The sequence below is a fragment of the Clostridium sediminicola genome, assembly GCF_050402865.1.
GTDB classification, from domain to species: domain Bacteria; phylum Bacillota; class Clostridia; order Clostridiales; family Clostridiaceae; genus Clostridium_AF; species Clostridium_AF sediminicola.
In genome coordinates, this window is sequence record NZ_BAABMF010000020.1 from 1 (window position 1) to 88,842 (window position 88,842).

Below are 88,842 nucleotides of genomic sequence, written 5' to 3' on the forward strand. Positions count from 1 at the left end.
TCTACAATGAAGAAAGATTTCAAAAAAAATTAGGGTGCTTGACTCCAATAGAATATCGAAATCAAGCACCAAAATGTGCATAAATTTTTAATTAAATTACCTGTCTACTTGACAAGAGTCAGTTCAAAAAGGGCTTTTTTTATTTTAGTGCTTATTAGTAGATAATTTAATTTATAAAGCTTGCGGTTTACTTTATTGCTTTGTTATAATTAAAGATAAACATTGAGATAACTTAATTCAAAGATGTCCAAAATCCAAGACTTTAATGAGTTATGGATTTGTATAAATTTTAAATAGCAAAATAGGAGAGAAAAATAGTGGATTACAATGAAAGTATTAAATACATATCTGAGTCATCAAGATTCAGTATCAACTTAGGACTTGAAAGAACAGAAAAAATGCTCGAACTTTTAGGGAATCCCCAACATAAAGTCAAATGCATTCACGTAGCAGGAACCAACGGAAAAGGGTCTACTTCCGCTATGATATGCCAGATTCTTATGGAGCAGGGTTATAAAACAGGGTTATATACTTCTCCATATATTGAAGTTTTTGAAGAAAGAATACAAATAAATAGAGAAAATATTACTAAAGAAAAGTTTGCGCAACTTGTTACAAAAGTATCTTTGGCTGTGGAAGAATTGAAAAAATTAGATTTTGAACCACCAACACAATTTGAGATTATAACAGCAGCAGCATTTTTATATTTTTTTGAAAATAATGTTGACTTTGTTGTGCTAGAGGTTGGTCTTGGCGGTAGACTAGATGCAACTAATGTGATTACTCCAATTTTGAGTATAATAACATCCATTAGTTATGATCATATTAATATACTAGGGGATACAATAGAAAAAATAGCTTATGAAAAAGCAGGTATTATTAAAAATAATGTACCTGTGATACTTTATCCACAATATCCTGAGGCTTATAAAACAATTCGTAATATATGTAAAGAGAGAAGCTCAAAGTTAGTAGAAGTAAATGTTAAAGAATCTAGTTTTCTAAAAGCTATTATTAACGACAATTTTGTAGGGCAGGAAATAAAAATCAAAACACATTTTGATAGTTATGATATAAAATTATCACTGTTAGGCAAGCATCAAATATTCAATTGTGTAACAGCAATAACAGCAATTGAAGAACTAATAAGATTAGGAGTAGTAATTAAGAAGGAAAATATTATTAGTGCTCTTTATAAAGTGAAGTGGATGGTTAGATTAGAAGTTTTAAAAAAGAAACCACTAGTTGTTATTGATGGTGCACATAATAAAGATGGGATAAAGATGCTTTTAGAATCTATTGAAGAGTACTTTGACTATAATAAATTGAATTTAATATTAGGAATATTGGCTGATAAAGAGATTGAAGAAATGGTTGAATTAATTGCCAATAAAGCACAAAAAATAATTTGTGTAACTCCAAATAATGATAGAGCGGAACTTGCAAAGAATTTAGAAAAGATGGTTTATAAGTTTAATACAAATTGTTGTTCTGAAGATAATTATTTAAAGGCATATGAAAAAGCTATTAAAAATTGCAATGAAGATGACTTGCTTTTGGTTTGTGGATCACTTTATATGGTAGGAGATATGAGGAAGTACATTATATAGATAAATAAAGAAATCCCCTATGAGAAAACTCATAGGGATTTATATTAACAGAAGCATCCACAGCCGCATAAGCCTAAACCGCCACCACAGCCGCAGCAGCATACTAAAATGATTATAAATATTATTAATAAGATATCATCACAATCGCAGCAACCTTTTCTTGAACAACCCATGAAATAGCCCCCTTCCAAAAGTTTATGTGGTGTTGCTTGTCCACATATTTTATTATATGCGATATAAAAAAATTGGTTACATTAATTAAATTTTTATTTTTAAACGCTACAATTGTAATAAAATTACAAAGAAATCAGTGACAAGTGATAAGTTAATGATGATAGAATAATGAGCTTTTGCTAATGCAAAAGAGATTTTTTATCTTTTATTTAATTAAGAGCTTTCGTTTACGAAAGGTATCATAAACTTGTCACTTATCACTTGTCACTATAAATTTCGAACTTGTTTCGCAATTTATAATTATGGTGAGATATTATTTATATTTATGAGAGGAGAAATAATATGAAAGATAAAATCATTTATGATGGATGGTTAAAGTTATATGAAAGAAAAATTAATGGTAGAAGGTATGAAATAATTAAAAATTATGATGCTGTAGCTGCAATTATAATGAATGAACGGCAAGAAATATTGCTAGTTAAACAATTTAGACCTGCTTATATGGATTATACTTTAGAAATACCTGCTGGATGTCTTGATGTTGATGGTGAAGATAATGAAACTTGTCTAATTAGAGAATTAAAAGAGGAAACAGGTCTTATTGTTCCAAAAGAAAAAATATATAAAATAATATCGTATAGACCAATAATGGGATTTAGTAATAGTGTACTTCATTTATATAAAGCACAAATTAACACAGAAGAAATTGAAAAGCTAGAATTGAATGATAATGATGTAATTGAGGTTCATTGGATGCCGTTGGATGAGTTTGAGAGGAAAATAGAAGCAGAAGAGATAATGGATAGTAAGACGGTTATGAGCTACTTATATTTAAAAAAGGAAACTTTTTTATAGTTGTAAGTTGAAGGTGTAAGTAGTAAGTTATAGATTTCCATTGTATGAAAGCTTTTATTAAAGAAAATTATCTTTAACTTACAACTTACAACTTCTACATAGAAAAAGATTATTCCCCTTTTTTATATTCTATAAGCGCTTTAGATAATTGATCTGGGCAAGAAGTAGATCTTCTACCACAACGAATTCCGGCTAATTTATTAATTACATCATCTATGTTCATATTTAAACAAAGTTGAGTAAGCCCTTTTAAGTTACCATCGCAACCTCCAATAAAATTAAGTCCTACAATCTTATCTTTTTTTATTTCAAAATTTATTTCTCTTGAACAAACACCTTTAGTTAAAAAAGTTTCCATAAAATCATCCCTTCTTTTGTTAGCTATATATTAATATACAAAATAGATTATAAATAAATATTTATTTTTGGTCAACATTAATATTCCGATTTAAATTATATAAACATATTATGTTAAATAGGTGGTGATAATATGGGGTGCTTATGTGTATGCAATACCAACTCTGATACAATTTCTATTGTAAATACCGAAAATCTTTCACTTAAAAAAACTATTAATTTAAGAAATAAAGAAAATACTAAAGTTGGCCCACACGGAATTATATATTATAAAAACTCAATTTTTGTAGTAAATAACTATAGTAATAATTTGAAAATAATAGAAAATTTTGATGAATGTAATGTTGAAAATCATTATATAGGAATACATTGTAATGATTTAGTGATTTATGACGAAAAAGTATATGTTGCATGTGGTGAATCAAATAGTGTAGTTGTTTTTGACATGTTAACAAAGAAAATAATAGAGGAAATACCATGTGAAAATCAACCTCATAGCATAGAGATAAATGATAATAAAAAACTAATGGTTGTTTCAAATTTTAATAGCAATAGTATTACTTTAATTGATTTGGAGGATAGTAGAAGAATTTATAACATAAGAGTAGGGGAGTATCCAACAAAAGCTTGTTTTACACATTTAGGAGATAAAATAATTGTTTGTGAGAGTAATATAGGAAATCATGAGAATGGAAGCATAAGAGTACTTTCGTTGAAGGAGTTAAAAAATGAAATTAATATAAAAGTAGGTAAAATACCAGTAGATGTATTTTTGACGGATAAATTTAGTTTTGTATCGAATTTTGGTGATGGGTCAATCGATATTATTGATCTAGGAAAATATATTAAAAAGAGAAGTATTTATGTTGGCGGAATGCCTAGAGGAATTATAGTTGATAAAGGTAAATTATTTATCGGAGATAATTATAATAACATATTAATTAAGTTAGATATTAATGGCAAAATAATAAAAAGTATTCCTATTGGTAAAGAACCAACAGGAATAGCGTATTTTACTCATCAATTAATACTTTGAAAATTCTGGTGTAAATTTCTGATGAATTATTTTTCCACTTAGCGCATAATTCATTGGCTTGTTTTATTGAAGCTACATTTACTTTTAAATCTAATAAAATAGAATTGTTTTCTGATGCTTTTAAATTAACAATATAGTTGTTATCTTCGATAGTATAATCTGCTGAAATTGTAATTTCATTTTTTATGTTTTCTAAATTTTTCTGAAGGAAATTATCAATAAGTTCAATTTTTGATGGAGATATTCTGTTTTTAAATAATTTGAGTACACTCTCTCCATTTTTAGTTATAACTAATCTTTGTTTGCCATCAAAATCTATATAGTTTAAAAATTTTGCAGAACATAACTCAGTAATATATTGCTGAAGAGTAAAATAATTTATTAAATTATTTTTTAAAATTATTTCAGTAACCTGGTTATTTGAAATAGGAAGATTAATTTTGTTGAGTATGTATATTAAGAGTAATTTATTTTCTGCTAGTTCAGTAGTATTACTAAACATTTTCCCAACTCCTTACTAATGTAAATCTATTTCGTCGTTTATTTTACTAAAGATTAATTTATATCATTTATGAAATAAATAATATAAAATATTATAACATAAAAAGCACCGAAATTATTCGGTGCTTTTAAAAAAAATTATGGTCTTTTACCATTTAGCATTTCTTTTTCAGCCAATTTTACTAATCGTTTTGTCATAGTTCCCCCAACTTTTCCGCAGTTTTGAGAAGTGACTTCTCCCCAATAATCTTCAGAACCTTGGTGTACACCTAAGTTTAATTCTTCTGCTATTTCATATTTCATGTTATCTAACAATTTGTGAGTTTCTGGAACAATTTGTGTTCTTCCGCTTCCGCTTTGTCCTAAAGCCATTAATTTTCCTCCTTTATTTATAGAGAATTGATAAAAAGGGCAATCTCTATAATGCTTGTATTTATAGTTTATGAAGGGGAAAAGTATTTATACTAATAGTTTAAAGGCAAATTAGGAAGTAATTAGCTTGTATTAATAAAAAGTAATTGAATAAAATTATATTTTTGTAATAAATTCATTTTGAGTTTTATATAAATTATTAAGAAATGAATAATAGGAGGAAAAATGAAAGGATTGAAATATTTAAAAAACAAGAAAATTTTAATTTATATTTTTGTTGTCATAGCTATTCTATCAATTTCTATATCATTGAATTATAGAACAAAAGGTGTATTTTTTAATACGAATAAAAAATTACCTATATATTATGTGGATAGAGAGGATAAAAAAATAGCTATTTCTTTTGATGCAAGTTGGGGGGCTAATAATACTATAAAAATATTAGATATATTAGATGAATACAATGTTAAAGCGACATTCTTCTTAGTTGGCAGATGGGTGGACGAGTTCCCAGATGAAACTAAAGAAATACATAATAGAGGGCATGAGATTGGAAACCATACAGATACTCATCCTGACATGACTAATATATCTAAGAGTAATATGGTAAAGGAGATTAATCTTACAGATTCTAAAATAAAAAATTTAATAGGAGAAGGAACAACATTATTTAGATGCCCAGGTGGGGCTTATAACAATAGTGTAATTGAAGGTGTAGAAAGTACAAATCACTTCTGTATCCAGTGGGATGTAGATAGCATTGACTGGAAAGAGCAGGGGGCAAATTTGGAATATAATAGAGTTATGAAGAAGACCAAGCCGGGATCTATAATACTTTTTCATAATGCTGCAAAATTTACTCCTGAAAATTTACCTAAAATTTTAAAACAATTAAAAGAGCAAGGATATGAATTTGTTACAATTTCAGAGTTGATTTATAAAGAGAATTATTATATTGATTATTCAGGAAAACAAATAAAGAACGATTAATTTTTAAAATAAATCTTGAATATCTTTAAAATAAGTATTATAATATATTTATGTAAATTAATGGAAGAGTGCTCACGATTTTATATAATGTTTAAATAATTGATATAATTATAAAATTAATATAAATTGTAATATTTATTTTCTTTCATGAATAAATTAACTTTGTAAGATAAAATAAAAAAAAACTAAGGGAGAGAAGGGGTTACATGAATAATTTAATGCAGAATAATAAGATTTATCTTGAAGGTGTTTGTATAAGTGAATTAGAATTTAGTCACAAGATGTTTGGTGAAGGTTTTTATTCTTTTAAGATGAGAGTTCCAAGATTAAGTGACTCAATAGATATTTTACCAATCACTGTATCTGAGAGATTGCTTGCTGATGTAGATATTAGGAAAGGTCAACAGTTTATAGTTGAAGGGCAATTAAGATCTTATAACAAATATATATCAGGAGCAAATAGATTGATATTAACAGTTTTTACAAGAGATATTCAACCATTGGTTGAAAAAAGTAAAAATCCAAATCAGATATTCTTGAATGGATATGTTTGTAAAAAACCAGTTTACAGGACAACACCTTTTGGAAGAGAAATTGCAGATATTTTATTGGCGGTAAATAGATCTTATAATAAATCAGATTATATACCAACAATATCTTGGGGAAGAAATTCAAGGTTCTGTAAAACACTAAAGGTTGGCGACAATATAAAAATATGGGGTAGGCTTCAAAGTAGAGAGTATCAGAAAAAAGTCGATGAAGATGATGTAATTACGAAGATAGCATATGAAGTTTCGATTTCAAAATTAGAAAGAGCAGATGACAATGAATACGAGGAAGAAATGAATTTCGGTAGAGATTATCATGAGGATAATGATGAATCCAATGAATATGACGATTATTGCATGAATGAAAATGAAAAGATTGCAAAATAAAATAACGTAAAGGTTAAAACCTTTACGTTATTTTTATTATTTTCTCAAATCATCTAGAAGTTGAGTTTTATCTTTTGTTTTATCATCAACTTGTTTGATTATTTTAGCTGGAGTTCCTGCAACAACAACATTTTCTGGAACATCTTCAACAACTACTGAACCAGCAGCTACTACAGAGTTAGCACCAACTTTAACACCTTCTAATATAACTGCATTTGCACCTATAAGAACATTGTCACCTACTTCGCATGGTGAAGCACTTGGTGGTTCTAATACACCAGCAACTACAGCGCCTGCGCCTAAGTGAACATGCTTTCCTAATTTAGCTCTAGCACCTAGTACAGCATTCATATCAACCATTGTTGATTCACCAATTTCACAACCTATGTTTATAACTGCTCCCATCATGATAACGGCTTTACTCCCAATAGAGACTCTATCTCTAATAATTGCGCCTGGTTCAATTCTAGCATCTATGTGTTTTATATCTAACATAGGGATAGCAGAATTTCTCCTGTCATTTTCAAGTTTAAATTTGTTAATCTTACCTTTATTGTTCTCTAAGAATTTTTCTACTTCATCATTTTCCCCAAATAAAACATAAAAACTCTTTTCTCCAAAAACATCTATGTTTCCAAAGTCACAATTTGACAAGTCCCCGTCTACATAAACTTTAACAGGCGTAGTTTTTTCAACTTCCTTTATGAAACGAGCTATTTCATAAGGATTAGTAAAATCATAGTTCATTATAAAGTCCTCCTTTTAACCTATTCATTCCCTATTATAATAAATATTATGATTATTATACAGACATATTATGTAAAATAACGGATATATTCTAAGAAAAGAACAATTTTTTTTATTAAATATGGATAAATAATGTTAACTACTAATTTAATCTAGACATTCTATATTAGATTAGTGTAAAATTTATGAAAAGATTAAATTTAGACAAACAGCTTTAACTATGAATCTGTTTAAGTCTAAAACTCACAAATGTTTGAGAGTTTAGACATGTTTAGATTAAGTTTATGTAATGTTTGTCTTTAGAATGGGGCGAAATACAAATGCGAGATTTTTCATCAGAAAATGTAAAAAACATTGAAATTTCAGGAATAAGAAGATTTTTCAATAAAGTAGCTAAAGTAGAAGGGGCTATATCTCTAACTTTAGGGCAACCAGACTTCAATGTGCCAAAGAAGATAAAAGATGCAATTATTGAGGCAATAAACGTAAATAAAACAACGTATACTTCAAATGCGGGTTTAGTAGAGTTGAGGGAGGAAATATCTAATTATTTGTTAAAAGATTTTGAAATAAATTATGGTTCAGAAGAGATATGTTTAACAGTTGGTGGGAGTGAGGGGCTTTTATCGACTTTTACGGCATTGATAAATAAAGGGGATAAAGTTCTCATACCTACACCAGCTTATCCTGCTTATGAAAGTTGTGTGAAATTATTAGGTGGTTCTATAATAAATTATAAGTTAAATTCTGATTTTACAGTTGATGTAGAAGAATTAAAAAGAGTAATCGAAAAAGAAGAACCTAAAGTTTTAGTTTTATCTTTCCCTACAAATCCTACAGGAGCAGTATTATCAAAGAAAGATAGAGATGATTTATACAGAGTTATTAAAGATAAAGATATAGTAGTTATAAGTGATGAAATATATAGTTCTATGTGTTATGAGGATGAATATTATTCTATAGCACAATTTGAAGATATTAAAAAAAGGATAGTATTAGTTAGTGGGTTTTCAAAAATGTTCTCAATGACAGGGTTGAGGTTAGGTTATGTTTGTGCTCATTCTGATATTATGAATCAAATAATTAAAGTCCATCAATACAATGTCTCTTGTGCACCATCTATAGTTCAGTATGGAGCTTTAGAAGGTCTTAAGAATGCATTAGGTGATGTAGAGGTTATGAAGAGTGAATTTAAAAAGAGAAGAGATTATGTTTATGATAGATTAATTAAAATGGATATTGAAGTTTGTAAACCAAACGGGGCCTTTTATATCTTTCCTTCAATAAAAAAATTCAACATGACTTCTGATGAATTTTGTGAGAAGCTATTAAGAGAAAAAAAATTAGCTATTGTGCCTGGAAGTGCTTTTGGTGACGGAGGAGAAGGTTATATAAGAATTTCTTATTGCTATTCTATGGAACAACTTGTCTTAGCACTTGATAAACTTCAAGAATTTTTGAGTACGATTAAGAATTAAGGTGTAACAAGGTGAAAGAAAAATGGATAGCAATTATAGGGAGTCCTAGAAAAGGTAAAAACACTGATTTGTTAGTGGATTACATTATAGAAGCTCTCAAAACAGTTAGTATTGATGTTGAGAAATTTATTTTAGATAGTAGAAACATTAATACATGTAGTGGGTGTGAGTATTGTATAGAAAATGGTATATGTGTTATTGACGATAGAGTCTCAATGATAATTGAAAAAATGAAAACTGCAAATGGATTTATATTTGCATCACCATCCTATAACTATAATATGACTGCCCAAATGAAAGCTTTGATTGATAGAACATTTTGTCTTAATGATTACAAGGGCGGATGGAGTAGTAGATTGCCCAGTGGAAAGAAAGCGATATTAGTGGGTGTTTGTAAAGGGAGAAATGAAGAATTTATGGGTAATACTATTAATGGGATGGCAATGTCAATTGAGGAATTAGGTGTAAATACTGTTGATGTTATCAAGTATTATAATACTAAACATAATCCAGTGATAGAAAATGGTGAAATAAGAGAAGAGATACTTCGTAAAATAGTATCAAATAAGAAGATAAAAAACAGCTAAGGGAAACCCCTTAGCTGTTAATAATATTGTCCATTGAATACATTCCAGGATCTTTACCTGCCATAAATTCACAAGCTTTTAACGCACCTACAGCAAATACTTCTCTGGAAGTGGCTTGGTGAGTTAATTCAATTACTTCGCTTTGGCCAGCAAATATTACACTATGTTCACCAACAATACTTCCGCCTCGGACTGCGTGAATACCAATTTCTTTATTGTGTCTTTTTGAGATACCGCTTCTACCATGTACATACATTGTTTCTTCAGGTATAGCTTCTTTAATTGTATCTGCTAAAAGAATAGCAGTTCCGCTTGGGGCATCTACCTTTTGATTATGATGTTTTTCAATAATTTCTATATCGTAGTTTTCAAAAAGCATAGCACTAATATTTTTTAATACATTGTTGATTACATTGATTCCTATAGACATATTCGCTGATCTAAACATAGGAATACTAGTACTCATTTTTTGTATAGCACTTAATTGTTCATCAGTATAACCAGTTGTGCATAAAACAAGTGGTAATGATTTTTCTTGTGAATATTTTAATAAAGATTCTAATATATCTGGTCTTGAAAAATCTAGAATAACATCTACATCTACAGTGCATTCAGATATATTTTCAAAAATAGGATAATCAAATCCATTAGTTTTATTTTTATCTATACCTGCTACTATAGAAAGATTATTAAATTGTTCTATAGCACTAGAAATAACTTTGCCCATTCGGCCAGAACAGCCTACCATGAGTATTCTAATCATATATTAAATCTCCTTTATACCAATATTGGCTTCCTTTAATTCATTAACTAAAACTTTTTTATTCTTTTCATCCATTTCACATAAAGGCAATCTAAGGTCGCCAACTTTCATCCCCATTAAGTTCATAGCTGTTTTTATAGGAATAGGATTTGTTTCTATGAATAACGAGCTTATTAATGGTATATAATTTAATTGAAGTTCAGTAGCTTCTTTATGTTTTCCTTCAAAGTATAAAGAACAGATATCATGGAAAGTTTTTGGAAGTATATTAGCAGCAACAGATATAACACCTAAACCACCTAATGATAACAAAGGAATAATTTGATCGTCATTTCCAGAGTATAAGTCAACACTATCACCACAAAGGGCCTTCATCTTCATGATTTGACCAATATTACCACTAGCTTCTTTTATAGCTATGATATTTTCAATTTTTGATAATTCTAACATGGTTTCAGGTTCAATATTTAAACCAGTTCTTGAAGGAACATTATAAACAATTGTTGGAATTGATACTGCAGTACAGATTTCTTTATAATGAGCTATTATTCCTTTTTGTGTTGTTTTATTATAATAAGGAGTAATTAATAATAAACCATCTACACCTATATTTTCAGCCCACATACTTAAACTTTTACTTGAAGCTGTATTATTAGATCCTGTTCCAGCAATTACTGGTAATCTCTTGTTAATAACATCAACTGTAAATTTTATAGTCTCTTTTTTTTCTTGTAAAGACATAGTTGAAGCTTCGCCGGTTGTTCCGCATATTACAATTGCATCAGTACCAGAGCTTATATGCCATTCTAGTAATTCCTCAAGCTTTTTAAAGTCAACATTTCCATTTTTAAAAGGAGTTACTATTGCTACACCACTACCTTTAAATAAACTCATAAAACCACCCTTTTTTTATTATTTGTTGTTTAGTAATTATTAATCAAACATTCTGCTATCTGGACAGTGTTTGAAGCAGCACCTTTTCTGATATTATCAGCTACTACCCACATATTGATACCATTTTCTACACTAAAATCTCTTCTAAGTCTTCCAACGTATACTTCATCATGGCCTTCAGATTCTAAAGGAGTAGGGTAAATAAGTTCATCTACATTATCTTTAAGTATTATTCCTTTAGAATTTTGGAAAAGGTCAAAAATATTTTTTATTTCAAAATTCTTTTTTAATTCAACATTAATACTCTCGCTATGCCCATAAAATACTGGGATTCTTACGGCAGTGGCTGTAATTTTTAAATTTTCATCATGAAGAATTTTCCTTGTCTCATTAACCATTTTCATTTCTTCTTTAGTATATCCATTATCTAAGAATACATCAATATGAGGGAGAGCATTACCAGCAATTGGTTGAGGGAATTTTTTAGGAGCTATCCCCTTTCTGCCATCTTCTAAGTCTTTATATCCCTCGACACCTGCACCAGAAACTGCTTGGTATGTTGAATATACGATTCTATTGATACCGTATTGATCATATAATGGTTTTAACGCAACTACAGCTTGAATTGTAGAACAGTTTGGATTGGCTATAATTCCTTTATGAAGTTTAATATCTTCAGGATTAACTTCAGGAACAACTAAAGGAACCTCAGGGTCCATTCGCCAAGCACTACTATTATCAATTGCTACTGCGCCATATTTTGCAAATATTGGTGCGTACTCCTTGCTAATTGATGCACCAGCAGAGAATAAAGCTATATCAATTTTTTTGCTTTTTATATTATCCTCTTTTAATTCTTCAACTATATAGTCATTGCCGTTAAATTTTAATACCTTTCCAGCTGATCTGGCAGATGCAAATAAATATAGATTTTTAATAGGGAAATTTCTTTCTTTCAATACCTCTAAGAATTTCATTCCAACCATTCCAGTAGCGCCTACTACTGCAACATTATAAGTCATAATTAAGCCCTCCTAATAGTTTTATATTCTACTTCTTTAAGACATGTACATAAATTAAAGAAATATTATTAAAATTTTTTAATATTTAATTTAATTGTTAATTTATTTGATTTTCTATACATTACTATTATAAGTTATTTATTTAATTAGTTAAATTAAATTTCAAAATAAATTTTATCACAATTAATGTATAAATATAAAAAAGTAAGAATAATTATTCGTACGAAACATATAATACTCTACTATAAAAAACTTTTAATTGTTATCTATTATTATAAATTAGTATAATAAAAAAAGACGAGGAAAGGAACACTTTTCCGCATCTTCTATAGATAACAAATTGTGTACCTTGTAGCACTCCACTTGATTCGTGACAGTCTTACAAATGTTATCTGTAAGCCCAGGGAATAAATTTGCACTTCACACCCTTCGGCTAATATCCCTTTCCTTATATATCTTCGTTCGCCAACTTAATATAAGTACTTTTGATAGTAGCACCTCTACCATGGTAAAATAGTAATGTTTATTTATATTTATTCAGTTTATTAAAGAATAGTTTAACATAAAAAAAAATGTTATGCAATGGTTAAATGTAAAAAAAATTTTCTTATGTTAATTGTTAATTATATTTACGATTGAAATAAATTACGAACTAGTTAACGGTTGACAGTTAAGGACACCTTTCACTTATGTGAAAGCTTTTAATTTAACTAAAAGATAAATTAATTACTTTTGTATCAGCAAAAGATCCTTATTCTATTCTGCCAAGCAGATAAAGGTTTAGTTAAAGATTTTCTGGAAGAAAATCATCCTTTACTGTCAACTGTAGACTGTCAACTGGCAACTATAAATTGCGAAGCGTTTTTGTTCACAAATTATAAAAATGGCGAGTCTGCTTGTATAAAATAAACAATTACGGGCAAAATAATAATTGAATTTTTACAAGGAGAGATAAATATGGCAAAAACACCTTTAAAGAAAATTATTAAAGCTAAGATAAGGTCAAATAAAGAATTGACACAATTAGAAAAATTGCGAGAAAAAGTTAAATATGAGATTGCGGAAGAATTGGGCCTAAAGGAAAAGGTAGATAAAGTAGGATGGAGTGCATTAACTGCTGAAGAAACAGGTAGAATTGGAGGTATGATGACTAAAAGGAAAAGAGATTTGCACATACCCAAAAATTCAGAAATTCAAAAGATTGATAGAAGAGAAGAATAAGTTTAAATATAATCTTGATTTTTATATAGTTATTATTTATATTTATTTAAGAGTATAGTAAATGTAAAAGTAAATATAAATATAATAGCTATTCTTTCTGGGGGGATATTGTGAAATGTTATGAAGAGTTTGCTTATATTTATGATAGTCTAATCTATGGAGATATAAACTATTGTAAATGGGCTGAAAAAATATTTGAAATATGTAAAGGAAAATGTGTGTGTTTTGACAATTATTTAGATATTGCTTGTGGAACAGGGAATTTAACGATAGAAGTAACAAAATATTTTAAACATACATGGGGGTTGGATTTATCAAGTGATATGTTGATGGAAGCTGAAAATAAGTTTAGAACTAGAAATATTAAAGCAAATTTCGTTTGTCAAGACATGACAATGATTAAATTAAATAAAAAATTTGATTTAATCACCAGTGCTTTAGACTCGGCTAATTATATTACAGATAGTAATAATTTAAAAGAGTTTTTTAGAGGGGTATATAATCATTTAAATGATGATGGCGTTTTTATATTTGATATCAATTCTTATTTTAAACTTTCAGAGATATTAGGGAATAATCTTTATACATATGACAATGAAGATGTTGTTTATATATGGGATAATAGTTTTGAAAATGATATCGTAAATATGTATTTAACTTTTTTTATAAAGAATGAAGAGGATTATAAGAGATTTGACGAATACCATACAGAACGAGCTTATAAAGAAGAATTTTTGGAAAACATGATAAGTTCTGTTGGATTTGAGGTAAATGCAAAGTTGGACAACTATACTGATGATGAAGTTAATGATAAAACTGAGAGAATAACTTACGTGTTAACGAAATAAAAATAAAAACTAGCTTAGAAAAACAGGGGGAATATAAATGTCAGATAAATTGATAAAAGCATTGGCAAAAGATGGTCAAATAAGAATTATTGCTGCTACAACAACAGAATTAGTTGCTACAGCTACCGATAAGCATAAGTGCGCTGCAACTGCATCAGCAGCATTAGGAAGATTGTTAACAGCGGGAGCTTTAATGGGATCTATGCTAAAAAGTGAAAAGGATGTTTTGACAATAAAAATGGATGGAGGAGGACCAGCAGAAGGATTAGTTGTTACAAGCTACTCCAATGCAAGCGTTAAAGGATATATTGGAAATCCTAATGTAGAGTTACCAGCTAATAATAAAGGTAAATTAGATGTAGGTGGTGCTATAGGAAAAGAGGGTGGATTAGTAGTTATTAAAGATATGGGATTAAAAGATCCATATGTAGGTCAATCACCTATATATAGTGGTGAAATAGGTGATGACTTGGCATATTATTATACAGTTTCTGAACAAACTCCAAGTGCGGTAGGATTAGGGGTGCTCGTTGATGAGAACTTAGATGTTATTACAGCTGGTGGAATAATTATTCAAATGATGCCAGGGGCGGATGAGATGCTGGCCGATTTAGTCACTTATAGATTGGAAGATTTAGGTTCTATTACAGGGTTTTTAAAAGATAAATCAATTTATGATATGGTAAATTTCTTATTTGATGATATGGATTTAAAAATTATATCTGAAATGGAACCTGAATTTAAATGTGACTGCTCTAGGGAAAAGGTTGAAAAAGCATTAATTAGTATTGGGAAAGAAGAGCTAAGGACTATTTATAACGAAGGAAAAGAAGAAGAAATTAAGTGCCATTTTTGTAACACTGCATACAAATTTAATAAAGAAGATATAGGAAATCTTTTAGAAAAAGACGTTAATTAGGGATTTTATAATTAGGGTATGTTTTAAAACAGTGTTGATATTAATTAAAAAGTTCACAATTGAAATAAATTGCGAAGCGCTTTTCTTGGCAATTTATAATTGTTGTATCAAATAATCAAAAACAATAATATATTAAACTATAGAGATGTTAAACCACAAAAAGTAAACTAAATCAAAGATGCTATATATTGATGTGTTCTTATGCTATATATTGTGAGGAAAGTTAAGATGTTTACTTTTTGTGGAATAACCATAGCATAAAGTAAAATAAAATTAAGTTTGTATGAAATATATAGAAAATTGATAAAAAACAGTGTAAGATTAATCTAATTCAATATAAAGAGCTATATTGAGATTGACATTGGGCGGTATATTTTATATTATATTAATGCGTTTGCGAATGAAATGTTTCAGGAAGCAAATAAAAAAGATTTAATAAAGTCTTGACAAAGTTTTTGAAATGTTATATAATTAACTTCGTCATTAAAAATGGGAGCATAGCTCAGCTGGGAGAGCACCTGCCTTACAAGCAGGGGGTCACAGGTTCGAACCCTGTTGTTCCCACCAAAAAAATAATGGCCCAGTGGCTCAGTTGGTTAGAGTGCCGGCCTGTCACGCCGGAGGTCGAGGGTTCGAGTCCCTTCTGGGTCGCCATTTATATAGTTTTAATAAGGCTCGATAGCTCAGTCGGTAGAGCAGAGGACTGAAAATCCTCGTGTCACTGGTTCGATTCCAGTTCGAGCCACCACTAGCGGGAGTGGCTCAGTGGTAGAGCGTCACCTTGCCAAGGTGAACGTCGCGAGTTCGAATCTCGTCTTCCGCTCCAAATATGGCGCTATGGCCAAGTGGTAAGGCAGAGGCCTGCAAAGCCTTTACCCCCGGTTCAAATCCGGGTGGCGCCTCCAAAAAACCTCAACTTTTTAGTTGAGGTTTTTTTATTGTCAATTATAAGTTTTAAGTGGTAAGTTACTGAAAACTTATACCTTTAAGCATAGAAAACCAACTAGTTTTCTATGCTTAATATGCTACCTCTATCAATTAAACTCCCCTTACCGAGATTTACATAACTAACATTGTGCTTTTCTAAAAAAGTTTTAACTTCATTTGAATATTTATAGTTATCTAGTTCTCCGTAAAAACCTATCACATTCTTATCAATTAACCCGCAAGTTCCTCCTATGAAACCATAATTTAAGCCTGGTAAATCAATGTGTCCAGGAGATAATAATAAAACATCTATATTCTCTTTTTTTACTGCTTCAGCAATGCTTGTATCTGAAGTTATTATGGCGTTAGCTTTTATAATTGCTGTAGAACATTTCGTATAACCTTGTTTCACATTTAATAATTTTTTGGTTTTAACAAAATTTAATAAATTTTCATCAGTATATTGGAGGTTGTGAATAAATATATTACCTAAATGAACTGAATTTAATATTATATCATAGGGATATTTTTCAGTAAGAGGATTTTTGGTATATAAAATCTCTAAATTTATATGAGAAATTGAGTTTATAAAAGAATCAGGAATATCTTTATGAAAAATAATTTTATTTTTGCTTATTATATTCATTAATATATCAGGATGACATTTTATAGCCTCGTATAGTTTATGACAAGGGGGGCATTTGATAACTATGCCATATTTAGATAAGTTATTAAATTCGGTTTGAGTTATCCTACAATCTACAAAAAAATATTTCATTTACTATCACCTCAATTATAGTTTTTGTATATGTTTTAAAATAATTTCGATATTAAAAAATGCTTCGTAATAAAAATAGAAGACGAAATAAATCAGTGACAAGTGATAAGTTAATGATGATTTTCTTGCAGAAAATCTTTAATTAAGCTTTTATCATCTTGGATGATGGAATAATGAGCTTTTGCTACACAAAAGGAATTTTTTATTTTTCATTTAATTAAAAGCTTTCGTTTACGAAAGGTATCATGAACTTGTTCGCGATTTATACTAAGCATGTTTTGGTTTATTTATATAATAAGTTAAATCTTATTTATAGGAAAGTATAAATTTTTGAATATACATTAAATTTCAACACATACTAATTTCAAAGGAGTGGATATTGTGATACTGTTGACCGTTATTTATAGTGATGAAAAATATGACATTACAGAAAAGTTGAACAAAATGCAAAGTTATTTTTCGAAACATGAAGTTTTGCTTGGGTTTTCGGAGAGTATAAATATGAATCATCACTTTATTGAAATATATAGTTTGAATCCTAATTTGACTTGTAGTGCAAAAAAAAATATTTGTAGATATATAGCTTCGTATATTTTTCAATTATATGTTGAAAACTTCTGTAAAGGAGATTTTTTTGGTATCATTGAAGATACTTATTTCTTTTTAAAAGGGGAAGAAATAAAAAAAGTAGAGATTAATTTCAAAAAAATTCTTACAAAAGATAAAGAGGTTTATAAGGATGAAGTATTAGGGTGTATAAATATAAAGAATGATGCCATAGAAAAAATTGTTCAATGCATGATGGAAAAGAATGAAATAAACATTGAAGGATATTACACCTTTAGAAAAAGAGATTTAAAAACAGATATGGAAGAAATTTTGAATAAAATAGTTGAACAGTTTATGATTCAAAAGGAATATGATGAATTTATTAAGCTTTTAAAATATTTTGTTAATATACAAGAAAGTAAGATTGAACTTATTGAAATTATTATAAATGATAAGGGTGATTATTCTATAAGAAATGCAAATGGAGAAAGCATTATAGAAGAGATGATTCAAGATATTAATGGTAGTAATTATGAGGGCAATGTTGGGATAGAAGATCTTATTATAAGTGGATTAATTACTTATTGTCCTGAAAAAATAAATATTTATGGAAAAGAGAATTGTAAGAATAATGAGATGGTAGAAACTATAAAAAATGTTTTTGAAGATAAGGTTTACTTTTGTGATACAAGAGAAATTGAAAAAGTCAAAAGTCCTTTACATGTGTAAGATGTGTAAAAAAAATAAAATAAGTAAATTAAATATTGACTAGTGACTGCGTTATGTGGTAATAATATAATATAAAAACAAATAAGTTTATACTGCGATGATAAGGAAGAGTAGATGATTTACTATTCACAGAGAGGCAAACCCATGGCTGAAAGGTTCGCTGAATAAGTATTATTGAAAACCACCTTTGAGCTATTTGCTGAAATTAAGTAAGCATATTCGCTAGCTGGCGTTATAGTATTGAGTGAGTAGTAAAATGATTTTTGATTTATTGCTAATTAGGGTGGAAACACGATAACTCGTCCCTTTGTGGACGAGTTTTTTATATTTTTTGAAAAGAAAAACATTACGAAAACTTGATTAACAGCTATATAATATAAAAATATGAGGAGTGAAAAAAATGGTGAAAATAACTTTGATAGACGGAAAAGTGATGGAAGTAGAAAAAGGTTCATCAATTAGTGAAATAGCCTTTCAAATAAGTCCATCTCTTAGAAAAAAAGCTATTGGAGCGAGAGTTAATGGTGAGAAGACAGAATTGATGACAAAAATTGAAGAAGACAGTAATTTAGAAATATTGACATTCGAAGATTCAGATGGGAAATGGATTTTGAGACATACAGGCGCGCATGTTTTAGCTCAAGCAGTAAAGCGATTGTATCCTGAAGTGAAATTAGCTATTGGACCGGCAATAGAAAATGGGTTTTATTATGATTTTGATGCTGATTTTTCATTCACACCTGAAGTTTTATTGAAGATTGAAAAAGAAATGAAAAAAATAGTTAAGCAAAACCTTAAATTGGAAAGATTTGAACTTCCTAGAAATGAAGCAATAGAACTAATGAGAGAAAATGGTGAGGATTATAAAGTAGAATTAATTCAAGATTTACCTGAAGGAGAAATTATTTCTTTTTATAAACAAGGTGATTTTACAGATCTTTGTGCAGGCCCGCATGTACCTTCAACAAAAGAGATAAAAGCATTTAAATTATTGTCTATTGCTGGAGCATACTGGAGAGGTAATGAGAACAATAAAATGCTTCAAAGAATCTATGGAACAGCATTTACTAAAAAAGAAGAATTAGAAGAATACCTTCATTTGTTAGAAGAAGCTAAAAAAAGAGATCATAGAAAACTTGGAAGAGAACTTGGATTATTTGATATCAAAGAACAGGGACCAGGATTCCCATTCTTTTTTCCTAAAGGAATGATATTAAGAAATATTCTTGAGGATCACTGGAGAACTGAGCACCAAAAAGCAGGGTATGGAGAAATTAAGACTCCAATAATATTAAATGAGCAGTTATGGCACCAATCAGGACATTGGGATCATTATAAAGAAAATATGTATTTCACTAAAATTGATGAAGAAGATTATGCAATTAAACCAATGAACTGTCCTGGAGCTATTTTAGCATATAAAACAGGATTACATTCTTATAGAGAGTTGCCTATAAAATTAGGGGAACTTGGTCTTGTTCATAGACATGAGTATTCTGGAGCTTTACATGGTCTAATGAGAGTAAGATGTTTTACACAAGATGATGCTCATATATTTATGACAAAAGAACAAATTAAAGATGAAATACTTAATGTAATAAAAATGATAGATAATTTTTATAGTTTGTTTGGATTTGAATACTTTGTAGAACTTTCAACTAAGCCAGAAGATTCTATGGGTAGTGAAGAGGATTGGGAAGCAGCTACTAATGGATTAATCGATGCGTTAAAAGCAGCGAATCTTGATTATCATGTCAATGAAGGAGATGGAGCATTCTATGGTCCAAAGATAGATTTCCATTTGAAAGATTGTTTGGGAAGAACTTGGCAATGTGGAACAATTCAATTAGATTTCCAAATGCCAGAAAGATTTGACTTGACTTATGTAGGTGCTGATGGAGAGAAGCATAGACCAGTTATGGCACACAGGGTTATTTTTGGAAGTATAGAAAGATTTATCGGGATTTTGACAGAACATTTTGCTGGAGCCTTCCCTGCTTGGATTGCACCTGTTCAGGTGAAAATTATGAATATAACTGATAAGCAAAGAGAATATGCTGAAAAAATATATAGTACTTTAAAAGAAAATGGAATAAGAGCAGAATTAGATATAAGAAATGAAAAAATAGGATATAAAATAAGAGAAGCTCAATTAAATAAAATTCCGTATATGTTAATACTAGGTGATAAAGAAATGAATAGTGATGCTGTAGCTGTTAGAAGTAGAAAAGATGGCGATCTTGGTGCTATGGATACAAACGCGTTTATTAATAAAGTTCTAGAAGAAGTTAAATTAAAAAAATAATTTATAATAATATATTGACAAAATACAAATTAAGAGGTAAACTATAGTGGTGTCAAGTAGAAACTAAGCTGTTTCTCACCTTACAGCACAGCTAGTAAGGTTACATGAATGGAATTACTATACCCATGTTATGTAAGGAGCGGCTTGAGTCGTTCCTTTTTTATTTTATAAAAATTGTAATCTCAATAAATTTATGTTATTGTTTTGATATCATTCGGAGGTGAACAAATATCAAAAAAGAGACTCTATTAAATGAGGAAATTAGATTTAAAGAAGTAAGAGTTGTTGGTAGTGAAGGTGAACAATTAGGTATAATGTCATCTAGAGAAGCTCTTAGAATTGCTGAAGACAAAGATTTGGACTTGGTTTTAATCGCAGAAAACGGAAAGCCACCAGTTGTTAAAATTATGGATTATGGCAAATACTTGTATGAAAAGACTAAAAAGATTAAAGAAGCCAAAAAAAATCAAAAAGTTGTTAATTTGAAAGAAATTAGAATGAGTCCCGTTACTGAAGAGCATGACATTATGATAAAAGCTAACAGAGCAAGAAAGTTTTTGACTGCAGAAGATAAAGTAAAAGTTACTGTTAGGTTCAGAGGAAGGCAAAATGACTACAAGTATAAAGGTAAAGAGATTTTGGAGAACTTCTTATCTAAAGTTGAAGATTTGTGCGTAGTTGAGAAAAGACCAACCGTTGAAGGAAGAAATATGATAATGATTATTGCTCCTAAGAGAGCATAATTTGGAAGGAGGAAACACACATGCCAAAAATGAAAACTCATAGAGGCGCAGCAAAAAGATTTAAGAAAACAGGTACTGGTAAATTAAAAAGAGCTAAAGCTTATAAAAGCCATATCTTAACAAAGAAAAGTTCTAAAAGAAAAAGAAATTTAAGACAAACAACTACAGTATGTGCTTCTGAAGAAAAAGTAATGAAGAAGTTATTACCATACTTATAAGAGATAGATAAAGAAGGAGGTTTACTAAATGGCTAGAATAAAAGGAGCTGTAAATGCTCGTAAAAAACATAAAAAAGTCTTAAAGCTTGCTAAAGGTTATTATGGAAGAAGAAGTAAAACTTTCAAAACTGCTAATGAAACAGTTATAAGAGCAATGAGAAATGCTTTTATCGGTAGAAAGCTTAAGAAGAGAGACTTTAGAAGATTATGGATTGTTAGAATAAATGCGGCAGCTAGAATGAATGGTATGTCATATTCTAAATTTATGAACGGTTTAAAATTAGCTGGTGTTGATATGAACAGAAAAATGCTTTCTGAAATAGCTATCAATGATCCAAAAGCGTTTACAAACTTAGTAGAAGTAGCAAAATCACAATTAAATGCTTAATTACAATTATAACTAATTATGATAAATGCAGCTTTTGGCTGCATTTTGTTTTTTTGACAAAATTTATTTTAATGTTATAATGATTATCATATATGTAGATTTTACCGCGAAATTTAATTTATACATGTACCAAAATCTCGGGCACTAACGAGTTATGGTACATGTATAAATTAATTATTGAGCTGAGATATCTATAAAATCATAAAATTATAAATGAATGACTGAGGTGTTAAAAGTGAGGATAAAATTTAAAAAAAGACTTGTTCCTGCTCAAATTCTCGCAATTGGTTTTGCGACGGTTATTCTAATAGGTACAATACTATTAAGTTTGCCTGTATCGTCAGCTAGTGGGAAAGCTACGCCATTGGTGGATGCAATATTCACCTCAACATCTGCAGTATGTGTTACTGGTTTAGTTACTTTAAATACCGCTGAATATTGGAGTTATTTTGGTAAAACGGTAATAATAATTCTTATACAAATTGGTGGTTTGGGATTCATGTCCTTTGCAACCTTATTTGCATTGCTATTAGGTAAAAAGATTACTCTAAAAGAAAGACTAATTATGCAAGAGGCGATGAATTCTTTTTCATTACAAGGTTTAGTAAAATTAGCTAAATATATATTAATTTTCACTTTTTCAGTAGAGGGTGTAGGTGCACTCTTTTTGTCAACTAAATTTATTCCAAATTATGGAGTTATCAAAGGGATATACTTCAGCATATTTCATTCAATATCTGCATTTTGTAATGCGGGATTCGATCTTACTGGAAACAGTTTAATCCCTTATTCACAAAGTGTTGTTGTTATGTTAGTGATTTCAGGATTGATAATTATTGGTGGTTTGGGATTCACAGTATGGGCTGAAATATATAGTCTAAAAGATATTAAAAGGATGTCATTACATTCAAAATTAGTTATAAGTATGACTTTAATACTTGTTTTTGGTGGATGGCTACTAATGTATATATTTGAAATGAATAATCCTGCAACTATTGCAAATATGCCATTGAAGGGTAAAGTATTGTCTAGTTTTTTTGCAGCTGTTACACCTAGAACTGCTGGTTTTAATTCCATTTCATTAGCTGACATGTCTATGGCAGGGAAATTTTTAACTATGATTTTAATGTTTATTGGTGGTTCACCAGGGTCAACAGCAGGTGGTGTCAAAACAGCAACGATTGGTGTATTACTAATTACAGTTATAAATATTATAAGAAATAAAGAGGAAACAGTTATTTTTGAAAGAAGAATAAGTAAAGATTTAATTTATAAGGCATTTGCTGTTGTGTCAATAGGAGTAGGTGTTGTTATGCTTACTACATTGGCATTATGCATAACAGAAACAGGTGCTTCTTTTGAATACATAGCTTTTGAAGCCTTTTCGGCTTTTGGAACAGTTGGTTTAAGTTTAGGGCTTACTTCAAAACTAAGCTTTGTTGGAAAGTTAATTGTAGCAATTACAATGTATATGGGAAGAGTAGGTCCATTAACTTTAATTTTTGCTATATCTAATAAAAAGAAAGGTAGTGCCGTTAGATATCCAGAAGGTAAAATATTAGTAGGTTAGAGGTGATATTATGAAAAAGAAGCAATTTGTAGTTATTGGACTTGGGCGATTTGGTTATTCAATTGCTAAGGAATTGTATTTATTAGGCAATGATGTTCTTGCAATCGATGCTGATGAGGATATGATTCAAAGCATCTCAGATCATGTTACTCATGCAGTTCAAGCTGATGCAACTGATGAAAATAGTCTTAGAACATTAGGAATAAGCAATTTTGATGTGGCAATAATAACAATAGGTTCAAATGTTCAAGCAAGCATTATGGCAGCACTTTTAGTTAAGGATTTAGGGGTTAAGTACATATTAACTAAAGCACATAACGAACTTCATGCAAAAGTTCTAATTAAATTAGGCGTTGATAAAGTTATATTCCCTGAGAGAGATATGGGAGTTAGAGTTGCACATAATCTAGTATCATCAAATATTTTGGACTATATTGAACTTTCATCTGATTATAGTATTGCTGAAATTGCAAGTCCAGAATCATGGTTTGGAAAAACACTAAAAGAACTTAATATGAGATCCAATTTTGGTATAAATGTTATGGCTTTAAAAAGAAATAATGAAGTGAATGTATCACCATCAGCAAATGATGTTATACAAAAAGGTGACGTTATAGTAGCTATGGGTGGTTCTGAAGAAATAAATAAAATAGAAGAAATTATCAAGTGATGGAGGATAATTTGAAAGCAATAAATAGTAAAGACAATTCGATAATAAAAGAAATAAAGAAATTAAATATAAAGAAATATAGAACGGAAAATAAAAGATTTTTAATAGAGGGAATTAGATTTGTAGAAGAGGCTTTGAAATCTGAATTTAATATACCATACATTTTTGTGTGTGAAAGTTTAATTGGAAAAATTGAGGGAAATATAAATCTAAAGAAGTCTAATACTGAAGTGTATTTATTAAATGAGAAGCTGATGAAGTATATTTGCAATACTCAGACACCACAAGGAATTGCAGCGGTAATAGATATGAAAGAGGATTTGGATTTAGATACATCAGAAGGTGTTTATATTTTAGTTGATAGAATTCAAGATCCAGGAAATATGGGAACTATCATAAGAACTGCACATGCAATTGGAGCGAAAGGCATTATAGTAACTAAAGGTACAGTTGATGTATACAATGATAAAACTTTAAGGTCTACTATGGGGTCAATTTTTAAAGTTCCGATTATTTGTGATGATAATGGCGTTGTAGTGAATAATCTGAGAAGTGAAGGATACGAATTGATAGTAAGCACATTAAATGCTACTGAGTCGTTTTATGATGTGGATTTAACTGGAAAGATTTTGCTGACTATTGGAAATGAAGGTAATGGTATCTGTAAAAAAATTATTGATTCAGCTGATAAAAGTGTTAAAATACCTATGGTAGGAGATGCCGAATCTCTTAATGTAGCAGTAGCTGCTGCTGTGATGATGTACGAAGCATTGCGACAGAAGTTAAAAAAGATGTAATTATTTTTTAAAATTAATTGAAAAATAATATTATTCTAGTTATAATAGTAGTTAAGTTTCAGCATAAGTTTACTAAAATTAAATATCTTAAACTATGATAGAGAGAGTAAATATTAGAATTTTTCACAGGGAAAAAAAGTTTAAACTGAGAGCTTTTTAAAATGAGTAATATTGAAGTTCACTCTGGAGTTCTAGTTGTGAAATTAAAGATGAATTTTTATACATTAGCAACTAGCGGGTATCCCGATATTTTTTTGAGAGAACTAATTTTTAGTTAAATTGGGTGGTAACGCGATAACTTCGTCCCTTTGTGGGGGAAGTTTTTTTGTATTTTAAATTATTTAGAAAGGAGTCACGGTATGCAAAACAAATTAGAACAAATAAAGATTAATGCGCTTGAAGCATTAGGCAATGCAAAGAATAAAATTGATTTAGAAGAAGTCCGAATAAAATATTTAGGTAAAAAAGGCGAGTTAACTTCAATCTTAAGAGGTATGGGGAAATTATCAAAAGAGGAAAGACCTATTGTTGGTAAATTAGCTAATGAAGTTAGACAAAGTTTAGAGGCGTTAATTAGTGAAGCTAGTAATTCTATTAATGAAAAAGAAAAGAATATAAAGTTAAAAGAAGAGGTAATTGATATTTCAATGCCAGGTAAAACAAAGGTGATTGGGCATAAAAATCCTCTACAATTGACATTAGATAGTATAAATGAAATTTTCTTGTCAATGGGATTTGCAATTGAAGAAGGGCCAGAAGTAGAACTTGATTATTATAATTTTGAAGCTTTGAATATTCCTAAAAACCATCCTGCTAGAGGCGAACAAGATACTTTTTATATTAATGATGATGTTGTATTAAGAACGCAAACATCTCCAGTTCAAATAAGGACAATGGAAAATCAAAAGCCTCCAATTAAAATGATATCACCTGGAAAGGTTTATCGCTCAGATGCAGTAGATGCAACTCACTCCCCTATTTTTTATCAAATTGAGGGATTGGTTATTGATAAAGGTATTACATTTGCTGATTTAAAAGGAACATTAGAATTGTTTACAAAAAAAATGTTTGGAAGTGATATGAAAACTAAATTTAGACCTCATCATTTCCCGTTCACTGAACCTTCTGCTGAAATGGATGCAACTTGTTTTGTTTGTGGTGGAAAAGGCTGTAATGTATGTAAAGGATCTGGTTGGATTGAATTATTAGGGTGTGGAATGGTTCATCCAGAAGTATTAAAAAATTGTGGCATCGATCCAGAAGTATATAGCGGTTTTGCTTTTGGTTTTGGGTTAGATAGAATGGTAATGCTAAATTATGCAATAGATGATATTAGGCTTTTATATGAAGCTGACATGAGATTTTTACAACAATTCTAGATAGGAGGATTAAAAATGAAAGTACCTGTTAAATGGCTAAAAGATTATGTGAATATAGATGTAACCCCTGAAGAACTTTCTGATGCACTTACTTTATCTGGTTCAAAGGCGGAAGAGATAATAGTATCTGGAGCTGATATAAACAAAGTAGTTACTGGAAAACTAAAAAAAATTGAACAACATCCAGATGCAGAAAAGTTATCAGTTTGCTATGTAGATATTGCAAAAGAAGAATTATTGCAAATAGTAACTGGAGCAACAAATATGAAAGAAGAAGATGTTGTACCTGTAGCTTTGCATGGCTCAACTTTGGCAGATGGAACAAAAATCAAAAAAGGTAAACTTAGAGGAATAGTATCAAACGGAATGTTTTGTTCAAAAGAAGAACTAGGTATTGCTAATGATGAACCAGTACTAGGATTAATGATATTGCCTGAAGATACTCCGTTAGGTGTGGATATTAAAAAAGTAGTGGAAGTAGAAAGTGCTGTTATTGATTTTGAAATTACTTCTAATAGACCAGATTGTATGAGTATTATTGGTATGGCTAGAGAAACAGCAGCTACTTATGGAACTGTTTACCAGTTACCATCTCTAAATTATACTGAAAAAATTAAAGAAGATATCAATGATATTTTAAAAGTTCAAATAAAAGATAAATTATGTAGAAGATATATGGCAAAAAGACTGAAAAATGTAAAGATAGAGCCATCTCCTAAATGGATGCAAGAGAGGCTTATTGAAGCTGATGTTAGACCAATAAATAATATTGTTGACATCACAAACTTTGTAATGCTTGAACTTGGGCAGCCAATGCATGCTTTTGATAGAAGACAAATTACGTCTAATATAATTAATATTGAGAGAGCTGTAGATGGAGAAAAATTTACAACTCTAGACGGAGAAGAAAGAACTTTAGATTCAACTATATTAAATATTAAAGATGGAGATAGAACTATTGCTTTAGCTGGAATAATGGGCGGTTTGAATTCTGAAGTAAAAGATGATACTACTGAAATTATTTTCGAACTTGCTAATTTTGATGGAACAAATATAAGACTTTCTTCGAAAAAAATAGGACTTAGAACAGACGCTTCTTCAAAATTTGAAAAAGACATTGATCCTAATTTGGCTGAAATTGCTCTTAATAGAGCTTGTAACCTAGTAGAAGAATTAGGTGCAGGTGAAATTACAGAAGGAGTTATTGATGTTTATCCTGAATTTATTGAACCACATATAGTTACTGTAAATGCACAATGGGTAAATGATTTTATAGGAATAAATATTTCAAAAGACGAAATGAAAGAGTATCTTAATAGATTAGATTTAATAACAAGAATTGAAGGTGAGAATCTAATAGTTAATGTACCTACATTTAGATGTGATATTAATATCAGAGAAGATGTAGCTGAAGAAATTGCAAGAATATACGGATATAATAAAATACCATCAACAATACCAAGTTTGGAAGCTCTAAAAGCTGGAAAGAGTAAAAAACAAAAGTTAGAAGATATTTTAATAGATGTTTTGATAGGAAGTGGAGTAAATCAATCAATTGCTTACTCTTTTGTTAGTCCAAAAGTTTTTGATAAAGTTTTGATTGCACAAGATAGTAAGTTAAGAAATGCTGTAAAGATTAGAAATCCATTAGGAGAAGATTATAGCATTATGAGAACTACTAGTATTCCTTCAATGATGGAATCTTTAGGAAGAAACTATTCTAGAAATAATGAACAAGCGAGTTTATTTGAAATTGGTAAGGTTTATCTTCCTTATGAAGATGAGAATGAAAAACTTCCTGAAGAGAGAAATGTATTGACATTAGGATTGTATGGTGGAGTTGACTATTACGATTTAAAAGGAATTATTGAAAATGTAATTTCTAAACTTGGTGTTAAAAAAGTTCAGTTTGAAAGAGAAAGTAACAATGGAAGCTATCACCCTGGAAAAACGGCGGCGATTTATGTAGGGAAAAAATATTTGGGTGTAGTTGGTGAAGTTCATCCTGATGTATCAGAAAATTACGGTATAGATGAAAATTGTTATATAGCTGAGTTAAATATAGATGTATTATTTAATAACGCTAATATGGAAAGAAAATATAGCGCTTTACCTAAATTTCCTGCTGTTACAAGGGATTTGGCTATTTTAATTGATAAAGAAGTTCTTGTTAAGCAAATTGAAGAAGTTATGTGGAAGCAAGGCGGTAGAATACTAGAAAGTATAAAACTATTCGATGTATACGAAGGTAAACAAATACCAGAAGGTAAAAAGAGTATTGCGTATTCATTAAAATATAGAGTGCCAGATAAAACGTTGACTGATAAAGATGTAAATAAAATACAAAACAAGATAATACGAACTCTAGAATATAATTTAGGTGCAGAACTTAGATAAACATATTTTATCTAGCATCAATATATGTTAAAATATAGATAAGTAATCTGTAAGACATTATTTTAAATATAATTAAATATAACTTTGTATAAATTGGTTTATTTTGAAATATGGGGTTGTTTTATGCTTTTATACTTATCTAAGAGGGTGTTAGAATGAATGTTGTAACAGTTAAAATAAATGGGATTGAATATAATTTAAAAGGTGAAGAAAAATCAGAGTATTTACATACTGTTGCTAGTTTTGTTGATAAAAAAATAAGGGAAATCATGGGATTCAACAATATGCTTAGTACTACTGAAGCAGCAGTGCTCACCGCTGTAAATGTTACTGATGAAATGTTTAAAGTTGAAAAAAGCAACGATTTACTGAAAAATGAAATTAGTGATTCAAGAACCTCTTATAAAGAACTTGAAAAAAAATTTGAAGACTTAAAAAAATATAATCAAAGCCTAGAAAATTATAATGCTGAACTTCAACTTAAATTAGATAGTAATGCTGCAAGTCAGCTTATTAAACAAGGGGAAGAAGAGAATAAACAACTTACTGAGCAAATTAATATGATTAAGAGAGACATGAATGATACTATTAATGAAAAAGATAAACTGAAAGATGAAAATAAAGATTTAAAATTTCAACTTCAATCATCTAAATATAAAATCATGGATTTACAAAATAAGTTGATTGAACATCAAATTGATCTTGCAAAATTAAAGAGAAAAGAAAATCCCTTAATTAATTTCAACGAGGCAAAATAAACAAAAGACTAAAGGCAATTATCTGCCTTTAGTCTTTTGTAATTTTGTTTGGTTCTTCAGAAATATTTGATGTATTAAAATCAGTATTTTCAATAGAATTAATATGATTTGTATTTAAAATCTGTTTATTCTTTTCATTAACTATGTTTTGTAGTTCTAGGATTTTTTTATCTTTTCTAATTATATTATCTTGTAAAGAAATAAGTTTACTGTTTAATTGCTCTTTTAATTCATCAAATTTTGTATATTGATTTCTAATGTAAAGAAATTTTTTTTCGTAACTTTCTATTTTTGATTTTAGACTTAATAATTCTGCATCTTTAGCATCTATTTCTGTATTTTTATTTGAAATAACTTCTGTTTTTGTTGATATTATCTTGTCTTTTTCATCAATAGCCATTTCTAAATTCATTATTCTTTTTTTATATTTTTCAGCTTCTATTTTAATCTCCTCTTTTCTATTGGGAATATTTCCTTTATTTTCACTTCTTGTATTTGGTTTTGCAGTTGTTGATAAAATATTAATCAAATCTTTTTCAACAGTAGAGTAGGTATTATTTTCATTTGATAAAGAATATGATGAATTGTATGACGTTACTAAAGGTAATACTTCCGAAATAAGTGGCAACTCAAGGGGGTTGTCTAAATAATAGTAAAGCTTATTGGAAACTAAATATTTTTTTTCATTTACTACATTAGTTAAGTAAGTACACAGAGATAACTCATCTTGGAAATCTAACTGAATTATTTCATTTGGCTGATTTTTTGTGTTTAAATTGTTATATTTATATTTCTTATAATATACATTGTTATTTTCTGACCAAGTAAAATAAATGAATTCGTTTAAAATAAAGGTTTCAAGGTTATTGATGCCATCTTTTTTATAAATAAGTTTGTTGGCAAATTTTTTTTTAGCGAGATAAGTGATAAATACTTTTTTTACTGAATTCTCGTTTTTAAGATAAGTGAAGAAAATGTTTTTTGCGTTTGATATTACAGAATAATTTGTAAAAGGTAAATTAGATTCAGCTAACAGTTTAAATGATGACCATTGCATATCTTTCTTATAATATTTGTAGCCTAGTTTGTAGAGTGAGTCATAAATTTGGTAAAAAACAACTAAAAGATTATTATTAGTAAATATTTCGATAGAATTCCCAATGATTTTATCAGCAATAGTAGAATATTTAGGATTAAAAAATGCTATATCACTATCAAATTCCTGAAAAAGTAGACTATTTGAGTTATTTTTTTTGTTTAGTACATTATATAGTAAGAATATATCGTCTTTGTAATAAAATGATTTTAAGTTCGAAGTTTTTAAATTGGAAAATTCTTTTTTTGCTATTTGAACATTTTCTAAAGGGTTTCTCCAATCATCAACAAAACAAACATCTCCTGAGTTATTTAAGAAAAACAATTTTATTTCGTCATTTGGTGTTAATACTATAGAAAAGTTATCTTTGCAATTTTCTGCAATAGGAAATTCTTTTCTGGGGTATTGTGATAGAGTTTTGCAGTATATTGTGTTTTTATTATAGTAATATAAATTACTGGTAAAGTGTGAATTTTTTACTATAAAACAATTATTGGTATTTAGAAACATTTCTTCTCCTCAAAAATTTCTCTTCATAAATAAATATATCTTAAATAATAAAAATATTACTTTAAAATTATAAATCACATATTTTAAATTTCTTCATAGTATATAAAGAGAATCTATTTCGAAACTTAATTTATACATGTACAAAAGCTTATGTATTAGTAAGTTTTGGATTTGAATAAATTTATAGTTGAAGTAGTATATTTTTATATTTCTAAATGAAATTAAAGAACAATGCTTAAAATTAAAGGAGGCTTCGTAAATGGATAAGTTGATAAAAACTATGAATAAAATGAGTCTCATAGGACAAAAGGATATAGATAGAGCTATAAACTATATTGCCTCAGATAGTCAACGCGATTGTACTATACCGTTTTGTTGTCAAATTAATGTACCAGAAGGATTTGTTTTAGAACAAGATAATCTTAGAATTTCGTACAATTACAATTGTTTAAAGATTTTACCAGAAACTCAAAGAGGAACTTGTATTATTGATGGAGAACGAGGAAGATATGAAAGTGATGCAACTTTATTTAAATTAAGAGTATTTGGGAATATTAGATATACAGTAGCTTTAACAGGTGTTTCTGCAGAATGTAATAAAAAATTTATAGTTGCAACTAATTCGGATAATGTTACTACTTATGAGCATTCAGAGGATGCTAATGTGAATGTTTTGAGTACAGATGGATGTATTTTTGTAGAAAAAGTAGTCTATGAAGATTGTATAGAACCATCAGAAGTTGGAGAGATTAATGACGATACTATTTTAGTTAAGAATGTAAAAGTTATTCAGGAGATGTATGGTAATACTGGTAAGCGAATTTTAAATATTATAGGTGATTTTGTTTTAGATAACCCAGTTTGGAATACTTGAAGATAGAACAAGGCCTCATATACTTAGATAAAAAAATAAGTTAATTCCTCCTTTGGGAGGAATTTTATTATTGTAAAAAGACATATAAATGAAATATAAGTGTTAATTGTAAAAGGAATTTATTTAACTTTTATAAAATTGACGAAAAATTTAATGGAGGAAAATATGACAATTGAACCAAATGTTGTAGTATTTATTCCGGTATTAGTAACAGTAGTGGAAATTTTTAAGAAAGCAGGATTACCTAAAAAATTTTCACCTTTAGTCTCTCTTTTTTTTGGAGTAATAATTGGAATACTATTAGAAAATTCTGGAGATATAAAAAAAGGTATACTAAATGGTATTATAATTGGAACTAGTTCATCAGGTTTATATTCCAGTGGGAAAGAAATCTACAAGTTAAATAAAAAATAGCCTTTTGTATATGAAATTGCCATTAATATAGTAAGGAGTAAAACATAAGAATATTGGTTAGAATATAATTTGGAGGTGTAAATTATGCTGACCAATGCAATGGTAACTATAGTAAAAGGTAGTACTATTGAATTTTTAAACATACCAGAAAAAGAATATTTATCAAAATATAAAAGTATTAGCAATGAGTGTGCTCAAAAATGTATTCAAGATTATTTTGATGGAAAAAATATAGATATTAATTCTAAAGTAATAGATGTAAAATTAGAACCAGAAATTCATAATGTTAAAATAACATTAGATAGAAAAAAAGGAGAGTAAAATGGAAAAGCCAATAATTTTTATTACTTTTTCCTTTTTGAGTGGTATTATAACAGCCTTAATTTTGAATATTAATATCTTCTATGGTGCAGCAGTTGCTGCATCTTTTGCTTTTATAATGCTTTGGTTAAAGTGGAATGAAGCGGTGTTAAATTTTATTTTTTTCTTTTTAGGGATTGTGAGCTTTTTGCTATATTTTAAAATAACAATACCAAGTACATTAACTACTAGAATAGTTTTTAAAAGTGATAATTTTTGTGTTGCAAAATATAAAAATAGAAAGATATTCTTAGGCGGAGATTTAAAAGAAGTATCACTTGGTGAAAAAATATGTGTAAAGGGAGAAGTAATATATAATAAAGATCTTTATAAAGGTGTTGTAGGTTCAATTTATGTAAAAGAATATTTTACTGAACATTCAGATATAATTAGTAAATTATACAGTATAAAAGAGAATATTTATTATGAATACAGTTTAGTTTTAGGAGAAGAATACTCTGCGGATATAATGGCTACTTGTTTTGGTGATACTCAATATTTGGATTATAATAAAAGAAAAGAAATGAATAGATTAGGCATAAGTCATATTATGGCAGTTTCTGGGTTTCATGTTGCCATTATTTACGGTATTTTAGAGTTTTTTTTAGGGATATGGGGATTAATTATTCTTTTTATTTATATAGTTATTACTGGTATGAAAGCATCTAGTTTAAGGGCTTTTATTATGTTACTATTAATGAAAGTTTCAAAAAAAATTTATAGGAATTATGATAACCAATCAGCGTTAGCATTCTCGGCTCTTGTGTTATTAATATTTAATCCATATTATATTACTGATATAGGTTTTTGTTTATCATTTTTAGCTACATCCGGAATAATTTTATATTATCCTAAGTTTAGAAGAGAGTTATACAAATTACCTTCAAAAATAAGAGACGGAATGAGTATAACATTAAGTGCTCAATTTTTTACAGTTCCTTATCTTATGATGAGTGGAATGGATATAAATATCAATTCTATTCCGGGAAATTTGGTGATAGTCCCTTTATACACATTAGTAATTGTTATAGGTAATATTGGAGTGCTTTTAGTAAAAATAAAACCAATATTTAAAATTATTTGTTATGGTATTTTAAATTTAATGACAGCTATAAAAGGAGCTAGTTTTCTGATGTTAAAAATATCACCCTCATTAAAAACTTATGATTATATAGAAGGAATCGTTGTAATTTTGATTTATATGTGTTATATATTTGTAAAGAGGGGGTATGATGAAGTTAAATTCTTTCCTCTTATTATAATGAGCTTTTTATTAATTTACAAACTAGGGATAATTTAATAGTTGTCAGTTGGCAGTGCTTAGTTGACAGTAAAGGATATCTTTCACTATGTGAAAGCTTTAAATTACATTCTCTTCCTTTTGCGTAGCAAAAGAACCTTATTTCTATTAGCATAGCTAACAAAGGTTCAATTTAAGGGATTTACTGCTAGAAAATCTTCCTATACAGTCAACAGTCAATAGTCAACTGTCAAATGATAACGGGGGGATATATTGATAGATTCAAATGCATTAGAAAAGGAATTAAAAGAAAGAAAACTTTATAATAAATATATATTTTGTGGAGATAATGAGAAAACAATAAAAGATACTATTAAAAAAATAAAAAAAATAGCTATAGGCGAAAATTTTGTTGAACTTAATTATTCACAATTTGATGGAGTTTCAGTAACTTTTGCAGATATTGTCAATGCTTGTGAAACGTTGCCTTTTATGAATGATAAAAAAGTAGTTGTTATTTATAGAGCTAACTTTCTCAAAGACCAATGCGATAAAAATGAGGAAAGTAAATATAAGGAATTGAAAAAATATTTACAGGATATACCTAAAGAATGTATATTAATTATGTATTACATATTTGAAAGTAATAGAGAAAAAGAAAGTTATAAACTGAAAAAAATAAATAAAACTGCTCACATAGTGAAATTTGAAAAGCTTAAAGGACGATCATTACAGAAAAAAGTGAAGGATTTATTTGATAAGAGAAAAACTAATATTTCTACAGCTGAATTAACTATGTTTTGTAATGCTGTAGATAATAACCTTGATGTTATAGAAAATGAAGTTGAAAAGCTATGCTGCTATACAATGGGGAGAGCGATAACAAGGGGAGATATTGAAAAGATTGTAAGTCATAAAAGTGAAAATGATATTTTTAATTTAGTGGATTATATATCGCAAAAGCGGCCAGAAATGGTTGTTGATATTTTAGATGAGCTAATTTTTAAAGGTGAAGCCATTACAGGAATTTTAAGGATGATAGAGAGGCAGTTTAAATTACTTCTAAACATTAAACTTGGGATAAAAGAAGGGAAGAGCAAAGATATTCTTTCCAGAGAGCTAAAACTTCATCCATATATTTGCGAGAAAATGATGGTTCAAAGCAAAAAATTTACATTACAGTCAATAATAAATAGTATCGAAATGTGTTTAGAAACAGAGAAAAGACTTAAATCAACAACTACTAATTCTAAAACGGAAATGGAACTTCTTTTGATAAATATTACATTAAAATAAAGAACCGGTGGAATCCACCGGTTTTTTATTTATTAAGCGCTTAATCCGTTTAATTTTGCAGCTAATCTAGACTTTGTTCTGTTAGCTTTGTTTTTATGTAAAATACCTTTAGATGCAGCCATATCTAAAGCTTTTACGCATGCTTTAAATTCTACTTCTGAAGCAGAAACGTCTTTTGACTCTAAAGCAACTTCAAACTTCTTCATTTGAGTTTTTAAAGCAGACTTTATCATCTTATTTCTTAAAGTTCTTCTGTCAATTACTTTAATCATTTTCTTTGCAGATTTTATGTTTGCCATTATTTCACCCCCTTATGATGTAGTAGGGTTAAGCAGCTTGTGGGATTTCTTATTTAATGCATAACTCAACAAATGATATTATAGCATTATTCTCATAGTACATCAAGTGAAAAGTTATGCTTTATGATTTTTTTTATTACTATGAATTTATTATGTACTATTTGGTAAAAATAAATACAGCTAATAATTACACAATTGAAATGAAATACTAGTTAATTGAAAAGTGGCAGTTTTTAGTTGACAGTAGTGGTGATTTTTCATTACATGAAAGCTTTTAATCATATGATTAAAATTTAATTTAAAGATTTTCTGAAAAAAATCAACATTTACTGTCAACTATACACTGTTACCTGTCAACTAAAATTCGGAGCTTGCTTCGTAGTTTAAACAAGGAGGATATTATGTCAATTAGAACAGACTTAGCTGTAGAAGCTAGAGAAATGTATCAAAAGCAGAATAAAGGTGAAATTCCTGGAGTAAATATTAAAGAATATAATGAAGGCGTTTGTAAAATTACTGATGTTCAGATTTTAGATGAACTAGGAGAAAAAAATCTAGGTAAACCAAAAGGTACATATATCACAATTGATATGCCTGAATTTGTGCACTATGATAAGGATACTATGACGTTAGTAAGTGAAGCGTTTGGGAAGGTTTTATCTAAAATAGTTAACTTAGAGAAAAGTATGACAGCTTTAGTTGTTGGATTGGGAAACTGGAACGTTACACCAGATGCTTTAGGCCCAAAAGTAATATCCCAAATAATGATTACAAGGCATTTGAAACAACTTATTCCAGATAAAATTGATGAAAACATTAGACCAGTATGTGGAATATCTCCGGGGGTATTAGGAATTACAGGAATAGAAACTGGAGAAATTATAAAATCTATAGTTGGAAAAATAAAACCTAACTTAATTATATGTGTGGATGCTTTAGCTTCAAGGAAAGCATCTAGAGTTAATAGAACAATACAAATAGGTACTACTGGAATTTCACCTGGATCAGGTGTTGGTAACAAGAGATTAGAAATTAGTGAACGAACGATTGGTATACCAGTATTGGCAATAGGTGTACCCACAGTAGTTGATGCAGCTACTTTAGCAAATGATACAATAGACTTAGCTATTGATCAGATGATGAATCAAGCCAATACAGGTAGTGAGTTTTACAATATGCTGAAATCAATAAATAAAGATGAAAAACAGAAATTAATTAATGAAATTTTAAACCCATATATAGGTGATTTAATGGTTACACCTAAAGATGTTGACTTAATCATTGATACTACTTCTACGGTAATTGCAAATGGCGTAAACATTGCACTTCAACCGGCAATGAATCTAGAAGAAATAAATAAATACTTAAATTAGTAATATTTGAAAAACATCCCTTCATATATATAAGTATAACTAAGGAGGGGTAGTAGTGAACAATCGAAAATTAGTTTTGATGCAGAATACTTCCTTAATTATTACAAGTGTCTGCATGTTTTTTATTACAATGCTTCTGTTTGTGTTTATTTACAAACAAGCTGTAGGGTATAGTAATAGTAATGGATTAAGAAGAAATATGTTTTATGTTAATATAATTAACTATACTATGCCTCAAGTGAAAGTAGTAACTTTTAACGAAGAAGATATGGCCGAAAATGAAATGTCTTTAAAAAAGACTATTAGCAAGGTTCTAGGGATTAGCATTGATGACCCATATACAATTATACATAGGGAAATGGCATCATTAAATCTTGCTCCTTTTTCGGGGAATATGGACAACCGATATGCTAGCGAAGAAGTTGATACAGTAAATTCTAAAGATAAAGCTAATAATAGTACAGACACGATATTTGATTTAGACAATGAAGTTGTAGAAAAAGATGATAAAAAGAATAATGTAGACACATCATCAAATGCTGTTTTTAATACTTCGTTGGTAAAACCCTTGAGCGAAGTTCCGGAGGTTCTGATTTATCATACACATACTTCAGAGAGTTTTGCACCTGGTAAAGCAAATTCTACAGATCAAAATGTGAATATTTGTTCTGTAGGAGAAGAATTAAAGAAACAATTAGAACAATATGGGATTTCTGTAATTCATGATACTACTGTACATGATAGAGATGTATATCTAAAAAGTTATGAAAGATCATCAGTTACACTAGATAAATACTTGAAGAAGTATGGTGACTTCAAATTAATTATTGATATGCATAGGGATGCAGTAGTAGATAAAAATGCAATAACAGCAACATTTAATAATGAAAATTTGTCAAAAATAATGTTTGTTATGACGAAAAAAAATCCTCATTTCAATGAAAATATGAAAAATGTAAATAGTTTAATAGAAATTTCAAATAGACTATTTCCAGGCTTTTGTAAAGGGGTATATTATTATAACTACGGAAGTGTATATTTTAATCAAAATGATAGTGTAAATGCTTTACTAATTGAGGTGGGATCACATGTGAATACTACCAACGAGGCAAAAACATCTGCAAAATACATAGCAAGAGTAATCGCAGAGCATTTGAATGGTAAAAATTGAAAAACGTCATATAATATTTGGGTTAGATAGAATTATATGTATCTAAATTGAATAAAAATTAACGAAAAGTACATCCTTTTAATTAAGGAGGTGCTTTTTTGGGTAAAAAAACCGCTAAGATAAGTTTCGTAGTATTATTGGCTTTGGGGATTATTGGTGTATCAGTTGTAAATATAAGATTGAATAGAAGGATATATTCGGATATCATTTTTTCTATAGATAAACAAGAAAGCGAAAATAATAAAAAAGGTTTGTGGAATTTAGACTATATGGAGCAAGTATTAAGCAATCCTAATAAGTATAAGGGAAGCGAATATGAAGATGAAGAAAATACTAGATTGTTTGATGATTTAAGAGATGATATTGCTGTGAGTAATAATTCGGATATTTCCAATGAATTTGGAGGACTTAGCTTTAATTCAGTTCCTAAAATTAAAATGTTACTTAACAAAGAACCTTTTGATTTTAGAATATCTACTAAAAATTATATTATAAGTTTTAATGGTGAATCAATTGAGAAGCTAAAACGTTTAGAAAAGCTAAAATAAAAGATTAAACCCTAAAAAGTGAGTTAAAGACAGTGCTTTTTAGGGTTTATTTAAATAAATGAGCATATCTTGTTGACAGAACTCCTATAATCTATGTTATAATTTACTTTGATTTATATGTATATAGATAAATAATTGATATGTGTTTATCTGTATGTGCAGTGGAGGTATTAATATGAGTAGAGATAGAAAAAAATTTATAAGAAATTTTTCAATAGTAGCACATATAGACCATGGGAAGTCAACTTTGGCAGATAGATTATTGGAAAAAACAGGGACATTAACAAAGAGAGAAATGGAAGCTCAAGTACTTGATAACATGGAATTGGAAAGAGAAAGAGGAATTACTATTAAATCTCAAGCTGCAAGGCTTATTTATAAAAGAGAAGATGGAAATGAATATATTCTTAATTTAATAGATACTCCTGGGCATGTAGATTTTACTTATGAAGTATCAAGAAGTTTAGCGGCATGTGAAGGGGCACTTTTAGTTGTTGATTCTACTCAAGGGATTCAAGCACAAACTTTAGCTAACTGTTATTTAGCTTTAGATAATGACCTTGAAATAGTGCCAGTAATTAATAAAATAGATTTACCTTCAGCTAGACCAGATGAGATAAAAGAAGAAATTGAGGATGTAATTGGGATAGAAGCACATGATGCACCAATGGTGTCAGCTAAAACTGGTTTGAATATTGAAGATGTTTTAGAAACCATTGTTGAAAAGGTTCCATCACCATCTGGTGATGAAGAAGCACCATTAAAGGCTCTAATATTTGACTCTTCATATGATAGTTATAAAGGTGTTGTATGTTATGTAAGAATTATTGATGGAGTAGTTAAACCTGGAACAAAAATAAAGTTTATGGCAAGTGGTAAAGTTTACGAGGCTACAGAAGTGGGCGTGTTTGCGCCAAACTATTTTCCAACTAAAGAATTGTCAGCAGGGGATGTTGGATATATAACAGGTTCTATAAAGAATCTTAGAGATGCTGCTGTTGGAGATACTATAACTGAACTTAATAGAGAGACAGATGAAGCGCTAGAGGGATATAGACCGGCAGTACCTATGGTGTTTAGTGGTATTTATCCAATTGATGGAGCTAAGTATGATGAATTGAAAGAGGCTTTGGAAAAACTAAAATTAAATGATGCAGCTCTTTCCTTTGAACCTGAAACTTCTATTGCATTAGGGTTTGGATTTAGATGTGGATTCTTAGGTCTTCTGCATATGGAAATTATACAGGAAAGAATAGAGAGAGAATTCAATTTGGAAATCATCACAACTGCACCGTCAGTTATATATAGAGTTTTTAAGAATAATGGTGAAGAAATTCAAATTACAAATCCTACAAATTTGCCGGATGTAACAGAAATAAGTAGAATGGAAGAGCCTATTGTCAAAGCATCTATTATAACTCCTTCTGAATATGTTGGTGCTGTAATGGATCTAGCTCAAGATAGAAGAGGTGTTTATATAGACATGGAATATATTGAAACCACAAGAGTAGTGATTAATTATATTATTCCATTGAATGAAATTATATATGACTTCTTTGATACATTAAAATCTAAAACAAGAGGATATGCTTCATTGGACTATGAGTTAGATGGCTATCAACAAGCAAAACTTGTTAAATTAGATATGTTGTTAAATGGTGATATAGTAGATGCTCTATCAATGATTGTTCCTGAAGAAAAATCATATAGAAAAGGTAGAGGGATTGCTGAAAAACTTAAAGAAGTTATTCCTAGACAAATGTTTGAAGTTCCTATTCAAGCAGCTATAGGTGGGAAAATAATAGCTAGAGAGACTGTAAAAGCCATGAGAAAAGATGTATTAGCAAAATGCTATGGTGGAGATATTTCAAGAAAGAGAAAACTTCTTGAAAAACAAAAAGAAGGAAAGAAAAGAATGCGACAAGTTGGTAGCGTAGAAGTACCACAGGAAGCATTTATGTCTATACTTAAAGTAGACTAATTACTCAGTTTGCAGTTGACGGTTGACAGTTAACAGTTAAGGATGATTCTCTTTCAGAGAATCTAAAATTAAAGTTTTTATCAATTTTTTTAAAGGTTTAACAGGTTATACGTTGAGGGGATCGTTGAAGAATAATTTCTACTAAGAATATCTTTCAAAAAATGATTAAAACGTTCATATTTTCAAAGATAAGTAGAACTAATTCTTAAGCCGACCCATAGGACCTTTTGCTACTGCAAAAGAACAAATTGAATTTTAAGCTTTCCCTTGGGAAAGGTGTCCTTTACTGTCAACTGAACACTGTCAACTGTAAACTGATAAAGTTGTAGTTTTCTAGAAGATGCTGTGTCAAAAGAGAGGTAATATATTATGAGTGATAAGTTATCATTATATATTCACATTCCTTTTTGTATGAAAAAGTGTTTGTATTGTGATTTTCCATCATATAGTAACATGGAAAGTTATATGATGGATTATTCAAATGCATTAGCTAAAGAAATTGAAAAATTGGATTATGATAATTTTTATACAATATTTATAGGTGGGGGAACTCCCACCTATTTATCTTTAGAGGGATGGAGAATAATAAGTAATGCTATAAAAAATAAAATCAAAAATAAGTTTACAGAGTTTACTGTAGAAGTAAATCCAGGAACTGCTGATAGGCAAAAGCTATTATTTTTAAAAAGCATAGGTGTAAATCGACTTAGTATTGGGCTTCAAGCTTGGCAAAATCAACATCTTAAAGAACTCGGGAGAATACATAAACTAGAAGAATTTCTGGAATTATATAATAGTGCAAGAGAAGTTGGATTTAAAAACATAAATATTGATTTAATGTATGGTTTGCCTAATCAGGATTTAGGTCAATGGAAAGAAACACTAGAAAATGCAGTACAACTACAACCGGAGCATATTTCATGCTATAGCTTGATAATTGAGGAAGGTACTCCTTTTTACTCAATGTATGAAAATAAAGTAATAGAATTGCCTTCTGAGGAAATAGAGAGAAAGATGAATGACTTTACAATAGAGTTTTTGGCTAAAAATAACTATAATAGATATGAAATATCAAACTATTCAAAAAAAGGTATGGAATGTAAGCATAATCTTGTATATTGGGATCTTGAGAACTATATAGGTTGCGGTGCAGGTGCACACTCTTACATTGAAGGAAGCAGATTTAATAATACTCAGTCTATTAAAGAGTATATTGAAAAAGTTAATTCTTCAGAAAATGCACACAAAGAGATGCTAGAAAATACTTTAGAAAATAATATGGAAGAATTCATGTTTTTAGGATTAAGAAAGATAAATGGTATATCTATAGAAAAATTTAATAAAAAATTCAAAAAGTCTATTTATGCAGTATACGGGCAAGTTATCGATAAATATATTGAGAGTAAACATATGCTGAAAGATGGTGATAGACTACATCTTAGTAATAGCGGAATAGAAATTTCAAATACAATAATGAGTGATTTTATATTGTAATAAAAGGAGTTTTTTTATAAAACGGCGAATACCAGCAATAATTTAAGAAAAATTGAGAAAAATATAGATAAATTCAAAAAAATAAGGAATAAATCAAAAATAAGATTCATAATTGGTGATTTTATAGTGTTGACAAAGATGTGCGCCACATGGTAAGTTTTAATCATAAGTCGTTAGCACTCGATTGAGGTGAGTGCTAATAAGGTGGTGGAGATATGAGCTATGATATGACTGATAGAAAAATCAAGATACTTGAGGCAATTATAAAAGACTATATAACATCAGGTGAACCTGTTGGATCAAGAACTCTTGCTAAAAAATATAACCTAGGAATTAGTTCTGCAACTATAAGAAATGAAATGTCTGATTTAGAGGAACTTGGTTATATCGAGCAACTTCACACTTCTTCTGGTAGAAAACCATCTGATAAAGGATATAGACTTTATGTGGACCAAATGATGCAACTTCAAAATCTAACTGCTGAAGAAGAACTCAAAATAAAAGCAAAATTGTTAGACGAGGCAATATACGAAGTGAATAAGGTTCTAAAAGGTGCTACTTTATTACTTTCGGAGTTAACTAAATTGACATGTGTGTTAAAAACTCCTTCAGTTAGAAATAGCTATATAAAAGCTGTTAAATTAGTTCCAATAGATAATCATAATATACTAGGCATTATTGTCACTGAAAATGGTATGATTACGAATAATATGATTAGAGTAGACAAAAAGATACAAACAGAGAATTTAGATAAATTATCTTTTGTGTTGAATAAAAGATTAAGAAATTTAACTATGGACGATATTAATTTAAGAGTAATTAATGATTTAAAAAAGGATTTATATGGTTATGAAGATATTTTCGATGCAATAATAACTACATTATATGATGCCCTTAGTAAAGAAGATAATAGTGAAATTTATTTTGAAGGGGCTAAAAATATTTTTAATTATTCAGAATACAATGATGTAGAAAAAGCAAAACAATTTTTATCGTTAATTGATGATAAGGCAATGATGATGCAACTTTTGAATTCAGCAAATGAAATTGAAGGTACAGGGATTCTAAAGACTGAAGAACCCAAAGTAATTGTAAAAATTGGTGCTGAAAATATTGCTGAAGATGCTAAGGATTGTAGTATATTAACTGCAGTCTACAGCGTGGATGACAAACCTTTAGGAACAATTGGACTTATAGGTCCTACAAGAATCAAATACTCAAAGGTTGTAGCTGTAATGGGAGAGTTTATTAAATTATTAAATGAAAATATATCAAATATTTATTATGATGATAGGTAAGAGGTGAATAGTATGAGTAATGAGGAAAATATTGTGGAGTCAGTAGATGAACAATTAGATTCACAGCAAGATGAAAAGCTTGAAGAGGCTGAAGTTAATGAGGACATTGAGTTTGAAGAGTTAAGTGAAAGTGAAGTTCATGAGTTGGAATGTGATGATAAATCCGAAGAACTTAATGAAAAAGAAAATACTATAAAAGAGTTGAATTTGGAGAGAAGTAGATTGTTTGGAGAAAAGAAAAGATTATCCAATGAACTAGAAACTTTAAAAGACAGATTTATGAGAACAAATGCAGAATACGATAATTATAGAAAAAGAACTGAGAAAGAAAAAAAAGCAATCTATACTGATTCATGTGCAGATGTATTAAAAAATATTTTGCCAGTTTTTGATAACCTTCAAAGAGCAATTCAAGCTGATGGGTCAGCTGAAGATTTGAAAAAAGGTATTGAAAGTACAATAAAGCAATTTGAATCTGCTTTAGAAAAATTAGGTATTGAAGAAATTGCGGTTACAGATGGATTTGACCCAAATTACCATGAAGCAATTATGCATATAGAAGATAGTAGCTATGATGCAAATGAAATTGTTGAAGTATTTCAAAAAGGTTTTAAAAGAGGAGATAAAGTTTTAAGGCATTCTTTAGTAAAAGTAGCTAATTAATATAAAAAATAGATGAAATGTATATAGGAGGTAAATGAAATGGGAAAAATTATAGGAATTGATTTAGGAACAACTAATTCATGCGTAGCAGTTATGGAAGGGGGAAATCCAACTGTTATAGCAAACGCAGAAGGAGCAAGAACAACTCCATCAGTTGTTGCTTTTAAAGATAATGGAGAAAGATTAGTAGGTCAGGTTGCAAAAAGACAAGCGATTACAAACCCAGATAAAACAATAAGTTCAATTAAGAGACATATGGGAACTGATTACAGAGTTGAAGTTGAAGGTAAAAAATCTTCTCCTGAAGAAATTTCAGCAATGATTCTTCAAAAATTAAAAGCTGATGCTGAAGCTTACTTAGGAGAAACAGTAAAAGAGGCAGTAATTACAGTTCCAGCATACTTTAACGACAGTGAGAGACAGGCAACTAAAAATGCTGGTAAAATAGCAGGATTAGATGTACTAAGAATAATCAATGAGCCAACAGCAGCTTCATTAGCTTATGGTTTAGACAAAACTGATTCTTCACAAACAATTCTTGTTTATGATTTAGGCGGTGGTACATTTGACGTATCTATACTTGAATTAGGTGAAGGAGTATTTGAAGTTAAATCAACTCATGGTAACACACATCTTGGTGGAGATGATTTTGATGAAAAAGTAATGAACCATATTGCTGAAAGTTTCAAAGCTGATACAGGTATTGATTTAAGAGCTGATAAAATGGCACTTCAAAGATTAAAAGAAGCTGCTGAAAAAGCTAAAATTGAATTATCTACTTCGTTATCTACTAGTATAAACTTACCGTTTATTACAGCTGATGCAACTGGTCCAAAGCATATTGATATGTCTTTAAGTAGAGCTAAATTTGATGAATTAACTCATAGTTTAGTTGATGATACAATAGGACCTATGAAAGAAGCACTTAAAGATTCAGGATTATCTATAAATGAAATTGATAAAATTGTTTTAGTTGGTGGTTCAACAAGAATTCCAGCAATCCAAGAAGCTGTTAAGAAATTTACTGGAAAAGATCCTTCAAAAGGTGTAAACCCAGATGAGTGTGTTGCAATGGGTGCGGCTATTCAAGCAGGAGTACTTACTGGTGAAGTTAAAGACGTTCTTTTACTTGATGTTACTCCATTAACATTGGGAATTGAAACTTTAGGAGGAGTAGCTACTCCATTAATTGAAAGAAATACTACAATACCTGCAAGAAAAAGTCAAATATTCTCAACTGCAGCAGATAGTCAAACTTCTGTAGAAATTCACATTGTTCAAGGTGAAAGAAAAATGGCTAATGGAAACAAGACTCTAGGAAGATTTATTCTTTCAGACATTCCAGCTGCACCTAGAGGAGTACCTCAAATAGAAGTTACTTTTGATATAGATGCAAATGGTATCTTGAATGTTTCTGCTCAAGATAAAGGAACAGGAAAAGAAGCGAAAATCACTATTACAGCTTCAACAAACTTAAATGATGATGAAATAGATAAGGCTGTTAAAGATGCAGAAAAATTTGCAGAAGAAGATGAAAAATTAAAAGAAAAAATTGATGTTAAGAATCAAGCAGATTCAACAGTTTATCAAACAGAAAAGACATTAACTGATCTTGGTGATAAAGTATCTGCTGAAGATAAAGCAACTGTAGATGAAAAATTAGCTGCTCTTAAAGCAGTTAAAGATGGAGAAGACACAGAAGCTATAAAAGCAGCTATGGAAGAATTAACTCAAGCGTTCTATGCGATTTCTTCTAAAATATATCAAGATCAAGCACAACAAGAAGGTGCTCCAGATATGGGCAACATGGGTGGAAATCCAGGAGGAACTCAAACTCCAGATGATGACAATGTAGTTGATGCAGATTTTAAGGTTGAAGAAGATAAATAAAATATGATATTATTAAGGGACGGGGAGTACTCCATCCCTTAATTTTAAGTATAGCTAAATACTAATATTCACATATATTGCATATAAAGCTATAATTATTATAGAGATAAATTAATAAAGGGTAAGTTTAAATAAATTTAGGTGGTGAAATAAGTAGGATGGCCAATAAGGATTACTATGAAGTTCTTGGTATTTCACGTGATGCCAGTGAAAGCGATATAAAAAAAGCATATAGAAAATTAGCAATGAAATACCATCCTGATAAAAACAAAGGAAATAAAGAGGCAGAAGAAAAATTTAAAGATATAAACGAAGCATATCAGGTTTTATCTGACCCTGAAAAGAAAGAGCAATTTGATAGATTCGGTACTACAGATTTTAATGGTGGCGGATTTGGAGGCGGTGGAGGATTTGATTTCTCCGGTATGGGCGGCTTCGAAGATATTTTTGATTCCTTTTTTGGTGGCGGTTTCGGTGGTTCTTCCAGAAATAGAAGGAATGCTCCTAGAAGAGGTGCAGATCTTGAATACACTGTAAGTTTAACTTTTGAGGAAGCAGTTTTTGGTGTTGAAAAAGAAATTAGTATAGCAAAAAATGAAAAATGTGATACATGTAAAGGAACTGGAGCAAAACCAGGTACTAGTGCAAAGACCTGTGATAGATGCGGAGGTACTGGTCAAGTTAAATACCAAAGGAATACTCCACTTGGTAGCTTTGTAAGTACAGGAACTTGTGATAAATGTGAAGGTTCAGGTAAAATAATAGAAGAAAAATGTAATAATTGTCATGGAAGAGGTACTGTAAGGAAAAACAAGAAAATTAGTGTCAACATTCCAGCAGGTGTAGATAACGGTAACGTATTACCTTTGAGAGGTCAAGGAGAGCCAGGAGAAAATAATGGTCCTAATGGTGATCTATATATTAATATTAGAGTATCACCTCATAAAACATTTAAGAGAAAAGGTTTCGACATTAATATAGAAGAACACATATCTTTTGGTAAAGCTGTATTAGGTACTGAATTAAAAGTTCCAACTATAGATGGTGAAGTGAAATATAAAATACCAGAAGGAACTCAATCAGGTACGGTGTTTAGATTAAGAGGTAAGGGTGTTCAAAGAGTTAATAGCAAAGGTAGAGGCGACCAGTACGTAAAAGTTATTGTTGATATACCAAAGAACATAAATGAAAAACAAAAACAAGCATTAGTTGACTATATGGAAGCTAGCGGAGAAAAAGTCGAAGAAAATCATAAAGAGTCATTTATGGATAAAGTAAAAAAAAGCTTTAAATAAAATTAGTAAAAAAAGTGGTTTAACCACTTTTTTTATTGCTTAAAATAAAGTTATTGCTTATAATTAAATGGTTAAACTAGAAAATGCAATTTAACTTAAAGTTTTAGGAGTGTTAAAATTTATGAACAAAGATTGGATTGAAGTTGAGATTATTACGAGTAGCGAAGCAGTAGAAGCAATAACAGCAATAATATATGAAACAGGAGTAAGTGGTGTCTCAATATTAGATGTGAATGATATTGAATTTAGGAAAGAAAACAAGAATTATGATGAATATTTTCCTAAAAAACTTATTGATATAGAAGATGGTGCGATAATTAGAGCGTATTACAAAGAAGAAAATTCTTTTTATGAAAAATATAGTTTTATAAAAAATAAAATAGAGAGTTTAAATGATTATGAAATAGATACAAAAGAAACAACCATTGAAAAATATAACGTAAATGAGTCTCAATGGGAAAATAATTGGAAAAAGTATTATAAACCTACAAAGGTAGGTGAGAGAATAGTTGTTAAACCTATGTGGGAAGATTATAGTAAAGAAGATGGAGAAATCGTATTAGAGTTAGATCCAGGGATGGCATTCGGGACAGGAACACATGAAACCACAGCTCTTTGTATCAGAGGGTTGGAAACATACATTGATGAAGAAGATATAGTGTTTGATATAGGTACTGGGTCGGGAATACTTGCCATAGCAGCTTCTAAACTAGGTGCAAAAAAAGTTGTAGGGGTAGATTTGGACCCTGTTGCTGTTGAGGTAGCTAAAGAAAATCTTGAACTTAATTTAGTACAAAATGCTGAAATATTACATGGTAACTTGATGGAAGTGGTACATGGAAAAGCGGATATAGTTGTGGCTAATATTTTAGCTGACATAATTATTCTATTATCTAAGGATGTTAAAGAATTTATAAAGCAAGGTGGATTGTTTATATCATCAGGGATAATATTAGATAGATTAGAAGAGGTTAAGAAAATATTACAGGATGTAGGGTTTGATATAGCAAATGTTGAAATTATGGGCGAATGGTGTAGAATTGATGCAAGATTAAATTAAAGGAGAGAGTAATATGCATAAGTTTTTTGTAAATGAAAGTAATGTTTATGACGATTATGCTGAAATTACTGGAGATGATGTAAAACATATTTATAAAGTGTTGCGATTGAAGCCAGAAGATAAAGTGTATATAAATAATTGTAATGGAAAAGAATTTCTTGGAGAGATTACGGAAGTTAGTAAACAAAATGTTTCTGTAAAAATTTTAGAAGAAGTAGAGTTAAACAATGAAAGTCCTATCGATGTATACCTTTTTCAAGGATTACCTAAATCATCAAAATTAGAATTAATTATTCAAAAAGGTACAGAATTAGGTTTAAAAGAAATTACACCTATAATAACTAATAGAGTGTTATCAGCTATAAAGAATATTGATAATGAAAGAAAAAAAATTGAACGATGGAATAAGATAGCATTAGAAGCATGTAAACAGTGTAAAAGAACACTAATACCAAAGATTAATGAAATAACTGAGTTTGATAAGTCTGTTGATTTATTAAAAGAAATGGATTTAGTTTTAGTACCCTATGAGAATGCTGAAAAATTTGGAATAAAAAAAGTTATTAATGATTTAGACAAAGAAATAAAAAAAATAGGAATTGTTATTGGTCCTGAAGGTGGATTTGAAGAAGAAGAAATAGATATGCTTAAAAATATAGAAGCTAAAATTATTACTCTTGGACCAAGAATTTTAAGAACAGAAACAGCAGGATTAGTTGCTGCTTCGTTGATAATGTATGAACTTGGAGATTTAGGAGGAAATATTTAATGAAAGTTGCTTTTGCTACGTTGGGATGTAGAGTTAATGTATATGAAACAGAAGCAATGACTGAAATATTTAGAAAAAATGGATATGAAGTTGTTACCTTTGACGAATTTGCTGATGTTTACGTAATAAACACTTGTACAGTAACGAATATGAGTGATAAGAAATCAAGACAAATATTATCTAAAGCTAGAAAGAACAATGAGCATGCTATAATAGCTGCGGTAGGATGCTATTCTCAAATTGAACCTGAAAAAGTATCACAAGTTGCAAATGTTAATGTTGTTCTTGGAACAAGAAATAAAAGTGAAATTTTATATTGGATAAATAGGGCAAAAGAAGAAAAGAAGCAGATGGTAGCAGTAAATGATGTTATGAAGAATACAAAATTTGAAGATTTAAGGATAGAAGAGTTTACTGGAAAAACTAGAGCGTTTCTAAAAATACAAGATGGATGCAATAATTTTTGCTCTTATTGTCTTATTCCATATTCTAGAGGAGCGGTATGTAGTAAAGCTCCAGAAAAGATAGTAAAAGAAGTTCAATTATTAGCAAGTAATGGATTTAAAGAAATAATTCTTTCGGGTATAAGCATATCATCTTATGGAAAAGATATTGAGGGAGATTGGGATTTACTTAGAATTATTGAAGAAATAGATAAAATAGAAGGTATTGAAAGAATAAGAATCGGTTCTATTGGACCTAAATTCTTTACAGATCAAACCATAAGAAAAATATCAAGTATAAATAAAATGTGTCCACACTTTCATTTGTCTTTACAAAGCGGATGTAATGAAACTTTAAAGCGAATGAATAGAAATTATACTGTAGAAGAGTATAGGGATATAGTAGAGAAACTTCGAAATAATATTGATGATATTTCCATAACAACTGATGTGATTGTAGGTTTTCCAGGGGAAACAGAAGAAGAATTTCATAAGACATATGAGTTTTTAAAGGAAATAAAATTAGCAAAAACGCATATTTTTAAATATAGTGAAAGAAAAGGCACTAAAGCATCTAGCATGAAACACCAAATTAATGGTAAAATAAAAGATGAGAGAAGTAAAAAACTTATTAATCTTAACGTTATAAATGAGAAAAATTTTATTAGTACATTCATGAATAAGAAAATGGATGTGTTATATGAACAAAAATGGCGGCATACAGAAGAGTTTTACGAAGGATATACCCCTAACTATATTAGAGTGATTTCGAAGTCTCAGAGCGATATTATAGGGTGTATTGAGAAGACTGTGCTGAGAGAAGTGGAATCTGAATTTGCTAATGGACAATTAATATAATATGAATCAACATTTTTAGTCGCAAGTTTTAAGTTTTAATAAAGTTAAAGCCTAGAATTTATTAATATAAATTATGAATTGCGTATTAAACTAAAGGGGGTGATAGTATGGGAGAATGTATATTCTGTAAAATAATAGATGGAGAGATACCTTCAAAAAAAGTTTATGAAGATGAAAGAGTATTTGCTTTTGAAGATATAAACCCAGAAGCACCTATTCATGTTTTGATTGTACCTAAAAAGCACATATCAAATATAAATGAGCTTACAGAAGAAGAAGAAAAATTAATTGGACACATATTTTTTGTTTCAAAAAAAATAGCTGATGAATATAATATAAAAGATACAGGATATAGAGTGGTTTCTAATTGTGGTAAGGATGGAGGTCAAACTGTAGATCATCTACATTTTCATCTGTTAGGTGGAAGAAATTTAAATTGGCCACCAGGTTAAAGAAATATACTAAAAAATATTGACAGTATATTAAGCAATGTTGTATAATTACCAGTGTGCTATTTTGCCCTCAACAACTGCTAAAATACTGCTATGGAGGGAGGGATAAAGATGTCAGAAATTAAAGTAAGAGATAATGAATCTCTAGAAAATGCTTTAAAAAGGTTTAAAAGATCATGTGCTAAATCAGGCGTTTTATCAGAAGTCAGAAAAAGAGAGCATTACGAAAAGCCAAGTGTAAAAAGAAAAAAGAAATCTGAAGCTGCTAGAAGAAGAAAATCAAAATCAAGATAAGGTTTAGAATTATTTGAAAGAAGGTCACTCATTTATGTCTCTAAAAGAAAAGATTCAAGAAGATTGGAAATTAGCGATGAAAGCTAAAGACAGATTCAAAGCTAGTACAATCAGTATGGCTAAATCAGCTATATTATTAGTTGAAAAAGACGAAAAAAGAATTCTAGAGGATGAAGATATTTATGCCATTATTTCAAAAGAAATAAAAAAGCGTAAAGAAGCCTCAGAGGATTTTAGAAAAGGTAATAGACAAGATTTAGTAGATCAAACTTTAAGAGAAATTGAAATATTATCAGAGTACCTTCCTGAGCAGTTGACTGAAGAAGAAATTTCTAATATTGTTTCTGCAGCGGTTAAAGAAACAGGGGCAGTGTCCATGAAAGACATGGGTAAGGTTATGAAATTTGTATCACCTAAAATAAAAGGTAGAGCAGATGGAAAACTTGTTAGCACATTAGTAAGACAACAATTGAGTAATAACTAAATAAAAAAATTGAGGTTCAGTGAAAACTGAACCTTTTTTACTAAATGAGAAAAATGAGGTTCAGTGAAAACTGAACCTCATTTTTATTTGTCTAGAAAAGTATAAATTATAATCTGGAATCATAAATTACTTATGAAAGAAATTTTTGGGAGTTGAGATTTTGCAGCATAAAGTTAATAAGACAAGGGAAGTATTTGCGGAAAGATTGGATTTGCCAAAGGATATTGTAATGAATTTGCCTAAAATTTCAGTAATAGGAGACAAAGAAATAACTATTGAAAATCATAAAGGAATAGTAGTTTTTGATGAAAATGAGATAAAAGTCAATTCCAGTATTGGTCTAATACTAATTAAAGGTAGAGAATTGGAGATTTTGTTCATGGAAAATAAAACTTTAACTTTAAAAGGCAAGTTTTGTTCAATAATTTATGAGGAGAATAATTATGAGTAAATTCAATTTTAAAAGATACAAAAATGGAATAATTACTATTGAAATTATATCGAGGATGCCAGAGAAGTTCCTCAACTTACTCTGGAAGAATAGAATTACAGTAAAAAACGTGAGAAAAAAAAATTTAACCACAATATATGCAGAAATAAATTTAAAAGATTATAGAGAAACATGTAATTTAGCTAAGCGAGCTAAAGCTAAAATCAAAATAATAGATAGAAAAGGAATTTCGTTTATGTTGTTAAAGTTAAATAGGCGTAAAACTATTGCTGTTGGAGTTTTTGTATTTGTGAGCCTGATTTATTACTTATCAACTTTTATATGGGGTATAAAGATCAATACTGAAAAAAATGTAAGTCCTTTTGAAGTTAGACAAACGTTGTTGGATATTGGTATTAGACCGGGAATGGCTAAAAGCAAATTAAATACTATTTCTATTGAAGAAAAACTGATAAAAACCAATGATAGCATAATGTGGGTGAGAGCAAGAATTGAAGGTTCGCAATTGATTGTTTCTGTTGCAGAGAGACAAGCACCACCTGTTATAGAAGTTGATAATGAGCCTAGTAATTTAATTGCAAGTAAAGACGGAGTAATTGAAAGAGTATATACTAATAGTGGAACGGCAGTTGTTGAATATGGGCAAGTTGTAAAAGAAGGCGAGTTGCTTGTTAAAGGTGAGCAAGGAAAAGAAGGTAGTACATATGAAGTCCACGCTGAAGCGGATGTAATCGCTAAAACATTTTATGAGAAAAAATCACTTATTCCAAAAAAAATTATTAAAAAAGAAAAAACAGGTGAATGTATTGAGGAAATATATATAAAAATAGGTAAAAATAAATTTTTTATAAAAAAAGCTAAGAATATTTTCAAGAATTATGATAAAATAGTTAATAGTAAATCTTTATATACAAAGGTAACATATTATGAAATTAATCAAAAAAATATAGATAATGACATTAACTCATCTATAGATAAAACAGTAGAAGAATTATCTAGTAAAATCATAATGGATATAGATAAAACAGTAACTATAAAGGATAGGATAATAAATCAAAAGGATATGGGAGATAGTATAGAAGTTAGTGTTATTTTAGTTTGTGAAGAGAATATTGCAGTTTCTCAAAAATTATCAGTTTCGGATGTTAATGAAAATTAAAGGGTAGTACATCAACGAAGGATGTGAAATGGTGAAAAACATTTTTAATGAAAAAATACCTAAGCGAATTATAATTTTTATAATCAGTTTTGTTAGTGTATTCTTTATTTTAGTATCTTCATTGGTAACAAAGAAATACGATTTGAATGTTGGAGATATTGCTAATTTTGATATAAGAGCACCACGAGAGGTTCAAGATTCATTAAAGACTAAAGAAAAGGAAGAGCAAGAAGAGGCATCCATTCCTCTACAATATAATAAAGATGTGGAAATAAAAAATAATTCATTGGATGATATTGGAAGTTTCTTTTTTGAAGTAGGCAAACTAAAATCATCTGCATTAACAGAAGAAGAAAAATTAGCTAACCTAAAAAATCAAAAATACATTGAGATTACAGACCAAGATTTTCAGGCTGTTTTAGAATTAAGTGATGTAGAACTTGAAAAATTACAGAACTCTTTGGTTGAAATATTGGATGTAGTATTAGACTATGATATAAGAGAAGGAAATATGGTAGACGCTAATAATAAAAACGCGTCCAAGGAAGATATTAAAAAGGCACAAGAATATATTGATGTTAAATTTATTAAATTAAATATTTCGGGTGATTTAAAAGAGCTAGGTATAAAAATAGCATATACAAAGATAAAACCTAATTTCTTCTATGATGAAGAAAAAACGCAACAGTTAAAAACAGAAGCTAGAAAAACAGTACAGCCAGTTATGATAAAAAAAGGTCAGACTATTGTAAAAGAAGGAGAACCAATAACAGAACGAGATTTAATAATACTAGAGGACTTGGGATTATTAGATAATAAATTTAATCAATATCTTTATTTAGCTATAGGAGCATTAGTTTTACTTATTCAAGGACTACAATGGTTTTTCCTTTACAGATACCATGCACCAATATTTAGGGATTGGAGCAAGTTAATACTAATCAGTATTTTACTAATTATTTCTTTATTGCTATCTAGGAGTATAATGATAATTTCGGCATATGCTATACCTTTGGCATGTGTTCCAATGCTTATCACATTATTGATTAATGATAAGGTATCACTAATGGTTAATCTGTCAAACTGTATTTTGATTAGTGCAGTTGTTCAGTTCAATATTGAAGTTACTCTTATTGCTATTATGAGTTGTATATTAGGAACTGTAGCTATAAAGAAACTTCAACAAAGAAACGATATATTATATGGATCTTTATATATTGGATTAATATGTGGTGTTTTAACTTTATCAGTTGGATTTTTGTTATCTAATAATGTTATAGAAGTACTAACAAAATCTGTTTTGGTCTTTATGGGAAGCACTATTTCAGCAGTACTTACAATTGGCTTTCTTCCATTATTTGAAAGTACTTTTGACATTGTAACTACTATAAAACTATTAGAATTGTCAAATCCTAATCATCCACTACAAAAGAAATTATTATTAGAAGCACCAGGAACATATCATCATAGTATTTTAGTTGGTAATCTGGCAGAGCTTGCTGCTGAAAGAGTTGGAGGAAATCCAGTATTAGCAAGAGTATCAGCTTATTATCATGATATAGGAAAATTAAAAAGGCCAATGTTTTTCAAAGAAAATCAAATTGGAAAAGAAAATCCGCATGACAAAATAAACCCTAACTTAAGTACTTTAATAATCACAGCACATGTGAAAGATGGAGTGGAAATGGCGAGAGAGTATAGGTTACCAAAGGTAATACAGGATGCTATTGAACAGCATCATGGGACTTCACTAGTTAGTTTTTTCTATATAACTGCAAAAAATAACGCTGAAAAACCTGAAGAAATTAGAGAAGAAGACTTTAGATACCCTGGACCTATTCCTAAAAGTAAAGAAGTTGCAATCGTTATGTTAGCCGATAGCGTAGAAGCTGCAGTACGATCAATAAGTGAACCAACAAAAGGTAAAATAGAAGAGATGGTAAATAAAATAATTAAAGGTAAATTAAACACTGATCAATTAGACAATTGTGATCTAACTTTAAAGGATTTAAATACTATCAGAAAAGCATTCTTAAAAGTTTTATCAGGAATTTATCACCAAAGGATAGAATATCCGTCTGAGAAAAATATGGATAAGTAAAAGGAGAATAAGAATTTGCTTTATATTGATAATAGGCAAGGTAATATAGAGATTAATGATGAACTAAATAAAATTGTTGAAAAAATTATTGAATTTACTTTAGAAAAAGAAAATGTGAATTTGGAAACAGAAATTAGTTTGATATTTGTTGATAATGATACAATAAAAGGAATTAATTATGAAACAAGAAATATAAATAAAGAAACAGATGTCCTTTCATTTCCAATGTTAAGCTATCCGAATGGAAAAGTTTATAAAGAAATTTATAACAATGAGTCTTTTTCATATGAAGATTTTAACGAAGGAAATTTGGTTTTAGGAGACATAGTTTTATCGTTAGAAAAGGCAAAAGAACAAAGCAATGAGTATAACCATAGTTTTTTTAGAGAAGTTTGTTATTTATGCATTCATTCTCTTTTACATCTTCTTGGATATGATCATATGAAAGATGATGAAAAAGTTATTATGAGAAAAAGAGAAGAAGAGATATTAAATGAATTTAATATTGTAAGGAATTGACATGCAGATTTCTGCATGTCAAAATTATGTTAAAGATATAAAATATAAAGAAAACCAAAGTGGGGTAAGTATGAGAAAAGTAAAAAAACTGATAGATAGTTTTAACTATGCAATTGAAGGAATAGTTTACGCTGTAAGAACGCAAAGAAATATGAAAATACATATGATTGCAACTTTAGTTGTATTAACAGGTTGCTTTTTTTACGATCTTTCTAAACTAGAGTTAATTGCAGTAACATTTGCTATATCTATGGTTGTAGTATGTGAGATGATAAATACTGCAATAGAGGCAACAATAGATGCAACTACTAACTATTATCATCCATTAGCTAAAATCGGTAAGAATGTAGCAGCAGGAGCAGTGCTTATATCTGCTATAAATGCAGTATTTGTAGGTTACGTAATTTTTGGAGAAAAACTTAGACCTTTTACTTTTGAAGTTATGAAAAAGATTAAAAATTCAAATCCATACATGGTTTTTTTAATACTGGTTATTGTATCTATTGTAACGGTAATTGTTAAAGCAATTTTTGGAGAAGGGACTCCACTAAAAGGAGGCATGCCAAGCGGGCATAGTGCAATAGGATTTTCCATAGCAACTACAATAGCATTACTCACTGAGGAACCTATATCAATAATGTTGGCATATTTAATGGCATTTATAATTGCGCAGAGTAGGGTTGACTCAGAGGTTCATTCAGCTTTTGAAGTAATAGTAGGGGCGATATTTGGAACACTCTTAACTTTACTAATTTTTGAATTATTTTGGTAAAAAAAGTATTTAAGTGAGAATGAAATCTTCAATAGTTTCTTAAAAAGTATAAATTATATTTGCTAAGGATTAATATTTATGACAAGTGGAATAACATAAGTATTAGTGTTATAATCAATTTACTAAGTTAATATCATTTCTTAACGGAGGAGATTAAATGAATAAGTTATCTGAAGAATATATAGAATTAATGAAAGAAGCTATGAAATATAGAGAAAATGCCTATGTACCATATTCTAAATTCAAAGTAGGAGCAGCTATTTTAACTGAAGAAGGAAAGATATATGGTGGTTGTAATATAGAAAATGCATCTTATGGAGCTACAAATTGCGCAGAGAGAACCGCTATTTTTAAAGCTGTTTCAGAAGGGGTAAGGAAAATTTCGGCAATTGCAATAATAGGTGATGTGAATGCAATTACATATCCTTGTGGTATTTGTAGACAGGTAATATTAGAATTTGGAGATAAGGATGTTGATGTAATAGTTTTTACTAGTTTGGAGAATTACGAAGTAATTAAATTAGAGAATATACTGCCATATGCTTTTACTAAATTGGATTTGTCAAAATAAGGAGGAAATATGTTTAAATCAGGCTTTGTAACAATAATTGGAAGACCAAATGTAGGAAAATCAACACTAACAAACAGAATTATGGGTGAAAAACTTTCAATAGTATCTTGTAGGCCCCAAACAACAAGAAATAATATTCAGACTATTTTAACTAAAAATAATTACCAGTTAATATTTGTGGATACTCCAGGTATACATAAACCAAGACATAAACTTGGAGAGTTCATGGTAAAAACTGCAGAAGAATCCGTTAAGGATGTAGACCTGGTAATTTTCATGACCAACCCTCAGGAGGAAATAGCCAAGGGTGATGAAATGATACTAGAAGGGCTAAAAAATTCAAAAAAGACCGTATTTTTGGTAATAAATAAAGTTGACGAAAACTCAAGAGAGCTAACAGCAAAAACATTAAAAAATTATTCAGAAATTATGGAATTTGACGAAATTATACCTATATCAGCACTTAAAGGTAAAAATGTAGATAAATTGATTGAACTTATCGTAGAGAATATTCCAGAAGGGCCACAATATTATCCAGAAGATATGATTACTGACCAACAAGAGAGATTTGTAGTATCTGAAATAATAAGAGAAAAAATATTAAGAATGCTTTCACAGGAAGTTCCACATGGAACAGCGGTAGAAATTATTTCATACAAACAGAAAAAAAATAATTCATATGTTATTGATGCAACGATTTTATGTGAAAAAGATTCACATAAAGGCATTATTATTGGAAAAGGTGGCTCAATGCTGAAAAAAATAGGTACATATGCAAGACAAGATATAGAAAAATTGTTAAATGAAAAAGTTAATTTGAAGCTTTGGGTAAAAATTAAAAAAGACTGGAGAGATAGTTCTTTTGTATTAAAGGAATTAGGCTATAAAAAATAGGGTATAATAACTTAGGAGGATAACTTTTGTCAATATTCAAGACTAGAGCAATAGTTTTAAAATCACAAGATTATAAAGAAAACGACAAAATATTATGGTTGTTTTCTGAAAAACTTGGTAAAATTTCTTGTATTGCTAGAGGAGCGAAAAGAAAAAGGAGCAAACTTGCATCTTTTACTCAACAATTTTGTTATGGAGAATATATAATATATAAAGGGAAAAGTTTATATACAATTAATGAAATTGAATTAATTGATTCTTTCCAGACTTTCTTAAATGATTTGGATTCAATTACATATGCCTCATACTTATGTGAGTTAATTATGATAGCTTTGACAGAACAAGAGAGTAATAGAGCTCTTTTTCAAGATTTTGTGAAGGCATTTTACTTGATAAAGAGTGAAGCTATAGATTTTGAGATGATTGCACGTGCATTTGAGATTAAAATATTAAAACATACTGGATATGGTATGAATTTTAATAGTTGTTGTATTTGTAACAACAGAATGAGTTCAACAAATAAGTTTTCATTGAAGTATTATGGAGGTATTTGTAAAAATTGTAATGATATGAATTATGTGAATATTAGTAATGGAGCGTTCAATCTTTTGAGATTTTTAAATAGAACGGAGATTGAAAATGTTCACAGAGTAACTTTATCTAAAGAATTAAAAAAGGAAATTTACTCACTATTAAATGCGTTAATATGTCAAAGTTATTCAAAAAGGCCCAAAAGCCTAGATATTTTTAAATATTTAAAAGAGGAGTGATTATGAATGAGTGAAGTTACATTAGAAAAAATTGATATTATCAAAGAAAGAAGTGGGGTATCTTATAAAGTTGCTAAAGAAGCTCTTTTAGCAACTAATGGTGATGTTGTTGAGGCACTAATATATATTGAAAATAATCAAAATTGTATTTCAGATAAAGTATTTTCTTCTTTTGATGAATTCAAAGAATGGATAAAAGATTTAGTTAAAAAAGGTAATGTTAATAGAATAAAGATAAAAAAAGAAGACAAAGTTATAATGGATATTCCTGTTACAGCTGGAGTGGCAGTTGGTTTAGTTTCTTTATATATACCATATTTACTTATTATCGGTGTTGCTACTGCTGTTTTAACAAAACTTACTATTGAAATAATCAAGAGCGATGGTTCTGTTGAAGTGGTAAATTCAATTATTAAGAATACTGCTAATGATATAAAGAATTCTGCTAGTGATGTTAAAAATAAAGTTAATGATTTAGCTTCTGATGTTAAAGAGAAAGTTGATGATATAACACAAGATGTTAAAGAAAAATTTGATAGTGGAAACGAAAATAAAGAAAGTAATGATAGTAATGTTTATCAGTACACTGTTACATTTGAAGACGTAGAAAATCCTGAAGATACAGGCAATGAAAAAAAAGAAAATGAATAGGAAGATAGAAGTAGCAGAAGTTTTGCTACTTCTTATATTTTTCTATAGAAATAATTAATACTAAAATTTAGAAAAGTGTGTTATAATACCTATATGTTAAAAAATACCATTAAATCAAAAATAATAAAAAAGGTTATGAAAAAGATAGGTTTATGTGGTATAATAAAGAGAATATTCCAAATTGACTGAATTTTATGAAAAGACATGATAGAACTAAAATGTAATAAAATACAAATAAATAGGATTATATAGGAGAAAAATAAGCATATTAAGAAATAAATAGGTATAAATATTAAATGTGCTATACAATAAATCGATATATTCTGTTATAATATACACATATAGTTGAGCTGTTTGAGAGGAGGTAGATTAAAATTAACTTATCGCCAAGACAAAAAGCAATTATTAAGCTGGTTAAATCTTTTCAACCAATTACAAGTGAAAAATTAGCTGAAAAGGTAGGGGTGACCAGAGCTGCAATAAGACCTGATTTAGCTATCTTGACAATGACAGGAATTTTAGAAGCTAAGCCTAAGGTTGGATATATCTATTCACAAAAATCTTCAACAAGTATAATTAATGATTATATTAAAAAAATTTTTGTGAAAGACATAATGTCAAAACCAGTTACTATTGATGAGCAGAGTACTATTTATGATGCAATTGTTGCTTTGTTCTTAAATGATGTAGGAACATTATGGGTTAAAAACAATGAATATCTGGTTGGAGCAGTATCTAGGAAAGATTTCTTGAAAGTTTCCATAGGTGGAACTGATTTAAATAAAGTTCCAGTAGGTATAATTATGACTAGAATGCCAAATATTATATATGTGGAAGCTGAAGATTCAGCTTATCTGGCTGCTACAAAAATAATTGACCATGAGGTTGACAGTATACCAGTCATTGAAAAAGTAGAAGAAAAAGGAGAAGAAAAGTTTAAGGTTATTGGTAAATTATCAAAAACAAACATAACAAGATTGTTTGTAAAAATGGGTAAAAATATTTAGTCAATATTTAAAAAGGTAATTTGGGTAAATTAATTATATTAATTTGCCCTTGTAACAATATATAGAGATTCTACCGTGAAATTTTATTTATATACGTCCAAAATATTTAAATATCAATTATTTTGAACTTGTATGAATTGATTATTCAACCGAGATATCTATAGCATAATATTTAATAAGGGGATGTTTACTATGGAAAGTAAGAAGTATGTATATCTTTTTAGTGAAGGTAATGCAAAAATGAAAAATCTTCTTGGTGGAAAAGGAGCGAACCTGGGTGAAATGACAAGTTTAGGTCTTCCAGTACCTCAAGGTTTTACTATTTCTACAGAAGCATGTACAAAATTTTATGATGATGGAAAAATGATTGCTGAAAGTATAAAAGAAGAGATTGAATTAGCATTGAAAAATACAGAAGAAATAACAGGTAAAAAGTTTGGAGATATTGAAAATCCACTATTAGTATCAGTAAGATCAGGTGCAAGAATTTCTATGCCAGGTATGATGGATACCATTCTTAACCTTGGATTGAATGATGAATCCGTATTAGGTTTAGCTAAATTAACCAATAATGAAAGATTTGCATATGACTCATATAGAAGATTTATTCAAATGTTTTCAGACGTTGCGTTAGGTCTAGAAAAAAGAAACTTTGAAGATATATTAGATGCAGTTAAAGAAGAAAAGGATGTTAAGTTTGATACTGATTTAACTGCAGAAGATTTAAAAGAAGTTGTTACAAGATATAAAGAACTATTTAAAAAAGAAATGGGTAGAGAATTCCCTCAAGAACCAAAAGAGCAATTAATGGAAGCTGTTAGAGCTGTTTTTGAGTCATGGGATAATCCTAGAGCTATCGTTTATAGAAGATTGAATGATATTTCAAGTGACTGGGGTACTGCAGTAAATGTTCAATCAATGGTATTTGGTAATATGGGTGAAAATTCAGGTACAGGTGTTGCATTTACAAGAGACCCTGCTACAGGAGAAAAGAAAATATTCGGTGAATATTTAATAAATGCACAAGGTGAAGATGTTGTTGCAGGTATCAGAACGCCTCAACCAATTGCAAAATTAGAAGAGGATATGCCAGAAGTTTATCGTGAGTTTATGGCTATAGCACAAAAATTAGAAGATCATTATAAAGATATGCAAGATATGGAATTTACAATTGAGCAAGGTAAATTATATTTCTTACAGACTAGAACTGGTAAAAGAACAGCACCAGCAGCATTAAAAATAGCAGTTAATCTTGTGGAAGAAGGCAAAATTTCTAAAGAAGAAGCTATTATGAAGGTAGAACCTAAAAAATTAGATACATTATTACACCCAACATTTGATCCAGGTGAATTAAAGGCAGCTACACCTATTGCTAAAGGATTGCCAGCATCACCAGGAGCAGCATGTGGTAAGGTTTATTTTACAGCTTCAGATGCAAAAGAGCATGCAGATGCAGGTGAAAAAGTTGTATTAGTAAGATTAGAAACTTCACCTGAAGATATTGAAGGTATGGCAGCTGCAGTTGGTATACTTACAGTAAGAGGAGGCATGACTTCTCATGCAGCAGTTGTTGCTAGAGGTATGGGAACTTGTTGTGTTGCAGGTTGTGGAGAATTAACTGTTAGTGAAAAAGAAAAGGTATTTAGTGCAGGTGGAGTAACTTATAATGAAGGAGATTATGTTTCTTTAGATGGAAGCACTGGTAAAGTATATGGTGAAGCTATTAAAACAGTAGCACCTGAAATTACTGGATACTTCGGTACATTTATGAGTTGGGCAGATGAAATAAGAGCATTAAAAGTAAGAACTAATGCAGATACTCCAAAAGATGCAGCACAAGCAGTTGAGTTTGGTGCTGAAGGAATTGGATTGTGTAGAACTGAGCATATGTTCTTTGATGAGGATAGAATATCTGCTGTTAGAGAAATGATTGTTTCTAAAACAGAAGAACAAAGAAGAATCGCTTTAGAAAAAATTCTTCCTATGCAAAGAGAAGATTTTGTAGGTATATATAAAGCTATGGAATATAGACCTGTTACGATAAGATTTTTGGATCCGCCATTACATGAATTTTTACCTACTGAAGAAGAAGATATCAAAGATTTAGCAACTCAGATGGAAATAAGCTATAATGAACTAAAAACTACAATTGCTTCATTACATGAGTTCAATCCTATGATGGGGCATAGAGGTTGTAGACTTGCAATATCTTATCCAGAAATTGCTGAAATGCAAACAAGAGCTATTATAGAAGCGGCTATTAAGGTTAAGAAAGAAAATGGATTTGATATTGTTCCAGAAATAATGATACCACTAGTTGGCGATGTTAAAGAATTAAAATTTGTTAAAGAAATAGTAGTTAAAACTGCTGATGAAATCATAAATGATTCTGGTATTGAGATGAAGTATTTGGTTGGAACAATGATTGAAATTCCAAGAGCAGCATTAACTGCTGATGAAATAGCTAAAGAAGCAGATTTCTTCTCATTTGGAACTAATGATTTAACACAGATGACATTTGGTTTCTCAAGAGATGATGCTGGTAAGTTCCTAGCAGACTACTATGATAAGAAGATATATGAATTTGATCCATTCCAAAGAATAGATCAAACAGGTGTAGGTCAGCTAGTGAAGATAGCTTCAAAAAATGGTAGAGAAGTTAAGTCAGATCTTAAATTAGGTATTTGTGGAGAACATGGTGGAGATCCATCATCAGTTGAATTCTGCCATAATACTGGGTTAGATTATGTATCATGTTCACCATTTAGAGTTCCTTTAGCTAGACTTGCAGCAGCTCAAGCTCAAGTTAATAATAAAAGATAAATATATTTAAATATACTTTAATAATAAAAGACGCATCAAATTTGATGCGTCTTTTGTTGGCATATGAGTTATTGGTTTACAATTGTCAGTGTACCATTGCTGTCAACTGTACACCGTCAACTCTCAACTTGAAAGAATGGTAAAACTATATAGTTAAATTACAATTAAATTTATCATCTATATATGCCTTGAATTCATTAACAAATTGCTGTTGATTATGGAAATTTCTTACGGATTTCTCGAGAATTTTTACAAAGGCTTTCTTATTGCACTTATATATATTTCGATAATAATCTCGAGAGATTTTCCAATATCTTTGAGGGAAAGCAAGATATCCAAATAAGTATTTATAATCATCTAAATTGATTTCACGGATACTTTCATAGCTGTTCAAGCAATCTATTGCAATATTAATATCCCAGTTTGTTTCTTCCCTTCTTAATAATCTTCTTAAAAAATATGCAAAGTCATGGATAGAGAAATCCATTCTACATTTATCAAAATCAATTACCCAAACTTCATCATCATTATTAATAATTAAATTCTTATTTACATAATCATTATGGCATAGAGAAATACTAAGATTATCAAAATTTAATGAGGAAAGTACTTTACAAGAATTATCAGCCAAAGCAATACCATCACTAAAGTTTTCAATATAAATTTTGGAAAATGTATCACTATGTTTGAAAGCTAAGTTTGAACATAGTAATAGTCTATTAAAATGTTTATTTATTTCATAATAAAAATCCTTATAACCTACTCTATTTGCACTATTTTTAATAGGAAAAAAATTATTACATTTATTATGTGCTAAGGCTAAATTTTTGCATACAATATCTAAGTGATTTTTATTATTATAATCACATTTAGCACCTTCAATCCAAGGTGTAAGAATGAAAAGCATGTTATTATAATTTACAAATCTTCCATTATTAACATTTGGTAGAATTCTCGGTACCTTTATATCACTTCTATAAAGCCATTCGATAGCAGAGTAAACAAAAAGGAGTTCACTTTCATTGAAATACACTTTTTTTAAACAATAACTATTTTCAGAAGTAGTTACCTTATAAACAGCTCTTTGTTTATCAGTATTTTTAAATTTTACTCTGAATATTTCTGAATCTTCCAAATTATAATGGGGAAGAACTGATTTTCTTATGTTTCCTTCAGAAAATATATCTAATGCATAGGAATTTTCGATTACAGACATAGTATCCCCCTTAATAAGTTCTCATTATAAACATATTATAAAAGTATTTTAAATATACATTTATTTGTTGAGTAAGTCATATTAAAGTTATTTTTAAGAAGTACTTTTGTGCTATTTAGGAAATAAAATATCTTTACTTAAAAAGGAATTTTATATAATATATCGAAATAATATATATATATTGAAAATGGAGGTTGAATTATGGAAAGTATTAGAGAAAGGATAGAAAATGAAGAAAAGAAAAGATTAAATAAATATGCCTCATTATCAATTAATTCAAAAGGAAGAATAAAAAATGAAAAAAAAGATGAAATAAGAACTGATTTTATGGTTGATAGAGATAGAATAATTCACAGCAAATCATTTAGAAGATTAAAACATAAAACTCAAGTATATATAAAAACTTGGGGAGATCATTATAGAACAAGATTAACACATACGTTAGAAGTAGCACAAATTGCAAAAACTATTGGAAGAGGGCTGGCTCTCAATGAAGATTTAATTGAAGCAATAGCCTTAGGGCATGATATAGGACATGTACCATTTGCACATAATGGAGAAGAAGTATTAGATATGTTAAATCCAAATGGGTTTAAACATAATTTAAATAGTATCAGAGTGCTTACTAAAATAGAGAAAAATGGTGAAGGACTAAATCTAACTAAAGAAGTTCTAGATGGCATTTTATATCATAGTGGGTTTTCAAAAGACGCAAAAAAATCAAAAACACTAGAAGGTCAGGTAGTGAGATATAGTGACAAAATTGCTTATGTAAATCATGATATAGACGATTCAATTCGTGCACGTATATTAAAAATAACAGATATTCCAAAGAAAATACTTGATACTTTGGGATATACCCATGGTAATAGGATAAACACTCTTGTTAAAGATTGTATATATTCTACTATGTTGAATTTTGATAATGATAAAGTAGAGATAACTTTAAGTAAAGAAGTAGAAAATGAATTATTAGAACTAAGAGCATTCATGTTTGAAAAGATTTATAAAGGGGAAATTCTAGCTGTTGAAAGAGAAAAGGCAAAGTTTGTTTTAAAGCAGGTATATGATTATTTTAGTAAACATCCTCAAAAAATGCCAGAGTTTTATCAGAAGGTTGTTGAAGAAGAAGGATTATATATAGGAGTAACTGATTATATTTCAGGAATGAGCGATGATTATTGCTTGTGGTTATTTAATGAGGTGTATGTTCCTAAATTCGTGATATATTAAATCTACTAATTTCTTTCAAAAAACATATAGAGTTTTCAGTTCAACTAATTATCTATACAAGTCCATAACTCATTATTGCCTGAGATTTTGTACATGTATAAATAAAGTTTCACAATAAAAACTTTTGATTAAAGACTCATATTTTTGAAAGAAAAGTAGAACTAATTCTTAAGCCGACTCTTAGAATAATATTTGTAAAAATAGGAAAGATAAAAAAGGATAGAGAATAATAAAAAAAATGAAGGAATTTTGTACTTTTTAAAGAATTATTATAAATAAGAAGTTTATAAAAGATAAATAAAAAAAATTATAATTTAAAAGGAAATTAAGATAATTTGTCGAATATGTTTAAAGGTTGCTTATTATACTAAAGTGGGTGGGTAGTTATATTTGATTAATGAAAGTATTATTCAAAAAATTAAAGATGAAAATGATATAGTCGAAGTAATTTCAGAAAAAGTGAATTTAAAGAAGGCTGGAAATAACTATTCGGGTTTATGTCCATTTCACAATGAAAAGACCCCTTCTTTTAGTGTATCAAGGGAGAAACAGATCTTTAAGTGTTTTGGATGTGGAGAAGCAGGGAATGTATTTTCTTTTATTATGAAATACAACAATTATACTTTTGTTGAAGCTGTTAAATTTTTAGCTGATAGAGTTAATATTGATATCCTACCTAATGATAATAGAAATAAAGCTAAAAAAAAGGCCATTGATAAACTATATAACACAAATGTTTCGGCCGCAAGATTCTATTTCAATAATTTATATAAAAATAAAAATGCAATGGATTATTTTACTCGAAGAGGAATTTCTTTGAGTATAATGAGAAAATTTGGATTGGGTTATGCTCCTGAAGGATGGAGAAATATTTTAAATTATTTAAAATCCAAAGGATTTTCAGAATTAGACTTATTAAATGTAGGTTTAGTAGTAAAAGGAAAAAATAATTCAGTGTATGATAGATTTAGAAATAGAGTTATCTTTCCAGTTTTTGATTCAAAAGGAAAAGTGATTGGTTTTGGGGGAAGAGTTTTAGATGATTCAAAGCCCAAATATTTAAATTCACCTGAAACAAAATTGTTTTATAAAGGTACAAATTTATATGGATTAAATTTTGTGCTAAAGAATAAAAGGGAAGATAGAACTGTAATAATTGTAGAAGGCTATATGGATTGTATTTCTCTTCATCAGTTTGGAATAGAGAATGTAGTTGCATCATTAGGTACTGCACTTACTGAAAAACAATCTAAATTACTAAGACGATATTTTGATAGAGTGATAATAGCTTATGATGCTGATATTGCAGGTCAGAATGCAACAATGCGTGGGCTTGAAATTTTAAGAAATGAGGGGTTTGATTTAAGAGTACTTACCGTACCAGAAGGAAAAGATCCTGATGAATTTATAAGAAACAATGGAACTGAGGCTTTTAAACAATTAATTAAGGATTCACTCCCTCTAGTAGAATATAGAATAAAAAAAGCTGGGGAAGAAGTGGATTTTAAAGATAATAGAAACTTAGTGAAGTATGTATCTAAAATTTCAGAAATAATTCATGATTTAAATCCCGTTGAAAAAGATGTTTATATAAAAAAAGTATCTGAAGATACAGGGGTAAAAGAGCAGGCAATATATGACTTGATAAAGCAAGAAAATGAAAATGATTCAAAAAATATACAAAATTTGTATAATGATAGGGATTTTGGACAAAAATTATATTTAGAGCCTGCACATTTAAAAGCAGCAAGAAGTTTAATTAAGTTTTCAATAGAGAATAAAGAAATGAGTGAATACATAAGAGAAAGAATAATCGTAGAAGATTTTACAATAGAAACTCATAAAAGATTATTTGAAATAATATTGAAAAATGTAGAAAAGCAGGAAAATTTAAAAGATTATATTGATATTAAATGTACAGATGTTGAAATTGCTAAGGAATGGGTAAATATAAAACAGACGGTTTTAATACAGAATGATTTTGATCTTAAAGATATTATAGATGAATTTATTATGGAAATCAAAAAAAATAAGCTAGAGGAGTCGAAAATTATCGTGATGGGCAAGATAAAAAAACTAGAGAAAAAGGGAGCTTACGAGGAAACTTTAGAACTCGTTAAAAAACTAAATGAAATTCAAAATGAATTGGTTAATTTAAATGGTTTGAAAGGAGGTAAGTAGATGACTGAAAATGTTAGAAAACAGAAAGAGGTTAAGAAAGGTAATTTAAAGAGACCTGAAGAATTTGATAAAGAAACAAAAATGAAAATAATTAAAAATCTACTGGATAAAGCAAAGAAAACAGGTACCTTAACTTATAAAGAAATTATGAAGGAACTTTCTGACATAGAATTATCTCCTCAACAAATTGAAGCTATTTATGATGTACTTGAATCAATGAATATTGAAGTAGTTGGAGATGCAAAACAAGAAGAAGAAGAGGAAACAATTGATTTATCAGTACCTGCAGGAATATCTATAGATGATCCAGTTAGAATGTACTTAAAAGAGATAGGGAAAGTACCATTATTAACTTCTGAGCAAGAGATAGATTTGGCACAAAGAATTGAAGATGGTGATGTTTATGCTAGGAAGAAATTGGCAGAGGCAAATTTAAGACTTGTAGTAAGTATAGCTAAAAGGTATGTTGGTCGTGGAATGCTTTTCCTTGACTTGATACAAGAAGGAAACTTAGGACTAATTAAAGCAGTAGAGAAGTTTGATTACAGAAAAGGTTATAAGTTTTCTACATATGCTACATGGTGGATTAGACAGGCGATTACACGTGCTATTGCAGACCAAGCTAGAACTATTAGAATACCAGTACATATGGTAGAAACAATTAATAAATTGATTCGAGTTTCTAGGCAATTATTACAAGAGTTGGGAAGAGAACCAATTCCGGAGGAGATTGCAAAGGAAATGGAAATGCCTGTTGAAAAAGTTAGAGAAATAATGAAAATAGCTCAAGAACCAGTTTCTTTAGAAACGCCTATTGGGGAAGAAGAAGATAGTCACCTTGGTGATTTTATTCCTGATGATGATTCACCAGCACCTGCTGAAGCTGCGGCATTTACAATGCTTAAAGAGCAATTGATAAATGTATTGGATACTTTAACTCCTAGAGAAGAGAAAGTTTTAAGACTTAGATTTGGTTTGGATGATGGAAGGGCTAGAACTTTAGAAGAAGTTGGAAAAGAATTTAACGTTACAAGAGAAAGAATAAGACAAATAGAAGCAAAAGCTCTTAGAAAATTACGACACCCTAGTAGAAGTAAAAAATTAAAAGATTATTTAAATTAGATGAGCGATTAACTAAAAGAGTAAAGATTAACTTTGCTCTTTTTTTATGGTATAATACCTTTGAGAGGTGAAATTATGTCGACTTATGAATGTAAAAGAGGGAATGGACACTTACATATTTTAGCTATAGCAATAACTTGTAATTTAGGGATTCTTTTATTGCTGAGATTTATAGATGTATATGAGATAGTTTCATTAATAAAGGTTTTTCTTGTATTATTTAATATTTATATGTTCTATAATGCAATTTTTATCCTTACTATGAAATATTGCATAGATAAAAATGAAATAATGATAAGTGGATTATTTGGTCTTAGAAAAATATGCATACCATTAGAAGAAATAACTTCTTATTTTATAAGTACGGAACCTATATCATCAGTAAAGTTATATGGGTTTGCTAGTAAAAGTTTTGCTATGGGTAGATTTGTTGTAAATAAGATTGGGACGACAAGGATGTTTTCTGCTTGTAACAATTTAATTTATTTAAAAACAGAAGGAATTAATTACGCAATTTCCCCAAAGAACCTTGAAGTATTTCAAAATATGCTTGAAGAACATAATGTAAAGAATGAAATGTGGGAATATGATTATAATAAAAATGAAAAATTACATAGTAAAAGAAAACTCATTATATTGATTATTCTAATAAGTGTTATAATATTTACCTTCACAGTTACTCCTCTAATTCTTTTGAAAATGAATTTATTACCAGAGGAAATGCCTTTAACATTAAATGCAAAACTTGTTCCTATTGTTATGGGTTCGAGCAAACAATTTGTTTTTAAACAACTTACTTATGGAATAATAAATATGGGTATATTGTTGTGCATGTTTTTTGCAGCATATAGCCATATAAAGTATGATGAAAAAACTTCCTATATGTATATTTATATATCGTTTTTTATTTCAGTTACCTTTTTCTTTATGCAGTTTAGAATTTTACTTCAATTTATAGGAGTTTGATTATGATTATTAGTGACAGAATTAAGAATATAGCAAAATTAGTAGATGAATGTTATTCGATTGTTGATGTGGGTACAGATCATGCGTATCTACCAATTTATTTGATAAATAAAGGCGTAGTTAAAACAGCAATAGCATCTGATATAAATAAAGGACCTGTTTTGAGAGCACAGGAAAATGTTAAGAAAAATAAAGTAGACAATTTTATTCAATGTAGACATGGAGCAGGGTTGCAAACAGTTAAACCATGTGAGGTTGATATTGCTGTTATTGCTGGTATGGGTGGAAATCTTATTAGAGATATATTAGAAGATGATATTGCGGTGGTTCAAAGTTTGAAATATCTTATTCTTCAACCTGTACAGAATCCGGAAGTTTTAAGAGAATATTTGTATAGAAGAGGATACAATATTATAGATGAGGAATTGTGTTATGATGAAGGAAAATACTATGAAATAATAAAAGCTAAATTGATTGGTAAAAATAATAAAATAGAGAAAAGAAATATAAATTACACTATTGGTGAAAAGTTAATCCAGAAGAGACACCCCTTAGTAAGGGAATATATTAGTTTTAGAATAGATAAATATAAAAAAATCATCTCGTTTATTAATGATGATGGAGAATCTTCATCAAAGAGAAAAAATCAGTTACTACAATACATAAAGGATTTGGAGGAGTTGTTAAAATGTCTTTAAAAGTAAAAGATATAACGAAAATAATGGAAAATTACGCACCTTCAAAATTCAAGGAAGACTATGACAATGTTGGATTAATGGTAGGTGATAAAAATGATAAGGTTACGGGTATTCTAATTGCACTAGACTGTACTTTGGATGTAATTGACGAAGCTGTCAAGAAGAAGTGTAATCTTATAATAACACACCATCCGCTTTTATTTAGGAAACCTTCTACTATAACTACGGATACATTATTAGGTAGAAAAATAATAGAGTTAGTAAAAAATGGTATAAATCTATATTCTAGTCATACAAATCTAGATTCTGTTAGAGATGGAGTAAATGAGCAAGTTATGAAGATTCTAGGATTTGAAAGCTATACTACTATGGATTTAGCTAATTGTAGAGATAATGGCGATAGTGTTACAGGGATTGGTAGAATTGCAAAATTACAATCACCTATGATTTTTGGTGAATTAATTCATAAAGTTAAAGAATCCCTCGAACTCCTGATGGTTAGAGTTGCAGGTAGTGAAGAAAGAGTTATAAATAAAGTTGCAGTTGTAAATGGCAGTGGACAAGATTATTTTGCTTTATCTAAGAAAATGGGAGCAGATTGTATAATTACTGGTGATACTACTTATCATTATGTCAGTGATTTCAATGAAGAAAATCTTTGTATAATTGATGCTGGGCATTTTAATACAGAATGGCCTGCTATAAAAATTATTGCTCAAAATATTCAAAATTTAATAAAAGGTATTGGATATGATATAGAAATAACTATTTCTGATTTAACAAGAGATCCATACAAATTTAAATAGAAAGTAAATTAATACTTTCTATTTTTTTTATAGGTTCTGTTCTAGAATTAATAGAAGTTATTCTTAAGGATGTACTTAACTAAAACAAGGAGGGGTTATAATGAAAAAGGAATATGAGTTGTTGATAGACTTTGATAAAAATTTGAAAACTGTTGATCAATGTAAAAAAATATTAGAGGATAAAACAACATTAAAGGAATTAAGAAACATAAAAAAGTGTTTTGATGAACATAAAGTTAAGTATGGGGAATTAAATGAACAATTTAAAAGCTATACTCTTTTTTGTGAAGATATTTCAGGGGAAATTGAACAAATAGAAGAGGAATTAAGTGAGAAGGAAAAAGTATTGTTAAATGATTGCGGTTCAGATATTCGTAAAATAAATAATACAGAAATGATTATAAATAGATTAAAGGAAAGTATTAGTGAAAAAAGTAAAGAGCTAGATGATAAATTGAATGAAGAGAATAAAATCAAAAAAGAAATAAGAAAAGTTTCACTAGAACTAAAAAAATTAAAAGAAATGTTTTTAAACATAAAAAAGGAATTTGAAGACAAAAATAAAATTGCAAAAGAAGATTTAAGTATAGCTGAAGATGCTTGTAAAATGCTTGAAAAGCAGATTCCGGAAGAATTATTGCAAACATATTTAAAAGTAAAGAATATAAAGAAAAATCCAATTACTTTTATTAAAAATAATATTTGTACTGGATGTAACCTGGGTATTTCAATGACGAAAGCTGATGAGATTAAGAATGCTAAAAAGGTTATTTTCTGTGATAATTGCGGTAGGATAATATTTCTAGAAAAATAAAATTGATTTTTGTCTGAGAGTATGTTATCATTTATCTTGCGAGTAAGCCAGACGATCGCTGCTGCAGAAGTGCAGGAGAGGAAAGTCCGAGCTCCATAGGGCAGGGTGCTGGGTAACACCCAGTGGAGGTAACTCTAAGGAAAGTGCAACAGAAATATACCGCCATGATTTCATGGTAAGGATGGAAAGGTGAGGTAAGAGCTCACCAGCGCAATGGCGACTTTGCGGCTATGTAAACCCCATCTGGAGCAAGATCGAATAGGAAGACATATGGGGCTGCCCGTCCCGTCTTCGGGTAAGATCGCACGAGTCTATTGGTAACAATAGGCCTAGATAGATGATTGTCTAATACAGAACTCGGCTTATAGGTTTAGTCGCATGTTGATATCACTCACTTCAGGTGAGTGTTATTTGTTTTTTGCCACCATTCTTCCACCGAAATTAGATTGAAACAATCTATATACCATCCTAAATAAAAAATAGATTCAAATTCCGCACTAATTTTTTAAAATTAGATCATGAAATTTAAATCTATGAATAATTCAGTTTAAAATTGTTTCATATTTAAGTTAATTTATTTTTATTATATAGAGTACATTGATTTTTTCCGTGAGTTTTTGAATAATACATAGCCTTGTCTGCTTGTTCTACTAAATTATTAATATCAGTATCACCTTTACTCAACCCAATGCTCAATGTTAATTTTTGATTAATTTCATGGTTTTTTAACACGTTGTTATTTACGCTTACTCTTATTCTTTCAGCAATTTTAAATGCATCTTGAATTTTTGTTTTTGGTAAAATTATAAGAAATTCATCTCCTCCATATCTTATGGCTATTTCATTTTTACGGAGACTGCTAGTAATACTAATAGCCACTCCTTTAAGGACATCGTCTCCAATTAAATGACCATAATTATCATTAATTTCTTTAAAATTATCAACATCTATAAACATCACAATAGTATCTTTTTCTAGAAGCTGGTTTTCTCTTACAAAATTATCATTAAAATATCTTTTGTTAAATAAATTTGTAAGTTCATCTTTCATAGATTTTTCATTTAGTTTATTCTTTTCTATTATTTCTCTTACTTTCCCAGGAGTAATATTGATAATGTGTAATAATTTCATAGTTGCTTTGTTATCAATTTTTATCTTATCCTGAGATAATGATAGATAGTATATTTCATCATTAGGTTTAATTGTAATTTCATATCTAATATTATCTTTATCAAAGTCGTAATCGCTAATTATATCATTAACGTACATACCTTTTTTTAGTTTATTAGTTCCTAAAATTTTCTTTACAGCATTATTTATACTAACGATTGTTTTATCTTCATCTATAAGGATGATACCTTCACTAAAATTTACAAATAATTCTTCATAAATATATTCTAATTCAACATTAAGAAACTTTTCTTTTACAACAGCATTCATTAAAAACAAAAACAATGTCAATATTGCAATATACATAAAATAATAGGTTTCTAATTCTGGTATAAAAATTGGGCCTATATATTCAGAAAAAATACTGATTAAGGTTGCAAAAGTTATTCCATATAATAAATATCTTAATTGTTTTTTTATCTTAGTTTCTTTAATTGTTCTATATTTTACAATTATTAATACAATAGCCCATATCATTGGAAAAGAAAATATTGCAGCCATTAAGGTTGCAGTTTTTATATCTCTAAATCGCCAATAATTTGTTTGAGAGTAATCTAGTTTCAAAAAATATCTAACTAAAATTGTGCATGTATTTAGAACCAGAGCAAAGAAAAAAGTAAAATCACGTTTTTTATTTAACAATTCATAAATAAAATTTAAAAACATTATAGAAATATTAAGCAATACAATCCAATAAAAATTTTGCATTACTATATATAGACTCGAACTACTTTTATAGAAATTAGTGATACTTAAAATCATCCAGATTAAAAGAATTGCCAGAAATAATAAAAATGCATTAGTTGTTCTATCCTTATGTTTTCTATTAGCAAAAATATAACTCCAAATAAAAACTAAAATTGTGTAGATGCCAATAAAAAATAATAAATCTAATATTTTAATCAGCTCCTTAATGATTACTTTATAGATAAACAACTTAACAAATATTTTACGAGATGAATACTTATATACAGTTTATAACAAATCTTTACATAAATCAATTATTTTTGCAAACTGATGTACTTAAAAGATAACGATGAGTTTAATAAAATTTAACTTATTAAAAGGTGAGTGAATATAAATTATTTTTGTAAGGTTTAATTAAGGTTTAGTTTATTATGGTGTAAGTTTGGAATTGTATAATAAATTTAAAGTAAAAAAAGGAGGTAAAAACTAAATGATTCATTGGGAATTTAAGAAGATATTTAAATCTAAAACAGGGTTGTTAGTTTTGATTATGTTTGTTTTTATTATTGGGGTTATGGTTTTCATAAAACCTCCACTAGAAACAGAAAATTCATATAGAAATGATAAATATGAACTTATGGTAGATAGTAGATCAGAAAAAGTTATTGCTCAGGAAAAATTTAATAGTAAAGTAGAACAAATTGAGGCAATGGCTAATATTAAGGGTACTGAAAATTTTTCTAAAAAAATGAAAGAACTATCAGAAAAAAAATTAAGAATGGCAAAAAATAATGAATATGAGGAAGTTAGTTTTTTTAAGGTTTTTAACCATAGAGCTACTTTTCCGCTTATGTCAGTAGTTATGGTGATTATTTTAGTTTTAATATTTTCTAATATATATACAGATGAAAGAGTTTCGGGTGTAAATAATATTATCCTTCCATCTAAAAATAAGTTTAAGGTTTTATATTCAAAACTAGCATTAGCTATAATATTACCCATTATTATTTATGGTTCTTATTTGGGAATAGAGTTTTTAATAACCTTAGTTCAGTATGGAACGCCAGTAAATGGAGAACTCCAAGTTTTTAGAATTGTGGATTATGGAGTTTTTCTTAAGAAAGCTTATACTATTAATGGATATTTACTTCTAAAGATTATAATGATGGCATTAATATTTGTTAGTATATCAGTGTTTGCAAGTTTTTTCTCTTATATTTCAAGCAATTCATTGGCATCTATAAGTGGAACATTGATATTCTTAGTAATCGGAAAAGCATGTACAATTATTAAATTCTTACCAGATTTATTATTGATTCTATTAAGTAAAGCAAATTATGTAGATTTAATGTTTTATCCTGAAAGGTTTATAGGAATGGATGCAGGAGAAGTTAATATTTTGGGAAAAAGTTTAGATATTATAAATTTATGTAATGGTACATTGATAGCAATGTTATTTACAGGAGTAATACTTTGTATAGTTACATTTAAAAAGGTTTTAACTAAATAATTGAACTGGAATCTATATAAATAATTTGAGGAGGAATAATTTATGAATAAACTTGAAATAAAAAATTTAACAAAGACTTATGGTAAAAAAAATGCAAATGATAATATAACAGTTACTTTTGAGAATGGTGTGTATGGACTTTTAGGACCTAATGGTGCAGGAAAGACCACCATTATGAAACAAATAACTACTTTAATAGAACCATCAAAGGGTGAAATTATCTATAACGGAAAGAATATAAAAGAGTTAGATGAAAAGTATAGAGATTTAATAGGATATCTTCCACAGGAATTTGGGGTATATAAGAAATTTTCAGCAAAACAATTTTTACAGTATGTTGCAGCATTAAAAGGATTAAGAAATAAAGCTACTAATAAAAAAATTAATGAACTTTTAAATCTTGTAGGATTATATGATGTGAGAAATAAAGCAGTTGGAAAGTTTTCAGGGGGAATGAAAAGAAGAGTTGGAATAGCACAAGCTTTATTAAATGATCCTAAGATTTTAGTGTTAGATGAGCCAACAGCTGGACTAGACCCGCAAGAAAGAGCAAGATTTAGAAATCTTCTTTCACAAATTTCTAGGGAAAAAATCATAATACTTTCTACCCATATTATTTCTGATATAGAATCTATAGCAAAGGAAACTATTATGATAAAAGATGGATCTATTTTAATGAAGGGAAATCATAGAGATATTCTTTCGGCTATGGAAGGAAAAGTTTACAGAATAAAAACTAAAAGTGAAAAAACGGTTAATGAAATAGAGAATAAATATAAAATAGTAAATATCCAACGTGGAGTTAATGATATAGAGATTAGAATTATAAGTGATAAGATGCCACAATATAAAGATACAAAAGTAGTTGAGCCAAAATTTGAAGATGTCTATATGTTTTATTTTGATTTGGAAAATGCTAGGGAGGTGTAAGTAATGGGAACACTCATAAAATTAGAAATTAGAAAAATGCTTTTTAAGAAAAGAATGTTAGTTGTGTGGATAGGAGTATTATTTTTAAGCTTTGTTTCAATAAGGGCTTTTTCAATAGAAGAGACTTATGCAGATATATTTAGTAAAGGATATGGACTAGTTCCGTTAATGGGACTTATGATGTTTATGGTGTTTTCAGGAACTTATACTTCTGAATATAGTTCAAATATGGCAGGATTGATTAAAACAACTAAAAACGGTAAAATAGAAATCGTGCGGGCTAAATTAATAGCTACTGGAACTGCAGCTTCTATAATAAATATTTCAGTATTTTTAACTATGTGTTTATCTGCATTAACTAAATTTAAATTTAAGGGGTTAGATATACCTTTGAAAAATCTCTGGTACTTTGGAAAAAGTGGCTCAGATATAACTGTTCTTCAAATGATTTTAATAATGATGGTAACTATTATAATAGGATCTTTTTTCTTTGCACAGGTAGGATTATTTTTATCGTCTATAAGTAAGTCAGCAGCAGTACCTTTTATATTTGGTGGACTTATAATGGGACTACCATATATTCTAGAAGGATTTTTGAAGAATCTTGGATTAGCGAAATATCTAGCTTTCACACCACTTTGGGGCATGATGAGTTGTCAGTTGATAAGATACAAAGCTCCATTCCTAGCTTTAATTACTTTTATAGTATTATTTGCTGCAGGATTAATATTATTTCCTAAATTTACTTTAAAGGCATTTATAGGAGAAAAATAAGTGAATTAGTATAGATAAAAAGAACCTTTCAAAGATTAGGTTCTTTTTATCTATACTTTTAAAATATTTACGAATGTTATATACTGAAAATTATAAGGTAGTTAAACCACAACATAATATTTTTACTAAAAGTATTTTTAGGAGGTAGAGTTATGGAATCCCTAGTAAAGGAAAAGAAAATATTAATTATAGATGATGAAGTAGATATATTAAAATTATTATCAACAGTATTAACAAAGGAAGGATTTAAAAAAATATTTACAGCAGAAACAGGGGAGGAAGGACTTAAATTATTTAAATCTACAAATCCTGATATTATCCTTTTAGATATAATGCTTCCCGATAAGGAAGGCTATGAGGTCTGTAAGAAAATAAGGGAAAGTTCCATGGTACCTATTTTGTTCCTTTCTGCAAAATCAGAAGAAATGGATAGGATATTAGGGTTTGCTTTAGGAGGGGATGACTATATAACAAAACCATTTAGTCCTAAAGAAGTATCTTATAGAGTTAAAGCACAACTTAGAAGAAATGCTATGAATTCTTTAGAGAGGAAAGAACAAAGAATTGGACCTTTTCAAATAAATGAGGAAAAAATGGAAGTTAAAAAGAATGGAATAATTCTTGAACTAAAGCCTAAGGAACTTAAATTATTTTTGTATATGGCGAAGAATTCTAATCAAATTATTAGTAAAGAGAGACTTTGTGATGAGGTTTGGGGAGAAGATTATATAGGTTTTGATAATACTATAATGGTTCATATAAGAAGACTTAGAGAGAAGATAGAAGATATCCCTTCAGAGCCTAAATACATTAAAAATGTCAAAGGGCTTGGTTATAAGCTAATGGTAAAGGATGATTAGAGGATGAAATGGAAGCTGACGTTAAGATTTGTATCTACGGTAATTTCAGTAGTTATTATAGTAGTGCTTATAAATATTGTGGCTATAACAACGGTTTTTATAGGACAGAATGTGTATAATCGAAACAACAAGCTCTTAGCGGAATTTGGCCCAGAGGAGTATGTGAGGGAATTTAATAATAATGTATTTATTAGTGAAGGAAATGTATATGTAAGTGATGAGGGTAAGAAATCCTTAGACAATACGGAAACTTGGATACAGATTTTAAATGAGAATGGCATAGAAGTTTATAATTACAAAAAGCCAGAAAATCTTCCATTGAAATATACCCCCTTTCAAGTTGTACATGGATATAAATATAGAGGTGGAATAGGTAGTGCATCAACTATATTTATTGGAGAAAAAACAGTTGGGGATAAACAATATAGTTATATTATTGGTTTTCCAATGAATAAGGTTGAGAAGAAAGTTTTCATTTATAACATAAATGAGATAGGGCATTTTTTGAAAAACATAACTATGATTGTGCTTTTAATAGATTCAATAATTGCTTTATTTTTTGGTTATTTATTTAGCAGAAGACTTACAAACCCTTTAGGAAATATTATAAATGGGGTAGAAAAATTAGGCGAAGGAGATTATGATGTTTATTACTTTCCAAAAGGAGTATATAGTGATGTTTATCATAATCTTAATAATCTTTCAGATACACTTAAAAGTAATAAAAGAGAACGAATGAAGATAGATAAAATGAGGGAGGAGTGGATTGCCAATATATCTCATGATATAAAAACTCCTTTAGCATCCATTAAAGGATATGCTGAAATTTTAAGTGATGATGAATATGAATTTTCTAAAGAAGAAGTTAAATCCTACACAGAAATAATTCATAAAAAATCTAACTATATAAAAGAACTTGTAGATGATTTGAATTTAACTACAAAGCTTAAAAATAAAAATTCTATTATGGATAAAAAAGAAGTTAACTTAGTCACATTGGTTAGAGAATCAGTTATAGATATACTGAATGAATCTAAATATAATGATAGTGACATTGATTTTATTTCCCAGGAAAATATAATTTTAAGGGAAGTAGACGGTATTTTAATTAAAAGGGTAATTAATAATCTTCTTTACAATGCGCTTATTCACAATGATAGTGCGGTTAAAATAGAGATTGAAATGATAAAAGATGAGAGAGTACATATATTTGTCAAAGATAATGGTAAAGGAATAAGGTCAGATGAATTAAAGTATATTTTCGATAGATATTATAGAGGAACCAATACTGGTGAAAGGCATAAAGGTTCAGGACTTGGGATGGCCATAGCTAAAGAAATAGTAGTCGCACATGGAGGAGATATACAAATAAAAAGTACACTAGGAGAAGGTACAGAGATAGAGGTGGTTTTATAATGCACAATTATTGTGCACTGTTTTAACACATAGTTTTTAAATAAAAGTGTTAAATTGGAGGATAAATATGAAAAAAATTATTATAGTTGAGGATACGAAAATTATAAGAGAAGAACTTAAAATATTTTTATCAAAATATGGTTATGAAACTGATGCTCCAGAAAGTTTTAATAATATAGTAGAATATATAAATAAGGCGAACGCTGATTTAATACTACTGGATATAAATTTACCTGTTTTTGATGGATATCATATATGTAGGGAAGTTAGAAAAAATTCTGATATTCCAATAATCGTGGTAACGAGTAGAGATAGTGAAACTGATGAACTTATTAGCATGAATATTGGGGCAGATGATTTTATAACAAAACCATATAACACTCAGATACTTTTAGCACGTATTTCTGCGGTTTTAAAAAGGACTTCCAAAATAAATTGCAGTGATGTATTGGTATGTAATGATATTAGGTTGAATTTATCAACTGGTTCTGTTAGTTACGAAGAAAAGACAGAACAATTAACAAAAAATGAACTGAAAATACTTTCTTATCTTATAAAGAATAAAGGAAATATAGTTGCCAGAGAAGCATTGATGGAATATTTATGGAATTCAGATGTTTTTATAGATGATAATACTTTATCAGTAAATGTAGCTAGATTAAGAAAAACTCTTGAAAAAATAGGAATAAGAGATGCTATAGACACTAGGAGAGGTTTAGGGTATATAATGTCATGAGTCTAAGAGGATATTTAAAAGAAAGAATTCCTTTTCTATTAATAAATTTTATCAGTTTTATTACTATATCTTTTGTACTTGTTGTATTTGATATAAATAATATATTCATATTTTTAATTTTTAATATATGGTATCTACCTCTAATTAGTTACATTATCAGAGATTTTTTTAAATACAGAAAATTTTATAATAATATGGAAGAGGTGCTAGAAAGTCTGGATAAAAAATATCTATTGTCAGAAATAATGGAAAAACCAGAATTTTTAGAAGGAAAACTTTTTTATGAGATATTAAGAGAATGCAATAAAGAAATGCATGAGCATGTTAAGTATTATAAAAATCTTCAGTTAGATTATCGAGAATATATAGAAGCTTGGGTTCATGAAGTAAAAACACCTATAGCATCCAGTATGTTAATTTTAGAAAACAATAAAGGTACTGTTATTGATAATATAGGCGGAGAAATAAAGAAAATTGAAGGTTTTGTAGAACAAGCATTATATTATTCTAGAAGTAGTGATGTTAGTAAAGATTATTTAATAAAGAAGTTTAATTTAAAAACTGCTATAAACAACACTATTAGAAGGAATACAAAGGATTTTATAAATAAAAAGGTAAGCTTACAATTAGATAACATAGAGGCTGTTGTGTATAGTGATATAAAGTGGGTGCAGTTTATCTTAAACCAAATTATAAGTAATTCTATTAAGTATGTTAAACCAGATGAAGGTAAGATAACAATAGATTCGACTACCAATAAAAATAATATAATACTTTCAATAGTAGATAATGGAGTAGGAATTTCACAGAAAGATATTACTAGAGTTTTTGAAAAGGGTTTTACGGGAGAACATGGAAGAAAATATAATAGATCTACAGGAATGGGGCTTTATATTTGTAAAAAACTTTGTGATAAGTTAGGGTTAGAGATAAATATTGCTTCAGAATTAGGAAAGGGAACAAAAGTGAATATTATTTTCCCATTAAGTAAATTTAATTTGGGAATTTAGAAGTGTGAGGTTTAATACTTGCACTTTTTTTCATTAAAAATTTTATAAAGGTAATCTTACAAAAATGCAACATTAATGAAAGCTAATTCAATATGTGATTTATTGTTTGTGTAATATAATAGTTTCATAAGAGCAAATTAAGAATGGACATAGGTTAATAGTAAGGAGGAGATAGACATGAAAAATATATTAGATGTGCAAAACATTGAAAAATACTATGGAAAAAGAGGTAATGTCACCAAGGCATTAGATGGTATAAGTTTTAAAGTAGATAAAGGTGAATTTGTTGGTATAATGGGGCCATCAGGGAGTGGAAAAACTACATTGCTCAATTGTATTTCCACTATTGATAACGTAACAACTGGTGAAATTATTGTTAATGAGATTACTATTACTAAGATGAAATCTAAAAAATTAGATAGATTTAGAAGAGAAGAATTAGGATTTATATTTCAAGATTTCAATTTGCTTGACACATTAACTGGTTATGAAAATATAGCTTTGGCATTAACAATACAAGAAAGAAATCTAAATGAAATTGATGAGTTAATAAAGAAAGTAGCAGAAACTCTTGAGATAACATCGGTTTTAAAAAAATATCCTTATCAAATGTCAGGTGGTCAGCAGCAGAGAGTAGCTTGTGCAAGAGCAATAGTTACTGATCCATCACTTATATGTGCAGATGAACCTACGGGAGCGTTGGATTCCAAATCTTCAAGAGTATTATTAGAGTCTTTTGAAAGATTAAATAAAAAGTTTGAAGCTACTATATTACTTGTAACCCATGATGCGTTTACTGCAAGTTATGGTGATAGGATATTATTTATTAAAGATGGTAAGATATTTAACGAATTAGTAAAAGGAAATGATACTAGAAAAGAATTTTTTAATAGGATTATTGAAGTAATGACACTTTTAGGCGGTGATGTCAAGGATGTATTTTAAAATAGCCACTAATAATATAAAAAAGAGTTATAAGGATTATGGAATATACTTTATAACACTAACATTAGCAGTATGTATATTTTATAATTTTAACTCTATGAATTCTCAAACAGTAATGAAGGATATTGGTAAAATAAAAGCATTAATTAAATTTATATCATATATTTCAGTATTTATATCAATTGTCTTTGGTGGGTTAATAATTTATGCTAATAATGCTTTATTAAAAAAGCGTAAAAAAGAATTTGGAATATATGCTGCATTGGGAATGGCAAAAAGAAAAATATCTCGAATATTAATTTATGAAACATTTATGGTAGGAATTATATCATTAATAGCAGGTTTATTATTAGGAATAGTATTTTCACAAGGAATTTCAGTTCTTACAGCAAGGTTATTTGAATTTAGAATGAATGAGTATAAATTTATTATATCTGCAAATGCAATTAACAAAACCTTTATATATTTTGGAGTAATGTTTATTTTAGTTATGATATTTAATACAGTAGTTGTGTCAAAACATAAGTTAATTGACATGATAAATGCTTTAAAGAAGAATGAAGAAATAAAAACAAGAAATCCAATAGTTTTAGCTATAATATTTATTCTATCTATAATTGTTTTAGGGAGAGCCTATTATATGGGATGGAAATATGTACTTACTCCTAAAAATATAAATTTTCCATTATCAACGATATGGGGGAGTGTAGGAACTCTATTATTTTTCTTTGGATTCTCTGGTTTCATACTACTTATTATTAAAAAAAGTAAAAGAATTTATTTGAGAAGGTTAAATATTTTTGTTATAAAACAATTTAATAATAAAATAAATACAAACTTTGTATCTATGACAATAATATGTCTTATGCTATTTTTAACAATATTAATATTATCAACTAGCTTAAATTTTAAGAATGAATTTGAAAAAAGTTTAGAAAACTCAACACCTTTTGATGCAACAATTGAATTAAGTATTTATGATGAAAAACAAGAAATTCAAGATATAGAAGAAGCTTTAAGAAGCGTGGATTTTGAATTAAGAGAATTTTATCAGTATGCTGTATTAGATACTTATAGTACAAATATAAAAATATCTAGTTTATTAAATCAATATGCAAATAAACCTTTAAAAAATAGGTTGAGAAATTATGTTGGAAATTTAGGTGTAATAAAGATATCAGAATATAATGAAGTAAGAAAGTTAAGGGGAGAATCTATCGTAGATTTAAAAGAAAACGAAGTATTATTAATAACAAGTGATGATGATGAAAAACAAGCTTTGAAGAAACTAATGAAAAATGAAAGTAAGTTAAATATAAATAACAAGGAGTATGAAATAAAAAGTAATATAGAATTAAAAGAAAATGGCTATAACTTATTTGCGATAATACATGATTCAGATGTAGAAAATATGATAAAATCTTTATCAATAATGTATATAAATAATACTAGTAAAGAGAGCAAAGAAGAACTTGAAAATCAGGTTAAAGTGCTAAAATCAAAATTCAAAAATATTGATTATGATCGTGATAAGATTTTAAACCAATATGGGTTTATTATATATGCTGATACAAAAATACAAGTATACGATGAGGCAAAAAGTTCAATTGGTACGATTTTATATATAGGAATATACCTAGGTTTTGTGTTTTTGATAGCAAGTGCAGCAGTACTAGCAATTCAAGAATTAACGGAAGCTAGTGACAGTGTAAATAGATATAAAGCACTTAAGAAAATTGGTGCTTCTAAAGAAATGATAAATAAATCAATATTGTCTCAGATTATAATACATTTTATGGCTCCACTTGCTTTAGCATTAATACATTCTATAGCAGGATTTATGATTTTGAATAGAGCAAGAGCATCATCATTTTTAGAAATTGGGTTTACAATAACAATAACTGTAGTTGTTGTTACCATAATATATGGTGGATATTTATACGCTACTTATATAGGATACAAGAATATAATTAAAAATACTTAAGCTAAAATTATGATTTAAATTAGCATTCAATAAAGGGTGCTTATTTTTTTATGATACTAATAATCCATTAATGGAAAATGTTTTAATACAAGCTATTATTTGTGATATAATAGTGATGGATTGTGTTATAATTTGAGTAAATCATATATTTTAAATAGAAGAATCAATATATGAGAATTTGTATATTGTAAAAATGAAAGTATTATAGGGACAAGTTAGTTCTATATTTCATAATGAATCAGGGGAAAGTAGAATTATCATTAAGTATAATAGGATTTAAGGAGTTTTGATGGTAGATAAATCAATAAGATGGAGGTTATTATGTTTTCGTTTTATAAAAATATTTTTTGTCCTGTTTTGCCATATAATAAACAGAAATTCTTTAAAGAAAAATTATTGCATAATAATTTAAGTATATTGTTTTTAGCTATTTTTTTAACTATAGAACAAATGTACTATGGTTTATATTTACAGAAACCTGGTAGCTTCATTCAAAAAATTCATTTTTTTACTGCTATTGTTATGTTAGTATTTACAGTTATAAGTGCATATATTCAATTTAAAAAGCCTAGTAGTGTTTCTTATATGTATAAAATTTATGAGATTAGTTTTGGAGTTTTTGGTTTTTTTATTGCAATAGTTAGAGTTTTATTGATACATAATGATGTTTTTTTAATCCCTGCTATATACATTGCAGTACTATATGGGTTTGCTGTAATCTTTTATTTTAACCCTTTAGAAAGCTTAGTTGTCTATAGTACAACAAGTTTATTTTTTATTATAGCAATGCCAATATTTCAGCCAACTATACAAAATAATTATATTCAAGATATTTTATCTAATAATATTATTTCTTGGATTGCTTCAGTAATTAATTATCAAAAGTATGTGAAAGAGTTTAAAAGCCAAGAAATTATAAAAAAAAGTAATGACAAGCTTAAAGAGAAGAATTTAGAAATTAAGAAAATGAATAAAAAATTAAAAGAACTTTCAATAAAAGATGGATTGACGAATATTTATAATCGTCGAAAATTAGATGAGATTCTAGAGTATGAATATAAGAGAACTAAAAGATATTCTAGAGAGTTTTCGATTATTTTATTGGATTTAGATTTGTTTAAATCTGTTAATGATAAATATGGACATATAGTAGGGGATAAAGTATTAATTGAAACAGCTGAAATACTAAGAAAAAACATTAGAAATATTGATATTGTTGGTAGATGGGGTGGTGAAGAGTTTTTGGTAATCTGCCCAGAAACTGAAATGCATCAAGCTCTCCGGGTATCAAATAAATTAAAAGATGCAATCCAAAAGCATGAATTCTCTATTGTAAATAAAAGAACGTGCAGTTTTGGTGTTGCAAGTTATCAATGTGGAGATACGATTGAAGAACTAGTAATTAGAGCAGATAAAGGACTGTATCAAGCTAAAGAAAAGGGAAGAAATAGAGTTGAAATTGCATAACTTTAAATAAAGCAATTATTTACGACAGTTCAAACAGCGATTATGCTGTTTTTTTTATTGTTTAGAAATTTATAAATTATATCTTTAAAGCATTTCTGAAAAGCCAAAAAAGGATTTTCAGAAATACTTCTAAAAATCAATTAAGTCATAAGTTGAGAATCGGCAAAAATCATTTCCATAGATTCATTAGAGTTATTTACAAATTGGTATTTTGTTAAAGGTTCTATTCTTACACTATCTCCAGAGTTTAACACAAAAATTTCATCATCAAGAAATAAATCTACTGTTCCTTTTAATATATAGCATAGCAACTCATATTTGTTTTCCATTATTGATTCAGAATTTTTAGCATTTGGAGGAAGTTTTAGTATACCAAATTCTATAATTCCGTTTAAGTCTGGTGATAATAGTTCGAATGTAATATTTTTGCTTTTTGGGATAGTCATTTTCACACGATTTTCAGGTCTTACGATAAATTTTCTTTCTTTTGAAGGTTCCATAAAGAAAGTAAATAGGGGAACTTTTAAAACTTTAGAGATAACTTTAAGTGTATTGATCGATGGGTTAGCTAATCCCCTCTCAATTTGACTTAATAAGGAAGGGGTAACATTAGCAGATTCTGCTAATTCTTTTATAGTCAATTCTTTTGATTTTCTATATTTTCGTATTTTATTACCAAGATCTTTATTATCCATAGTCTTAACTCCTTTTCTTGTTATTTAGGAATTTATAAATTTTTTCGGGAATTTAATATTTGTCAAATGTAGTTATATCAATACATTGTAGCGTTATGTAAAATGTTTATACTGTATAAATTCCATCCTTCAGTGGTGAGAAGAAGTATATATAGCGTAAAAGTCATCGTAACAAACTTTAGAAATTCTTATTTATTTTTGTAATATATGCGTTAAGAAAAATTATTGTTTGAGCATGCGAGTTATAATTTTTTAGCAGATATTTAAGAAAATAAATTAGAATTTCTTAGTGAAGTGGAGTGACTTTCTAGCTATATATGCATTTGTTCCTAAAGCAAATAATTCTATGTAAGCAAATAATAATTAGTACCATAAATATTATATCATAACATGTGTCATTAAACTAAGTGAATACTAAAAAAAAGTTAATATAATTTAATTTTTAGGAAAATATTAAATTACATTGACATTGACAAAAAATGCTGTTAAACTATATTTAATAATCACAAACAAAGTAAATATAGTTTAATTTTATTTGTATAAGAAATTATATACTATAAATCAAATAATATAAATGTAAATATCATATTCTTAATACTTATCGTAAAAAACAATCTAATAATCAATGCAAAAATCAACAAACTAAAAAACACATATCGAATGAAATCAATAAATTACATATTTAATTTAAAATACAAATTTAAACAACTAAATATAAATGCCAGAGAATAGAGAGGCGATTATAAATAGGGAATAACCTGTTTCTTATCGTCTTTTTATTTATATAATTTAAAAACGTTTTCAAATAGTGTTGTTTTACTAATTGGATTTTTGAAAAAACGAAAATCTTCTAAAATTCAGGCTATTCAGTTCACACAACTAATCAAAAGATAAAAAGTGTGAAGTTAAAAAATATAAAAAGTTTTTAGGGGGTAATAAAATGAATTTTCAATTAACACCTGAACAGGAAATGATAAGAAAAGTTGCAAGACAATTTGCAGAAGAAGTATGTGAACCTATTGCGGAAGAAATTGATAGAACACATAAATTTCCTCGTGACACTTTCAATAAATTAACAAAATGTGGGCTAACAGCAGTAGGTTTCCCTAACGAATTTGGTGGTGCTGGACTTGATAAGCTCGCACAAGCAATTGTTACAGAAGAACTTGCGAAAAAATGTGCTACTACTGCAGCTATGTATTCTATCCATCAAGGAGCGGCATGGGTAATCCATATGTATGGTACAAAGGAGCAAAAAGAAAAATATTTAAGACCAATGCTAGAAGATGGAGTTGTAGGTGCTTTTGCTCTTACAGAACCTAATGCTGGATCTGATGCTTCAAATGTACAAACTGTGGCTGTTGAAGATGGAGATTCATATATTTTAAATGGTACAAAATGCTTCATTACTGGTGGAAGCCAAGCAGGAATTTACACTGTAATGGCAATGACAGAACCTGAAAAGAAGACAAAAGGTATAACTGCTTTCATAATTGAAGCTGGCACTCCTGGATTTAAAGTTGGGAAAATCGAAGAAAAGATGGGTATATGTGGATCGGATACAGCGGAACTTATATTTGAAAATGTAAGAGTATCTAAGGAAAACATATTAGGTAAGTTAAATCAAGGCTTTAAGTATGCGCTATCATCAATTGATGGAGCCCGTATTACTGTTCCAGCAGCTCAAGGTTTAGGAATAGCAGAAGGTGCTTTTGAACATGCTGTTAGATATGCAAAAGAAAGAGTTCAGTTCGGAAGACCAATAGCAAAGCAACAAGGAATTCAATGGTATCTAGCAGAAATGAAAACTAGAATAGAAGCAGCAAGATTCTTAACATATCAGGCAGCATGGTTACATGATCAAGGAAAGAATGTTTCAGCAGAATCTGCTATGGCAAAATATTATGCATCAGAAACTGCAAGATTTGTTACAAATCTCGCATTGCAAATACATGGTGGATATGGATTTATGAAAGATTATCCTTTAGAAAGAATGTATAGAGATGCCAAAATAACTGAAATTTACGAAGGTACAAATGAAATACAAAAACTTGTTATTGCGAGAAGTGTACTCTCATAATCAAAGCTATATAAGTCAGAATATGTAATTTCTTAAAAAATGGAGGTAAAAATAATGAAAATAGTGGTTTGCGTTAAGCAAGTACCTGATACTAACGAAGTAAGAATAAATAAAGAAACTGGAACACTTATTAGAGCAGGTGTAC

The 88,842-nt window shown here is 28.8% G+C and carries 84 protein-coding genes, 5 tRNA genes, 1 other RNA gene, 1 pseudogene, 1 riboswitch and 2 other annotated features; of the genes and pseudogenes, 77 read left to right on the forward strand and 14 right to left on the reverse strand.

Annotated elements, in window-relative coordinates; translation table 11 throughout:
- Positions 1–317 precede the first annotated feature (317 nt).
- Positions 318–1,610, forward strand: a complete 1,293-nt coding sequence (locus ACQ3F0_RS21975) for a bifunctional folylpolyglutamate synthase/dihydrofolate synthase (protein ID WP_428867873.1) — start codon at positions 318–320, stop codon at positions 1,608–1,610.
- 44 nt (positions 1,611–1,654) lie between these two features.
- Here the strand turns inward: ACQ3F0_RS21975 and ACQ3F0_RS21980 are convergent, their stop codons facing one another.
- Positions 1,655–1,783, reverse strand: a complete 129-nt coding sequence (locus ACQ3F0_RS21980; RefSeq protein ID WP_428867874.1) for a hypothetical protein — start codon at positions 1,781–1,783, stop codon at positions 1,655–1,657.
- Positions 1,784–2,126: 343 nt separating this feature from the next.
- On the opposite strand from ACQ3F0_RS21980, the gene ACQ3F0_RS21985 reads away from it, so the two are divergent.
- Positions 2,127–2,639, forward strand: a complete 513-nt coding sequence (locus ACQ3F0_RS21985; RefSeq protein ID WP_428867875.1) for an NUDIX hydrolase — start codon at positions 2,127–2,129, stop codon at positions 2,637–2,639.
- Positions 2,640–2,748: 109 nt separating this feature from the next.
- Here the strand turns inward: ACQ3F0_RS21985 and ACQ3F0_RS21990 are convergent, their stop codons facing one another.
- On the reverse strand, positions 2,749–2,997 hold the full coding sequence (locus ACQ3F0_RS21990) for a TIGR03905 family TSCPD domain-containing protein (RefSeq protein WP_428867876.1): 249 nt from the start codon (positions 2,995–2,997) through the stop codon (positions 2,749–2,751).
- A gap of 132 nt (positions 2,998–3,129) precedes the next feature.
- Between ACQ3F0_RS21990 and ACQ3F0_RS21995 the strand changes: the two genes are divergently transcribed.
- Entirely contained in the window at positions 3,130–4,032 is a 903-nt protein-coding gene (locus ACQ3F0_RS21995) for a YncE family protein (RefSeq protein WP_428867877.1), read from the forward strand.
- Here the strand turns inward: ACQ3F0_RS21995 and ACQ3F0_RS22000 are convergent.
- On the reverse strand, positions 4,010–4,534 hold the full coding sequence (locus ACQ3F0_RS22000) for a DUF4364 family protein (RefSeq protein ID WP_428867878.1): 525 nt from the start codon (positions 4,532–4,534) through the stop codon (positions 4,010–4,012). The two genes, ACQ3F0_RS21995 and ACQ3F0_RS22000, sit on opposite strands and share 23 nt — an antisense overlap.
- Before the next feature lie 137 nt (positions 4,535–4,671).
- Positions 4,672–4,905: an alpha/beta-type small acid-soluble spore protein gene (locus tag ACQ3F0_RS22005; RefSeq protein WP_428867879.1), complete on the reverse strand. Its 234-nt coding sequence runs from the start codon at positions 4,903–4,905 to the stop codon at positions 4,672–4,674.
- Positions 4,906–5,130: 225 nt separating this feature from the next.
- On the opposite strand from ACQ3F0_RS22005, the gene pdaB reads away from it, so the two are divergent.
- Together pdaB and ACQ3F0_RS22015 are read left to right on the forward strand one after the other, a co-directional pair.
- Entirely contained in the window at positions 5,131–5,895 is a 765-nt protein-coding gene (gene pdaB, locus ACQ3F0_RS22010) for a polysaccharide deacetylase family sporulation protein PdaB (protein WP_428867880.1), read from the forward strand.
- Positions 5,896–6,101: 206 nt separating this feature from the next.
- Positions 6,102–6,830 carry a single-stranded DNA-binding protein gene (locus ACQ3F0_RS22015; protein WP_428867881.1) on the forward strand — a complete coding sequence of 243 codons (729 nt, stop codon included), beginning with the start codon at positions 6,102–6,104 and terminating at the stop codon, positions 6,828–6,830.
- A gap of 36 nt (positions 6,831–6,866) precedes the next feature.
- Here the strand turns inward: ACQ3F0_RS22015 and dapD are convergent, their stop codons facing one another.
- The gene (dapD, locus tag ACQ3F0_RS22020; RefSeq protein ID WP_428867882.1) at positions 6,867–7,577 is read right to left on the reverse strand and encodes a 2,3,4,5-tetrahydropyridine-2,6-dicarboxylate N-acetyltransferase; all 711 of its coding nucleotides are present in this window, start codon (positions 7,575–7,577) and stop codon (positions 6,867–6,869) included.
- Positions 7,578–7,897: 320 nt separating this feature from the next.
- On the opposite strand from dapD, the gene ACQ3F0_RS22025 reads away from it, so the two are divergent.
- Positions 7,898–9,055 (forward strand): pyridoxal phosphate-dependent aminotransferase, encoded by a 1,158-nt coding sequence (locus ACQ3F0_RS22025; RefSeq protein WP_428867883.1) that lies wholly within the window; start codon positions 7,898–7,900, stop codon positions 9,053–9,055.
- Between the two features lie 11 nt (positions 9,056–9,066).
- The gene (locus tag ACQ3F0_RS22030) at positions 9,067–9,642 is read left to right on the forward strand and encodes a flavodoxin family protein (protein WP_428867884.1); all 576 of its coding nucleotides are present in this window, start codon (positions 9,067–9,069) and stop codon (positions 9,640–9,642) included.
- A gap of 10 nt (positions 9,643–9,652) precedes the next feature.
- Here the strand turns inward: ACQ3F0_RS22030 and dapB are convergent, their stop codons facing one another.
- Genes dapB through ACQ3F0_RS22045 form a run of 3 tightly spaced genes read right to left on the reverse strand, consistent with a single transcriptional unit; the run spans position 9,653 to position 12,321 of the window.
- A complete protein-coding gene (gene dapB, locus ACQ3F0_RS22035; RefSeq protein ID WP_428867885.1) occupies positions 9,653–10,405 on the reverse strand; it encodes a 4-hydroxy-tetrahydrodipicolinate reductase in 753 nt (250 codons plus the stop codon).
- 3 nt (positions 10,406–10,408) lie between these two features.
- Positions 10,409–11,299 carry a 4-hydroxy-tetrahydrodipicolinate synthase gene (dapA, locus tag ACQ3F0_RS22040; protein WP_428867886.1) on the reverse strand — a complete coding sequence of 297 codons (891 nt, stop codon included), beginning with the start codon at positions 11,297–11,299 and terminating at the stop codon, positions 10,409–10,411.
- A 29-nt stretch (positions 11,300–11,328) separates the two neighbouring features.
- Entirely contained in the window at positions 11,329–12,321 is a 993-nt protein-coding gene (locus ACQ3F0_RS22045) for an aspartate-semialdehyde dehydrogenase (RefSeq protein ID WP_428867887.1), read from the reverse strand.
- Positions 12,322–12,665: 344 nt separating this feature from the next.
- A riboswitch (Lysine riboswitch) is annotated at positions 12,666–12,832 on the reverse strand.
- Between the two features lie 446 nt (positions 12,833–13,278).
- Between ACQ3F0_RS22045 and ACQ3F0_RS22050 the strand changes: the two genes are divergently transcribed.
- From ACQ3F0_RS22050 to ACQ3F0_RS22085, 8 genes are all read left to right on the forward strand, one after another.
- Positions 13,279–13,542, forward strand: coding sequence for an alpha/beta-type small acid-soluble spore protein (locus ACQ3F0_RS22050; RefSeq protein ID WP_428867888.1), 264 nt, complete (start codon positions 13,279–13,281; stop codon positions 13,540–13,542).
- Positions 13,543–13,652: 110 nt separating this feature from the next.
- Positions 13,653–14,390 (forward strand): class I SAM-dependent DNA methyltransferase, encoded by a 738-nt coding sequence (locus tag ACQ3F0_RS22055; RefSeq protein ID WP_428867889.1) that lies wholly within the window; start codon positions 13,653–13,655, stop codon positions 14,388–14,390.
- Positions 14,391–14,427: 37 nt separating this feature from the next.
- Positions 14,428–15,309, forward strand: a complete 882-nt coding sequence (hslO, locus tag ACQ3F0_RS22060; protein WP_428867890.1) for an Hsp33 family molecular chaperone HslO — start codon at positions 14,428–14,430, stop codon at positions 15,307–15,309.
- 491 nt (positions 15,310–15,800) lie between these two features.
- Positions 15,801–15,876: transfer RNA gene (locus ACQ3F0_RS22065), tRNA-Val, on the forward strand.
- A gap of 10 nt (positions 15,877–15,886) precedes the next feature.
- Positions 15,887–15,963 (forward strand) — tRNA-Asp (locus ACQ3F0_RS22070).
- 18 nt (positions 15,964–15,981) lie between these two features.
- Positions 15,982–16,057 (forward strand) — tRNA-Phe (locus ACQ3F0_RS22075).
- Between the two features lie 3 nt (positions 16,058–16,060).
- Positions 16,061–16,135, forward strand: a tRNA-Gly gene (locus ACQ3F0_RS22080).
- Positions 16,136–16,140: 5 nt separating this feature from the next.
- Positions 16,141–16,214: transfer RNA gene (locus ACQ3F0_RS22085), tRNA-Cys, on the forward strand.
- Between the two features lie 98 nt (positions 16,215–16,312).
- On the opposite strand, the gene ACQ3F0_RS22090 is transcribed toward ACQ3F0_RS22085, so the two are convergent.
- Positions 16,313–17,014: a DUF6873 family GME fold protein gene (locus ACQ3F0_RS22090; RefSeq protein ID WP_428867891.1), complete on the reverse strand. Its 702-nt coding sequence runs from the start codon at positions 17,012–17,014 to the stop codon at positions 16,313–16,315.
- Between the two features lie 381 nt (positions 17,015–17,395).
- Here ACQ3F0_RS22090 and ytxC point away from each other — a divergent pair, with 381 nt between their 5' ends.
- The 11 genes from ytxC (at position 17,396) to ACQ3F0_RS22145 (ending at position 29,517) form a co-directional block, all read left to right on the forward strand.
- Positions 17,396–18,292 carry a putative sporulation protein YtxC gene (ytxC, locus tag ACQ3F0_RS22095; protein ID WP_428867892.1) on the forward strand — a complete coding sequence of 299 codons (897 nt, stop codon included), beginning with the start codon at positions 17,396–17,398 and terminating at the stop codon, positions 18,290–18,292.
- Positions 18,293–18,380: 88 nt separating this feature from the next.
- Positions 18,381–18,602 (forward strand) — a binding site (T-box leader).
- Positions 18,603–18,692: 90 nt separating this feature from the next.
- Complete coding sequence (thrS, locus tag ACQ3F0_RS22100; RefSeq protein WP_428867893.1) at positions 18,693–20,597, forward strand: threonine--tRNA ligase; 1,905 nt, start codon at positions 18,693–18,695, stop codon at positions 20,595–20,597.
- Between the two features lie 230 nt (positions 20,598–20,827).
- Entirely contained in the window at positions 20,828–21,340 is a 513-nt protein-coding gene (infC, locus tag ACQ3F0_RS22105) for a translation initiation factor IF-3 (RefSeq protein ID WP_428867955.1), read from the forward strand.
- A 20-nt stretch (positions 21,341–21,360) separates the two neighbouring features.
- Complete coding sequence (gene rpmI, locus ACQ3F0_RS22110) at positions 21,361–21,558, forward strand: 50S ribosomal protein L35 (RefSeq protein ID WP_428867894.1); 198 nt, start codon at positions 21,361–21,363, stop codon at positions 21,556–21,558.
- A gap of 28 nt (positions 21,559–21,586) precedes the next feature.
- Entirely contained in the window at positions 21,587–21,946 is a 360-nt protein-coding gene (rplT, locus tag ACQ3F0_RS22115) for a 50S ribosomal protein L20 (RefSeq protein ID WP_428867895.1), read from the forward strand.
- A gap of 217 nt (positions 21,947–22,163) precedes the next feature.
- Entirely contained in the window at positions 22,164–23,516 is a 1,353-nt protein-coding gene (locus tag ACQ3F0_RS22120) for a TrkH family potassium uptake protein (RefSeq protein WP_428867896.1), read from the forward strand.
- A gap of 10 nt (positions 23,517–23,526) precedes the next feature.
- Positions 23,527–24,186: a potassium channel family protein gene (locus ACQ3F0_RS22125; RefSeq protein WP_428867897.1), complete on the forward strand. Its 660-nt coding sequence runs from the start codon at positions 23,527–23,529 to the stop codon at positions 24,184–24,186.
- Positions 24,187–24,197: 11 nt separating this feature from the next.
- Entirely contained in the window at positions 24,198–24,983 is a 786-nt protein-coding gene (locus tag ACQ3F0_RS22130; protein ID WP_428867898.1) for a TrmH family RNA methyltransferase, read from the forward strand.
- Positions 24,984–25,068: 85 nt separating this feature from the next.
- Positions 25,069–25,294: a binding site (T-box leader), on the forward strand.
- A 48-nt stretch (positions 25,295–25,342) separates the two neighbouring features.
- Positions 25,343–26,362 carry a phenylalanine--tRNA ligase subunit alpha gene (pheS, locus tag ACQ3F0_RS22135; protein WP_428867899.1) on the forward strand — a complete coding sequence of 340 codons (1,020 nt, stop codon included), beginning with the start codon at positions 25,343–25,345 and terminating at the stop codon, positions 26,360–26,362.
- 15 nt (positions 26,363–26,377) lie between these two features.
- Positions 26,378–28,759: a phenylalanine--tRNA ligase subunit beta gene (pheT, locus tag ACQ3F0_RS22140; protein ID WP_428867900.1), complete on the forward strand. Its 2,382-nt coding sequence runs from the start codon at positions 26,378–26,380 to the stop codon at positions 28,757–28,759.
- Positions 28,760–28,914: 155 nt separating this feature from the next.
- Positions 28,915–29,517, forward strand: coding sequence for a cell division protein ZapA (locus ACQ3F0_RS22145; RefSeq protein ID WP_428867901.1), 603 nt, complete (start codon positions 28,915–28,917; stop codon positions 29,515–29,517).
- 28 nt (positions 29,518–29,545) lie between these two features.
- Here ACQ3F0_RS22145 and ACQ3F0_RS22150 read toward each other — a convergent pair whose 3' ends face one another.
- On the reverse strand, positions 29,546–31,123 hold the full coding sequence (locus ACQ3F0_RS22150) for a hypothetical protein (protein ID WP_428867902.1): 1,578 nt from the start codon (positions 31,121–31,123) through the stop codon (positions 29,546–29,548).
- 259 nt (positions 31,124–31,382) lie between these two features.
- Between ACQ3F0_RS22150 and ACQ3F0_RS22155 the strand changes: the two genes are divergently transcribed.
- The 5 genes from ACQ3F0_RS22155 (at position 31,383) to holA (ending at position 35,307) form a co-directional block, all read left to right on the forward strand.
- On the forward strand, positions 31,383–31,997 hold the full coding sequence (locus ACQ3F0_RS22155) for a hypothetical protein (protein ID WP_428867903.1): 615 nt from the start codon (positions 31,383–31,385) through the stop codon (positions 31,995–31,997).
- Between the two features lie 165 nt (positions 31,998–32,162).
- The gene (locus tag ACQ3F0_RS22160; RefSeq protein ID WP_428867904.1) at positions 32,163–32,411 is read left to right on the forward strand and encodes a holin; all 249 of its coding nucleotides are present in this window, start codon (positions 32,163–32,165) and stop codon (positions 32,409–32,411) included.
- A gap of 84 nt (positions 32,412–32,495) precedes the next feature.
- On the forward strand, positions 32,496–32,732 hold the full coding sequence (locus tag ACQ3F0_RS22165) for a hypothetical protein (RefSeq protein WP_428867905.1): 237 nt from the start codon (positions 32,496–32,498) through the stop codon (positions 32,730–32,732).
- 1 nt (position 32,733) lies between these two features.
- Positions 32,734–34,071 carry a ComEC/Rec2 family competence protein gene (locus ACQ3F0_RS22170; protein ID WP_428867906.1) on the forward strand — a complete coding sequence of 446 codons (1,338 nt, stop codon included), beginning with the start codon at positions 32,734–32,736 and terminating at the stop codon, positions 34,069–34,071.
- A gap of 213 nt (positions 34,072–34,284) precedes the next feature.
- Positions 34,285–35,307, forward strand: coding sequence for a DNA polymerase III subunit delta (gene holA, locus ACQ3F0_RS22175; RefSeq protein ID WP_428867907.1), 1,023 nt, complete (start codon positions 34,285–34,287; stop codon positions 35,305–35,307).
- Positions 35,308–35,339: 32 nt separating this feature from the next.
- Here the strand turns inward: holA and rpsT are convergent, their stop codons facing one another.
- Positions 35,340–35,606 carry a 30S ribosomal protein S20 gene (gene rpsT, locus ACQ3F0_RS22180; RefSeq protein WP_428867908.1) on the reverse strand — a complete coding sequence of 89 codons (267 nt, stop codon included), beginning with the start codon at positions 35,604–35,606 and terminating at the stop codon, positions 35,340–35,342.
- Between the two features lie 398 nt (positions 35,607–36,004).
- On the opposite strand from rpsT, the gene gpr reads away from it, so the two are divergent.
- The 26 genes from gpr to ppdK all read left to right on the forward strand — a co-directional run bounded on the left by gpr (position 36,005) and on the right by ppdK (position 63,397).
- Positions 36,005–36,979 (forward strand): GPR endopeptidase, encoded by a 975-nt coding sequence (gpr, locus tag ACQ3F0_RS22185; protein ID WP_428867956.1) that lies wholly within the window; start codon positions 36,005–36,007, stop codon positions 36,977–36,979.
- Between the two features lie 55 nt (positions 36,980–37,034).
- A complete protein-coding gene (locus ACQ3F0_RS22190) occupies positions 37,035–38,150 on the forward strand; it encodes a stage II sporulation protein P (RefSeq protein ID WP_428867909.1) in 1,116 nt (371 codons plus the stop codon).
- Positions 38,151–38,248: 98 nt separating this feature from the next.
- Positions 38,249–38,698: a hypothetical protein gene (locus tag ACQ3F0_RS22195; RefSeq protein ID WP_428867910.1), complete on the forward strand. Its 450-nt coding sequence runs from the start codon at positions 38,249–38,251 to the stop codon at positions 38,696–38,698.
- Between the two features lie 175 nt (positions 38,699–38,873).
- Positions 38,874–40,679 carry a translation elongation factor 4 gene (gene lepA / locus ACQ3F0_RS22200; RefSeq protein WP_428867911.1) on the forward strand — a complete coding sequence of 602 codons (1,806 nt, stop codon included), beginning with the start codon at positions 38,874–38,876 and terminating at the stop codon, positions 40,677–40,679.
- 369 nt (positions 40,680–41,048) lie between these two features.
- Positions 41,049–42,173 carry a radical SAM family heme chaperone HemW gene (gene hemW, locus ACQ3F0_RS22205; RefSeq protein WP_428867912.1) on the forward strand — a complete coding sequence of 375 codons (1,125 nt, stop codon included), beginning with the start codon at positions 41,049–41,051 and terminating at the stop codon, positions 42,171–42,173.
- A 215-nt stretch (positions 42,174–42,388) separates the two neighbouring features.
- Positions 42,389–43,471 (forward strand): heat-inducible transcriptional repressor HrcA, encoded by a 1,083-nt coding sequence (gene hrcA, locus ACQ3F0_RS22210; protein WP_428867913.1) that lies wholly within the window; start codon positions 42,389–42,391, stop codon positions 43,469–43,471.
- A 12-nt stretch (positions 43,472–43,483) separates the two neighbouring features.
- Complete coding sequence (grpE, locus tag ACQ3F0_RS22215; RefSeq protein WP_428867914.1) at positions 43,484–44,134, forward strand: nucleotide exchange factor GrpE; 651 nt, start codon at positions 43,484–43,486, stop codon at positions 44,132–44,134.
- Positions 44,135–44,173: 39 nt separating this feature from the next.
- Positions 44,174–46,024, forward strand: a complete 1,851-nt coding sequence (gene dnaK / locus ACQ3F0_RS22220) for a molecular chaperone DnaK (RefSeq protein WP_428867915.1) — start codon at positions 44,174–44,176, stop codon at positions 46,022–46,024.
- A gap of 158 nt (positions 46,025–46,182) precedes the next feature.
- Positions 46,183–47,319 carry a molecular chaperone DnaJ gene (gene dnaJ / locus ACQ3F0_RS22225; RefSeq protein WP_428867916.1) on the forward strand — a complete coding sequence of 379 codons (1,137 nt, stop codon included), beginning with the start codon at positions 46,183–46,185 and terminating at the stop codon, positions 47,317–47,319.
- Positions 47,320–47,440: 121 nt separating this feature from the next.
- A complete protein-coding gene (prmA, locus tag ACQ3F0_RS22230) occupies positions 47,441–48,379 on the forward strand; it encodes a 50S ribosomal protein L11 methyltransferase (protein WP_428867917.1) in 939 nt (312 codons plus the stop codon).
- 13 nt (positions 48,380–48,392) lie between these two features.
- Positions 48,393–49,148 (forward strand): 16S rRNA (uracil(1498)-N(3))-methyltransferase, encoded by a 756-nt coding sequence (locus ACQ3F0_RS22235; protein WP_428867918.1) that lies wholly within the window; start codon positions 48,393–48,395, stop codon positions 49,146–49,148.
- Positions 49,148–50,449 (forward strand): tRNA (N(6)-L-threonylcarbamoyladenosine(37)-C(2))-methylthiotransferase MtaB, encoded by a 1,302-nt coding sequence (mtaB, locus tag ACQ3F0_RS22240; RefSeq protein WP_428867919.1) that lies wholly within the window; start codon positions 49,148–49,150, stop codon positions 50,447–50,449. The genes ACQ3F0_RS22235 and mtaB overlap by 1 nt, the downstream gene beginning before the upstream one ends.
- Before the next feature lie 107 nt (positions 50,450–50,556).
- Positions 50,557–50,901 carry a histidine triad nucleotide-binding protein gene (locus ACQ3F0_RS22245; protein WP_428867920.1) on the forward strand — a complete coding sequence of 115 codons (345 nt, stop codon included), beginning with the start codon at positions 50,557–50,559 and terminating at the stop codon, positions 50,899–50,901.
- Between the two features lie 111 nt (positions 50,902–51,012).
- On the forward strand, positions 51,013–51,195 hold the full coding sequence (rpsU, locus tag ACQ3F0_RS22250) for a 30S ribosomal protein S21 (RefSeq protein ID WP_428867921.1): 183 nt from the start codon (positions 51,013–51,015) through the stop codon (positions 51,193–51,195).
- A gap of 34 nt (positions 51,196–51,229) precedes the next feature.
- Positions 51,230–51,679, forward strand: a complete 450-nt coding sequence (locus tag ACQ3F0_RS22255; RefSeq protein ID WP_428867922.1) for a GatB/YqeY domain-containing protein — start codon at positions 51,230–51,232, stop codon at positions 51,677–51,679.
- 160 nt (positions 51,680–51,839) lie between these two features.
- Entirely contained in the window at positions 51,840–52,130 is a 291-nt protein-coding gene (gene yqfC / locus ACQ3F0_RS22260) for a sporulation protein YqfC (RefSeq protein ID WP_428867923.1), read from the forward strand.
- Positions 52,123–53,289, forward strand: coding sequence for a sporulation protein YqfD (gene yqfD, locus ACQ3F0_RS22265; protein ID WP_428867924.1), 1,167 nt, complete (start codon positions 52,123–52,125; stop codon positions 53,287–53,289). Before yqfC ends, yqfD begins: the two co-directional genes overlap by 8 nt.
- A gap of 28 nt (positions 53,290–53,317) precedes the next feature.
- On the forward strand, positions 53,318–55,390 hold the full coding sequence (locus tag ACQ3F0_RS22270; protein WP_428867925.1) for an HD family phosphohydrolase: 2,073 nt from the start codon (positions 53,318–53,320) through the stop codon (positions 55,388–55,390).
- Between the two features lie 15 nt (positions 55,391–55,405).
- The gene (ybeY, locus tag ACQ3F0_RS22275) at positions 55,406–55,909 is read left to right on the forward strand and encodes an rRNA maturation RNase YbeY (protein WP_428867926.1); all 504 of its coding nucleotides are present in this window, start codon (positions 55,406–55,408) and stop codon (positions 55,907–55,909) included.
- Between the two features lie 70 nt (positions 55,910–55,979).
- Positions 55,980–56,681 (forward strand): diacylglycerol kinase, encoded by a 702-nt coding sequence (locus tag ACQ3F0_RS22280; protein ID WP_428867927.1) that lies wholly within the window; start codon positions 55,980–55,982, stop codon positions 56,679–56,681.
- A 157-nt stretch (positions 56,682–56,838) separates the two neighbouring features.
- Complete coding sequence (locus ACQ3F0_RS22285; protein ID WP_428867928.1) at positions 56,839–57,252, forward strand: cytidine deaminase; 414 nt, start codon at positions 56,839–56,841, stop codon at positions 57,250–57,252.
- Between the two features lie 9 nt (positions 57,253–57,261).
- Positions 57,262–58,146, forward strand: a complete 885-nt coding sequence (era, locus tag ACQ3F0_RS22290) for a GTPase Era (RefSeq protein ID WP_428867929.1) — start codon at positions 57,262–57,264, stop codon at positions 58,144–58,146.
- 26 nt (positions 58,147–58,172) lie between these two features.
- Positions 58,173–58,916, forward strand: a complete 744-nt coding sequence (gene recO / locus ACQ3F0_RS22295) for a DNA repair protein RecO (protein WP_428867930.1) — start codon at positions 58,173–58,175, stop codon at positions 58,914–58,916.
- Between the two features lie 6 nt (positions 58,917–58,922).
- The gene (locus ACQ3F0_RS22300) at positions 58,923–59,567 is read left to right on the forward strand and encodes a DUF4342 domain-containing protein (protein WP_428867931.1); all 645 of its coding nucleotides are present in this window, start codon (positions 58,923–58,925) and stop codon (positions 59,565–59,567) included.
- 374 nt (positions 59,568–59,941) lie between these two features.
- Complete coding sequence (gene ccpN / locus ACQ3F0_RS22305; RefSeq protein WP_428867957.1) at positions 59,942–60,574, forward strand: transcriptional regulator CcpN; 633 nt, start codon at positions 59,942–59,944, stop codon at positions 60,572–60,574.
- A 192-nt stretch (positions 60,575–60,766) separates the two neighbouring features.
- Entirely contained in the window at positions 60,767–63,397 is a 2,631-nt protein-coding gene (gene ppdK / locus ACQ3F0_RS22310) for a pyruvate, phosphate dikinase (protein WP_428867932.1), read from the forward strand.
- Between the two features lie 145 nt (positions 63,398–63,542).
- Here ppdK and ACQ3F0_RS22315 read toward each other — a convergent pair whose 3' ends face one another.
- Entirely contained in the window at positions 63,543–64,613 is a 1,071-nt protein-coding gene (locus ACQ3F0_RS22315) for a CotS family spore coat protein (RefSeq protein WP_428867933.1), read from the reverse strand.
- Positions 64,614–64,814: 201 nt separating this feature from the next.
- On the opposite strand from ACQ3F0_RS22315, the gene ACQ3F0_RS22320 reads away from it, so the two are divergent.
- The 8 genes from ACQ3F0_RS22320 to rnpB all read left to right on the forward strand — a co-directional run bounded on the left by ACQ3F0_RS22320 (position 64,815) and on the right by rnpB (position 72,814).
- Entirely contained in the window at positions 64,815–65,846 is a 1,032-nt protein-coding gene (locus ACQ3F0_RS22320; RefSeq protein ID WP_428867934.1) for a deoxyguanosinetriphosphate triphosphohydrolase, read from the forward strand.
- Positions 65,847–66,236: 390 nt separating this feature from the next.
- The gene (gene dnaG, locus ACQ3F0_RS22325; protein WP_428867935.1) at positions 66,237–68,027 is read left to right on the forward strand and encodes a DNA primase; all 1,791 of its coding nucleotides are present in this window, start codon (positions 66,237–66,239) and stop codon (positions 68,025–68,027) included.
- On the forward strand, positions 68,028–69,149 hold the full coding sequence (gene rpoD / locus ACQ3F0_RS22330; protein WP_428867936.1) for an RNA polymerase sigma factor RpoD: 1,122 nt from the start codon (positions 68,028–68,030) through the stop codon (positions 69,147–69,149).
- Positions 69,150–69,224: 75 nt separating this feature from the next.
- A complete protein-coding gene (locus ACQ3F0_RS22335; RefSeq protein ID WP_428867937.1) occupies positions 69,225–70,115 on the forward strand; it encodes a PH domain-containing protein in 891 nt (296 codons plus the stop codon).
- Positions 70,116–70,117: 2 nt separating this feature from the next.
- Positions 70,118–70,813, forward strand: coding sequence for a tRNA (adenine(22)-N(1))-methyltransferase (locus tag ACQ3F0_RS22340; protein ID WP_428867938.1), 696 nt, complete (start codon positions 70,118–70,120; stop codon positions 70,811–70,813).
- Positions 70,804–71,619 (forward strand): Nif3-like dinuclear metal center hexameric protein, encoded by an 816-nt coding sequence (locus ACQ3F0_RS22345; protein WP_428867939.1) that lies wholly within the window; start codon positions 70,804–70,806, stop codon positions 71,617–71,619. Before ACQ3F0_RS22340 ends, ACQ3F0_RS22345 begins: the two co-directional genes overlap by 10 nt.
- A 100-nt stretch (positions 71,620–71,719) precedes the next feature.
- Positions 71,720–72,433 carry a zinc ribbon domain-containing protein gene (locus ACQ3F0_RS22350; RefSeq protein WP_428867940.1) on the forward strand — a complete coding sequence of 238 codons (714 nt, stop codon included), beginning with the start codon at positions 71,720–71,722 and terminating at the stop codon, positions 72,431–72,433.
- A gap of 39 nt (positions 72,434–72,472) precedes the next feature.
- An RNA gene (rnpB, locus tag ACQ3F0_RS22355) (RNase P RNA component class A) lies at positions 72,473–72,814 on the forward strand.
- A gap of 183 nt (positions 72,815–72,997) precedes the next feature.
- On the opposite strand, the gene ACQ3F0_RS22360 is transcribed toward rnpB, so the two are convergent.
- The gene (locus ACQ3F0_RS22360; protein ID WP_428867941.1) at positions 72,998–74,167 is read right to left on the reverse strand and encodes a GGDEF domain-containing protein; all 1,170 of its coding nucleotides are present in this window, start codon (positions 74,165–74,167) and stop codon (positions 72,998–73,000) included.
- 613 nt (positions 74,168–74,780) lie between these two features.
- Between ACQ3F0_RS22360 and ACQ3F0_RS22365 the strand changes: the two genes are divergently transcribed.
- From ACQ3F0_RS22365 to ACQ3F0_RS22410, 10 genes are all read left to right on the forward strand, one after another.
- Entirely contained in the window at positions 74,781–75,800 is a 1,020-nt protein-coding gene (locus tag ACQ3F0_RS22365; RefSeq protein ID WP_428867942.1) for a hypothetical protein, read from the forward strand.
- Positions 75,801–75,842: 42 nt separating this feature from the next.
- Complete coding sequence (locus tag ACQ3F0_RS22370) at positions 75,843–76,730, forward strand: ABC transporter ATP-binding protein (protein ID WP_428867943.1); 888 nt, start codon at positions 75,843–75,845, stop codon at positions 76,728–76,730.
- A 3-nt stretch (positions 76,731–76,733) separates the two neighbouring features.
- Positions 76,734–77,504, forward strand: coding sequence for a hypothetical protein (locus ACQ3F0_RS22375; RefSeq protein ID WP_428867944.1), 771 nt, complete (start codon positions 76,734–76,736; stop codon positions 77,502–77,504).
- Positions 77,505–77,656: 152 nt separating this feature from the next.
- Positions 77,657–78,364, forward strand: a complete 708-nt coding sequence (locus tag ACQ3F0_RS22380; protein ID WP_428867945.1) for a response regulator transcription factor — start codon at positions 77,657–77,659, stop codon at positions 78,362–78,364.
- Positions 78,365–78,367: 3 nt separating this feature from the next.
- A complete protein-coding gene (locus ACQ3F0_RS22385) occupies positions 78,368–79,780 on the forward strand; it encodes a sensor histidine kinase (protein WP_428867946.1) in 1,413 nt (470 codons plus the stop codon).
- A gap of 67 nt (positions 79,781–79,847) precedes the next feature.
- Complete coding sequence (locus ACQ3F0_RS22390) at positions 79,848–80,516, forward strand: response regulator transcription factor (protein ID WP_428867947.1); 669 nt, start codon at positions 79,848–79,850, stop codon at positions 80,514–80,516.
- Entirely contained in the window at positions 80,513–81,526 is a 1,014-nt protein-coding gene (locus ACQ3F0_RS22395; RefSeq protein WP_428867948.1) for a sensor histidine kinase, read from the forward strand. Before ACQ3F0_RS22390 ends, ACQ3F0_RS22395 begins: the two co-directional genes overlap by 4 nt.
- Positions 81,527–81,703: 177 nt before the next feature.
- A complete protein-coding gene (locus tag ACQ3F0_RS22400; protein ID WP_428867949.1) occupies positions 81,704–82,471 on the forward strand; it encodes an ABC transporter ATP-binding protein in 768 nt (255 codons plus the stop codon).
- On the forward strand, positions 82,461–84,455 hold the full coding sequence (locus tag ACQ3F0_RS22405) for an ABC transporter permease (protein ID WP_428867950.1): 1,995 nt from the start codon (positions 82,461–82,463) through the stop codon (positions 84,453–84,455). The genes ACQ3F0_RS22400 and ACQ3F0_RS22405 overlap by 11 nt, the downstream gene beginning before the upstream one ends.
- A 321-nt stretch (positions 84,456–84,776) precedes the next feature.
- Positions 84,777–85,922, forward strand: a complete 1,146-nt coding sequence (locus ACQ3F0_RS22410) for a GGDEF domain-containing protein (RefSeq protein ID WP_428867951.1) — start codon at positions 84,777–84,779, stop codon at positions 85,920–85,922.
- A gap of 140 nt (positions 85,923–86,062) precedes the next feature.
- Here the strand turns inward: ACQ3F0_RS22410 and ACQ3F0_RS22415 are convergent, their stop codons facing one another.
- Positions 86,063–86,617, reverse strand: coding sequence for a helix-turn-helix domain-containing protein (locus ACQ3F0_RS22415; RefSeq protein WP_428867952.1), 555 nt, complete (start codon positions 86,615–86,617; stop codon positions 86,063–86,065).
- A gap of 940 nt (positions 86,618–87,557) precedes the next feature.
- On the opposite strand from ACQ3F0_RS22415, the gene ACQ3F0_RS22420 reads away from it, so the two are divergent.
- Positions 87,558–88,697, forward strand: coding sequence for an acyl-CoA dehydrogenase family protein (locus tag ACQ3F0_RS22420; RefSeq protein ID WP_428867953.1), 1,140 nt, complete (start codon positions 87,558–87,560; stop codon positions 88,695–88,697).
- Between the two features lie 54 nt (positions 88,698–88,751).
- Positions 88,752–88,842 (forward strand): annotated as a pseudogene (locus tag ACQ3F0_RS22425) (electron transfer flavoprotein subunit beta); the annotation flags it as partial.

Bases quoted from the DNA above. Each gene is read 5' to 3' on its own strand.
- ACQ3F0_RS21980 (WP_428867874.1), bottom strand. From the start codon at position 1,783: ATGGGTTGTTCAAGAAAAGGTTGCTGCGATTGTGATGATATCTTATTA.
- ACQ3F0_RS21985 (WP_428867875.1), top strand. From the start codon at position 2,127: ATGAAAGATAAAATCATTTATGATGGATGGTTAAAGTTATATGAAAGA.
- ACQ3F0_RS21990 (WP_428867876.1), bottom strand. From the start codon at position 2,997: ATGGAAACTTTTTTAACTAAAGGTGTTTGTTCAAGAGAAATAAATTTT.
- ACQ3F0_RS21995 (WP_428867877.1), top strand. From the start codon at position 3,130: ATGGGGTGCTTATGTGTATGCAATACCAACTCTGATACAATTTCTATT.
- ACQ3F0_RS22000 (WP_428867878.1), bottom strand. From the start codon at position 4,534: ATGTTTAGTAATACTACTGAACTAGCAGAAAATAAATTACTCTTAATA.
- ACQ3F0_RS22005 (WP_428867879.1), bottom strand. From the start codon at position 4,905: ATGGCTTTAGGACAAAGCGGAAGCGGAAGAACACAAATTGTTCCAGAA.
- pdaB (WP_428867880.1), top strand. From the start codon at position 5,131: ATGAAAGGATTGAAATATTTAAAAAACAAGAAAATTTTAATTTATATT.
- ACQ3F0_RS22015 (WP_428867881.1), top strand. From the start codon at position 6,102: ATGAATAATTTAATGCAGAATAATAAGATTTATCTTGAAGGTGTTTGT.
- dapD (WP_428867882.1), bottom strand. From the start codon at position 7,577: ATGAACTATGATTTTACTAATCCTTATGAAATAGCTCGTTTCATAAAG.
- ACQ3F0_RS22025 (WP_428867883.1), top strand. From the start codon at position 7,898: ATGCGAGATTTTTCATCAGAAAATGTAAAAAACATTGAAATTTCAGGA.
- dapB (WP_428867885.1), bottom strand. From the start codon at position 10,405: ATGATTAGAATACTCATGGTAGGCTGTTCTGGCCGAATGGGCAAAGTT.
- dapA (WP_428867886.1), bottom strand. From the start codon at position 11,299: ATGAGTTTATTTAAAGGTAGTGGTGTAGCAATAGTAACTCCTTTTAAA.
- ACQ3F0_RS22045 (WP_428867887.1), bottom strand. From the start codon at position 12,321: ATGACTTATAATGTTGCAGTAGTAGGCGCTACTGGAATGGTTGGAATG.
- ACQ3F0_RS22050 (WP_428867888.1), top strand. From the start codon at position 13,279: ATGGCAAAAACACCTTTAAAGAAAATTATTAAAGCTAAGATAAGGTCA.
- hslO (WP_428867890.1), top strand. From the start codon at position 14,428: ATGTCAGATAAATTGATAAAAGCATTGGCAAAAGATGGTCAAATAAGA.
- ACQ3F0_RS22090 (WP_428867891.1), bottom strand. From the start codon at position 17,014: ATGAAATATTTTTTTGTAGATTGTAGGATAACTCAAACCGAATTTAAT.
- thrS (WP_428867893.1), top strand. From the start codon at position 18,693: ATGGTGAAAATAACTTTGATAGACGGAAAAGTGATGGAAGTAGAAAAA.
- rpmI (WP_428867894.1), top strand. From the start codon at position 21,361: ATGCCAAAAATGAAAACTCATAGAGGCGCAGCAAAAAGATTTAAGAAA.
- rplT (WP_428867895.1), top strand. From the start codon at position 21,587: ATGGCTAGAATAAAAGGAGCTGTAAATGCTCGTAAAAAACATAAAAAA.
- ACQ3F0_RS22120 (WP_428867896.1), top strand. From the start codon at position 22,164: ATGACTGAGGTGTTAAAAGTGAGGATAAAATTTAAAAAAAGACTTGTT.
- ACQ3F0_RS22125 (WP_428867897.1), top strand. From the start codon at position 23,527: ATGAAAAAGAAGCAATTTGTAGTTATTGGACTTGGGCGATTTGGTTAT.
- pheS (WP_428867899.1), top strand. From the start codon at position 25,343: ATGCAAAACAAATTAGAACAAATAAAGATTAATGCGCTTGAAGCATTA.
- pheT (WP_428867900.1), top strand. From the start codon at position 26,378: ATGAAAGTACCTGTTAAATGGCTAAAAGATTATGTGAATATAGATGTA.
- ACQ3F0_RS22145 (WP_428867901.1), top strand. From the start codon at position 28,915: ATGAATGTTGTAACAGTTAAAATAAATGGGATTGAATATAATTTAAAA.
- ACQ3F0_RS22150 (WP_428867902.1), bottom strand. From the start codon at position 31,123: ATGTTTCTAAATACCAATAATTGTTTTATAGTAAAAAATTCACACTTT.
- ACQ3F0_RS22155 (WP_428867903.1), top strand. From the start codon at position 31,383: ATGGATAAGTTGATAAAAACTATGAATAAAATGAGTCTCATAGGACAA.
- ACQ3F0_RS22160 (WP_428867904.1), top strand. From the start codon at position 32,163: ATGACAATTGAACCAAATGTTGTAGTATTTATTCCGGTATTAGTAACA.
- ACQ3F0_RS22165 (WP_428867905.1), top strand. From the start codon at position 32,496: ATGCTGACCAATGCAATGGTAACTATAGTAAAAGGTAGTACTATTGAA.
- ACQ3F0_RS22170 (WP_428867906.1), top strand. From the start codon at position 32,734: ATGGAAAAGCCAATAATTTTTATTACTTTTTCCTTTTTGAGTGGTATT.
- rpsT (WP_428867908.1), bottom strand. From the start codon at position 35,606: ATGGCAAACATAAAATCTGCAAAGAAAATGATTAAAGTAATTGACAGA.
- lepA (WP_428867911.1), top strand. From the start codon at position 38,874: ATGAGTAGAGATAGAAAAAAATTTATAAGAAATTTTTCAATAGTAGCA.
- hemW (WP_428867912.1), top strand. From the start codon at position 41,049: ATGAGTGATAAGTTATCATTATATATTCACATTCCTTTTTGTATGAAA.
- hrcA (WP_428867913.1), top strand. From the start codon at position 42,389: ATGAGCTATGATATGACTGATAGAAAAATCAAGATACTTGAGGCAATT.
- grpE (WP_428867914.1), top strand. From the start codon at position 43,484: ATGAGTAATGAGGAAAATATTGTGGAGTCAGTAGATGAACAATTAGAT.
- dnaK (WP_428867915.1), top strand. From the start codon at position 44,174: ATGGGAAAAATTATAGGAATTGATTTAGGAACAACTAATTCATGCGTA.
- dnaJ (WP_428867916.1), top strand. From the start codon at position 46,183: ATGGCCAATAAGGATTACTATGAAGTTCTTGGTATTTCACGTGATGCC.
- prmA (WP_428867917.1), top strand. From the start codon at position 47,441: ATGAACAAAGATTGGATTGAAGTTGAGATTATTACGAGTAGCGAAGCA.
- ACQ3F0_RS22235 (WP_428867918.1), top strand. From the start codon at position 48,393: ATGCATAAGTTTTTTGTAAATGAAAGTAATGTTTATGACGATTATGCT.
- mtaB (WP_428867919.1), top strand. From the start codon at position 49,148: ATGAAAGTTGCTTTTGCTACGTTGGGATGTAGAGTTAATGTATATGAA.
- ACQ3F0_RS22245 (WP_428867920.1), top strand. From the start codon at position 50,557: ATGGGAGAATGTATATTCTGTAAAATAATAGATGGAGAGATACCTTCA.
- rpsU (WP_428867921.1), top strand. From the start codon at position 51,013: ATGTCAGAAATTAAAGTAAGAGATAATGAATCTCTAGAAAATGCTTTA.
- ACQ3F0_RS22255 (WP_428867922.1), top strand. From the start codon at position 51,230: ATGTCTCTAAAAGAAAAGATTCAAGAAGATTGGAAATTAGCGATGAAA.
- yqfD (WP_428867924.1), top strand. From the start codon at position 52,123: ATGAGTAAATTCAATTTTAAAAGATACAAAAATGGAATAATTACTATT.
- ACQ3F0_RS22270 (WP_428867925.1), top strand. From the start codon at position 53,318: ATGGTGAAAAACATTTTTAATGAAAAAATACCTAAGCGAATTATAATT.
- ACQ3F0_RS22280 (WP_428867927.1), top strand. From the start codon at position 55,980: ATGAGAAAAGTAAAAAAACTGATAGATAGTTTTAACTATGCAATTGAA.
- ACQ3F0_RS22285 (WP_428867928.1), top strand. From the start codon at position 56,839: ATGAATAAGTTATCTGAAGAATATATAGAATTAATGAAAGAAGCTATG.
- era (WP_428867929.1), top strand. From the start codon at position 57,262: ATGTTTAAATCAGGCTTTGTAACAATAATTGGAAGACCAAATGTAGGA.
- ACQ3F0_RS22300 (WP_428867931.1), top strand. From the start codon at position 58,923: ATGAGTGAAGTTACATTAGAAAAAATTGATATTATCAAAGAAAGAAGT.
- ppdK (WP_428867932.1), top strand. From the start codon at position 60,767: ATGGAAAGTAAGAAGTATGTATATCTTTTTAGTGAAGGTAATGCAAAA.
- ACQ3F0_RS22315 (WP_428867933.1), bottom strand. From the start codon at position 64,613: ATGTCTGTAATCGAAAATTCCTATGCATTAGATATATTTTCTGAAGGA.
- ACQ3F0_RS22320 (WP_428867934.1), top strand. From the start codon at position 64,815: ATGGAAAGTATTAGAGAAAGGATAGAAAATGAAGAAAAGAAAAGATTA.
- rpoD (WP_428867936.1), top strand. From the start codon at position 68,028: ATGACTGAAAATGTTAGAAAACAGAAAGAGGTTAAGAAAGGTAATTTA.
- ACQ3F0_RS22335 (WP_428867937.1), top strand. From the start codon at position 69,225: ATGTCGACTTATGAATGTAAAAGAGGGAATGGACACTTACATATTTTA.
- ACQ3F0_RS22340 (WP_428867938.1), top strand. From the start codon at position 70,118: ATGATTATTAGTGACAGAATTAAGAATATAGCAAAATTAGTAGATGAA.
- ACQ3F0_RS22345 (WP_428867939.1), top strand. From the start codon at position 70,804: ATGTCTTTAAAAGTAAAAGATATAACGAAAATAATGGAAAATTACGCA.
- ACQ3F0_RS22350 (WP_428867940.1), top strand. From the start codon at position 71,720: ATGAAAAAGGAATATGAGTTGTTGATAGACTTTGATAAAAATTTGAAA.
- ACQ3F0_RS22365 (WP_428867942.1), top strand. From the start codon at position 74,781: ATGATTCATTGGGAATTTAAGAAGATATTTAAATCTAAAACAGGGTTG.
- ACQ3F0_RS22370 (WP_428867943.1), top strand. From the start codon at position 75,843: ATGAATAAACTTGAAATAAAAAATTTAACAAAGACTTATGGTAAAAAA.
- ACQ3F0_RS22375 (WP_428867944.1), top strand. From the start codon at position 76,734: ATGGGAACACTCATAAAATTAGAAATTAGAAAAATGCTTTTTAAGAAA.
- ACQ3F0_RS22380 (WP_428867945.1), top strand. From the start codon at position 77,657: ATGGAATCCCTAGTAAAGGAAAAGAAAATATTAATTATAGATGATGAA.
- ACQ3F0_RS22385 (WP_428867946.1), top strand. From the start codon at position 78,368: ATGAAATGGAAGCTGACGTTAAGATTTGTATCTACGGTAATTTCAGTA.
- ACQ3F0_RS22390 (WP_428867947.1), top strand. From the start codon at position 79,848: ATGAAAAAAATTATTATAGTTGAGGATACGAAAATTATAAGAGAAGAA.
- ACQ3F0_RS22395 (WP_428867948.1), top strand. From the start codon at position 80,513: ATGAGTCTAAGAGGATATTTAAAAGAAAGAATTCCTTTTCTATTAATA.
- ACQ3F0_RS22400 (WP_428867949.1), top strand. From the start codon at position 81,704: ATGAAAAATATATTAGATGTGCAAAACATTGAAAAATACTATGGAAAA.
- ACQ3F0_RS22405 (WP_428867950.1), top strand. From the start codon at position 82,461: ATGTATTTTAAAATAGCCACTAATAATATAAAAAAGAGTTATAAGGAT.
- ACQ3F0_RS22410 (WP_428867951.1), top strand. From the start codon at position 84,777: ATGTTTTCGTTTTATAAAAATATTTTTTGTCCTGTTTTGCCATATAAT.
- ACQ3F0_RS22415 (WP_428867952.1), bottom strand. From the start codon at position 86,617: ATGGATAATAAAGATCTTGGTAATAAAATACGAAAATATAGAAAATCA.
- ACQ3F0_RS22420 (WP_428867953.1), top strand. From the start codon at position 87,558: ATGAATTTTCAATTAACACCTGAACAGGAAATGATAAGAAAAGTTGCA.